This is a genomic window from Legionella sp. PATHC035 (assembly GCF_026191115.1).
In the GTDB taxonomy this organism is placed as follows: domain Bacteria; phylum Pseudomonadota; class Gammaproteobacteria; order Legionellales; family Legionellaceae; genus Legionella.
The window spans coordinates 2811029-2926371 of sequence record NZ_JAPHOT010000001.1 but is presented as its reverse complement, the minus strand read 5'-3'; the positions used below and the strand labels follow the sequence as shown (position 1 = coordinate 2926371).

Here is a 115343-nt window from a genome sequence, read left to right as displayed (position 1 = left end):
CACTGCTTCGCAAAGGCAATTTCCGCGCCGCTTTTCTTTTATATGAAAAGGGCGGAGGGGGTTTGAATCTATATAAGGAGCAGGCAAATGGTAAACTAAAACGTTGTTTTGCCATTGACTAGCATCCTTTTTGGGATAATAAGACCAAACAACCCTCGTGGAGATTACATTACCATCGGGGTGATAATGAAAGCCAAATGAAAAAACATCGACCGTATGAAGGGGGATGGTAATCTCCCTGCTGTCCTGTGATGAACTTTTTAATTAAGCCTTGCAAAGGATTCTGATTCTTCTATAGCCTATAATTGTAATTATTATCCAAAGAGTGCGCGAATCATGTTTCTTTATTTGAGCTTCAACCACTCGATCTTGCGATAGTGAAATCACTATGAAACCCGATGCACCACTTGTTATAGATGCTTTAACAGCGATTATCGACGAGACGGAAGATTTTAACTGTTTTTTAGATGAAATAGAGCATTTAAAAGACGAAAATCGCTTGTTGATTTTGACTCAAATTGTCACAGGAGATAGTAAGGCAAGCAGAACGAACAAATATGCACTACGCGATAATTTTTTTAAAAAATATTTGGGGGTTACACCTATCAATTTGGAGGGGGAATATGCCTTCTTAGTCTCAGTCGATGAATTAAGCCAGTGTAAGATTATTATCGATAAAATCAATCGATTACAAAATCCCGCCGTTCGCAACACCAAATCGATACCCAATGATGAATTCAGCAGAACACCTCATCGCAACTTGAAGGCGTTATTACAAACTTTAAATCCCTCCGAAGAGTTGCTCTCAAAGCTGGGGCAGCCAATGCATTATATTCGTTTCAATAGTTCACACGAGGTAGTCCCCAAAGGACGGCACTTTATCACCAAAAGCATTGATAAAAGTATTAAAGACACAACAAATAGGGTACTGGCTGAATTAGATGCCCTAGATCGACTGGATAATACACTGTTCATTAACTTTACGGGTCATGAAGCCCCTGTTGCAAGTGCATTGTATAGGAATGGAATTGATTGCATTTGGCAGCTTTCCATCGTGTGTGATGAAACGTCGCAAACACGGATTATGGATCAATTACAAGATTCTTTACCGCGCGATGAATTGCTCTCACGCGCATCTGCATTACATGAGTCATCATTAGGATTAATACTGGAACCCAATCATGGGTTCACTGAAATTGATGTTGAAAAATTACCTTCATGGAATCAATTAAGCGCTTTTGGAGTGAAACAGGTGATTCTATTAACGGAGAAAAACTATAATCAAGGGAATTGTGTTTATCCGCTTGATAAACACTATTTCAAACGTGAATTATCATTTTATCACTGGCTCGAAGCAATTCCCCAAGATTTTATTTTGTTCGTTATTGGCGTAGGAAATTTTGATGAACACTCTGAGGAACCTTGTCAGTCTATTGAGGCTGTTTTTAAAAAAGAAGAAACAACTTCTTTATCAACCTATAAATTAACTCATCTTCTGACGCTCTTTAAAAACATATCACTCTTTGGCTTTCATCCTTCACCACGCACTTCAAATAGCAAAATAGATAAGAAGGACGAGGAGCCCGACCAAAGCACCATTAGCCTTGATTAGACCTCGACTCAGCAGCAGACCAGAAAACGCGATGAATCACTAGGGATAATAAATTTGTATTGGATTCTTCTCTTTATCCACCACTGCAAAAGAAGTGAGTTGATGAGGTTTAGCTGTCGTTTTGTTCATAATGTCCCATACAGCATAATTGCGAATCAATTCTGCATCAGCGATTAGTGAGCGATGACATCGCCAGGGAACCGCTTCAGCGCACAGGATTACCACTTTTTGCTCTTTTTCTATGATCTCGTTCAATGCATCAAGTCCCGCAAGAAACTCTGCTGTTTGCATATAATCTGCAAACCCTCGAAAACTTGCATTTCGCCATCCGCTATTGATTGAGTGTTTATTCACCTTTCGTAAGCCACCTAATTTGAGCAGGTGAGTGTATCCAATTTTTTCTTTTTCGAGTGATTTTTTTAACTCTTCTTGATTAAACCAGGGAACGGTACGGGATCTAGGAATAGTTCGCACATCAACAAGGTGAGTCATTTGATGTGCGTGAACGATTTCAAGAAATTCTTGCAAAGAATGCGTTGAGTGTCCCATCGTAAAAAGCTCAGGCATAATAATACCCTCCCTTGGGTTTTATTGCCCTAAACATCATGAGCAGGCTGTTGCTCCACATTCTTTGCTCTCACCCATCTTGGAAAAAAAGGACCTAACTTTTTAATAAAATCATAGGCCATAAATAATCCACCCAGCGCAAAAAATACGTCTCCTGGTAATCGTAACCACTGCCATATCAACGTTGTATTATAAAACTCCAAGCTTCTTGAATGAGCAAATCCATGTTCATATACATCCATTAATTGCGCCCAACCCACAGGGAAGAAATTCAAAATTATCCACAAGATTAAGCCAAAGTTATAGAGCCAAAAGGCCTTAATTCCCAAACGATCACTCCAAGGAAAGCGCTCCCCTGCAGCATAACGTAAGCAAAAATAAATTAAGCCCAGACCCAATAAGCCAAACGCGCCAAATAATGCGGTGTGTGCGTGGTTTAAAGTAAGAAAGGTACCATGCTCATAATAATTGACAAGGGGTGCATTGAGTGTTCCTCCACCAAATACTCCTGCCCCCACAAAATTCCAAAAAGAAGCCCCCAAAATGTAAAGAAAAGCTAAATTATAAGTAAATGCAGATTGGCGTTTCATGAGTTGATAATTTTCGATCGCATCAATGATTAGCAGCACTAAAGGTAATACTTCAATAAATGAAAACATGGATCCCAGCGGCACCCAGAGATCCGGCGTCCCGGTCCAATACCAATGATGCCCTGTACCGATGATACCTCCCAGGAATACAAGAATGGTCTCAAAATACATTGTTCGTTCTGCTAGAGCGCGCGAAATGAGACCGGTTCCCATTAAAAGATAGGCGGTGGCACATGCAGCAAAAAACTCAAAAGACTGCTCCACCCAAAGATGGACTACCCACCAACGCCAAAAATCAGTAATCGTGAACGATTTTTCAATCCCCGTTAAGGGAATCATCCCAAAGCAATACAAAACTGCAATATTTAGAGTACTTGCCCAAAAGAGATGCTCTAAGCGAATTCGCCCAGTCCAAAACTCAACCGTAGCACTCTTTAAACCACTCCAGGTAGGCCACATGCCACGAAAAACAATAAAACTCCAAAGGAAAAGCCCGATACAAAATCCAATTTGCCATAGACGCCCAAGCTGCAGATAAGATAACCCTTGATTACCAATCCAAAACCAGGATTCATTGACATAGCCCATAATTCCTAAATAGTTACCCACAATTGCACCACCGACAATAAACAAAGTGACCCAAAACAGAAGATCAACAAAAAAACCTTGTCTTTTGGCTTCTCTTCCACTGATAAGAGGGGCCATAAAAACAGCAGCGCTTACCCAAGAAAGAGCAATCCAAACGATTGGCGTTTGGATGTGTACATCGCGCAGAAAGTTAAAGGGTAAAAAATCATTAATTTTTATCCCATAAAATCCGGTACGTTCTGTATAGTAATGCGCCATAATTGCCCCCACAGCTATCTGGATCAAAAGTACAAGTGCTACGACCACAAAATATTGCCCTACCTTCTGTTGACTTGGGGTCAGTGCTTCAAACCCGAGAAATACAGGTGTTTTAAACGCATCATCCGGAGCACTTAAATATCGATGATAAATAAAAAGTACGGCACCAAAACCCAGAAATACAAAACAAAATGATACCCAGGTCCAGTAAAAAGTATGGGGCGTTGGATTATTGCCCATAGTAGGCTCATAGGGCCAATTATTGGTATATGAGCTTTTTTGTCCTGGTCGATGCGCAATCGTAGTTAAAGAAGAATAAATAAGAAAATCTGCAGTGTGTAGCGCACTTTGCTCATCCAAACTGTACGCTTTAGTCCAACCTCGTTCTGGATCATGATTCAATAAAGTTTGTGAAATTTGATTACGCAATTGTGCGATTGCATCAGCGACTGGCTGCGACAAAATACTGGTTTGCTGGCTCAAATCGGTGCGCTGTAGATCCTGTTGCATGGTTTGCCGCACGACATATTGGCCGCCAACATCCAATTTCATAAAGGGTTTGCCGAAACGTTGCTGAGCGATTTTATCCTCTATAATTCTGCCTAGGCTTACCAAATATTTTGCGGTGTAATCTTCGCCAAAATAAGAGCCCATTCCATAAAGACTCCCATAATCCATAAGATCGGCGCGTTGAAAACCCGCTTTGCCCTCAATGATATCCTCTGCAGTCATGACGATTTGGCCAGAAGGAGATAGAAATTGCTGTGGTAAAGGAGGGGCCAGCTGATAAGTTTTATAGGTACCCCAAATCAATACGATAAAACAGATAATTGCAGTAATTAGAAGAATCCATTTTAACACATTTGATACTTTATCAGAGCTTAGATGCTCAGTAACAACATTTTGAGGTGTACTATCCATTCGGCACGTTCCTTGTGTGAACCATTTTGGCTTTTAATCTTCAAATAAGCGCTTAATTTTATACAAGAACTATCACAAAAAATAGATCCTCCGTGTCAGTCAGTTAAGAAGAAGCTCCCCATACCTTTTGTTCCTGGAAGAAAAGAAGGTGCCGGTCAGTAGTTTATGGAAATCCTCCCTCACCCCTACCCCTCTCCCACAAGTGGGAGAGGGGATTTTCGTTTTATATAATCATAACCCCAAACCTCCCTCCCTTGGGGAGAAGGTGCCCATCAGGGCTCACTCCTATCCCTCTCCCACAAATGGGCGAGGGGATTTTCGTTTTATAATCATAACCCCAAACCTCCCTCCTCCTCTTGGGGAGAGGGTGCCCGTCAGGGCTTACTCCCACCCCTCTCCCAAAAATGGGCGAGGGGATTTTAATTTTATAATCATAATCCCGTACTTCCCTTCTCCCCTTGGGGAGAAGGTGCCCGTCAGGGCGGATGAGGGAAACTGCACTTAATCACCCTCACCACTACCCCGATCCCACAAATGGGCGCGGGGAATTTACTTTTATCATAATAACCACAACCTCCTTACCTAAATGTGGGAGAGGGATTACTCAGAAATTTTCTGGACTTTGGCTAGTGTTGCTTTTCATGCATGCGCTTTAATAACAAATGGAAATAAATCAAACCTGCGTAGGGATGCCATTTTGCGGTGATTTCTGCGATTTTCTTATAATTCGGTTTCCTATCAAGATGCAAAAATTGATATAAATTATTCTGAGCGCCAAGATCATCACCAGGGAAAATATCAATTCGTCCTAAACCACGTAATAAAACGTATTCCGCAGTCCAGCGACCTATGCCTTTAAAATCACATAAAAAATCGATGATCACCTCATTTCCTTTGTTTTCCAGGGTAGCAAACATAAACTCATCTTGCATGATTGCTGTTGCTAAGCGTATAAGGGTCTCACTTTTAGAAGTGCTATAGCCTATTTTCTTTAATTCAGGAACCGAGCAGTTTGCCACTTCATTGGGTCTTGGAAACGCATAAAATAGGTGCTCTTCTTCTTTAATCCTAAGGCTCAGAAATTCAGCCAATCGATTTTGAATTTGCAATCCGGCGTCTAAAGAGATTTGTTGGCAAGAAATTGCATTAACAAGCGCTTCAAAAACAGAAGGAAATCGAGGCGGTTTGAATCCTTTAAATTGCAAGACAAGAGGATTTAATTGGGCATCATGTTGTGCGATATGATAAAAATCATGGAGATCACGTTTCAACCCAAGTATCGTCTCTACTTCATTTAAAATTTGATTTTGATAGACTTCTAAGCCCTCACCTTTAATCCATAATTTCAGCTTGGATTCGTTGAAATTTTTATTTTGTTCCACCACTACTTTAACGGGCACATTCTCCATAACCAATAGTCTTGTGTAACGTTGCCCATCCCAAAGATCGACGTTATTTTTACTTCTTCTCCGCAAAGCTAAAGCAGTATAATCCAACCGAAACGGAGCTACTGGATGTAAGGTCAAAAAAGTCTCCATCTCCAATTACCTTTTTGTTCAATCAACCTTGCTATAAAGTGTAGGACAATGAAACCGTCTCTGAGCAATCAGAAATTTAGTCCAAACGACAACTCCGGCGACAACGCCTGATAAATGAAACCATTATGTGAACACTCAGTATTAGTGTTGTAGTGATTGACTGGGACTAGGTCGTTCAAATCCCATTTTCTCAACGATGCTCGCGACTTTATTCTCATCATTAAATTTTTGTTTAAGAAACTGTAATGCCTCTTGAGGAATTTCTGTTTTTGAACCGTGATTCTCAAAGCGAACTATATGATTTAAGGTTTTTCCTGAACATTCCATGGGATAACGTTCGTTGTTACCAAAATAGGACGTTTCGAAACCTTGCTTTTGCAGTAAGTTTCTAAAAGCAGCCGCCTCCTGGGGATTGTCGAAAGCGATTTTGAATGTACCATTTTGTAAGCCCTTGCTGACTATGGGTAGCTCTGTTGTTGTAGGCGCGCTTGACGCCATCATGGTGCGAATCATTGCACTCACCTCAACGCTTGAAGTGTGTTGATGAGTCATTTCATGCAAAGAATTTTTCATACGAGAGGAAGGAAAATTATCTTTTTTGGGTGATATAGAAGAATCTGGCAATTGTTTACTGAGTTGAAAAAGATCCATGTTGCTGTAATTCCGGGTCATAATTCCTCGCGCTCGCTCTGATAAGTCACCTGGATTTTGCACAATCGTTGAAAAATGGCCATCTTGTTGGTACAAACGATTTCGCTCCTGCATCCATAAGATACCAAGTTTATTGCCAGTGTCAGCAAATGACTCAATCGCCCCCCCTTTTTTCCAACCCCAATTACCATCCTGATTTTTAGTGGCTCTACTTCCTGTATCTTCTATAAGACACGCATTGCCTGTTGCTCTCAGCGCCTTTTGAACTTCAGGATTTTTTAATTTTGCTTGAATTGCTCGTTGCATTGCTTCGTCAGCTAAGTGAAAATTCGTCCATGCTTTTTTTTGCCCTTCATCCCTCGCATTCTGGGCATTTCCTTGAAGAATTCTGTCTAGATATTGTTTATCCTGAGGATCTTTTTGATATTGAAAATAATGCTCCACTGTAGGAAACGTCCTTTTTCCAAATGGTGTCTCCATTTCGATAGGAATTTCTGCATAATTAGAAAAAACTCCCCATTCATCTCCTTCTCTATCAAAAGCAACAACATCAATACTATCCGATTGAGCCTGATAATTAACATGATTTGAGGGGCCACTTAATTTTTTAATTGAACCTGTATTGGATCGTTTACTCAAAGGCATAACAATACTCCACCTTTTGAACGCATTCACATCCCGAACCTAATCTGACTTCCAATATTCAGCATGAGTAAAATGCTCAAGTTAGGAGTGCCATTGTCGTGAATTCTTCAAGTTAACGAGGTTCGTGAATGGTTTACTTTTGAAAACACTATCTAAAAGTATAGTATATGTATTTACCCAATAGGGTTTAATTTGAACAATTAAAGCGAAAGGATTATTGCAGGTGGGCGATGGGTATTTGATTAATGAAGAATAACTAATGGCTCAATAGACTATCCTTTAACACAAACAATAGGTACCAGTCGGGCAACTTTTTTAGTTAAACCAGACGCTTGCGCGGCATCAACAACGAGATCGACATTCTTATATGCCTCGGGCGCTTCTTCTGCGACACCACGATAAGAGCTGCTGCGAATTAAAATTCCTTGTTGCGCTAATTGCTCAATAATCTCACTCCCACGCCATTTTTTGCTTGCCTGATGCCGGCTCATTGCCCGCCCTGCCCCATGGCAAGCAGAGCCAAAGGATTTGTTTTCAGAATTCTCTGTACCAACTAAGACATAAGACGCCGTTCCCATGCTGCCACCAATGATTACAGGTTGTCCTACATGACGAAACGCCATTGTTAATTGAGGATGACCTGGGCCAAAAGCTCGTGTTGCCCCTTTTCGGTGAACAAATAAGCGCTTGGGTTTACCCTCGATCTGATGTGTTTCTTCCTTGCAGGTATTATGGGATACGTCATAAATGAGTTTTATTTGGGTTCCTGGCATTTCATTCTGAAATACTTCGCGCATAAAATGGGTAATAATTTCACGATTAGCCAGCGCACAATTAATTCCTGAACGCATAGCGCCTAAATAATGTTCCCCCATAGCGGAACGAATAGGAGCACAAGCTAATTCACGATCAACGAGTTGGATACCATGCTGTTGTGCGTGGATTAACATAGAACGGAGAAAATCAGTTCCTATTTGATGTCCGAGGCCACGTGAGCCACAATGGATACTCACAACCACATCCCCTCGGGATAAACCGAATGCTGCAGCAGTCTGTTCGCAATATATTTTGCGTACTTCCTGAATCTCCAAATAGTGATTACCAGAACCCAAGGTACCCATTTCATTTTTTTGACGTTTTTTTGCATGTTCTGAAACATGCTCAGGCAAGGCCCCCTCTACGCGACCATAATCTTCAATTCGTTCTAAATCCTCTTTTTCACCATAGCCCTGCTTTACTGCCCAAACAGCACCGCCATGCAACATATCATCCATTTGATTCATGGTTAGATTAATACGACTTTTACTGCCTACACCCGCTGGAATATGAGCAAATAGAGCATCTGCAAGTTGCTCTTTATAGGGTTCAAACTCTTCGCGCTTAAGCCCCGTAGATAGGAGCCTGACCCCACAAGAAATATCAAAACCAACACCCCCTGCAGAGACAACACCTTCATTATCGGGATCAAATGCTGCAACTCCCCCAATGGGAAACCCATATCCCCAATGTGCATCAGGCATCGCATAGGAGCCACGAACAATTCCGGGTAAAGTAGCTACATTCGTGACTTGTTCATAGACTTTCATATCCATATTGAGGATTAACTCTTCTGAGGCAAAAATAAGCCCCGGTACACGCATCTTCCCATGTTGGGGAATTCGCCATTCAAAATCACTGATTTTTTCTAATAAATTCAGGTCCATTGATTTTCCACCTTAGCTGCCTTACACATCAACAACACATTGTGCCACCCAAATGTTATTGCTTGGGTACACTTTTAATTCAGTAAACGTTGCCCCTTTGACCTCTACCGCAGGTTGATGTCGGCTAATATCTACGTGTTCACCTGCAATTATAGCAGTTAACTTCAGCCCCTTGATGGTGACATCAAACTCACGAAACAGCATGTTGTGGATTGCCATGTTATAAATAATGGCATTTAACCAATCGACAAATAAAATCTCCTGATTGGGTGCCTCACAAGTTATATGGATTTTCTTGTGGGGATGGACGGATGGCGAGCGAGTGATGACATTCGTCAAGGCAAGCGCCCCCATTGCAAATGCCTCCGACACCGTTGCTCCATAACCTCTGACTCCGATATCGGATTCATGCGAAAAATGTTCCCACCCTTTTTTTGCACTCATGGAGCATAGCCTGTATTCGATAAAAATTTAGCAAATACTTTATCTCATCTCATCTTGATTTTGCAAAACCAGCTGCTTACCGTTTTGCATATACTGTAATTGAGAGAATCACCATCCCCATACCTATTGCTTGTCCGAAAGTCAGTCGCTCACCCAGCAGTACCCAGGCAATCAACACCGTAGCTAATGGCATCACTGCTGTTGATAATGAAGCCATTACTCCATCCACCTTCTGACAACCAAAATTCCAAAAAACATAAAAAAGACCTGAGCTTAAACCTAAAATAATCAAAATCATCCAATCTAAAAATTGGATGGTTAGCCCACCCCAGGAATTAAAGCCCAAACAAATCAATAACAAAATGGCATTGATTGCATTGAGTAATGAGGAAATTAGAAATACTGGCAGCGAATTCGCATGCATCTTACTTAAAATATAGTAACTCGCTTCAGGTAAAAGAGAAATTAAAACCAGTGCATCCCCCTTAAAAGAATGGCTCACGTGCAAGCCTATGAGCTTATCGCACGCAATCACGATTAATCCAAGGGTGGCAAAACCCACACAGATAGCCTTTGTACCGGAAATCTTTTCACCCAGAATGATCCAAGACATAAGCGCAATGATCGCAGGTAACGCACTGGTAATAATACCCGCTACATTCGCATCAGTGTCATTTAATCCCCATAATATCAGGAAATTGAACAATACCCCCGCAGAAACTGCCTGAGCCCCAATAAAAAACCAATCGCGTTGTTTTAATTGCGAAAAATAATAACTTAACGGCTTATTTTTAGCAGAGGTAAACCAGTGTAAGGGCAATAAAATAATAGCGGCCAACGTAAAGCGCAGAGCCAAAATAAATAGAACCGGAATTGAAGAAAGCAAATACTTGGAAAAAACAATGTTCACACCTACCATAATTTGAGCCAAGATAAGGAAGAACATACCCCGTAAATAAACATTAGATTTTTGCATATAAATACTTCTCTGAATTGCAAGGTGAAAACAATCTGCAGTTTATCAATTTTGTGATCAGTACGAGTTATCCATTTCACGCATTTTCTTTGCTGATAATGCTTTTGTTCTCCACTGAGAAGGCGACTCACCAAATACTTTACTGAATCGTCGACTAAATGCAGGTAAATTTTCATAACCGACAGCAAAAGCGATGGCTTCAATAGAAAGATGCTGTGCAGCAAGCAATTGTTTGGCCTGATTTAATTTTTTAAATCGCCAATACTCCGCAATACTACAACCCAGAGAATGCTTGAACCGACGCTGTAATTGACTGACACTTAAATGACAATGCTGCGCCACTTTGCTTACATTTACCGTATCGGCAAAATAAAAATCGATCCAATTTTTTGCCTTAATCACCGTTCGGTCCAACTCTGGAGAGAACGATTTTGTAGCATAATGCACGAGTAATTGATTAATTAAACAATCAGTCAAAAAATCACCTTCATTCGCCGCTAAATGATAGTGTGTAAATTGTACGAGCTTTTTAATGCTCGTCGTTAAATTAAAGGCATGAGAGCGCTGTTCTCTATAGAGATTATTTGGGTTTGCTACATCAACCACTAGAAAAAGATTTTCCTGACTTCCCGAAAAACAATGCCGTTCATTGGGGGCTATAAAAACACCAACCTGATGATTAACAATTCCAGAATAATGACCTGCTTCCAACTCCATAGAGCCAGCAAGCGGTAAAACCAATTGCGCAAAATCATGAGAGTGACTGCAGCTTTCAGTATGGTAGGAGCGAAGATCAACATGATGGGTAATCAATTGCACGACTCACTAAAAAAACATTTTAAAATAGGACCAATTATACCATAGGAATTTAAGGTCGGGTTTGGGCATTTTTTGTTTTTGACAGATATAGTCCCAAATGAGTGGTTGGCATTCACGCATCGAAAGGAATGGCTGAATCAACTAAATATCCTCTAAAATCTCTATTAGCAGACCTCTTTACACATGAATAAAATAATCACATAATGGCCAATTATTTATTCACCAAATGGTTTCAATCCAACCCCAATTTTTCTTCTATCCTAGCTTGGAGTCCGCGATGCAAAGTAAACATGAGCCAACAACAAATCAAGCGGCATTTTCTTTAGATGCCCTTTTTGAAGAAAGTATCAGAGAAACTGTAGATTTACCCCAAATCGAAGCGACAGCAGCCTCTGCCATGAAAATCCTGATGTTAGGTAATCAACAAGGCTATATCAATGAAATCAAGCAATTAGCAGAAGCCTGTGCGCAGATACTGGAACAAGGCTCTACTGTTGATTTGGTGGTACAAGCGATTCAATCCGGTATGACTGCCTCACATCAACAGGCACTGGACAAAATAACCAGTGAAATCGGTTTAGGACAATTTCAATTGAATCATTCCAATCGTCTGACTGTCATTGGACAGAATCTGGAAAAACGCGTTCGCTGCATGAGACACTACAAAGAAACTCCTCTTGCAGAACTTATTGAGGCCGTTACGACAGATACCTTGGTTCAAGCCAGTGCACGATTTGGCGCCAGCCTCGGTGATTTTGATTTTTTAAATTGTAAGCCAGGTTCTGCTAAACTGTAAACTTCTGAAGTAGAAGCTTTGCTCGTGCTGATTTAGGTTGGGCCTTGGCCCAACAAATCAACCTGGCCAGATGCGGCCAAGGCCCGACGTGCAGAATCATCTCTATAATTTAATGGTTAATACATCGGTAGGATGAGAGAACAATTGATTTTCCGCGATAATTTGTGCTCCAGAATTTTGATAAAATCGATTTAATGAAGGTTTTAAGGTATCCAGCATGATGAACTCAGCTTCTTTAGATTTTGCTATTTCCTTTGCTTTTTCGACAACTTGCTTGCCAAAATTTAATCCACGGTAAGTTTTATCTACATAAACATACATCAATTCAGTTACAGTGGGTGCTTTGAACTTCTTTTCATGAAACTCAGAGGCCATTTCTTTGGGAAATAAAGCAAATAAGGCCACAGGCTGACCATTAAAAGTTCCCACATAGACATGCTCCTTCAAGGAACTAAGAAGTTGCTCACGGTATTCAACTCCTTTGTTACGAATATAGCCCCACTCGTTTTCTGCCCAAGCAGCAACCGCTGGTAAATACTCCATACACTCAGATAATGGAGCAAAATCCAATTGATGTTTCAATAATGCAGTGCTAAAAAGTAACATGGTACATCCTCATTGCAAGTAAGCTCATGCTGGTCATTGAATTGAAGCGAATCCAAGTATGGTACTCATTTTTTTTAAAATTTGAAGTTTTTTATAGGACAACACACTGATTGAAACGATAAATCACTTTCTATTAAGGTTCAAAATCTTATAAAATTAAGGCTCAATCAAAAAGGGAGGCCATTTCATAATGTCTCTATGGAAAAAATTTAAAGCATTTTATAATGCCTCAGCTGAAAATCGAATAGGATTCTATAATTTCCTTGCCTTTCTCATTATTCCTATTCTAGGGATGACGATTTTGTATGTATTGGTTCGTGTTTTTTGGATAAAAGCATAGGCATGAAGGTGTCGTTAACACCCTCAGCCTGCCTTCTCCCAACCGTACACCCGGTGGAGAGGAAACTACTCCATGCTCCAATAATCTCCCATGGTAATCATGATGAGAACATGATTAGAGCTATTTGGCTTGTTCCACCTTGATATCTCGGGTTCCAGTTTTAGATTCCGTTTTCTTAGGTAAATCAACCCAAAGCATTCCTTTTTTAAACGTTGCTTTCGCTTGAGTCAAATCAACGCTAGTGGGTAAAGAAATGGATCGTTCATATTTCCCAAAGCTGATTTCTCGGGATATATATCGTTTGCCTTCATTTTTTTTCGAACTGGACTTTTCACCACTAATAGTGAGTACATTATCCAATATGGAAACCTTAATGTCTTTTTCGTCTAAACCTGGCATTTCTAACTGAACACAGAAATGATCTTTATCCTCAACAACATCCATTGAAGGAGCAAGGGCCAGTTTTTCAAATTGTCCCCAATTAAATTTAGCTGGTGAAAAGAAATCATTAAAATCACTAAATAATCTATCCACTTCATTTTGCAGACTTAAAAATGGATTTTGTGAACGATTAATTTGAATGGAAGACCCCTTGCTTGTCGAGCCTTTGCTGGGAGTTCCTTTCTTAAATTGCGTTACTTTGCTCATGATATACCTCCATATGATCTAGGGCATCTAATAAAATTCTGGTACATAACCCAGTTTTGTCAAATGAAGGCTTGTTTGGTTCATGTTTGAATGGGTCACCCCAAAAAAATCAAGAATTATTCAAATGGCGCCATTTAATGTACCACTGATACTCTATTATCCTCGCCCACCCCGACATCTTCAAAGCCCCAGCGCACTCTGTCACGCCGATACATTACAATCCATGCACGCGCACTGTGACCCGCGCCGGAACAACGCTAGGTACGAGAATGAATCAGAGATGATTTTGCCCAATCCAAACACGTCAACTTAACGGACAATCACCTTCTGGATTGCGTGTGTTTCGGGGTTTCGGTATTGCATCCAAAGTAATAAAAAGGCAATAACGGGCATGAAGATATCCGTCCAAAATACGCTACCGGCATTGCCAGGCTCAAAATTATGAGCAACAATCATTTGATAAAGATGCACACCCGCAGCCCCCCATAAGAACAGGGCAGGAACTATAATCGTTGCCGCACGAAAGGCAATTGAACCTCTAAAGCTGATTATTCCATTCACAGCAATTCCTAAGCTGGCAAAGCCGACTTCCGTTTGAAATGGGCTTTGTGGCCAACCAATAAACTGGGCGGTAAAATCCCCCAGAAAGACATGCATTATAAAGTTAAATAAAAAGGCTAATCCGATATTAAACAACAAATACCAAGAAAAAATGATTTCAATAACCTTCGCTTTTTTCTTCGGTCGTGCACGGAATAACCACTCTAGAAGAGCACCTACCAATCCCAGTATAAAAAAAGTCATTGTGTCATTACGCATTGCCAAAACAATCAAATTAACCATAACATCATCCGTTGATCAGAGACTGTATTTAAATAATAAATTACCCTAAAAAGAGCAGTAAATACAATTTATAAAGATCTGCATCCCTAGTTTAATGCGATTGAATGCTTTATTTTTGAGCAAATCTTGTTTGCAGGTGAATCAAGATAATGATTCAGAGTGCTACATGGAATAAGATTGATTTATACGACTTCATTTCACCCTTTAACTTAATACTAAGGTTAACCAGAATAAACTATAGAGTCCATCTGAATTAACATGATCAATCTTTCATACAAAAGAAAACAATAAAGTACAGATTAATTTTTTCGCATACAATTAAGACAAATGAATTTCTGTATTGAAATACGGCTCAAAATGAGGAGTCTGATGTTGTTCCAGTTAGACAGCGTATTGAGATGTAATTGATGGAAAATAATGAAAAATAATTCTCAAACGTGCAAAATATCAAAACGACTCCATGAAATAAATCAGCCTTTAACAGCATTTAAAACCAATTTAAGTGGTTGCGAACTGAGATTGCAAAAAAATCACTTAAGCCCAGAGCCAATGGCTAATGATTTGCAAAACATGCAATACACTGAGTCATTGCAAAATAAAATTTATTCCATGCCAGACCTTAGAACGCAAGATAACTTTACCGACACACACAGTATGGATGTTCTGGTCGCAGAAATTAACTCATTGTATTCCTATGAACTGGAATACTATAACGTTGGATTAATTATGGATTTTCATAAAGCTACTCCTTATTCCATGAAAAGGGCTGAATTATTAGCCAATGGCATATGTTTTCAAATAATACTAGATCAGGACAGGTAATGGATAAGCCTTATACAAATACAACCATTTTTATCGTTGATGATGATCCAGAGATTTGCCAATCATTTCGTTGGTTATTTGAATCAATAAATCTTCAAGTTCAAACTTATGAAAATGCCCAAGATTTCCTCGATAATTACAATAATGAGAGCGGATGCTTGATCATCGATGTACGTATGCCTGTAATGAGCGGTTTAGAATTACTCGAGCAATTGAATGAATCAAAAAACCAATTGCCCATAATCCTCATCACAGGTTATGGTGATATTACAATGGCCATCCGCGCTATGAAAGCAGGAGCCGAAGATTTCATTCTTAAACCAGTGAATCATCAGAATTTATTGGATATAACACAAAGATGCCTTAAAAAAATTAAAAGGAAGATGACGCTGTCTCAAATCGATTTTCAGGAGCGGATGAATAGCTTAACCAAACGTGAAAAACAGGTCATGCATTTGGTTGTTGAAGGCCACCTTAATAAACAGATTGCTTATGAACTTAATATATCGATATCCACAGTTGAAGTTCATCGTGCAAATGTCATGAGAAAAATGCAGGTAAAATCGCTAGCTGAGCTGATAAAAATTAATCTGATTTATGATCGGGGTATTCTATCCACTGCTGTCTTGAATGAACCCGCGTGATTTTGTGCCAGCTCATGAATCACTACAAGTCAGTAGCATGGTTTCAATGCAGTTAATCTCATAATACCTGTGCTTGATTCATTTTTACTTTACCAAAGCAGTAGAATTCATTGAACTGTTCGTTTAATCTACACCCACTTATTACAAGTCGATTAACATAGGTTTTCAAATATGCTACGTACACTACCAAGAACAATTATTTTGACTCTGTTGTGCTCAGGGATTTTAAGCAAGCCAGCATTGGCACACGCTCATCATGAAACAAGCTCAGTAGGCAGTCCAGGGAATGCGGCAAAAGCTACAAAAACGATTCAGGTGACTGCTTCGGATGACATGCGATTTAACTTTTCACAAAAACCTACACTTCATGAGGGTGACATCATAACCTTTAAAGTAACCAATATTGGAAAAGTACCTCATGAATTCTCGATTGGTGATGAAAAGGAACAAAAGGCACATCAAGAAATGATGCGCGCAATGCCAGGCATGGTCCATGAAGACGGTAATACCATTACCATTAATCCAGGTGAAACGAAAACATTAACCTGGAAATTTAAATCAAATCCCCAACATGATGTTGTATTTGCCTGTAATATCCCGGGGCATTTTGAAGCCGGTATGTACCAAAAAGCAACGATTGCGAATCCTTAATACCAATCTCTCAGTCCCCAAAGTTTTGGGGACTCGTCGTGTATCTATTGAAATAAAATGCGGTAAAAACTGAACTCTTACTAAGTTTTGAGGCAGACTTGCAGGACGAAAATGAAATTTAAAACAGACCGACTCAATGAATATAATGCCCCCATGATATTGGTTAATTTTTGCTATAATTAAGATCTCATTCAATATAAGGATATCGCAATGAAATTCGATCACCAAACGACATGGGTTCTTGCTGCGGACACCAATACTTGCCGAATTTATAAATCAACCACAACGCCTTACGATCTAAAATTAATAAAAGAATTGCAACATCCTCAAAGTAAACTAAGGGATATTGAATTAACTTCAGAAAAACCAGGTCGCTATAATACAGCGACCACAACTCGAGGAACCTATACACAACAATCTGATCCCAAAGAAATAGAGATCGATAATTTTGCAAGAACAATTGCAGAAGAATTAGATCATTCCAGAAATGCTCATGAGTATGACAAGCTTATTGTAATCACAGGACCGCATATGAATGGGCTTTTATTTCATCATCTCAACAAGCATGTCCATCATTTGGTAACTCATAATTTAAAAAACGACGTGATTCATTTGACAGAAAAGGAGTTGTCTGACTTTTTACGAAAGAATTTATTAGCATAGCTGAAAGCAGACCTAGCCTACGAAAGTCCCGCAGCCTAGGCCTTGGGAGATAGAGGAAAAATTTAAAATAATAAACCCCTTTATAGCGCGGTGCTTTATACAATGGTTGCCAAACTATGTTTTCATTTTACGCGCCACTCCGGTTTGAATGGCTGCCTGTTTCACTGCTTGAGCCACCCTTTTTACCACCGTCGTATCAAACACACTAGGAACAATATAACTACAGCTTAAATACTGTTCCTCTATAGAGCTTGCTATAGCGTATGCCGCGGCGAGCTTCATTTCCTCATTAATCTCTGTAGCCATACAATCCAACGCGCCCCTAAAAATACCAGGAAAGCAGAGTACATTATTAATTTGATTCGGATAATCACTTCGCCCTGTTGCGACAATGGTCGCATATTTTTTTGCGTCTTCAGGCATTATTTCGGGTATGGGATTAGCCATTGCAAAAACAATTGCATCTTGGTTCATTTTTTTTATGTCTTTCGCATCAATCACACCAGGTTTTGAAACACCAATAAATACATCTGCGCCCTTTATCGCATCGTGTACGGTACCTTTCTCAAGATTAGGATTTGTATGTTCGGCATACCACCGATGAACTGGACTTAATCCGGGCTTCCCGACATAGAGCACCCCTTCACAATCACAACCAATAATATTTTTTACTCCTAAGTTGAGTAACATTTTGGTACATGCCGTCCCTGCAGCCCCAATACCTACGACAACCACTTTAATCTGTTCCAATTGCTTCTTAACCAATTTGAGTGAATTAATCATTGCAGCAGCCAGCACTACTGCTGTGCCATGTTGATCATCATGAAATACCGGGATATTCAATTCTTTCTTGAGTCGCTCTTCCACTTCAAAACAACGAGGTGCAGCAATATCTTCTAAATTAATTCCACCAAATACTGGAGCAATATTCTTAATCGTAGCAACGATTTCATCCACATTTTGGGTATTCAAACAAATAGGAAACGCATCAACATTTGCAAATTCTTTAAATAGTAAGGCTTTCCCTTCCATGACAGGAATGGCAGCATAGGGCCCCATATTTCCCAAACCTAATACTGCTGTCCCGTCAGAGACTACCGCGACAGTATTTTTTTTAATTGTGAGATTAAAGACATCTTCCGGCTTTTTATAAATCGCAGAGCAAATTCGCGCCACCCCCGGGGTATAGGCAATGGACAGATCATCACGTGTCTTTAACGGAATACGACTTTTAATTTCAATTTTTCCGCCCAGATGAGCCAGAAAAGTTCGATCAGATACGTGAATGACCTCTAAAGTAGGGATAGTCCGCAGTTGTTCGACGATTATTTCTGCGTGTTTGGTGCCACAGGTGTAAATGGTAATATCACGTATCTGGGCATCTGTTTCAACACGGACGATATCAATCGCACCAATTTGCCCGCCTTCTTTTTCGATAGCAGCTGCTAACTTACCAAAAGTGCCAGGAGTATTTTTCATGCGGACTCGCATCGTAATGCTATTCGAGGCAGAACACTTTTGATTTCTCATAGCAGCTCCTTATCTCATATTTAAAAAATAACTCCTAAATTTTTTCTTTAAAAGCTTAATTATACTCGTTGCCACCATCCTCATTGGTTGAATTGATAAACTCCATATCCATTGGTTTTCCAGGAATTGTTCGATTTTCACGAGCCCATTCACCCAAATCAATGAGTTTACATCGGTCGGAACAAAATGGCTTAAACGGGTTTTCTGGATACCAGGTATTTTGTTTTCCACACGTAGGGCAGATAATTTTTTGATGGTTATTCATAACAGTCTTCGTTAATTGATGTAGCACGGAGTATGCGATAGACAACCCGTAATTTTCAACTCAATGCTTCTATTTATAAGTTAAGTATAGTACTTGGCTCAATTTATCATTGATATGAAAACTCATGTTTTGCAGGTTAAAGTTCTTGTGTTCGATCGAAACATGGGTGATCAAAAAAACAACTATGTATTTATTTTTGCAACAAGAGAGTCTTGTTTGTTACCATAGCGGCAATTTAATTTAAGTCTTAAAAAAATGTCTGATAAGAAATTCGATATTCTTTCGTGCACCATTGATCAGGATCAAGTGGTCGTTGCTCAACAATGGGCTGATACCTTTATACATAATGCAAAAGATGATGTTGCAGTCAATATGACTCAGCTCTTACTGGCTTGTTTGGCTTGCGGTGACTTCATGACTCGTTCTTATCTATCCAAGTCATCTAAATTGCAAGCACCCTCCGATCAATTAACCATCGCTGATTATGTATCCCACGCAAGTCGCATTATTCTTGACTATCAAGAGCTCAGTGGAACCAATAAGAAAGAATTATTAAATTACTTCCCTGCTCCAGAATCACAAAATACTGTTTTTTCGCGCTCAGCCACCCATAATGTGACTCGCAGTGGCGATGGTACAGCGGTTGAAGGGAAAGGGTTTCTTCTGGGAATTATGGGGCAATTACCCGGAATGATTAAAACACCCCTGGATTTTGGTATTAATATTGCCATGGGTGGCATGGGAAAGACGAATTTTTATGGAAAAAAAATAGCCAACAATGGATGCAGCGGCCATTTTTATTTTCACCGGAATGATTACGATAGTTTGCTTCTGCTTGGATTGGAACAAACAGCACCTGCAGCCTCGGCTCTAGAATTCCTGTTAGGAGCTAAAAAAGATCCTGATGAGGTACAACAAAATCACGATCAATTTGGCCAAGGTCATTCCTTAAAAGGAGCTTCGGACACCTATACTGCTGCCGGTTCTTTGTATTTTAGCGACCCGGTTTATCAAGCAAAACTTCTATTGGAAAAAGGCGTTTTTCCACCGGATAAATACGGCGCAATGCGAGTCACGATTACTGACGAAAATTGGCCATATATCAAACAATTTTTAGATCAATTAAAAAAAGCGAGTCGTGAAGATGAAAGTCATCAAAAGCAACTGTTAGATTTACTCCTAAGCAAACCTAAAACAGCAACTCCTGCTCAAGGAGAGTACCTAAGTTATATTGCACTGGATTTCGATAGTTATTTGAAACGTGTGTATCAAGTTTTTATTGCTGAAAGTCCATTGGATGCTGAAAATCAATTAACTCTCTTTAATTTACAATCTCAATTATTAGCGACCATTAAAAAGTTGCAACAAGGACATATTGAGCATTATGAGACCTTTAAAGATCAAATGGCTCTAATGCTCCAAACAAAAAATACGCCACCAGAGTACCAGCAGGCCATTCTTCGTATTCAAAAGTTATTTGAATTGCAGCTGAAAATTGATCCCATACTGAAGCAAACCCATGAGGAACTTTTATTAAAAAATCTATACGATGATTTACATGAAGAAAGTAAACTGCTCCTGGAAAAACTGTTGCGAATTCAAAAGCATTTTCAAGAACTAGCTAACGAAAAAGAGAACGAGTCGCTAACCCACTTTCTCCAACAAATCGACAGGCACATTAAGGAGCTGCACAAATCATTTCCCACTTGTTCAGCAGACATGGATTTATCCTCAAGTTGGGTCATGTGTGATTATCCTGTTTCCATCTCCATGGACTCTATTGAGCAATTAAAAAAAACCATAGAACGCGCTGAGTTATTTACCAAACCCATCGCATTAACAGGCAAAAACGCAATTGCTTTCCCTGAACTCATACTAGGCTGGGAAGAACAACTCCTACCTTTTGCTCAAATCAATCTTATTGATTATGCAGAATTAAATCTGAGCGATTTGGCGCAACAATTTAATGATTATGTGGACAATTTAGCCCAAGAATCCGAGTTATTTAACTTGTGGGAACATCAGCCCGCTCAAACAACGAATATCCTTGCTGACTTTTTCATGAAACAATCCGAATTTGAACTCGGACAAACTCTTGTGGGACAATACCGTGAAAGTACCCTCCTAAAACACTTATTTTCTCTAGACCTTACCGACCTGAGCTCATCGGATTTTAAACCCTATGCAGCGCTTAGTAGTGAATATAAAAAACATTACCCTAATTCATACTGGTGCCAAGTCAACGAACTTCTTACAGCAGGCTCTGATGTATTACTGATGCTGCGTGCTTTAAAAATACTGCAGACGACTAAGTCTTCCTGGGAAGGTATGAGCGCTACAGTCACTTTATTTCAAGAGGCTGTAGTGCGATTTAAGAAAGCAAATGACGCGCTACAACGTTTTCGCAGCACGTTGCAGAAATCTTCTGTAGAAGTTTTTGAAAGCCCTTTTTTCTACTCCATCAATGATGAAACACTGCAACAAATGAATGGTATACAACTTGCCGGTATCTGCCTGGAAGAACTGAACGCGGCCACACCGAGTATTTTGGTAAACCGCATCATGAAAAATCAAGCACTGTGGCAAACTATCGATCAAGCATTGCAAAATGAAGCATTTACACTGGGTAACGATGTCGAGAATAAAATCATCACCTTACGTCAAATCCGGCATTTTTGGGAATTAGTCCAGCAATTTAAAGAACATTCAGATCTCGAAGCCAAGAGGGGCTTTTTTGCGAAACTGCAGTATGCAGCGACAGAAACCACCGGTCTCTTTGGCGCGGCTGAAACGATTGAACAGGCGCAAATGGAGTTGCAACACCTGGAGGAATACGTACAGCAACGACTCAATTTAGCAACAGAGGAAAATAAACCCGCTGCACTGAACTTATTGGAAGAAAAATATAATAAGCTTCCAGAACATGAGCGAAATCACTACGCCTCTCAATTGTCTCAGGTAAAAAAAGAGATCTATCAATTTTATCTGAGGCAAATCAATTTAGCGCAAAATATTGAAGAACGAAAAAAAATAGTGCCTCTCTTAAATCAATTATTTGTGAAACTACCTCCTGATCTGCAAAAGCAATTTGAGGTGGAACATCAAACCCGACAAATAGAAGGTATTTTGTATGGGCTGTATGACCGCTTAAAAAAAGCCACCTCAGTCGCCGATAAGAAAAGAGTATTCGATGATCCTATTTTTTCGAAAACCATCGAGGATTTTGAACAGTTAAGTAGCACATTAACCGCTGAGGATGCTCAAAAAACTCATAAACAATTGATACGAGACCAAAAACTTTATGAAAAGCTTCTTGAAACTGAGGTTATTAGCCAAGAGTCCCCAGTTGAACCTATAGATAAACTTGTAACGCAGTTCGAGCCGACTCTGGACAAAATTGTCCCCTCTCTTCAAAGCCAACTCATAGGAGCAACGCTCCATGATCCCATTTTTCGACAAGTAATTCTGAAAAAAATAGAAAATAATAAACTCTCCTCTGTAGTGATCCATGATTTGCTCACTCTAAAGACGTTTCGCGATAAAAAAATGAAACTCAGCAAAGAGAAAGGATATGGAAATGAATATGATCAATCCCTCAATCAATTTTATGAAAAAGCATTGAACATACGCTTATCAGGCCTTCCCATAAAAAAGCAAGCAGATGATTTAATGGAAGCGGCCAAAGATGAATTTAGTCATCGTCACGATACGCGCCGACTGATTGCTGATATTGCGATGATCATTACGGGTATAGGACTTTTTGCAGGATTCGCGCGTTTAGCCGCTGGAAAGACTTTCTTCTTTAGTACTGCAAAAACAGATAGAGAAATTGAGTTAAAAAATCAATGGCTTTGCGACTACCAAAAGGTGCCACCGAAGGATGAAAATGAGATTCCTTTACTTGCCGCTCCTGCAGCCTAAAAATTAAGACCACAAAGAATGGTAGGAGCCAAGATCCAATGACACCCGCTTTAGAGTAACATTCTTCTTTGCGTTACCCATAGTTCGGGCAATTTAATGCCCGAACTATGCCGCATAACAATGTGAAAATAGACTATATGGTTAAGCCTAAAAAGTGCCCTACCGATATCCGCTCTAGCCTCAGAAATTAGAATCAAAATCGACAATAAAAAACCATTGGATAAATTGGAAAGAATTCTGAAACTATTCTATTCTTAAAAAACTTGAGTCATCGATTCAAGCAACTATTTAATTTTTTTCTATAAGGATATAAATAATGAATGCATGGAACAGTGTAATTTTTATGAAAAGCAATAAATCTATGTCTGACATGAATGCAATGGCAAAATGGGATGGCGTAGAAAAAATGTGGTCTACATCAGGCGACTGGGATTGGTGCATAAAATTAGATCAAAAATCATCAACTCCTGAAAAGGCAGAGGCTTTTGTTGCACGTATGCGTGAAGGACACTGGGCAACAGAAACCCAAACAAATTGGTGGAAAGAAGTTCCTGCAAAATAAATAGTCCACTCGGAGCCAAGTGCTCCGAGCTTACTAGCATTTCAAACTCGAGTCTGTTGAAACCCTCAGAGGTCGACTTAAATCCGCACATCCTTTCCCTACTTTCTCGAAATTCATTAAATAATCAAATTGTAAGAAATTGTTACTAAAACATGCTTGGCAACACGATTTTTTATAAAAAGCACTGCAGTACGTTAAAAATAAATTCCCTTAATAAGAAAAAAGTTTTAAATTTTAATTTTTACCCTAATCCACTCATTATGAAATCAAGACTCTTATTTTTATTATTATTTTTTGTCAATGCAGCATGTGCAGATCCATGGTTCACAGGACCTTTGCTTGCCCCAGCTGGAAAAACAATACCCGCAGGCCATGTTAATTTTGAACCGTATGCGTTTTATAGCGGCTACCCCCATGGGTTTAGAAATTTTGAAGTGACGCCTATTGTGAGTTTAGGAGTGCTCAGCTTTTTAGATTTACAAACTGCTTTGCCTTATGATTACAGTTGGGATAAAAACCAGCATGGAAACGGCATCGGAGATTATAGCTTAGCTGCTGGGGTGCAAGTTTTGCGTGCAAAGGAAAACTCCTGGATTCCCGATCTTCGTGTCGTCGTCCAAGAAGTTTTTCCCACTGGACGCTATGAAAATTTAGATCCCAAAAAATTGGGTACCGATCAAACAGGTTTGGGTTCATTCCAAACCTATCTGGGTTTTAACTTTCAAAAATTGGTTTTATTACCAAATAAACATTATTTACGCACCCGTTTAAGTTTGGTGGGAGCCAAATTTAGCGATGTCACCGTCAGTGGAGTGAACGCTTTTGGCGGTACTCCCGATACCGTAGGTAAGGTAAAGCTGGATAACAGTTATTCTGCTGACTTGGCATTTGAGTACACACTCACACAAAACTGGGTTCCTGTTTTCGAAGTGTTATATGTACACAGTCCAGGAAGTAATTTTGACGGTAATCCCGGATTTACTCCAGGCGGAACAATTGCGGGTTTAGGGGGAAGAGCAAATGAACAGGTTTCGTTGGCTCCGGCTGTTGAATACAATTTTAGCCCCAATCTGGGTCTTATTGGCGGTATTTGGTTTTCTGTCACAGGACCCCATGCAGCTGAATTCGTCACTGGCGCATTGGCCCTGAATTGCTATTTTTAGTTCTAAAAACATAGAAACTGGCGTTTTTCAGTTGTATAATGCAAATAATTTGTTCACTTTTATCAAGAGTAGGTTGGGCTCTTGGCCCAACAGCTCTTTTATAAACCGCGACGTTGAGAAGCAATGCTCCCTAATGTTAGGCCAAGGCTCAACCTACGCAATAGAATGCAGTGTCCATCCATAGGGTAAAAATCTAGAGAAAAGGCATAAAAAGTATGTACTCATTTTTTAATTTTAAGACGTTCAATACGGCATTAAAATTAACAGCTCAAGACCGATTATTTATTTATGTTTTTAATCAGGCAAATGATAATAGAAAACTGGCATTAATTAAAAACCAAAAAATTGAGGTGATTACTCGAATAGCTCATCACGACCCTGTTTTTGAAGCCTTTTGTAATCGTGAGGAATTAAAGGATTATTGGGAAAAAATTTGGTGTGCCTCTGGGGTGGCCTTATCTCAACAAAAAAATGTCCCTTTAATTTTGTTTTTCTCTCATCCTCAGTTAAATCAGTTTTCTCTGGTCCGAGGCACCTATTTTTATTTTCTCTCTCAAGAAGTAAGAAAAGAAATGAACATTGATTTTGGATTTTCTGAGATGGAAGCCATTAAGATGGCGATTCGATACGGTTCTGTTCATGCAATTCAGCGTTATAATGAATGCATTTACTCGAAACTTCAGCATGCAAACAATAAAGAGTCGGAAACGCTTTACCAAGAACTTATCGCCAATAGTAAGCTCATGCTTCCCCATTATGGCAGTTACGGATACATGGTTTTAGCCGAGGCAATGGCTCATTACTGTTTCTGGTTACTCCAGGATCATGAAGCGGAAAAAGCCCAGGAAATCTACATTCTTGTTTTAGAGTCGCTGGATTATGCCCAGCTCATTTTAGAGGACAGCCAGTACAGCATACACAATGCAAGTTTTGGACAAGGCCTTAAATACAGTAATTCTCTAGGATTTGAATCTCCGTCACAAGCAAAAGCTTTTTTTAAAAATCAATATGATGCGTTATTTGAGCCCGTTCAAACAACTCGTGTACAACCGCAATAATTAGTCAAAAATAAAACAAATAGTCTATATTATAATTAATTCATATGATCTTATTTATCGAATAAGAAAGAGGATATTATGCCCAAAATTTATATTCACTATGCAGCCAAAGATAACACGCTGTTCATCTCAAGTTATCATGAAAAAGTCCAGTCCAAACTTAACGCTTTTTCCCTCGTTAGAACAAAAGATTTGAAATCAACAGATTTGCAAAGTTTGGAGGGAGATCTTCCTGAATCATACGATAATGAGGTTGTAAAAGACAAACTGCTCGAATTATTAACTGAAATTAACAATATGGGTCTAGAATTTGCGACAGTGATCTATAGAGGTGATTTAAACCTCTGTACAAAACGCAAGGATGATTTGGCAACTTATTTATTTGATGGCACAGTCGATCGCTTTTTTGCTGGAAAAGAGGTGCAGTTCATTTTAGAGTCAGCCAATAAAGAATATGTAGAGGGTGCAATAGATTATGCAGATAGAATCGGATTAACCAACGCAGTGATTCAAACTAAAAGTGGGACTCCAAAAGGCCAAGAACTCTCTAAAACCTACCCTAAACAAGAGCCTGCAATGGATGTATCCGTTCCCAAACCCAAAGCATCTGAACTGGCACAATCCAGTGTTACGGTTCAAGATTCCCGTGTTTTATCGGATGCCCTGGGAAAATTTGGCAGTTTCAGTCCTGCGAGCGCTGAAACCAATTCCGCACCAACTAAAAAACAAGATGTAGAAGGCACAGAAGAAACACCTGGCCTGACTAATTAAGAGATGTTGAGCTTAAGAGCTCAACTTTCTTTATTTTGTAATACCTGAATTTAACAAAGCCATAAATTCATAAGGACTCATTTGACGAGAAAAATAAAGTCCTTGCCCATACTTACAACCATATTGTTTGAGTTGCTCTCTAATTTCCCGATTTTCTACCCCATCGGCCAAAACCTCTAACTCAAAGGTTTTAGCCAGATTAATAATCGCTTCGACAATTTTAGCCTTCTTCTTATCTTTGACCATGTTCAAAATAAGAGATTTCTCGATTTTTATTTCATTAATAGGAAAATTGACCAGATAAATAAAGGAAGCATAACCACTGCAGAAATCATGTATTGCTATTTTAACGCCCAGGTGACTTATTTGGTTTAATACATCTTTTGATTTTGCTTGATCTGCTAAACAAGCACGTTCATTAAATTCGAGGATCAAATACTCAGGAGAAATTTTATTTTCATCAAGCAACTTCTTTATAAAAACAGGTAATTTTTTATCAATCGCGTCTTGAACGGATAAATTAACTGATGCAAAAATTTTATGTCCCGCATTATGCCAAAGCGCTAATTGTTTGGTGACATGGGTTAACATAAACGAGGTTAATTGTTGGCTTAAACTGGAGCCCTCAATTAGGGAAATAAATTTTTCCAAACTCATTAATCCATATTTTTCATGTACAAAGCTGACCATAGCCTCAGCACCTATGATTTTACCCGTTGCCAGTTCCACTGTGGGTTGAAAATAAATCTTCATCTCTTGATTTTCTATTGATTTTTTTAAACCATTCATCACCATTCGGTTGGTAGTGAAATCCTCCTCCATATTGGGATGATAGAGAGCGAAAGGTTTGTCCTTTTTTCTTGCATGAAAAACTGCTGTCCGAGCATGACTCACTAATGTGACTTCGTCATTCCCATCATGGGGATACACAGCAGCACCTGCCGTGGTTGAGATGTTTATATGAATATTGTCCACTACAATATCAAGCGTAGTTGCTTCTATAATGGCATTCAGCAGTTTGTCCCAATTAATCTCTTTATTCAACCTGGGCAATAACAATGCAAATTCATCACCCTCCATTCGCGCCACGCTATTAATACCCATAGTAGCCTCGAGCATAAAAGGAGAAAGCAACATATCTTTTAATTTTTTTACGAACTGGATTAAGACACTATTGGCATTAAAATTACCAAAATTGTTATGAATTGATTTAAAATCATTCAATTTTAACAAAATAACTGCCAACTCATTCGGGGTTTCAATCTTATGAATGGCTTGTTTAGTTTGCTCGTGAAAAAGTAGGGAATTAGGCAGCTGAGTAAAAAAATCATGTTCGCTTTCATATTTTAGTTTTGCTTCCAGATCGCCACTTTTATAAAGAAGTTCCTGAGTTTTATCAGCAACTAGTGTTTCTGCCGTATTGGCCAACCCATAGCAAAACGACTGCCCCCAATAAGCGAAAAGAAATGGGCTTAGATCAAGAACCCAAATGGCAGGATTGGTTGTTTGAGCTCGAACAAAACCATTTAGGTTGATAAATCCTGTTATTTGGTATGACACAACAAGTGATGCAATAATGATGCTACTCACCGAAATGCATAATCCTATATAAGCATACTTGTTCACGTAATCTTTAAAGACAATTGAAGTCTTTGCGAGTTTGTAATTTATATCCATATCAGTCAGTTTTTTATCTCCATATGCTAATTTTAGTACTTAATTTGGAATGTGGGTTAACCTTGGCTGTCATTAAAAAAATTCCCGCTGTCGCCAGCGGAAGAAGAGCTGGGGTTTGGGTTCATTTAGCCCTAATCAATATCCTCATCCTCCCTCAAGATACCTTTTCCTCCATTTCCGTCATTCCAGGGCAACGGGGAATGATGGAAACAAGGAAATAAAGAGATTGCTTCGTTTCATGAGATGGGAACAGTACAGCTGCAAAAAATTAAATTGACAGCATCAAGTCTAATTTGATATGTTAAGCAAATAATAGATAAAATTTAACCAATCTTACTCAATATGAATCATTGCCATAGTAACCAAAGCAATACGCTCCCTGCAGTGTTCACTGCACAAGCACTGCCATGCCCTGATTCGTTACCTTCAGCAATCTCTTTCGAAACGATTATTATTATTTTGCCCTCTTTACCCTAGAGCGGTCAGCTATTTCTTGTCCCGAACCTCTCTAGGGAGGAAGTATCGGGATTTCAGAAATAACTGATTTTGAAAACTGGAGGGTACTGTGACTCAAACGAATACTTTTAGCTTAAGAAACAATTTATTGCCTTTTGTTATGTGGCTTTTCCCACTTTCTTTTTTTGCTCTTCAATTTATATTGCGCCTGTGGCCAGGATTAATGATGCAAGAAATCATGGCTCAATTTTCAATCGATGCATCCAGTTTCGGTTTCTTGGCAGCATTTTATTATTATGGATATGCAGGAATGCAAATCCCTATGGCGCTGTTGTTAGATAAATTTGGTGCCAGAATCATAGTTTTTATCTTTGCCCTCCTTTGCGGCCTAGGCGCCCTACTTTTTACCTCCACCAATAATTTTCACTTAGCATTATTCAGCAGATTTTTAATTGGAGCTGCTTCGGCTGTTGGTTTTTTAGGTGTATCCAAAGTAGTTTCTGAATGGTTTAGTAGCAATCAATATTCGCACATGATCGGTTTTTCTTTTAGTGTGGGACTTTTAGGAGCAATCTATGGTGGCAAACCACTAAATCAATTGATCTCGACCTACGGTGGCCAGCATATTGGATTAATCTTAGCTCTATGCTCTATAGGTGTAGGATTTTCAACGTTCTTAATCTTGCGTACGCCAAAAAATCTTAAAACTATAAAATCGAGCAACATAAGCAGCTCCCACTTAGCTGTTTTATTCACTTTAAAAAGATTATGGGTTCTTGCCTTGGTTAATTTGTTAATGGTTGGTGCGCTGGAAGGTTTTGCTGATGTGTGGGGAGTCCCCTATTTAATTACCGCCTATGGTTTTACTAAATCGGATGCAGCCCTACTCGTCTCTTTTATTTTCGTAGGTATGTTATTTGGCGGACCAGTACTTGCTATGCTTAGCAAAAAATTAGGGAATTACACTGTAATAAGAATGTGTGGCTTCGGCTTAGCCCTGGCTTTTTTGCTCCTTCTTACTGAGAATTTAAGCAATTGGTGGATACTTAGCGCGCTTTTCTTTACGGTTGGACTCATGTGCTGTTATCAAGTAATTGTCTTTGCAGCAGGATCTACCCTTGTGTCCAAGACCCATTTAGGAATAACCATCGCTTTTCTAAATTGTATCAATATGTTCGGTGGGTCATTTTTCCACACTTTAATCGGTAAAATTATGGACTCTTACTGGGAGGGTGGCGTTGGCGCAAATGGATTAAGACAATACAGCCTTCAATCCTACCATCATGCCCTACTGCTGATACCAATCTGTGCTCTTTTGGGCGCACTATTGGTTTATTTAATTCAGAAAACGGCTGAGAACCCAATGAATGTAGAATCTGAGAAACAGACCGCGCTTGTTGATGTCTAACTGAAAAAACACACGCTCTCTGGCTGGGCCTTAAGGAATCGAGCGCTTTTTGGGGGGCGTTGGTGCGCTCAACACAAATGCATTACTCTTTGGTGCACTCAGCCACCTTCATGAATGAATCCCTGCCTTCGCAGGGATGACAATGGATACGCGATGAAAAGAATGGACGCCAAATGGTGTTCAAAATATGACGGTTCCGAAAAAATAATAAACGGTGCCGAGCAGGCAATAAACAGCCTTGCACATCGACTGAATTCAGACAAAGGAAAAGCGCGAATAAATCACAGCTACAATATCTTATCGCAGGATCCAGATCACAAATCGGTCGTTATAGAAAAGAGAGCTTTTGAGCCCGAAATCATTCATTTCAATCCGTTATTTCATCGAAAAGCACACGTTACCGTGGATAAAGACACAAAGCATGATGACACGATGTCTCAAGATCACGATTTTCCTAGTTCATTCGCTTCATCAACTGATAAATAAGCTAATTATGGGGCGTTTTTGTGACAGGAACAGAAGAACTTTTTGTTTTCAATTGGATCATGATATAGCCACCAACAACTGCAATCACAATTAAACTAACCGACATAAGCGGTCGTGTAGCAAACCAAGCGATTGCCGTCACCATGAGCCACACGCTCGTCCCTAATAGAAAAGCAGCAAATCCACTACTGGATCTTACAATGGAGCCTAAAAATGGGAGTACATCGGCTAAAATCACTAAGGGAGTCACAATCTTAGAAAATCCCCAGATCAGGATAAATAAGGCAACGAAACGCACCCCCCATGCGAGTGACGTGTTTTCTGCTTGAGCCTGATGAATCATTTCTTCTGATGAATGTTCGCCTGTGGATAATAGCATGACTGTTTGCCCTGCGGGTGCACGATATGCTTGAAGAGTATTTCCAGTTTGTTGCGCAATAATACTGACAGTTTGGGGCTCAACAACAGCTAGCGTAATTCGTAGATCACCCAACTGGGGATTCTGGGAGTCTTGTCCGACATATAATTCATTGTCCCTGCTTAGCCCAACTGGCTTATTTAATTGGTCCTTTAGCCTTTCTTTATTGACCTGAGATAAATTGACCGGTCGACTGACCTGAATCTGTTTAATCAACTCATCAGGCAGTAAAAAATCACCTACGGTCACTCCTTTCGCATACTGTACTTGCGACTTAACCGGCATAGAGGCTGGGTTTTGATGTCCTGTGGGGTTTGCAAAATGAGTGCTGTCAATTAAACTTTCCGACCAAGTGTGATCATAAGTATAGGTTTTTGTTTTTTTTTCAGATCCACCTGACAGTGATTCCGTTCTTGTTTCTGTTTTTTCCTGCCATTGATACATTTCAACTTTACGATTAAGGCAAATAGCATTGATTGTTATCCCTAATAAAGCATCGACCAAATTTTCTTTAGTGGTGGCAAAACCGCTCAAATAAACTACTTTGAGATTGTTTTGCTGATTGATAGGAGCATTGGGTATAGGAATGAGAATATTTTCTGCTTGCGCCAAGGACTGTGCCCTATGTAAAGCGTGTCCTTCGTTCCAAAACACAAGAACAATTGCGCCGGCAATCAACACAATTCCAATAAGGATATCCGCAACAGAATCTTTTAATCGGGAAGACCAGGAGGTTGTTGTTACTTCTTCATCCATGATTGATGCACTTCCTTATTTGAACCAGCTCGTTAGAGGCTGTTAAATGTCAAGCGACTCTAGAAAACAATACAATACCTAATGATAACAATCAATTAGGGTCGGAGTAATTAGCGGATTGTGGAAGCTATAAATCCGCCTAAATTTTACGAAATAGACACCCGGAACCTAAGATATTAAGGCATGTGCTTTTGGTTTTTATTTGACTTTTTAGACACAAAACCAATCCAGTTGTTGAAATATAGATCATATGGCAGTAAAATGCGCAAAATTTCTATATATGGGGTGCCTCTTGAACAATTTATTACATGAAGCAGCAAAAGCAGGAAATATTTATCAGATTCAAGAATTAATTACGCAACAAAAGCACGATCCCAATCAACTTCATACGGAATTAGGTATCCCTCCACTGGCTTTAGCAGCCCAGGGGGGACACCTTGAAGCCATGAAGGAGCTCGTACGCTTAGGTGCTGAACTAAATTATGATCCTAAAGATAAGCCTTCTTTATGGCATTTTGCATTAAAGACGCCAAAGGCATTACAGATTTTTGACTATCTGGAGGAGGAAGGACTAGCTTTTCCTCGCCACGAGTTGTATTTAGATGATGAGGAAAAGACCCTCCTTTCAAAAATGGTAGCATACGCACGCTGGGATATCATTTTGAAAATACTGAACAAGTTTTCTGATGTAAGAATTATCAATAGCGCTCCAGAAAAGGGACCCAATAAGGGTGCTACGTTAATGTGGCAGGCTGCTGATAAGTTAAAATGGGATGTTATCGAAGCCATACTCAAGAAATTCCCTGACGCTAATCTTAATGCCATTCCAGAAGCGAGATTGCATGAAGGTACTTCAGTACTGAATAGATTAGCACCTAAGTTAGTTGACTTAAGAAAGTGGAACATTCTATTTTCAATTATGGAATCAAGAAAACTTGCTGATATAGAGCTGCAATGTTTTTTAGACACCAGAGAAGACGATGACCCTTTTCTTGTTACATTGCTTCAAGAAAAGGATAAGACCTTAATAGAACGATTTATGTATAATTTTTTCGTTCGATCCTTTTTACTTACAAATGATTCCAGGCTATTTACGCGTGAAACACTGAGCGTTTTTCTGAAACAACATAAGCAGGATCTGATGAGACGTCTGGCTGATTCTTATGATCCAAATGATAAAGAGATTGAGGAATTAACTAGATTAATCAAACAATTTAATGCGCATTTAATGCACTTGTTTGATGCTATGGAATGTTTGTGGAGAGATGATAAATTATTTTTTCTTTTACCTGAGGAGTTGCGTTTCAAATTAACCGAGCATCTTTTGAACCATGCCGCATTTATTAACCTTGAAAAAAGTATGAAATTCCAATTAATTAACTTGTTTATCGATAGCCACAGACAACAGTTGGTATTTGAAGAGCCCTCAATAGATCAAGCTAAAGAATATTGTGATAAGTTAGCACGATTGGTCTTTCGAGCATGGCGCCAGGAGCATTATAGTTTTTTCATGAAACATCCTATTTCTCGGTCAACAGCAAAAGATGCTTATGAACTTCTTTCTGAATGCCTATTCACAAATTTATTGCAGAATGAGGCGCTTCCTCGACTTAATTGCGTAAATCAAACTTTTATTCCCCCTCTTCTTCTAAAACAAATTATTGGAAAAATTGCTTCTCTTAATGAAAAAGAGTTCTACAAATCACGCTTAGAAGCTCTTATCAAAGGTGAGGTTGATGCTTATTGTCACATGTATGGCCAGAAGAATAAGTGTGACGATTTGAGTTTAGCTACGAGGGAGCCGAATGATAAAAAAATGACCGATGACCACGAGGAAAAAGGCGCTGGAGACAAAGAGCAAATGCAATTTACTAGGGCCTTTTGACATTTCCATCTACTGGATGCCGCGGTCAAGCCGCGGCACGCGGGGAGCTGGTTAGATGTCAACAGCCCCTAACAATAGCATGGTTTAAAAACTACTTTTATCTCTTGTTGATTAGGATAAAGTCTGGCTTTGTGTGGGTTCTTTCGGCTCCGGTATTTTAAATGAATCAAGCGCTGTACCCCCAGGTTTCATTTTGTCCCCAGACTTAAATTCCTCTCCGTTGGCATGATATAGTTTTCCTTTATCTCCGTATCCCATCACTTGGTTGGTTTTTGAATCAACTATAAGAAAGCTAGAATCCTTCTGCTCTGCAGCCATTTTTTGAAAAAATGAGTTCATATCCGATTCGGATTTAAAGGATAAATTAAGTTTGCCATCTTCACCTTGTTTCGATGGATTATTTTTGTACCATGGATCGTCTTTAAAGATATCCTGAAATTTCTTAAAAATCGCCTCACTTAACGGACTTGCCACAGTCACATCTTTCTTGGGGGTAGACGGTAATGGGGTAACCACTGTTGGGGTGGTCTGAGTTTTGCCCGGTGCGGATAAAGTCATTTCGGGTTCGGGATTGATAAGAGCAGTATATTTTTCCGTATTATCTTTATGAGTCTGTGCATATGAATCATAGGCTTTTTGACTGTCTGCCTCGAGGAGTTCTTTTGTTTCCTTATATTTTTGATGAGCCTCTTCACGCTTTTGATTCAATTCATTCGATTTTTCATCAGTAAGCTTGCCTTCTTTCGCCAGCTGATCTCTTTGAATATCCAAGTCTTCTGCCGCTTTTTTATATTCTGCTTCGGCTACATTAATTTTAGCTTCATTTAATTCCAATTTAGCCAAGTACGTGTCATGAGCAGCGGTATTGGAAAGCTCCATTTCTTGTCTGAACTTCTCTATATTTTCACGTTTAGAAGAGGGACTTAAAGTAGCATAAAGATCTTGAATCATTTTTTGCTCATGAGAATTCTTAACGACTTGATTTTCATAGATTTTTTGCAGTTTGTCTCTCTTTTTAATTGCTTCCTCTACGTTTTCGGCAGCAGTAGGCATTCTTTTCTCCAAGTATCACTACTTATATAAATAGTAGATCACTTTGAAAAATAAGGTATGAATTTTAAAGCATTTATCCCTCAATAAATGAAGATACTTATTTAGTCGTGCGTTTGCTTTGAGATTTCATCACTTTTCCTGAGCAATTTATCGAACTGTTAATACCCCCTATTATTGATACTGTCATTCGCATAGCGGAATGACAGTAATTTAGCCCCTAAAATAGGTTTGCTCTTAAATTCGAATTATTGTAATAAGTTTTTTGGCTCAAACTTAAAGCCTGAATTTAAAACAGGATGTAATTCTGTTTTCTCAGAAGTCTTGGAAGTATAGATACTTCGGGATAACAAGGGTGATTTTATGGGTTTCACCGATGACGGTAACTGAGACGCAGCTTTTTCATCAAGGATAATGGTCACGTTTTTATGTGCGTACAAGGCCGTTGCAGGAATATCTTGATTCGGTGAAGAAGCCGCATTCACAGCAGCAATAATCTCTGCTTTTGTGGAACCTGATGCTAACAAATAACACTCTTTGCTGTGTTGCAAAATCGTTCCAATGCCCATGGTTATTGCATGAGTCGGGACTTCATCTTTTGTATTAAAAAAACGTTTATTGGCTTCGCGAGTTTTATCATCTAATTGAATCACTCGTGTTCTAGAATCCAATGCAGAGCCAGGTTCATTAAAACCGATATGGCCATTCACGCCCAATCCTAAAATTTGAATGTCTATTCCACCGACCTCTTGCATCAATTCTTCATATTTTTTTGCATGCTGTTCCATGTGTTGAAGTGGTACGGTTCCATCCAACAAGTGAATATTTTCCTTTTTGATATTAACGTGATCAAAAAAATGATGATGCATGTAGTAACTATATGATTGTTTATGGGTTGGTTCTAAACCTAAATATTCATCTAAATTAAACGTAATGACTAATGAAAAATCTAAATTTTCTTCTTGATGCAGACGCACTAATTCTTTATAAACGGGTTCAGGAGTACTGCCGGTTGCAAGTCCCAAAACAGTGGGTATTTTTTTCTCATTATTCTCCATGATTTTTTTTTGAATTGCTCGCGCGGCTCTATTTGCCATACCCTCAGGTGTTTCCCTAACAAAAATGCGATCAAACATAAAAATTTCTCCATTCCAAAAGTGATATCACCATAAACAAGAATTCAGAATAAAGAGGGTCAGGATGCACTTCCTCATTCATCTCTTTTCCATATTTTGTTACAATGAACTTTGTGCAGGATGCCACTGAATAATAAAGAAAACTTGATCTATAGACTTGCGATTTTAGCTAATTTATCAGTGAAACTCTAGGACATTTCCTGAAGGTCAACTCTTAATAGGTATGAACGCTTGAGTGTAATGAAATTAAGATTTCCAGTATTGTTCCCTACAAGGATTTGAATATGCTGATTAAAAATATTTATGTTTATAAGGATGCCGGGATTAAAGAGCTAAGCCATGTGTACGTTTCTGAAGATGGCTTAAGAAAAATCTATAATCTTGATGATGATTTATCGTCTCTGCAAGAACAAAAAATTATCGATTCTAAGGGCTGTTGTTTCTTAATGCCAGGCATGCTCGATGCCCATGTTCATGGCCAAGGTGGAGTTGATTTCGCAGATTTAAGCGAAGAAATGAGTTCTGAGCACTTAGAGCGCATTGTCCGAGGGCTAGGCAATACTGGTCTGGCTTATGCAGTAGCAACCCTAGTCTCTATGCCAATACCCTCCCTGAAGAAATCATTGATACAAATTAATCATTTTGTAACGCAACAAGGACAAAATCCTACACCTGGCTTTACTCAGATTGTTGGTGTGCATCTAGAAGGCCCCTTTATTTCAAAGAGTTGCAAGGGAGCTCACGCACCAGAGGCACTCCAAGAGAAGATTAGTATGGAACAATTTAGGGATATTATTTGCGTTGCACCCAATATTAAACACTGGAAAATAACCATTGCCCCTGATTTGCCAGGAGCTGAAGAATTTATTCAGCAGAGCAAAAATCTTGAGCAAGAAGGTATTTTTGTAAAAGTATTCATTGGCCACTGCAATCCAGAAGATAAGAAGACCATTGATCGTGCAATTGCGGCGGGCGCGTGCGGATTCACGCATGTCGGGAATGCGTGTCAAGAATCGTGCAGTAGAGAAACACGCCAACTCACTGTCCATGATGCCAAAAGTCATGTCGTGCAATGGATACTTGAGAACCCTGAGCGTTGTCCTGCTGGTGTGGAACTTATTGGGGATGGGGTTCATTTATCCGACTCATTTATTTCGCTAATACACCATGCGGTTAAAAACAAAATTATTCTTGTAACCGATGCGTTAGGCCCCACAGGGTGCAAAGATGGAGCCTATAAATTAGGGACTTTGAATATTCGTAAAGAACTTGATAGTTTCTATTTGGCAGATAGTGAAGGCCATTTTCTGATGAAAGAAGGAAACCTGCCTACCGGGGAAAAAGGCTTGGTAAAAACCCTTGCAGGCAGTGCAGCCTCATTATCGCTTTGCGCGCAAAAATATTTTAAATTAATGCAGGGCCCGGTGGAAAGCCGTATGGACTCCTTATATGCGGCGCTCATCACAAACCCTAGAATGAGCTCTTTATCCATGGAGGCGATAAAAAATTTACCCGATGAACGAAATTTTTCTATATTCAACAATCAGGGACAACTCATTTTGAGTTCGTGCCATGGTCAAATAATTGAGCATCAGCAATTGCAATGGCCGATATCAAGCATGCTTCATCATGGGTTTTTATCCAGTCGTTTACCTACTGAAAGCAACCGTACCGAGAAAGAAATAAGTCCTCTATTCAACTAGTTTTTAAAAAATTAATGAACCAGATTATTTATGACTTCGGTTTTAAAAAAAACAAACAAAGAATGCTCGCAGCCAATGCAGTAAGGCAACAGAGTACAATGGGCAAGATAATTGATAAAACAATCATTAAACCGCCTGCAAAGCAAATAATAGCATCGCCTAGCGTACGCAAACTTAATTGCGCCCCCATCACTTCGCCTTGCTTTGAGGCTTGTGCTCTATTTGAGATGTGTATCGTCAGAGTGGTTACCACACTGGTGATGCTAAAGCCAATGAGTGCAAAAAATAAAAACATCGCTATAGGATTTTGAAAGGTGATCATGGCAGCAAAAATCAAAGTAGTAGTCAGCATCGCCAAAATAATAATTTTATGAATGGGTAGATGTTTTGAAAGATGATGGGGAAGCCAGGAAGCACCTATAGCCAGCGATGCGGATAAGGCACCATTATAAACTGCAATCATGCTAGGAGACATAAGCCATTTTCCAGCCAAATACACCGGACCAAATTCATAAAACATATCTACTGCAAAGGTAAACAGTGTACTGATGATGAGCAAAGGTTTCAAATGCGGGTGATGCTGAAATAAAAGCTTGAATTGGCGTATAATATTGAGTTGTTTCAAAATGGATTCTTTCTGAGGGATCCCCAGGGTTTTATGCTCCGGCAATTTCCACCAGGCAAGCCCTAGGGTAATCACTGATGCGAGTGCGGCAACAGTAAAAGGAAATGACCAGGAAAACCAAGGAATCATATGTGAATTGGACAATAAACCCCCAATTATCGGCCCAATGATGTAACCAATACCGGCCATACTGTTGATCCTACCAAAACTTACATACTTATTAATGGTCGTCAGCTCGGATGCGAATGCCCTGGCCACAGCAAAAGTCCCCTCCATGAATCCTGTTAAAAAGCGGCTGAATAATAACAGCCAGAAACTGTTTATCTCAAACGAGATAACGGTCAATACATAACCGAGCATGCTTCCAGCCAGACTGATGATCAGTATTTTTTTGCGCCCATAAACATCCGAATTTCTGCCCAAAATGGGAGAACCAATGAATTGCCCCAGAGGAAAAATTGCAAGGGTAAGCCCGAGCAAAAGACGTCTGCCGGTTTCACTCCATTCGGGAGAAATAATCAACTGATCGGTAGCGTGTAAAAAAAGGGGCGGAAGAATCGGATAAGCAATGGATGAACCGATAAAACTGATTAAAACAATGAGTAAAATAATCCACAGTTGTTTTTTTTCATATGTTGTTTGCATGTGCATTTTTATTCTAGACTCTGGTTGGGGCATCGGGTAACCGACTTAAAAGCTCAGGCATTATTGTAACATTTTTTCAAATGGTCGATATTTTTTTCATAAAGAGCAATTATTGCATCACCCTTATCTTCTTTGCGAATACGTCCCCGCTTCCTTGCTTCATTCGAGTATAGCAAGGATGATGAAGCAGGAGCGAAAATAAAGCGGAAAATTTAAAAAAACTCTGTAAAATAACACATCATATTTTTAATTACTGATATTCATCATGCCTCACTTTCAAAACCTTCAAAATATCTTGGATATGGATTTTAAACAAATGCGCGCGATACCCGGACATGAGGGTCTGCGTGCAACCGATGAAGCGATCCATTTCTTTATTGATAATTTAATGGCTTTTTTTTCTCAATTTCATGAGCCACCAGCTAAAGAACAATTGAACACATATCAAGTGTATATGGAGAAAATAACCCATAAAATCAATGCAAGCGAATATGCTTATTATCTCGATAAATACGCAGCTCTATACCCCGAAAATGCCGAAGAAATGGCGTCAACATGTATGCTTAAAAGCTTTAAAGACCTACCTAAACGAATGCAATATTGGGCTGCATCAGAAGAATTCGGCGAATCACTACGTAATTCGAAAAACCATAGTATGGTCGTAAAAAAATTAAATACTTGGGCTTTATGGATTAATAAATCCAACCCCAATCTCTTCTTTCATTCTCATGAGAATCACAGTGAAAAAAAAGCAAGCTTCCCTACGCCAACGAATTTATCTTCAATTGACATAGAACCTTCCAATAACCTTATTCTGAAATTGGAGCTGCTATAATCATTATGATGAGTTGTGATTTTTAAAGTAAAAAATTATGGCTCCATGTTGTTAATCCTTTGGGATCAATGAAGAGTACTCTGAAGAAGGAAAGCTAAAATGTTGACTGGAGCTTTTATTTTTTTAATTATTGCCATTATTTCAGGATACATCACCTATAAAGGAACGGATCCTTCATCAACATATCATGCAAAAATTGTATTTTATGTTGCGACACTTCTTTTTCTGATATTACTGATTATTTATTTCTTAACTCCAGCACCGCCTGTTGCAACCGAGGTGGTCAATCCCCTGTTGCAATAATGAGAATGGGGCATTTTAATCTCAATCTGCCATTCCCGCGCAAGCGGGATCCTCTTTCACCTGCGCGACTATCGATTCTCATCGCATTCATTCTCAAGAAACACTTGAAGCTGCTCAACCCATGCCTCATCAACATAATCAATCAACCCTTTAGGTGCAGATGATTTCTTTGTTTCCTCAAAATGTTTCGATAAATAAGGACGATAATAAGCAAGGTCGGGAACCTCCATACCTATTTCCTTGGCTTTTTCATCATTAACACGCACTCTTAAGATGTCTTTGAAATGGATATGGGTTTCAAAAAGCAGCATCTCTTCTTCAGACATTACTCCGCCCTGAAAGAAAAGGGTTTTCTTACTTGCTGCAGATAAACGTGCAAAATAATCCTTTTTCTTTCCCGCTAGATAACGTTTGGCATTCACATGATTGCCGATCAGCAAAGCAACTTTTGCTGAGAATCCCAGCTCATAAGCTAAATTGGCGCCTATCCATTCATGATGCACAACCCCTAAATCTGCCATCTTATTTTGTTGGGTCTCCACAGCAAAGTGGCCAATATCATGAAATAAGCAAGCAAGAATGACTTCCTGATTGTGTCCTGCCTGTTCTGCAAAATAAGCACACTGTAACGCATGTTCAAATTGTGAAATAGGCTCTCCGATGTATTCCATGTCCTGAGCGCAATTCAAATACTGGAAAGCCCTATTAATTTTATGATCAATATCATTCATAGTATTCATAGCATCATTTCGGAAATGGGATTAGCAACATTATAAATTGCAGCACCTGCTGAATAATCTTTATTGGGATCGCGCTCACAATCTGGAGGAAACTTTTCTCTCTTGTCCTGATAATAAGCCTCGCGCATAATTCCACCCTCAGAAAATTTGCTAAAGGTAATAAAGATCGCACGGCGGGGTTTATTACTGCAATTCGCTTCAGAGTAATGGGGCAAATAGGAGTCAAATAAAATAACGTCTCCAGTTTTACATTCAATTGGCGACCATTGAAACTGTGCAGCCATCTCTTTTTTTATTGAACCATCCACTTCTTGAGGAAGAATTGTAGGCTGATTAGCACCACCTTGAACCACTTGCAAACAACCGTTTTCTAAAGTGCAATCATCTATAGCGACCATCATGGTGATGTGAAATCTCTGATTAAAGCTAATAAATGCAGGGGCATCTTGATGAGGTTTAAATCCGCCACCACCGGGAAATTTATAGTTAATTTTTTCTTTAAAAATGGCAGCTTTTTCTCCCATTAAGATAGAAACTAAGTTTAAAGTACGCGCGCTGTTGGCAACCTCATACATACCCTTATGGTAATCAATAAAATTTTCAATACGACAAAGCTGGCGCTCTCCCTTAGCATTTTTTTCAAAATACTTCATCCACTTTCCGGGTGTTTCAGGCCAGGAAGTTAATTCATCACACCACGTTTGCAGATGTTGTTTCACCTTTAAAAAGAGAAAATCGGGCAAGATGACAAATCCTTGTTCTTTCCAAAAACGGTGTTGTTGTTCACGTAACTGATAATCCATAACTTCTCCTTTCAAGACGCGGATACCAAGGTAGTTTCGGCAATAGAATCTGGTAGCTTAGCCAATTTATTCTCTTCTTGTTCTAACCATCTTGTTAACAACCCGCCAAGCAAAAGAGTACTCGCAAGAATGGCTAAGGTCAGATGGATCCCTAACTGAGCTTGGAACATCGGCAAGAATATAGTTCCAATAAACGCCCCCAATTTTCCCGTCCCCGCTGCTAATCCATGTCCTGTCGCTTTGAATTCGGGATTATAGAGCTTTGCAGGCAAAAGATAGGTGGTAATTCCTGGACCAAAATTAATAAAAAAGTTGAACAGTATGAAGCCGGTGAAAATAAGGCCAAGGCTTGGAAACAAATAGCTTATGCTAAGGATTAATAATCCCAAAAATGAAAATAAAAATCCTATCATCTGAAGTTTAATCAGCGATACCTGATTAACAAAAAAAATCACTGCAAAAGCACCCAGGGACACAAAAACATTAACCACTAAAGTACTTTTCAGTACTTCGGTTTGAGCACTTAAAAAATTGGCTTCCTGCGATAGATTAAACGCTTGTAAAACATAAGGCGTGAATAAACCTATTCCATAATAGGAGATATCTAATAAAAACCAGCAAGAACATAGACAAACCGTGATGCGTATCATGCGCGGAGAAAAAACCAATTGATAATGTTTAAAGACTGAACGACTTGATTGGGGTTTTAAACCTTGATGCACTTTCCATAAAAAGCTTTCCGGTAACTTGGCTCTGAATAACAACCCAATGAGCGCCGGAATTGCTCCTGAAGCAAATATCCACCGCCAAACATCGAGTTGGGGATGCAATTTAAATAAAAACCAGGCAACGATGACGCCGATTGGGGAAGCAAGACAATTAATAAACATTGCCATTGCAATAAATTGGGCACTTTTACGAGCCGGTATCATTTCAGCCAAGTAGGCAGCACAAATCGGATAATCAGCACCCACACCAAAGCCCAGTAAAAATCGTAACACACACAAAGAGGTGATACTCCAGGCAAATGCAGAACAAATGGCAATCAAAACAAAAAAAATAAGATTGATAATGAGCATGCTTTTCCTACCCAACATATCCGCCAATCGACCCACAATGACTGCACCGAAAACCGCGCCCAGAGGTGCTGCAGCCTGAGTGAGGCCAATCATCAGAGACGAGGGATGGTATTGGGCATTAATGAACGGCTCAGCTACCGAAGCAATATATAAATCATAACCATCAATGAACAAACCCAACGCACAAACTATCCAAACATGGAGCGTTAGCGATTTATTATTATTTTCGTCCATGAAAATCTCTTGATAATAAAGGATATTTGCAAGTATGTTGCATCCTTAGGTAGATGATTTTTAACACAATCATCAAATAAAAACAAACAAGCTCTGGGATGAAAATTCAACGGGTCAGTCAATTTGAGCTTGGGCCTTAACCCATCGCTGTCGAGCTAAGAAATAAAAATGACAAACGCTTCTCACCCCTAGGGGGACAGGAGCGTTTGGCGCAAAATGCGCTTCAGATAGCGCTTAAAATCCCCTCTCCCGCGAGAGGAATTTGATTTAAAAAGTGACCTTAAATCGCGGGAGAGGGTTAGGGTTAGGGTTAGGGTTAGGGTTAGGGTTAGGGTTAGGGTTAGGGTTAGGGTTAGGGTTAGGGTTAGGGTACATTTTTTCCCGAGCTTGACGGCTACAGGCTAAGGCCCAGAACTTAATTTGGTTAGCCTATTCAACGAATCTCAAGCCACTTCCAATAAACGTTCCTTAGGGAGCATCATTCGCTCAATCATAAAATACATGCCAATCCCTAGAATGATCGCCCCATCAATAACAAGCGCAACAGGACGCATCGAACCATCGAACAAAAGACCAGTTAACGCAACGGCTCCGGATGAAATAAACAATCGTGTTGACATAATGAATGATGAGCAGGCTCCCTTGAGATGAGGTAAAATTTCTAAAGATTGTGCAAAAGTCACGCTCATTGGAAATGCACAACCTACTGCCATCCAACACATTGAAAAGGTGATCAAACGGGGCGAATCGGGATATTGGAACGCAAAATAAGTAAACAGCACAATCGATATTGCACAACACACCATCCCCAAATGGACTGCTTTGCGACTCCCAATTCTTGAAATTACTTTCTCAGCATAAAAACTGGTCAGCGAAAAGAGGAATACAATTAACCCTTGCTGCATGGCAAATTGGAAATACGATAATTTACACGTATTGATATAATAAAACGAAGCACTACCGACAAAAGTTAAATAGGCTGTCACTAACATATTGGGCATGCTGGCATAGATTAAAAATTTTCCATGAGTAGAAACGGTCCAATAATCTTTAAATAGCCTCAAAATCTCTAGAGATTGCTTTTCCGATTTGGTTTCTGGTAATTGCCAAATCAGAAAAAACCATGAAATCAGGGCAATAATCGCGATGAAGGAAAAATTCGCTCGCCAAGTAAAATAGTTGATAATGGCACTGCCTAAAATAGGGGCTGCTGCCATAAAAATGGTAACATAGGCGTTAATTTTACCAATGTAACGTGCTGCCATTTCCCCACTATAGCGATCAGAGATCATGGCAAAGCCCATCACTAAAGTACTACTGGCACCTAAACCTTGAATAAAACGCCAAAACATGAGTTGGTATATAGAAAAGGAAAACACGCACCCCACTGCTCCAATTAAGAAACAGGTTGCTCCAAAAATCATTAAACCACGTCGCCCCCAAGTTTCAGATAAGGGTCCATACAACAAACCAGAGAGACAGAATGCCAAAAAATTAAGGCTTAATGTGTTTTGGACTTGCGCTTCTGTACTCCCAAAAAAAGTCATGATGCTGGGAAAGCTGGGTAAGGAAATATCGATTTCCATACAACAACCTAATAGGGAGATAACAATGAGGGTTACAAGCGGTAGCTGAAATTTGTTGGCTGGCATGATGACTTCTTCTTAATATCGAGATAATAGACGAATATCCATAGCGGAGTATATTTAACCGTTGTGCAATGATATCGCTATTTGCACACCTTGAGAAGAACAAGTGTCTTTATTGATTTTTTGCTTGGTGTGGCGTCTCATTTGCTGTGCTTTTTGCAATCTGCTCAAGTTGCCCGACTAAGTCCATCAATTCATCATAAACGTCAGTCGGATTTGACCAAAAAGAAAATCGGCTCGCCTCAGATTCTTCTTCTTTATCGACTTTGGAGGCCCTCGTTTTTTTCTGCTCTATTTTTGTTTTTATTGATTCAATGTCGCGTATTAAAGACTCAGAATCGTCATCCTTGCCCGAAAGAAGTTTCTCTTTAAGCTCCGCTAACAGATAATTCAATTGACTTGACGAAGGTACTTTGCTTAGTTTTCCGATCATTTTTTCGATTAGTGGAATACGTTTATCTTCATCATGTTCGATTCCAAGAAATGGTTTTTGCGGATCAATCCCGAGTTCGACCGTCTTTTTTTGCCTCCATGCTTCAGGAAGATGCATTGAGCTTAGCATCCTGTTCTTTTTTATTTGCAATAAATATTGAGAAGCAAATTCTTCGGCGGATAATTGAGCAGTTTCAGGGTTTGTTAACCAATTAGAAAATTCGATATTATCAGGATCCTGAGTACCATACTCAATCACTTGTTTAAAAGTTAGGCTATCGCGTTGATCTTTTGGAATCCCTAAGTGTAACGCGGCACTATCAACTAATAATTGATAAGGCACCCCCCAGAACGTTTCCTTCATTAATTTCATTCGCTTCTCAATCAATTGAAGTAATTCTTCTTTAGCTTCGAATATCGGCCCTTTCGTTTCACCTGCAAGCATTTTATCGATTGCATTTTCCAATGCTTTCTTAGTTTCCAGATCCTCTTTGCTGAACAATTTATTAGCAAAACACAAGCGATCAAAAAGTTCGCTGCGGAATGACATTCGTTCATCCAGAGGCATTGATTCATTAAAATGTTCTATCATATTGATGGCATTGAATAAATCAGCCATTTCACAGGCCATGCGACTGTCTTTTCTCATGCCAAATTTGAAATAGACTATAGGAGATTTCTCAATCGCTTCTAACTCCAATTTCCCCTGAAATCCTCGGGCAAAACTCTCACGAAATGCATGCTCAAGAAATAAATAGCCCATGTGTTTGATAAAGCCAGCACTTGTTGGCGGAAATCCATTTTGAAAATTATCCATACGATTAATATGAATGCAGTGAGGCCTCACATTGTAGTCCATTGCCCCCACGAGTTTACGCTCCTTACCTTCACCAATATAAACCTCAAAAACCTGATGCTTTCTCCCTCGTAGTGAAGGTTTCACAACCGTGTGAAAAGCCAGTTCTTCGTTTTTTGCATTTAATAGCTTGGTTGTGTAGGGCATATTCAATATCCTTTGCTCATATTGATTAATTATAGATTCAAGTTGAGACCGTGGCGAGATTAAAAAATTTTTGAAAATATACAGTTACTGACTGGAAACTATTTTTTAGAAATCCTCATTGGCTCTTTATCCTTTAGCTCTTGTTCGGAAAAATGCTCAGAAGATTGAGAGTGAGAAACTGGCTCCAATCCGCGATCTCGATGTTGAACCATCATTTTAAGAAAGTTTTTGTACTCTTCGCCTGTAGACGTTTCCCTGTCCTCTGCGTTCTTTTTGCTTTCTGCATCTACATTAAAGAGTATTAATTAATAAAAACCTAATAATAAAAAGTTACTGTTAAAGCTCAAGAATCACATGCCATCTTGAGTTTCAATCAAACAATCAAGCATTCTGTAGTCTTAATGGATTCAGCGATCTGACTCAGCTCGTTCAAAAACGAGGCGGATGATGGTAATCCTTACCCTGTAAGTTTATGAAAGATCATCTATAATTTTGTACGACTCAATTTCTAGACGTAGGGATGTTGGACCGAATATTTAAAAGGAGTTTTTTATGATTTCTAAGAACAGGGTTTCATCCAAAATAATACTTGGAACATTAAGTTGTCTCTCATTTTTACCTACTGCCTTTGCAGATGCTAATGCCCCTGCAACTCAAACTCCAACAGCCGATATTTCGGGTACCTATTTATGCAATTTTCGTGATCCTTTTTCTAACCCGACAGATGGCACAGAAGTGCTTACCATTAAAAAAAGCAGTGACAATAACTATAAAATGTACAAAAGAGGCATGCATAACACCACGCCAAGTATTGTTGGGGTTGGTTTGCAAAATAAAGATATAAATAATGCATTCTCATTTTTATTTTGGTGGTCTAAAGATCTCACAACTACTTTTACCCAATACATCCTCATCAAACCTGATGGTACTCTGGAGGGTAAATGGGTACAAAATAATAAGAATCAGGCCGCTACATTTAGTTGTAAAAAATCATCATAAAGTGACTGGTGTATTGGGGTGAATGAACACAAGGAGTTTGTTATGAAAGCATTGGCAAGTATCTCTTCAACAGCCATATTATATTTCACGATCACAACAGTTTATGCTGACAATCAGACTGCCAGCACCGCTCCATCTCTTGTTGGGAGTTATCAGTGCCAATGGAATGGCTCTTTATTGGCGAATAAAAACTTTACCCTGACTATATCGCAGACTGGTGATACTTATAACTCGGAATGGGATGATAGTACGGGTAATCCAGTACTGTATGGTACGGGATTAATGAGTGCGAATATCACTAATTTTTTGACGACTTCTTTTTGGGGCGTAATCGATAATAGCATTTCAGGTGTATTATCTCTGGCTATAAAACCAGACGGGTCTTTGCAAGGCAATTGGATATCTCAATCCGGAAAAGACAGCGGCACCCAAACATGCACTAAAAGTTAATCGCCACTTAAACCTGAGGCCGGATTACACTATGCTAATCCGGGCTACCTACTGTAATGGTTTTTTGATACCAAGTCGCCGTGTTTTTTTAAATTGATTTCGCGGCGGTAGCATTCTTGAAGAAGTTAAATGTAGCGATAGAGATGTGATTTATAACCTAGGAGACTTAATACCGCTACACCAATATAGTACCATTTTAATCTTAATTTATTATTAACTGTTTTATTTTTTTCTTTTCTTGGTCAATTCGGAGTAAATAAGCAATTCAGAGGTTTTGCGAAGCGATTTATTTCAGAGAAACGTTGTGCCAAGGACTCTGAAAAAAGCAGTACAATCGACTCCGATTTCAACAACTTTTTTCTGGATTGTGCGGTATATTTAATAGTTCGGTAACTTGAGCACTATCAAAGAAAAAATCACAGATTCCATTGATATCAATACGCTGATGTTCATTCTCAACAATATGTTTCATATAAAAGTTAATACGAACTCGATAGACACCATTTGAACTTATGTCATTAAAATTAGGAATCTCATCATGGTTGCTCACCGTCAGAGTCATTTTTTTATGCAAAATATTATCAAGCACTGATACATAACCTAATGCATTTAAAAAACAACCAACAACGATATTTCCAGTCTCCAAAAGAGCGGATTCCTCCAGACGCCCTATTTGTCGTGTTGAACCTAGTGTCCGATGTAACAGAACATCACAGATTCTTAAAGCGGAAGTTCTTGGTAAAATATAGGAGCCAAAGCCTTCTAAAGTACCAAGCAAAGGAGTAGTCATGATTATCGCTCCTCCCAAGTTAGGATTAATTTGAGCGATCTCCTCTTTAATACTGTCTTTGATGATGCTTTGTACCTCAGTGACTTTGACACTGACATCGGCACTTGTTAAGGTTATCTGTTGGCTTAATAATTTTGATAAGGCAAAGGTCGCTTCTGTTGCTGCGAAACTCATTAATTCATTGAATCGTTTCTCTATCTTCATCATGATTTATCCTGTATGTTTTTGCTTTAAACATAGGAAAAGCTCGTCGATATCCATAATTAAAATGGTCTCACCTGAGCCCAATAATGCCGTCCCAGAGAACAACTTACTCCCTCGAATGATTGGATTAATCGGTTGAGTAATAATTTCTTCTGTGGTGAGCAGCGCGTCTACAACTAAACCCAATAACTCTTCTTCTTTTCTTAAGACAACAATAAATTGGCGTTCTTCTGCAGTTATCTTTTCCTTAAAAAGAACGGACAAACGCAAAAGAGGGACATTGATTTGCTCATACACAAAAGCTTCTTGATGCAAGAGAGCGGCGGTCTCCTGACAAGATATCGTGATTAAACGTTCTATGCTATTGATTGGAAGTGCATAAATCTGATCGCCTTGACGTACCAACAAAACAAGAATAACGGTTAAGGTTAAAGGAATCTTTATCGTAAATTGAGTCCCTTTTCCCTTTTCAGTTGCGACTTCAATCGTTCCGTTAATGGATTCAATGGTCTGCTTAACAATAGACAAACCCAGCCCCCTTCCTGAAATATCTGTGACTGTTTCTGTAGTGGAAATCCCATAAAAAATAGCGTTTGTTACTTCTAGTTTCTCTGCTGTTGTAGGTAATAAATTGCGCCTTATCGCAATATTTTTAATGGCCTCGAGATTAAGTCCAGCACCATCATCGCTGACTTCAATGACTACAGACTCTTTATGGCGTTTCGCTTTTAAACTGATGCTTCCTTCTGCAGGTTTCTTTTTCGCCTTTCTCATGTCGGAAGATTCTAAACCATGATCCACTGCGTTTTTGATTAAGTGAGCTAGAGATTCACTTATAGCGTCGATTAATGAACGATCGACTTCAATATCTCTGCCTTCAGTGCGTAATTCAACCTGTTTATTTTGCTGTTTCGCGAGATCTCTGACCATACGGGAAAAACGATCGAATACAAATCCTATAGGCACGAGTCGAATTTGCATGACGTAATACTGTAACTCATTGAGTGTTTGATTCAAAATGCCTACTGTTGTAGCTAATTCAGGGGATTGAATCGTCTCACTTAAATTGTCTAATCTCATTTTATTAATAAGCAATTCTTTAGTCAGATTGAGCAATTTATCAAGGCGGTCGACTTTAACTTCGATGCTGGTAACCGATTCTAAGGTCGACAGTGATTTGATTGCCGATAGATCAGCAGTGTGCCTCTCATCATCGGATAAAACACTGTTAATTTGTTTAATGATTGTCTCGGTAGCAGGCTCTGGCTTTCCTGCTGAGATTTCTTTTAAGGCCTCTTTTAAAAAATCAAAGCAGTTAAATAAAAGATTAACACAAAGTTTGAGTGGAATTTTTTGGGTACGAATTGCATCGAGTAAATCTTCGATCGCATGATTTAATTTTGCTATTTTTTGAAATCCCATAGTTGCAGAAATACTTTTGAATGTATGAGCGCTGCGAAAAATGTCTTGTAGGTTTTTCTTATTATCTTGTTTTCGTTCCAAATTGATGAGTGCTAAATTCATATTTTTAATATGATTGTTTGCCTCAATAAGAAAATCCTCTATGTATTGATTCATGTCATCATTCATCAACGACATCCTATGGTAAGTTATAAATATTTTTTAAGTTCCTGTTTAATTTGCTCTGTCTCAAATGGTTTTTGAATGTATCCTTTTGCTCCCAGAGATTTACACCGTTCCTTAATTGAAGCATGACCAACGGATGTCACCATGAATACATTGATGTGTGGATATTGATTATGAATGCTTTCTAAGAGCTGAATTCCTTCCACTTCACTGGCATTCATGATTACATCGAGTAGTACGAGATCGGGTGATTTTTTTTTGAGTAAGAGTAGGGCTGCTTTTTCGCCATCAGCCTCTATGATATCGAGATCTGCAAACTGTTTATTTAAAATATCTTTTAAGATTGTCCGCATAAAATTGGAATCATCCACAATCATCACCTTCTTACCCATCGTATTCTCCTCAAATGAGCTCGACTGAGTTCTCTCGAAATCCCGATGGTCAGAGTTTCCCGAGAAATCATTTCGTATTCGTTCACAATCTCGTCATTTTGAAGAGTTTACGACGAAGGAGCTCTTGTTTGAGCATCCTATTCACTGGATGCTCATACCATATGCTGGAGCTCCCTCACTACATTCGAGATGACGTATCGTCGTGAACACGTACAATCATTCGTTTAATAACGTTCCATGGCGGATAGCTTTATAAGTTCCTCTTGCGCTAAAATACTCGCTAAATTTAATAAAATAATTAAACGATTTTCATCAATCACTACCCCACCGACATATTTTTCATGAATATTGATGATGCTGGAAGGATTTTTATTTATCTCCGCACCGTTTACACGCAAAACTTCAACGACTTCATCAACCATTAGGCCAAAAATCCCACTATTTTGTTTTGTAATAATGATATGCTTTGGATTATCGTTAACGGCTGTGGGAAGAGAAAATAGGCTTTTAATATCAATAATCGCTACAATATCGCCACGCACATTGATCAACCCACGTATAAAATAGGGCGAATCAGGAATAGGGGTGATGGGAACGACCTTGATAATTTCTTGTGCGTCACTGATTGGTATACAAAACTCTTCATTTCCTGATCGAAATACAATGAGTTGCACTAATTGTTGTTCTTTAGCTTTAAGAGTTGATGAGGATCGATTCGGCATTATTCACCCCTGAGCACGTGTGTTTCAGAGGCCATATAGGCTACTTTAAATCGTTTCAGGGCCGTTCTTAACTCATCGGACAGAACGGATAAATTCGAAGCGGACACCGTCATTTGTTGCATACTGGCAGTTTGTTGTTGAATTGACGAGGACATCTGTTCGGCACCAACTGCCGCTTGCTCTGAGGTCGCCGAGATCTCTTCTGTTGTTTTTGCAACAGCAAGGGCTGCCTTGGCTTGCTCTGATGTTGCAGTTGAAATTTCCTGAGCCTTGACTGTGATTTCCTGGGTACCCGAACTAATTTGGCTAAGAATTCTTAACGCTTCATTGACAATATCAATGGATTCAGTGACCTTCTGTGTACCTGTGGTCATACCTTCAACCACTTGTGTGGTCGACTCGAGTATGGTGTTCACCATACCCTCAATTTGCACGGCGGCTTTTTTAGTCCCTTCAGCAAGCTTCCTAATTTCGTCGGCCACCACAGCAAATCCTCGACCTGCCTCACCGGCACGAGCAGCTTCTATTGCGGCATTTAATGCCAAAAGGTTTGTTTGATCGGCAATACCTTTTGTCGTACCGACAATCACCCCAATTTCTTTGGCGCGCTTATCCAAATCTTTGACTGTATCGGTATTGGATTTCACGATATCATCAATAGACTTAAGCCGTGTTGCCGCTTGTTTTCCTGCATCAGTACCCCTGCTTGCCAGTTTTGCGGCTTCTTGGGTTACTTCCGCGGCAGTACGTGAATTGGTTGCCCCTTGTTGAATGGATTTAGACAGTTCCGTAACAATCCGCGTACTTGATTCCAGTTTTTTCGCCTGTTCTTTCGCCCCCACAGCGATTTGCTGTGTGGTGCTCGCTGCTTGTTGCAAAGTACTACTAACCTGCTTTGAGATATCCGCTAATTGTACTGACGCGCCAGAAACTTTGGTCGAACTGTCCATAGCAAAACGAATTAATGCGCCTAAATCATCAAAAGACTTATTCAATGCATCAGATAATGTTCTGATATCACCCTGGGTTTCAATACTGACTCGTTGCGACACATCGCCCATGGATAGTGCGACCGCAAGGCGAATCACTTCTTGTACCGGTGTCGCAATCGAATTCAAGAGATTATTTAATTTATCAACAATATCTTTCCAACTGCCTCCAACACCTTCAACATTAGCGCGTTCATTTAATCTGCCTTCTTTACCCGCTACTTGCGCCACACGGGATACCTCACTCGCCAAGCGATTAAGGTCATCCACCATTTTATTGATGGTTTCTTTGAGCAGTAACACTTCCCCTTTAGCCTCAACAGTAATTTTTTGCGTCAAATCCCCTGCGCTGATTGCAATCGCAACTTTTGAAATATTACGTACTTGATCCGTCAGGTTAGAAGCCATCGCATTCACGTTGGCAGTTAATTCTTTCCAGGTACCACCGACTTCCGGTACTGAAGCCTGACCACCTAATTTTCCTTCGGTACCCACTTCTTTTGCAACGCGTGTAACTTCAGCGGCAAAAAGATTTAAGTTATCCACCATCTTGTTTAGTGTTTCTTTAAGTTGAAGAATTTCTCCACTGACCTCAACCGTTATTTTTTGATTCAGATCGCCATCCGCAACCGCCGTGGCGACCTGAGCAATATTACGCACTTGGCTGGTTAAATTGGCAGCCATCGCATTCACATTATCGGTCAATTCCTTCCATGTGCCAGTTACCCCAGGAACCTGTGCTTGACCACCTAATTTACCCTCGGTACCCACCTCTTTCGCTACCCGCGTTACTTCACCTGAAAATGATCTTAAGTTATCCACCATGTCGTTGATGGTATTTTTTAATTCCAATACTTCACCTCGTACCTCAACGGTAATTTTTTGATTCAAATTGCCGCTGGCTACAGCGGTGGTAACTTGCGCGATATTGCGCACCTGGTTGGTTAAATTGGCTGCCATCGCATTCACGTTATCCGTTAATTCTTTCCATGTACCTGTAACATTGGGTACTTGTGCCTGCCCACCTAATTTCCCTTCGGTGCCCACTTCTTTGGCAACCCGAGTTACTTCGGAAGCAAAGATGGTTAAACTATCCACCATCCTGTTAATTGTTTCTTTCAGTTGCAACACTTCCCCAAGCACTTCTACAGTGATCTTCTGATTTAAATCACCTTTTGCGACTGCGGTCGCAACTTGGGCAATGTTACGTACTTGACTGGTTAAATTAGCAGCCATCGCATTCACATTATCGGTTAATTCTTTCCACGTACCCGTAACCCCAGGCACCTGTGCTTGACCGCCTAGCTTTCCTTCGGTGCCCACTTCCTTGGCTACCCGTGTTACTTCTGAAGCAAAGATAGTCAAACTATCCACCATTTTATTCAGGGTTTCTTTCAGTTGCAGCATTTCACCTTGAACTTCAACGGTGATCTTTTGATTCAAATCACCTTTAGCCACTGCGGTTGCTACCTGAGCAATATTGCGCACCTGGTTGGTTAAATTGGCCGCCATCGCATTCACATTATCGGTTAACTCTTTCCATGTGCCTGTGACACCAGGAACTTGTGCTTGCCCGCCCAATTTACCCTCGGTACCGACTTCTTTCGCCACCCGCGTTACTTCACCTGAAAACGACCTTAAATTATCCACCATCTTGTTAATTGTATTTTTCAATTCCAATACTTCGCCTTTGACTTCAACAGTAATTTTTTGATTGAGATCACCACTGGCCACGGCGGTGGTTACTTGAGCGATATTGCGCACTTGGCTGGTTAAATTGGCAGCCATTGCATTGACGTTATCGGTTAATTCTTTCCAGGTTCCCGTGACACCAGGAACCTGCGCTTGCCCGCCTAATTTACCTTCGGTACCGACTTCACGGGCAACGCGGGTTACTTCTGAAGTAAAACTGCTTAACCCTTCCATCATACTATTATAGGAATCGGCTATTTCGCCAAAAATATCATACTGGTCTTTTTTCAAGCGTTTGGACAAGTCGCCTCGCCTCACCGACTCCATAGCCTCAAGAATATCACGAAGTCTACTCTCCATTGAGGCCTTACTTTTGGGGTGATGAAAAGGTTCTAAATTCATCGCAACTTCTTGTGTTCCTTTCTGTCGAGGCATTGTTCAATTCCATTGATGAAGCGATACAATAAATATAGTAAAAGTATAATATTTTTACAAAAATGAACAGTCGTGGTAGAATATCTTAAGAGCACTTAGTTTTTTTTTTACCCAGATAACTAAGTATCTTATGTCTGAGGGAATTTGTTATGCCAAAATGTACTATTAGATTATTACTCGATGCAGCACAGCTCGCCTATCGTATTGAAGGAAAAGAAAATAAGTTGCGCGAAGACGAAAACGAAACGAGTGAAGGCTACGTCTATACCAAGACATTAACAGAGGGTATCGCTAATGCAGAATATAAGATCGAAGCTAAAACCAATCCCGAAGCAGAAGGTACTGAGGCTTTAGCGGCTGTTTGTCTTAAACCAATGGATGACGAATCCACTTCCCCTATTATTATTTCCTATAGAGGAACAGCAGCGATTAGGGATGTGGCTTCCAATATCAATCTAACCTTAACGGGTACCGTAGGAAAAAAATTACAGGAAGAAGCATATGATTTCTATGAGAAGGCAAAATTACAGTTTCCCAATAGGGAAATCATAATCGTGGGACATTCTCTAGGAGGACACCTCGCCCAATATGTCGGAGCTCGAGCCTATGCAACAGATAGAGACCTGCAAGAGTCAAGAAAATTACATGTGAGAACATTTAATACTGCTTCCATTGATTCACTCCATGGCCGATCATTGACTAAAGAACACCCTGGTCTTTTTGCTCAATTTTGTAATTACAGACTCGACATGGATATTGTCAGTGGGCTACGCGTTGCAGAAAATTTAGGTGGATTACCCACTCCACGATATTATGGAAACACCTTTTCTTTTAGCACCGATAAAAACCGACTTGCGGCCCATCCTTTGAGGGCAATGAGAGAAGTCATTCCTGACAATGTACAAGATTTGGTAGTAGGCGGAACCAATCAAGCGGAGAGGGATTTAAACACGCTGAAAGAAGCCGTTCTCGGTATTAAAGAAGCCTATGCAGCCCACATCAAGGGGCAATGGTTTTCTACGTTTCGGATGGGCAGCCAAAATAAAAAAATCATTGATGAACAATTAGATCTTGCTAGCAAGGCTTTAAATGAAGATCCACCCGATTTCGTAATGGCAAGAATGCACCTAAATGTTGCCATGCATCGAACTTCTGGCCCTACCTCATTTCAGTGCCTTGATTTTTTAATCAAAGAGGTTAATTTTGTTGCGAGCGAATGGCCTGAGAATGAAAATCAGAATACGAGCATCTTGAACGTTAGGACAACTCAAAATAGTATTTAGATTTTATAGGTGCTTCACTGCATTGATAAATTGGTATTTTTCCATAGATTATTAAGAAGGCAATAGTTCAGATTAAAGCATGCACTGTTTATCTAATACCACGATGTATCCAGCGTATTGGCTGCAACTGCTGCCGGTTCTACGGCTCATTTACCCTTGGCTTTGTGGAAAAATTTCCGCATTCACGAGACTTACTTGAAGCCTCCTACCGATGAAAATCGGTGTAATTGTTAAAAAATTGACAATATCTTCGGATCCTGCTGCATTTTTTAGTATAATAAACAACCCAAGTGTTCTTTTTTAGTTGAATAAATTTTATGCCTGAAAATTTTGGTTTCGCTGAAATAAGTACCATCGAAGATGCCCATGCTGCGTGGGAATCTTTTTTTGGTCGTTTTTTCTCGCCGGAAATTCCACCAGGTGTTGATGTCACTTTTGATCCAACATTACGAGTGTTTGCGCCAAGAAAAAATATAAATGCCAAATACAAACATCCTGGGTTCAGAGACCCCAAAACAAACCAGTTTCCTGTCGATCCAACAAGAACCCTGCATTCCGATGATTTTGATGACTTTTTAAATGGCAATAAAATTACTATTCCAGCACATATCACTCTGGATGCAGAAGGCTTGGAAGGAGTTGCAAAAGCAATTGCATGTGGTGATTTTGAACACCCAGCCTTAAATAAAGAAGATCATACTTTTTACGCATTGTGGCTTTTCAAACAGAACAAAATCACGCGCCAGCAAATGACTACGATACTCGCCAGAGCTCAAATTCCTAAAGAATATCCTTTGGAGAAAACATTTTCTATTTTTGCTCACGATGGACAACTTTCTAAAGAAGCTATTGAATTGTGCTTTCCAGCGATTGTAGAAAGTATCTATGGTGAACGACTTACCAGAGAGCAGACTGAACGATTATTAAACCTTATTTTAGCGGCACCCAAATCGGAACAAGTTTTTTTTATTTCAAAACATAATCCGCAAATTATTGCGCCACCAAACACGCGTATCCAACTCGGAGATGCTCTGCTGAGAAATCGTTCTTGGCATAGGGCAACATATCAAGGAGATGAATATGATCTTTACTTATCTTTCGGTGTTATTGAAGCACTACAAATTGCACGGTATGGAGTTCATGGCGCTGCTGCAAATCGTGCAAAAATAGGAAAGCTAGATATTGACGCGGTCAAAGAGGGCGTTGTATATAACTACAGGCCAACTGCAATTAGTATGCCGAATAGTGGCGTTGAAACACCTACGAAAGAGATACATGGTTATGCTGACACGCCAATGCCTGTAGTAACAGAGCATGATGTGTATCATGCAAAAATACAGAGCACCCTCGGACCAGATTTCAATCTGATGTTAAATCATATGCATCAGATTATTGCTCAACACACCAAACTAAAATGGTCAAAAACCATGTGGGAATTAATAGACCGTGAGTTTCTTGCTTTTGTACATCCCACAAAAGAGAAGAAATTGAAAAGTGGTGAAGAGCGATTCATTGCAATGCTTCATCGTGATGATGAGGATCAAGGGCGTTTATTCAGGAGTTATGATCCTCCACTGTTGAGTGATGATGGATTTGCCATAGTTTGGCATATGGTGAATCATAGTGATGTTTGGAAAAAACTCTATCACGTCGATGTGAATCGTTTGGGCTATCCATACGATATGTTGATCAAGCAAATTAAGGCTTTTCAAAAGACGCTTGATGGTATTGACAAGGGGAAGAAGAGAGAGGTTGCCAGTCATCATAAGCATACTGAAATACTGACACTGAAGTATCGTTTGTTTGCTGGAACCTCTCCTGGTGAGTTCAAAAAAATATGCAGGTTAATTGATGCACTACAAGATCAGTTAATTCCTGAACAAAATAAAATCACTGACCACGTTCAAAAATTGATATTTGGAAAATATGCTGATCGAAATAATAAGAATTTAACCATACTTAAATTCAAAAATTTTGGCGAAGAAATATTAATTGATGAAAATTCAGTAAAAGAAATAATTCCAATGCTGGTCAACATGCAGCTTATTTCTAAATTTGGAGAAAAGAACCCCGAAAAAGTAACAATTGAAGTGGATCAAATTTCCAAGCAATTCAGAAGCACTTATCTGAACAGTACTTTCTCAAAAAAAACACTGGAGGCTTCAATTCAAACGTTCTCAACAATCACTGAAAAACTTGATTTTCTCGAGGCCTGTTATGAACAAATAATTCATTCGAAAGCTTATACTCAACGACACGCCACTGCCGATAAGCTATTTGCTTTTTTTAAAAATCCATTAACTGCATCTCAACGAAAACATATCATTTTATTAAAAGAGCAACTCAATGAATTAATGACCGAATATCAAGAATCAAATCGTTTAAGTGAAGAAGAAAATGAAGAACTGCAATGGTATATGAGAAACCGTGGCTCTAATCTCGCTCTTTGTAAAACTGATCGGTTTTATCTCCACTTGGACTCCACGGTTCCTTCCGCCATTCAAGAGATGAAACCTTAGATGCCAGGACTGTTTTATTAGCAACACCATGATATAAGTCAGGACCCTGAACTTGGATGCTCTATTTCATCTGACTGTAATTGATTTCAAGTGTCTGCATGCGGACTATGTTTCATCGTAGCCAACTGCCTTAAACCAAAGGCCAGCACAGTTGCTACTTTCTCCCGCAAAAGTTCACTATAAAATTCATAATGAGCGCCACGGACTCATCGATTAGCGATTGGGACGTATCAATCACCATGTGTTTGCTTTCCCAAGGCTCATAGTGGCGATCCAAAACATCTTGCCATGTAGGCAGTTTATGTCCCTCCAAATCGGCAATGCGTCCTTCTACCCGATTTTGATGAGCGGTTGCATCGGAACAAATGAGTTCAATCTCGATAAAATCTGCTCCGGCTTGTTCGGCTACTTGCTGCCAATGTTGGCGTGTGATTGCAATCGGATTAACCGAATCGGCCACCACATTTAAGCCTAAGGCCAAATTCTCTCGAGCAACTGCATAGCTGATAAAGTACCCCTCTGAACCCACTATCAATGCATCAGGATAGCCATCTAAGTTAATTAGAGCCTGCTCAATAGTGTCTACTCTGAGATAAACGGCCTTGATACGCTGGGCTATGATTTTAGAAATCGTAGTTTTTCCTGTCCCCGGTAACCCACCGAAAATAATTAACATCGCTCGATGGCCTTTTATAAACGTTTGTGGCATTTTTATTATTTTCCTTTTTTCTTAAAAAGGTGCAACCTTATCCTTATCACATTTTGTTTTACTTCAATTACCTGTGCATCTTTCAGAGCAAGGCTTCCCAAAAGGTGACTCAAAGCGTTTTGCTGTATTGAGTTGCTAAATATTCTTTATAATCTCCTTGGCTTTCCTCACACGCTTTTTTGTAAGATTGTTTTCTAAATTCCTCAGAACAAAACAAACCCTCTTTCTTGAAAAAATTATGAATTTGTCGGTTTGTTTTATTAGAAGATTTTAATAAACCCTCGCTGACGGCGGTTTTTACATTTGTTGTAAGTAATGCGAGTTGATTTGAGCAAGCCATTTGTTTGCTATATCCTGTTTTTGCCAACGTCTCATCTTGCGAGGGAGACGCCTCTTTTTGCAGAATAGTGCTAATGACTCTGATTTTTTTATGCAATATTTGCATCACTGACAATGCATATTGTTTTCTGCTTTGGTGCGTTTGCTCATACGCAACAGGCAAGGCATTTTTTTTTGAAAAGCAAATATTATCGATCACCCTATCGAGCGTTGCTCTGAGTTGTGTATCAGCACCATAAAGGCCCAGCTCGATACGTTTCCGAATTTCATGAGCTTCTTCTAACAATTGGGAGACAATTTTGGTGTACTCCCGCTTGAGCTGAGTATCTGTTTGAGTCGATAAAAAGTAAGCCCAATTTGTTTTGAATTTCCCTAATACATGGTTGTCGTTATACAAAGGTAATTTTGATCCCGGCTTAGCAACTCGATATTCGCCCCCCACAATCCAGCTTAATAAAAAATTATAGGCCTCTAAGCCCGTCATCAGTTTGCAGGCTTTATTTTTTTCTTTGAGTTCTTCTAATAATTCAGCAAAGGCTTTTTGATCTTCCACCTCATTGAAGATAAAGATATGCCTGACACAAGAAACTGAGTGAATCGGTTTTACTAAGTCTTTAAATCGCTGTATGGTATCTTTGGTCTTGCCGACACCACGATTTAAGGTGAGTTCAATTACTCTAAATTTTTGAAAATCAAAACCCATGTGCCCCCCGAGATTAGAAACTATTGAGATTTCTTAAATAATCAACATGTAGAATGGTTCTGCGGTTTTCACCTACTCTGGTCATGCGCAATGATTCATTTAAAAACACTAAGGCATGAAGATAAACCAATGGTATATTAAAATGATAATTTGCTAAAAACAAGACAAGAACAACCATTAAATCAAGAGCCTGACTGGACTTTATTGCTCGGGTTAATTCAAGAGCAACAGCGCTTTTATCCTGGACATTCGCAATCGAGAGTCCGTTATTGACGTAGTGACGGCCAGACAAGCAAACGTAGGCTGTGCGCAGCTTCATGCGCCCCTACTGCAGTTCCCCCTGCATCTCAAAAACTCCGTTTGCTTGACTTACACACCGCACTAAAAATCGTTGCGTGCAGGGATGTCTTTATTTACCTATGAGTATAAAAATTGCAGCCAGCAAAGCAACCACAGCGGTGATGGTGCTGGGAATTGCAACCCCAGGAGCCAAAACACCAAGAGCTACTATGATGAGGTAAACAGCGAGAAGAATAAAACCTACATTTTTAGTGAATCGCATCGTTTACTCCTTAATTAATTTGACCCTAAACACTAAAACATCTAGAAATGAATTTTTGATTATTCAACAGTACCTCCTAATCTTTCAACGTTTCAGGCGACATAAGCATTTTATAGATTTCGCCAACATGCATTTCTTCTTCTTGAATCATTTTTCTGGCAAACTCTTCAACTAACACTGACTTTTTTTCTGAATGGTGTAAGAGTTGATAATATAAGTTTAAACCTTGTTTCTCATGCTCAAGAGACTCCTCCAAAATAGTTCTAATATTATGCTGATGAGTTTCTAATAATGTGCCAATTTTAAGTGTAGGGTGATAGGAAAAATGGGTAATAAGCTCCCCTATTAAATGAGCGTGATTTAAGCTCTCTTGAGCCTGATCCCGCATCCATTTACAGATAGGGATACGATTAAAACCGAATATCATAAAAGAGTAGTGGGTATAGCGCACAACCCCGGCCATCTCAAGTTCTAATATCTTATTTAGAGTTTTTATAATGGCATCATCAATTGTTCCAGACTCGGGTCTTCCATGTGTCATAGTTCATTCCTCTAATTGGCCTATCTAAGAGTATAGAATAATTCAAAAGAAATGGGGGTTGAGGCGCAAGTCCATACGAACGTTGTCCAGGCTTCGCTTCGTTTCACCTAAGCTTCCTGGATTAAGTTTTAGGCATTGATAATCGCTTGTGTTTGGACCATATCATATACACGGTAGTATATCCCATCGCTATCAGCAAGATACCAAGTTGGACACCAAAGTAAACGAATTCATCGGGGTTGGGATCATTCATTTTGACTCGATTGATCAACGCGGAAAGCAAAAATATAGAGGCCCAGAAGCTGGTCATTTTAAAACATGAACGGACAAATTGAACTGATTCCTGCTGTTCTTGAGCGATTCCTTCACGAGCATAGTCCTGAACGAATGGGCGTCCGACAATCATAGAAAGCATGGCAACAATAAACAAGATAGCTCCTGGAAGCACGCCCAGATATTGAATGACGAACACGTTCTTCAGCCATAGAGCAAAAATAAGGACGATAGCAAAATAAATTGCCATCCCCCACATGATCATCCCTTGGCTCAGTCTCATGAACACCATGACAATTAATAGCGCAGAGCCTGTACTTGAATTTTGCATTTCACCTCTTCAAAATTCAGGCTCTGACCTATGATTTCTTAAGACGTTCAGCACACTTCATTCACATCTATTATAAACTGAACATTGAACCTTGCTCCGGTTTAATTAATGCGACACCGATATCATTTTCCTGGGACAATTCATTGATAACCTGCTTTCGTGTATCCTCTTTCGAATTTGAAAAATCAACTAATCTCGGTTTGATGTGAGTAACAATAACTGGCAATCCCCGTAGTGCGTTTTTAAAATCTAAAGGATCAACAATTGACGCCAATTGGCGCAACTCAAACATAAATAAACTTGGTTTTAAATGCCCAAATAATTTGTCATCTGGCTGTGAGTTTAAAAAGGAACACTCGAGCATGATGGCATGAAGCTGCTTCTTTCTAATGAGTGGCGCAATTTCCTTCCAAATAGTTTCCAAATTTGTTGATTTTTCAATGCGATCAGCCCCCGTATCCCCCAAGTATAAGAGATATTCCGTCTCATAACGTATTAAAAAGGCGCTTGATGCCATTCCACCATGACTTAAAGGGAACGTTTTTACCTGCAGATCGGTATTAGGAATAGCAGTCCATTGCAGCAATGGTATGGTTTGATAATGCTGATAATTCAAGTGCGGAATTTCACCCCTATCACCAAAATTTCCCCAAACAGACCAGTTAAAAATATGTTTCTGCAATGCCTGCATGGTTTCTTCGCGTGCCATAATTGTCTGCTGCGCTCGTAATTCGGGTTGAGCCATTACAAGCCCCATCAGATGATCAAGATGTGCATGAGAAATGAGATAAGCAGGAATATATTTTTGCAGCAAATCGTCAATATTTTTATTAAATAGCGATTGCTTCTGGACGCTAACTTCAAGCCCATGCATCAAAGTACCCCCATCAAGAGCCGTATAATTATCGCTCTCGATTGTTTTTAATAAATAAGCGGATAAATTCCCATCTTTCAAACCACCATAGACTCCAAGAGGAATAATCTCAAAAACAGGTGCGCAAGATGCTGCGTCTGACAACAAAAAAATCAAAATCGTAATCAATAACTGACGCATGCAGGCTTCCTTAAAGGCTTCGAGTAATAGTGTAAAATAATATAGTAATTCAGGCTTGCTGCAATCAGAGATTTTATAGAGTAGAAAATCAGCAGCTTGATTCAAGTGACTTTATAGTAACCCTTGAATGCAGAAATGTAATCCCCCTATTTTTAATCAATTTCCTCGCCCCGGAAGGAGTTCTTTCAGTTATTAAAATGAATTTAGTGTCATCAGCAACCGATAGGATAGGTAACACCATTCAAGGAGAGAAAGTTATTCACAATCTCCCCCCAAAATCCCCTCTCCCCTTGGGGAGAGGGACAGGGTGAGGGCAGCCATTTCTATTCTGAGCTTGGCAGCTAGGCGCCTTGATTCAACTTTTCAGGGTAGAGAATTTTTGGAATGAACCTCTACTGGTTCCTCAAGATACTCATAATCCCTTGTAAAAACTTCTTTTACTTCCTCAGGACTAGGCCGAACTTCAGGTTTCGGAGCTAACATTGAGAGTAACATATAAATTATACTCTCTTTTTCGTTCTCACTGAGATCGGACTCCTCAAGGTGGACAAGATCGCTGTCAAATGAACCCTTTTTGCTTGCGCGGTAAATCCCTTTGATGCCTAATTTAGGACTAGGGAGCATTCTTTGTTCTCCCCAAAGCTCACCAAGAATATGTCCTAAAGCAAACACATCGCTTGCGGTACTGCTCCCATCTCCCTCAAATCGCTCGGGAGCCATATACACTGGGGTACCTCTTATTAACTTACCAGAATCGTTGACCTTTATTTTCTTAGCAAAAGCGAAATCTATAAAAGTAACAATTGGCTGCTTGGGATTAGAAAGATCCACCATGATGTTTCTCAGAGAAATATCATTGTGCACTAAACCTCTCCTTTTTACCTGTTCTATGTATGCATCGAGAATGGCAAGGGAAATTGCTTTTCGGGTAGCCGTGTCCAGTGGTTCTTGCGCCGTCCCATACAAAAGATCATGTAAGGTAACCCCGGGAGCTTTTTTAATGATAAAATACGCACCAAGTGCTCCATCATTATCTCTAAAAAAGACTGGATTTCTTACTTTTAAATGACCCGCTTGTTTGGTTCGTTTATATTCTTCCTTAATGCTTTTACGCCATACTGCTTCTTCTTTCTCTTGTTTAAAGAAAATGAATTTTCTCACTCTCTCTTTATGTGGTTTTAAAGATATGGGTATAAATTCAAGCCCCCTTTCGTTAAAAACCAACTTCCCTTCAATAAGGTCAATACGTCCAAATTTTCCGCTGCCTGCTTGGCCGTCTCTCATTACCTCAAAACATTCACTGATGCCGTCTTTTCCCAAGCGCCAATTCAGTTCATGGGTTAATTTAAATCGGATGGACTCATGTGTATAAACCGCATCTTTTAAAAACACTTCGGGATTATCATCACCCTCCAAAAAATCGCTTAAGAAGGGGCTCTGCTCTTGGCTCAACTGAGTAGGATTAATAATTATCACTGACTCTTCAGGTGGATTCCTATTGTTTTCTAGTTCCGATTTCGATCTCATGAAAGCTCTTATAAAATACAAATAGCTCCAAAATTATACTTTTTAATTATTAAGAAAATATTATTTTTCCGAGGAATAATTTGTATTAATTCCAGGAAAGCAGTTAACTCAATGATAAAAAATGAAATTAATATCAAACCGACTTGATTCTGTGTTAAAGTTGGCCAATTTTTTATTTTATTCTGGTGTAACAAATTATGTCCCTATATCAGCTTATTAATCGCCAACTTAGCCAAGCAGGTTTTCATTATGAAGAGGAGCAACTAGGTCAATTAGATATAATCGAATATATGTTGTTTGAATTAGCAGGGGTATTGCCTTCGCTACAAGGCAAGCCGCTTAAATGTGTCTTTCGTCCAGGTCATAAAGGTACTATTTTTTTTCCAGTGAGGGAAAAAGTCTCCGCTCTTGAGTTCAGTGTTACAATGAACGAAGCTTCGATGAGCGAGGAAGAGCAAATTAATTTTTCTCTCATTGCCAATGCGATTGCAGATAAATTGCCAGGGAGTGCTGTTGATGAGCAACATCAATTGAATCATCATTGTAATACGCTCCGTGCAGTTATTATTCCCGACCAACAAATTGAAAATGCGATCCAATCCTCTTCTTACAAACTACCTTAATCGAAAGTGGTGCTGATTTTTTCAATAATCCTATTTCACAAAAAAGCTTTGAGAAATTCAAAAAAAGTGTCAGGTTGCAATAACGAGCGCAAAAAATGATTTTGCCAACTTTCGCGGCAGAGGAACTTGGTATGATGGACTAAATCCCATATTGAAAGCACTTATCCTTTGTGTCAAAGCAATAGCCGGAATTATTGCTGGTATTACTGTGCTCCCAGGGGTGTTGACAGAAATCTATTCAGAGCTAGGTTATATAGGAACTTTTTTTAATGCGAAAACAGACTCGCTCAGAAAATTGGAAACCTTTGAACAACATCTTTTTTCTAAAATGGGTATCTTTGATGAATTAGATAAAGAAATTGCCAATATAGGAATGGTCTATTAGATTCAGGGGCTTCGCAAAACACCAACATTCATTATTGATACAATGTGTCTATTTGACGGTTTCAACTGGACGATTTTATGGTTATAAGTCATGATGCAAACTGACACCCAATTTTTGCCCACTACAAAATACCCATTGCTAAGGGTAAGTGTTTCTTGGGTGAAGGAACTTTAAATGATATTCTTTCCTGCTTATATGCCTCTATTTTTAAAGAGAAATTTTGCGGATGAGCGTCTTGAGATAGTGCAACGATTTTTAATGGTAATCGAAGAGAGAGTTTTCTAATAAAGGATTAAGAATCAAAAGAGGAACGGCAACATGCTGAAAACAAGTCAAGTGAGTGAAACTTTGCGGCAGTCTGGTATTCGTGCGGCAAGCACGGAGTGTGAAAAAATTGGCGGCATTAATCTAGGCCAGGGTATTTGTGATTTACCTACTCCTGAGGTCATAAAACAGGCTGCGATACGTGCGATTGAGCACGAAAAAAATGTGTACTCTGCGTGTGAAGGAGTATTTAACCTACGTCAGGCCATCGCTCATAAAATTCAAACTTTTAATAAAATTCCAGTTCAAGCCGAAACAGAAGTTCTGGTAACTCACGGTTCTACCGGTGCTTTTATTTGTGCGACGATGTCTTTGTTTAACCCAGGGGATGAAGTGATTTTGTTTGAACCCTTCTATGGCTACCACAAAAACATTTTAGAGCTGTATCAAGTTCAAGTTAAAGCGGTTCCCATTAATCTAGATGATTTAAGCGTGCAAATGGAGGATCTTGAACAAGCAATTACCCCTAAAACCCGGGCAATTATCATTTGCACCCCCTGTAATCCTTGCGGCAAAGTGTTTTCTGAGCAGGAATTATTAGCCATCGGAGAAATTGCAGAACATTATGATTTAGCGGTAATCACGGATGAAATTTATGAATACATTACTTATCCTGGCTATAAACATGTGTCGTTTGCTCGTTTGAAAAATTTTAAAGAACGCACGATCACGATTTCAGGATGTTCAAAAACGTATAATATGACAGGATGGCGTTTAGGTTATGCCAGTGGCCCAGCCCATGTTATTGCGAAAATGGCCCTGGTCCAGGACCTGGTTTATGTGTGTCCGGCAACCCCCCTGCAACATGCGGCGATTGACGCGTTTAAATTACAAGAAAGTTATTATCAACAAATGTGTCAAACCTATTTGGAAAAACGTGATCATACAGTTCGGGAATTACGTGAGGTTGGTTTTGAAGTGACCGTTCCTCAAGGAGCTTATTATATCATGGCTGATTTTTCCCGCATGGGCTTTAAAGATGATGCGACCATGACGCGCGTATTATTAGAACAAGCGAAAGTTGCCGTGGTTCCTGGACGTTCATTTTATTTAAATCCAGATAAAGGAAAACATGTCTTACGTTTTTGTTACGCGTTGAGTATGGACAAAGTAGCGCAAGGACTAAAACAGATTAAGGATGGTTTAGTATCCTGTGTGTCCTAATACCTAGACTCACTCATAGCGGGTAGGTTGGGTCATTTTTTCCCAACCTAGCTTGCTGTGTTATCACGCAAAACAAACACTATCGTTTGGATTATGAATAAAAAAATTATTGCTGCAGCATCCTTAGGCACTCTGCTTGAAATGTATGATTACGCTATTTATGGCTTTATGGCGCCAATTTTAGCGTCTCTTTTTTTTCCTATTGCCAATCAACGCGTTGCTTTAGTTGCAACATTCGCTATTTTTGCAGCAGGTTTTTTAATTCGACCATTGGCCGCCTACTGGTTAGGGAACCTAGGTGACACTATTGGTCGGAAAAAAACATTGACACTCACGCTCTTAGTGATGACGTTTTCATCAAGTTTTATTGGTTTATTACCTACCTATCAGGCCGCAGGCATTATCGCCCCCATATTGCTCACTCTCTGTCGATTAGCACAGGGTATTTCCGTAGCCGGGGAAATGACCTTGGCAAGTATTTACATCTATGAAAATGTCAGTATGCGTCATAAAGGGTTCGCCGTAAGCTTTGTTACTTTGGGTTCTATTTGTGGGTTGTTAGTTGCCATCCTCGTGAGCAAAATAACCTTGTCATTTTTTTCCAAACAGGAACTCATTTACCTTTGGCGTTTCCCTTTTTTAATGGGAATATTCGTTGGTTTTGCTGGAGTTTATTTGCGCAGTAAGACCCGAGAAGTGACCGATTTTTCAAAAGTAATGACCAAAAGACAAAAGCATCCATTAATCAGTGCCTGGCATTATCGGCAAAAAGCAGTTATTTCCATTTTTCTTTTAGCAATTTTTTGTAATGCCAGTTTTTATACTCTTTTTGTTTATATGCCCTCGTATTTACAACAACGCGGATTAGCACTAACCGTAGCGATGGATGTCATTATGGTGGCAATGATATGTTATGGCATAGGCTTACTTCTCTCAGGATTTATTTCGGATATTCGGGGAAGACAATTCCCGTTAGCAGTCAGTTTGATTGCCACTGTTTTTGCCAGTCTCCTGATCAATTATTTAATTAACGCAGGAACCTTAGTCCAGATTACTTTGGCTTGCAGTGCTTTAGCGATGATTATCTCTCTTTTTATCGGAAGTGTATTTACCGCCAGTCTTGAACTATTACCGCTAGAAGAACGAGCCAGTGGTTTTACTTTATTTTTTAACCTGAGCAATTCTCTATTTGGTGGTACAGCGCCGCTGATTATTTTACTCTTAAGTTATATTTTCATAAATTTTGCCTTTTCGATTTATTTGATCGCGATGGCTTTGTTGACTCTTCCGGCCCTCTGGTTAATGCACGAGAAAAAACCGGCATAGCTCATAGTGAGCCTGATAAAACGGACGTCAGAACCATCAATACACTAGGCGGAAATGAAAATTAATTTAGTTTGCGCGTAATTCAGATAATAACTCGAGTTGAATTTTTTCAATTTCCATCATTTTTTCCCACTGGTAAGACAAAAGATGATCGATTTTTTCATGCAAAATACGAATTTCAAGTTCCGCTTTCAAATTAATTTGATAATCATGTTGTGCACGAATGCGATCTTTTGCCTCTTTTCGATTTTGACTCATCATAATGACTGGTGCTTGAATAGCAGAAAGACATGATAGAATTAGATTGAGAAAAATAAAGGGATATGGATCAGTAGGTTGCCACCAATAAATCAATGAATTTGCCCCTAACCAAAATGCCATAAAAATGGAAAAAGAGATTAAAAACTTCCAGCTGCCACCAAAGCTGGCCATGCTGTCTGCAAGGCGATCCGCTAGTGATAATTTTTGATTCAGATGAGGCTCCATTTCAACGGACAATAACTCTTTGTCATCCAGGCGTTCGAGAACTTTATTCTTTAAGGTAGTCAATTCATTTTTATCAGATGTGAGCAAATGACGGACATAGCGTGAGCGCATTACCGCCAGATCTTCATGACATATGAAGTGTTGATCATTCCAATCTGGGTAGAGATGCATAATCTCTTTGCTAATCTCTGGGCGAATTAATTCGCCAGAAATCAGTCTATTTTGAGGAAAAGACTTCTCACAAACCGAACATACCTTTAAGGACTGTTTCATCAGATTTTCAGTTACCATTGATAGGAGGTCATCCATTATACCTTTTAGAAGACGAGAGTACTATTGGTGAAAAGAAGGGTACTTTTTTTTAATAACTGCTTACCCCACCCCATTCATGCTAGTATTTAATCATTGTTCAAGGGATCGTGTTTGAGAATTTTAATGAAACGCTGCTTACTCTTTATCTTTTTTTATTTGCACACCATTATTGGAAATACTGCCAGTCAAATTCTGGTTCTTTCTGGTGGTGATAATCCCGGGCTGAATCATTATTCCCAATATCTACAAACTAAAACTCTTTATGAGTTCCTGGCGCATCACTATGGTCAGGACAGAGTGAGCCTTTTTTTTGGCGCAGGAAACAATGAATTGCAGCAGCCCATCCCTCTAGACGTTCATCAAAAAATTAATACAAAGCAGGATAAATACGATAAAACGGATCTCATGCAAACGGGGATCATTACCAACAATCAGAGTGCCACCAAAGGACAAGTCAGTACTTACTTTTTATCCCCCAAAATCCGCTCCTTAAAACCTGATGAGGACTTATTCCTCTTTGTTAGCGACCATGGGATGCCTTACGGCTTTTTCGAAGATAAAAGTACCAATCCCTACAGTAATAATTGCATCGATTTATGGCACTATAAAAAACCGTTCATCAATAACTTTACTAGCGAGAACCATTTTAATAAAGCCTGCCTTTCTAAAAACGAACTGGGCTCGTTGCTCGCACAGGTTCCAAGCCGTCACGTTGTGTTTGCTATGTCGCAATGTTATTCCGGAGGCTTTCATCAATTATCGGTCAAATTAAAAAATGGTTATCCCAGTGCTAATCCTAAAATCTGTGGATTTACTGCCGCAACTCCAGACCATTATGCTTCAGGTTGCACAGCCGATGCTGATGGAGCGACGTATCAAGGTTATGAACGTTCATTTACTGAGGCGTATACTGGAACTAGCATCTTGACCGGTCAGAAGTTAAAAGAACCCACAAAAGATATATTTACTGCGCATCAGCAAGCAATATTAGACGACATTACCGTAGATGTCCCGATCAGTACTTCCGATTATTATCTATTGCTATGGGCCGATTATTTTATGAAGGACCAGTTTTCCTCTCGCATCGCGGACTTAAATCAAACAGCCATCCGAAAAATATTTAATCAATATCAGCATGAACTGCAATCAATCAAGAATCCCGATTTAGATCAATTTGTTGATTTAAGCACAGCTAATGAAACTAAAATTATTTCCCTTCTCCCAGAAGCGAAAAAATTTGTAGGACTTTCGATCGCGCGGCAAACTAAGAAAATCTCTGAATTAGAGCAGCAAATAAAAGAACAAGGTGATGAGTTAGAGTCAACTTGGGATGGGATGATGAATCTTTATACTAATGTAATCAATGCACCATGGAGTCAAAGCTTAAAACAGCATCAAATCACCCATTTAAAGTCCAAGATCTATCAATTCGAACACGAATTCTATCAAGCGATTATGAAGCAAGGATTTTATAAACATCCTTTCCAGCTGGATATGTATTATCTGCAATATTTATCGGCAAAAAACAATGATAAGGACTTAGTAGATTATCAAAAAAACAGGTTGGCCATAATCAAACACTGGGCTGAAGGACAGCATAATCCAACGTTGGTTTATGCGATAAATTACTATCAATCCCTGGACAAAAAACAACAGCAATTACAGGACCTTATTGCTAAAAAGGAAAAAGAGAAACAATTACTCAAACGCATCTTGACTTACAATAAGATTAAAGCCGCATGGGTTACTTTAATTCGAATTAACGATAAAACCGCTTTAGCTGAATTACAAGGGTTATTGGACTGCGAACATTCTGAGCTAAACTAGGCATTTAATCGAACAGGGGCTCTTCGCATGTAGCCCCTTCCCCAGTCAATTTTAGCAGCCATCAATCAGGTTAATCATTTGACGTAAAAAAATTAAAAAATTTGAAAATTGTGTATATAATGCCCGCAAACTAATAAAAACACGAGCAGGGACTTTATCATGCGCTATTATTTTAATAATTCAAGAAATTATATCGACACTCGCGAGAAACTTTCCGCAGAGCAACTCGATCAGCTAAAGGAAATTATGTCTTTTTTTCCTTACAAAGATAAGGAAAATTGGCCAGAACAATTTAGGTCATTTCAACCTGAAAAATACTCTTCTAAACTCGTTTATCTGGCTGCTAATGCGTTCGATCATAATGGCTATACCATGCTAGGTTTGGCCTGTGAGTATGGTAAAGATATCGAAGTAGTGCAAAAACTGATTGATTTGGGTGCCCATTTGGATACAGCGGATCACCATATGAAAAAAACACCATTGCACCGCGCTATAGACAATCAACTGTCCGCTTCTAACCGGGATTCCTTGTCGGCAGCAGCTGTTGTTCAATGTCTGCTTCAAAATCGAGTAAATACTCAAAATACCAGCTTCCAAAAACCTATTCTTTATGCTCGAGCGCAACATTTTGAAGCAGCAGAAAAACTCATAGGACAACACAAACACTATTGCAGAGAATTTGAAAAATTTCGAAGCTTATTGCTCTCCGGAAATACGCATGCTCTAAAAAAAATGGTAGAAGGATCAGTAACGTTGCCCTTTTCAATGACACAATTCAAAGGTTGGTCCCTTGTTTTTAATGCCATCCAGGAAAGTTATACGCATCAAAATACCTTGAGTAATCTGGAACTGCTAAAAAAGCATCATGTTGATTTCAACAGTACCTTTTACCTTAAAACCTACTTAGGTGTTCCAGTCTATTGCTCGGTTAATCCGATTGCTTATTTATTATTACGTGGCGGTGACTCAAGACTAATCGACGCCTTAATGAAGCATGGAGCGGATCCGGACCATCCTTCAGTAGCGGTCGTTAAGAAAATTATTGAACAAACTCCTCAACATAGGGCTTTTGATTATCCAGTACAAAATAATAAGAACCCCTATGATGTCAACTCCAGAAAAATGCTCGCATTATTTGAATCCAAAATGAGGAACCACAATCAAGAAAGTAGCCATACTAAAAAATCTGATGCCAATCCCTCCCGTAAACTGGGATTTTTTGAAAGAAGCGCTGATCTAACCGAGGATATAAGTCCTGATGAAATGCTAGCAAGTGCATTTGGTCTAGGATCATTCACTGCAAAACAATGACAGCCCTATAACCAAAACGTCGGGCTACCAATAGCCCGACTAAATCAATGTTATTGTTCAAAAGGCTTCCTTGCCCTTGCAACTATCTTAAACCGAAAATTTTTGGTTCTCTTCCAATCGCTCTTCATCTTCATTTGTTGCCACAGGGATGTTCTGCAAAATATCCCTGATCAATGATTGATTATAACGTCGTTGAGGATTGGTTTTGGCAAATGTTCCTCCGCTAAAAAATGTAGCATGATAGCTTGGAATCTCTGAGTCCCCATAATCAAAAACAATATCTTGCTCGCCATAGGCTGTCTGAAACTGAGCTGCGATATAGGCCTCCAGTATACGAGTTTGCTCCTCATTTAAATCCGTGCGCTCAAATCGTCCAGATACAAGGTAAACTTGCAAATACCCCTCGCGTTGACAAACATAACCTGCATAAAATGCTGAGCCATCATACTTGCCTTCAGGTAATGTGAGTGAGGGATGTCCATAGCGATCCTTCCAGTTAATAAATGAATAAAGTGATTCATTAAAGCTGTCCTTAAAACCAGTGTATCCATATTCTTTCTCATACGCATTTTTTACACCAGTTGCCAAAATAAAATCACTTCGTAAAGCCCAGATTCGCTTTTCTTGTGGGCGTAAGGGATATTGAATACTGGTAATATCTTGATAACCCGGATTGATGCACCCTTCACCAGGATAACTGTATTTGGGTTTAATCGAAGGAATATTGTGTGTTATGTAGTTTTGGGCGTTTACATAACCTGAATCATCGTGTGACATCTTAACCGCTTTCGAGATTGATGAGGGCGTGTAGGACCTGGGTTTTTTGCCATTAGGGTACGGCGTATTGGTAAAGAATAATGATGAATCCACATCATCCTCTTCTGGCGTGGTATCAAAGAATACAACCTTCTGAATTCCATAGGCTTTTTGAAATTTTAATGCTAAATAGGACTCAACAACATAAATCTGTTCCTCTGTGAGTGGTAAGATTCCCTCGTTAATTCGATTACAACGATTATATCTTCCCGACGATAAAAAAACTTCCAGGAGCCCGTCACGCTGACAAATAAATCCAGCATACAAAACAGTACCATCGTACTGATTATCTGCTATGGCAAGAGAAGGATGTCCGTATCGATCGCTCCAATTTAGATAAGCATATTGTGATTCGTCAAAAGTTTCTTTTAACCCATAATAACCATGTTGCTGCTCGGCGTTTTTCACTCCAGTCGCTAGAACAAAATCACTGCGTAACGCAAATATTCGTTTTTCATTGGCCCTAAGGAAACGGTCAACCTCTTCAATACGTTGAAAAGCTGGATTTATTCCTACCTCCCCAGTATAAGTATATTTAGGTGCGACTCCTTTGATATGACGTTGAATATAAGATTTTAATACAAACTCTGAGCTAAAAATTTTTGACTGAATGTCCGCTTTGTTCATGATAATTGCCTCATTTTTACCCCAAATAACCCACGTTGATTGATGGATGTTTTCTAGGCTTAAATTCAGCAGCAAAAAATATTAAGTTGAATTTTTACCGCCAAATTTCAATTTGAGCGCTTTAAAAGATCGAGAAGGAGTGTCTCGAGACCTGGACACTGGTATTGGAGAGGATTAGTTTGTTAGCGCCGTTTACAAATAATTCCGCCCAACCTCGACAACAGTGTCCAGGCAGCGCATCATCATCATTTGTTGTAAGCGAGTTTGTTGCATTTCAGATAACAGAGATATCAAAGATAAAAACATTGTGTCATTAAATTAAACACTAGGTCAAGCATTTCAATAAAATTCCCCAATACTACAGTGCTGAGGTGAATCAATACCCTGTGATTTATCTTGGGACTGTGGCATTTATTGATTGAAGCTATGGACAATCCAGGTTATATCCCAGCTTGGAGGCAGTTTTGTGGGCGGGCAGTATCGCTACGGCCTAAACAAAGACCGCCTGCGTCTTTTATAAAATTTTTGACAACGCATTCTGATGGAGCTTGGATCGATTAGGGTTAAATTAATTGTCAGTCGAATCATGGGATAAGCTTAAAAATACTCAATAATTTACAGCGCGCTCACTCTTTGTGCTATTGTTAATTTATATAATAATCTTTGTTCCATGGTTAAAAGGAGTTTCCATAAATGAAATCCTCCTTATTTAAGCAGGAAATGTCCTCTCAATTAGAGAAGATTGCTGCTGAGCGAGATGAGTTAATTTCTAAAATTAAAGAGTATGAGAAGCTGCTAAAGGGGGCGCCTGAATTAATACTCCAATACATCGAAATGATTGCAACTCCCTTCTATCAATTTTCCATTGATCTCGAAAAAATTAGCTATATTAATCCAGCAGCAGAAAAATTGTTCGGTCGTTCGCGTCAAGAGCTCTATCAAAATTCGAGTTTATGGTTTCAATCAATCCATGAAGACGATAGAGCAAATGTAATTCAAGCGTTACGAGATACGGTGAACGGGAAAGAGAGTGATAAATTATTTGAATACAGGGTTATAATGCCCGACGGAACAATGACCTACGTCGCGGATAGACCGACTCTGATTTATGACAAACAAGGTGATAAAAATTGTATTATGGGTTTTATTACTAATTTGTCTGGGCTTTTTAATGCCAAGCGAGAACTCCTACTGTATGATCAAATTTTGAATGTGGCGCATCATGAAAAAAGTGTCGAAGTCGCTGTCGAAGCAATATTAAAAATAAGCTGCTTATCGTTTGCTTGGGATGAAGGTGAAGTTTGGTTAATCGACCAGTCAACCAGCTCATTATATTGCATCAAAATTTGGCATAGCCTTCATGATGAAATCAGGGAATTTTATGAAAAATCTTATCAGTTAAAAATTGATATCCAAGAAGGGCTGCAAGGGGAGGTGATAAGAGATAATCTACCCATTCTCGTGACCGATTATGGGGAACATGAACAGTATATTCGTGGTGATCTTGCGGTAAAAGCAGGATTAAATTGCGCATTTGGCTTGCCCCTGGCCTATCAAGGTCAAACCCTTGGCGTGCTGCTGTATTTCTCAAAAAAAGTAAAAAAACTGACGCATGACCAAATCCTGGCTTTAGAAAAGGTATCCCATGTCCTGGGAAGCCTTATTCAGAATAAATTCAACAAGGACCAAATGATCCATTTGATTCACCATGAAAAATTGACCGGATTAGTCAATCGTTCGGGGTTAGAAGAGTTTCTACAAACTGAAATTAATAAATATAGAAAATCGTTAATTGCGCTCATCATGGTTGATTTTGATCGATTCAAAAAAATCAATGAATCCATGGGATTTGATGTCGGAGACGCGGTCCTCAAGAATATTGCTGTCAAGTTTAATGAATACCTCAGTGATTCATGCTCTATTATTGCAAATATTGGGGGGGATCAGTTCGTTTTTGCAGTAAGCAACATGAAACAACCCGAAGACATTTCACCGTTGGTTGAACGAATAAGGTCGATTGTGAAAACACCGTTGATTATTGATCATCAGACCATTTTATTAACAATCAGCATGGGAATCTCTATTTATCCATATGATGGAACTGATTTTTTATCGCTCTTGCAAAATGCAGATATAGCACTTAATCAGGCGAAAGTCTCAGGCGGCAACTCTGTGGAATATTTTTCTGCTAAATTGCAAAAAGCAGTCACACACTCCATTGAGATTGAGACTAAGTTACGCAAGTCGCTCACTGAAAACGATTTCAGACTCTATTATCAGCCTAAGGTCGATTTAAAATCAGGAAATATTGTCGGAGTGGAGGCATTGCTACGATGGCAAAATCCTGATAACGGATTGATCTTACCGGGGGCGTTTCTTCCATTAGCTGAGCAATCTGATTTGATTGTTTACATTGGTGAATGGGTTTTGCTTGAAGTGTGTCGAAATTTCCCGTTTGAGCATTTGCACATTCCTGTGTCGATTAACTTCTCCGCTCGGCAATTCCTGATTGAGTACGATATTGTAAAATTTGTTGAACTACTTTTAGAAAAATTATCTTTGGATCCCGCTCTACTGGAAATCGAATTAACTGAAACGCAGCTGTTGAACGATCTGAAGCATACCACAAACGTTCTAGAATCACTGCGAAAAATGGGCCTATCTTTCGCTATTGATGATTTTGGTATTGGTTACAGTTCCTTTCAATATTTAAAACAATTCAAACCAAATAAAATAAAAATAGATAAATTTTTTATTGATGGTTTACCGCAGGACCTCGAAAATGCAGGTATTGTTAAATCGATTATTGCATTGTGTAAAAGCTTAAATATAAAAGTTGTAGCTGAAGGGGTAGAAAATGCCCAGCAATTGCAATTTTTACTCGACGAGGGATGCGATGAAATGCAAGGATTTTATTTTTCACCGCCAGTACCCATTTATGACATCATCAATCTAATTGATAGCAAAAAAAACTTAAATAGCATGGCACCTAAGGCCTCCCCACGAAAAAAAGCATGAGCCCTGCGTTTCGCGGCTTATCGACGGAATCGATCAATTCTGTTCAAATTTGAAACGACTGCGCTTACTTGCACACTCCCCAGCTGAATTAAAAAGCGCCGCCCATTTGAGGGCATCAAAGGCAAATTAAGAGATTTCTTACATGATTATGCGCTATTTTGCGTATGCCTCATTAACATTATTCGCTATGCTTGAATCAGTACGAGGAAGGACAGCGGATGTCTTAATAAGGATAATTTGAACGCATCAAGGACGATGCACTGCCACAAGGATGTGGTCTGCCTCCTCGGAACACAATTCACCATAGCCATAATGATTTATCACAATTGATTGCGCTTTTTATCCTCTCACACCCGAAAAACCACTAAGACTCAAAGGCTCCTAAACAAAAGATACGATAAGACAATTAACCAGACTCAATAAGTATTTATTGATACACGATGGTTCAACGCAGACACTTATTGGGTGATGTTGGAACCTTCCTTACCCTACCCTTATCCAATAGTTTTGGGTAATACACAATATTTTTGGCGAAGTGTGCTTAATGGTATTTCAGCAACTTCCCATAAAGACCAGTCATGCGCAAAGAGATTAATTTGCATTTGCGAACCTCGATACCAGGCCTCCCAAAACGCTTCCGGATTCATCTTGCATTGTGATGCCCCGGCAAGATTATTAATTTTAATACCCAAATAAAAAGAATAAAATACAGGGATGATATGTCCTTCCATCGCATTCCTTTCAAGCATGGTTGATGTAAAGGTAGAAACTAATAATTCGCCGAAGGGAGTAGTATCATATCCGCTTAAAACATGCAGTGAATCATGAGGCATAATAAAGGCATAATTTGCCCCCTCTGCTTCTCCTGGAAAGAAGTAGTTATTGTCTTTAAATTGCTTCCAAATCCTATAGCCAAAAGAATCCTCCGGTAATTTCTGTAAACGCTCATACCTGGCTACTAAAGCAGGATCATGGTGCTCACGATAGGGAAAGAGCCATTGGTCAATATCCTCCTCTCTTTGTAAATTAGGGAATAAATCGAAGCTTTCAAGATTTTTAAGGGTTATGTCTCTGATTAACCAATTGATATCATTCTCTAAAGTTTTTTGTAATTGCAGTAAATAATGGGGATAAATAGCGACAGCTTTGGCATACTGGAATAAGGTTTTAATTTTTTCATGATCAATTTCCCCATCCATTAATGACGCAATGGTAAGAAAACGTAATGCATATTCAGCGATCACCTCTGAAGAAAAATAATTGGGAAATTGTTCCGGTTTCATTGAGGGAAGGCTGTTTAAATCTAATTGATCCTGGTGGGAAAAAACATATCGATAGAGTGCCTTGATTGATCGGGCTTGGATGTCCGTTAGAGGTTGCTTTCCTTGTGCTGTAGCAACATCCCGCATGGCGGCAAGAATTGTATTTATTTGGTCTAGGAAGAGTTTCACGTTCAAACTTATAGGTCAATATAATGTTAATAATATAAAAAAAAGACAACCGTGTCCAAAAGCGCCAAGAGTTATACTTCAAACTGGGCTAATTAACACGCTGAACGAAAGAACCATACCAGAAAGGGAAAATGGCTAATAGCTTATTTGGCCATAACACTTAAATTCAGTAAGTTGCTTTAGCCAGTTGAATTGAGGCGACACGCTATTTCATTTTTTATTGAAATCCTTTTCTCATCAATTATAGAGCACTACTTGCTTATTTTTTGGTTGCAAACCATGCGGTGACTCCAAATCCAATAAAGATGGTTTAGAGAAGTATCAAGGATCAGCAAGGAAGAATTTAGCTTAGCTCTTTTGCGCTAGCCAAATTGTAGCCTCACCACATTGAGGATCACGTACCTTATGAGTTAACACTTGAAAAGAGAATGCTTTTAGAAGGCGATTCTATTATGAAAATGAAACACGCATCCTTAGTGGTTCAGCAACAAACGATATATAAAATTGATTGTTATAGATATTAAATCAAAGCCACACTGGCGACTGAAGTGCGTGCTTGTACGTTGCTTCGCAACCTCGACTTTTTAGGTTAAAAATAAAGCAAAAACAATAATTTGTGTTTTGAAATTAAATTTCCAAATTGACTCAGTAAAATGATTTTTGAAGCGAATTATTATCATAATGATTACCTTTTAAATTATTCTCATTTTGTCTCGTAAAAAAAGAATCTCTTTTATTCATAGCGCTATTATAGGCATCAACATAACGATAATAATGACCATTGTTCTTCACGTAAGATAAATAAGTTTCGTCGTTAGATAACATCATTAATTGTTCTAATTCAATACCATTGGGAATTAACAATGATTGTGGATTTCTGAACACTAGATCGGTGTATAAGGAAGATGCTTTTTTAAATGATTTATGTTCTGCTTCTTCTATATAAATAGCATATTCGTCTGCGTTAAAAAAATTGGAATATTTAATTTTATTTTCTGTTAAATCAGGATTATTCGCATTGCATAACTCAAAAATAAATGTTTGTAACATGTTCACAGGTAATAAATTCTTTTTAACTCGAATTTCCTTTTTCTGCGCTAACCAATAACCCTGAAATTTTAAATTATCTCTTGTAAAATCGATTTTAATACCTGGTGTAGTTGATAAAATAGAGAGTTCTCTACTGCATTCAGGTGAGGACAAGAAAAGTTTGATCAATTTAGTGACTTGATCAAAATTATCATTGGTGCAAAGAACAACTATAGGATGAATTAATTTATCTCCTGAAAGAATAAATTTTTTTACTGACATTTGGACTAAATACTCGCATATAGATTTAATTTGAGTCAATTTTATCATTGAATCATTAACAGATTATTAATCGCAGCAAGAAAATGACGATTGGCAACATGCTTGTCATTTATCACAAAACCTTCAAATTTTTGATTAGGCGCATCCTTACAGTTTTTAGGTCAATGTCTTGTTGTTGATTTTCCTTATGCTCATGGTTTGATATCCACAAGTATTAAATCTTGGTCAAAATAAACAAAATTCTGGGCTATTGCGAAGACCTTTTTTACGACTTATGGCATGTGGTTTTTTGAGGGTAAAAAATCCACTATAAAAGAATCGAAGAGGGTTTCTGGTACCAGCAAGGGGTGTAGAGGAAATTTGTCATTGACATTGAATCATATTAAATGCAAATTCCATAAGACTTTTAGCACGAGCATCGTCATACCAATCGATGATTTGATCATAGCCTTGATAAACTTTGATTTTATTCAACTCACTCATCGGTAACTGCCCTTAATTCTAGATTCGAACTAGGTAGGAAGAGCTGATCTTATTGAAAAATAATAATCCACCCTCTTAATCAGAAGTACCCCACCAAACGTAGCGGCTGAATCAAAAGGCGCCGCCCATTTGAGGGCATCAAACGCAAATTAAGAGATTTCTTACATGATTATGCGCAATTTTGCGTATGCCTCATTAACATTATTCGCTATGCTTGAATCAGTACGAGGAAGGACAGCGGATGTCTTAATAAGGATAATTTGAACGCATCAAGGATGATGCACTGCCACAAGGATGTGGTCTGCCCTCCTCGGAACACAATTCAACATAGCCATTTATAAGTCATCAGAATTAATTGCGCTTTTTATCTCATCTCAAGCCGACAAAACACCAGATGCCCACTCATTAATTAATTATTTTGCTATTAATTTGGAACGATTGATTAATCAATACAGCGTACAGACTCGGCGGCTGGGTAATTTTCTCTCAAAAAGGAACTAATGATGGGGACTGATAGTCCTCGATAACTACCGTACTCCTATTCGCCATAAGTTCTTGATGAATATTTTTATCGATATTTACAAAATTGGCTACTTTTAATCTATAACTATGGCCGATAGAACCGCATTCTAGCTCAAAAAGATTTTTTTCAAAGAAATCATGTGCAGTCCGATTATTATAATGCGGTCTTGCTGAAATAGGATATGGATTATCTAAAGTACTGACGTGCTCAACTACAGCTTTCAACAATTCTTTTCCAATTCTTTTATGAGCCCCCTCACCCTCTATAGAATAGCATCGGGAAAGCATAGAGGGTGCAGAAATGATCATCTCCTCGATTTCAAAAAATGTGCCACTGATTCCAAAGAATTCGTTAGAGTAGCCTCGATAAATGTGGGGTCCACTTCCTAATGCAATACCTTGTATGTCATCATCCTCGGCGATAAAAAATGCGAAATCATTTTTTTCAAAATGACGCTCATCGTTCTCTGGAATATCCTTTTCTAAAAAAATTATCATATCGCGCACAGATTCACGCCAATGGTGGTGTAAATCTGAGTTAGATAGTCTCGAGTAATTTTGCTCAAAAAACTCATTGGCGGTTTTTTGCCACTCACGCAGGAGCGATAATATTTTTTGTTTTTCAAGCTTGAATTGCGCATAGTTCAATTTCCTTATTTTCATGCGATATACATCCTTAGGTTACCAACTGGCTCTATGTTAAGCTTTGCGCTAAGGGAATCGTACCCAGCACACTCATGCCTTGCACTCAAACAAAATCTGCGGTGATGCAAGAGGCCTATATAATGATATTCTTGAGTAAATTTCAAGAGATGAGTGTAGGCTGGGCTGCAAAGCCCAGCGTCTAATCTTGAGTGTTACCTAGAAATTGATTAATAATTAAAAACATAATATTCACTCAAGTATCAATCCATTCATCAGAGCATATGCTGATGAAGTAAACTCGTGAGACCCTACAGCAACTCCAGTGTGGTATTCCTATTGTTTTTTTGACCAAATTGATTTGACCAAATGATTTTATCATGCAAAAATAGGACTCGTTTTAAACATATTGACCTTAATATGAATAAGTTTGTTTGTTTGTGCTGTCTATTAATCATTCCAATTGCGTATGCAAGTCCTGAAGAAAATACCCAAGCTTATTTTGACTCCGTTAAAGCAACTCCCAGCATGTTAAAAAAATTCTTAACGAATATGCCTAAGGGGGGAGATCTGCATATGCATGCGAGCGGCTCATCGTTCGCTGAAAATTTAATTCGTTATGCAGAGCTGGATAATTTATGTATTGATACAAACAATTTGTCGGTGTCAATTAATCCTTCATGCAATTCAGAAGATTATTTAATGACCGCCATAGCGAATAAAAAATTATACCATTCTTTAATTGACGCATGGTCGATGTGCGATTTCGACCCAGTGAAAAATGAATCAGGACATGATCATTTTTTTAATGCTTTTGGAAAATTTAGCCTTATTACCAAAATGCATGGAGGAGAAATTTTAGCTGAAATGACTGAGCGTGCGGCGGTCCAAAACGAACTCTATCTAGAAATCATGACGACACCCGATGGGAATGAAGCCAGCGAACTCGGAAAGCGACTGGGTTGGGATCCTGATTTAGAAAATCTGCGCAATCACTTATTAAGTGCTAATTTTGACCAAGTAGTAACTCATATTTCCCAGAATTTGGACAAGGACGAAGCGAAAAAGAATGAATTACAACAATGCGGCACGAATAACGAACAAGCAGGTTGTCAGATCACGGTTCGTTATTTGTATCAAGTTCGTAGGGAACAACCTCCGCAGATGGTTTTTGCACAATTACTTGCGGGATTTGAAGCGGCTTCACAAGATCCACGTATTGTAGGCATTAATTTGGTTCAAGCGGAAGATGGAACAATAGCAATGCGCGATTATCGATTACATATGCACATGCTAGCTTTTTTGCATCAACTCTATCCTAATGTCCATATTTCGCTCCATGCTGGTGAACTTAATCCTGAATTAGTTGCGCCAGAAGGACTTACATTTCATATTCATGAAGCGGTAGAGACTGCCTCTGCAGAACGAATTGGACATGGTGTAGATATTGAATACGAACATCATGCATCCGAATTAATAAATAAAATGGCACAAAAGGAAGTGATGGTTGAAGTCAATTTAAGCAGTAACGATTATATTTTAGGCATCAAAGGGAAAGAGCATCCCTTGGCTTTGTATTTAAACAATGGTGTCCCTGTGAGTTTATCAACTGATGATGAGGGAATAAGCCGTGAACCTTTAACGCGTCAATTCGAGCGTGCGGTGGAAGAACAACAGCTTTCTTATCTCACTTTGAAAAAGTTAGCACGAAACAGTCTGTATTTTGCATTTTTACCCGGCGATAATCTTTGGCACAATTCTCAATACACCTTAATGAATGGGGAGTGTACCCCGATTAAATCAGTAACAGATCAGCCAACGCAGACGTGCCAGAATTTTCTTAATCTTAACCCCAAGGCAAAACTTCAATGGAAATTGGAAGAGCAGTTCGCCAAATTTGAATCACAATATTGATATTGAATCTAGGGTGTGCAGATTGCGAGAATTTCTAGGGTCAAACTGATGCTACAAATAGCTGATTGACTTATGGGGTACTCGCTCGTCAGACTCGATTCACTGAAACTTTAAATCGGATACATTTCAGGGTTTGTTTGACGTGTCACCAGACCCTAAATAAGTTCTGAAATAATCAATCAAGTCTTTCCCCATTGATGATAACTCGTTTATGTTGTCCGGCACAAAATTCACCACGATAGGCACGGTTTCATAGTTTTTGAATTGGGAAGAACCGAGAGATATCATTCAACTCATTTTTTGATAACGTTCATAGATTTTATTTGAAGAACTAGCTTTTCATTTGATTTAAATGTGCTTTAGAAAAGAAATTAAAGTTTCCGAGGAAAATTTTATTCTCAATTTACCGAGATTAAAAGAAACACATTACTTCTCGAGAAATATATTATACTTACTAAATGTACAATTTGAGATCACTTGTTATGAAAAAAGAGCTTGACAGCAATATAACTTCATCAAATAGCATTCCACCGATGTTTCAATATGTCTGGGTGGGTGGTGAAATTAAGCCTGAGTATTTGTCAACCGTACTAGGGATATCGGCAACTGCTTTTCGCAGTGGTTTTGAGGAAACCATTATTTGGACCGATAATGAAGAGTACATTGATAAACCACTAAGACGTGCAGATTTAAAGTCACTTTCGAATAAATATAATTCGAGCAGGAAAAAAAATAATACAGTTGAAAATAAGCATCATCAATCAGCGCACCAATCCGATTCAAAAGTGCCTTTGTCTGCAGAAACTTTAGATATCCCCATGCAGGCGAGAAACTTCCATATTAAAATAAAAAATATCAATGAATTGCTGGACAAGCTTAAAAATGACCCAATTTTCCCTGATAAAGAGACAAATGCCTATTTATATAACTTATTAAGAGAGTCTATTGGCAATCGCAATTTGGCTGCCGTTAGTGATTTAATTCGATATTGTAGCCTGTATTACTATGGAGGATACTACCTGGATACTGATTTACTGCCTGCGGTTAATAGGGATACAAGACTTGTGCCAGACACACCGCCGTTAGGAATGATTGGCCATATACGGCAACAAAATTTCCCGAAAGAGAAGATCTATCTAGCTAATTTGATGAAAATACCATTACCCTTAGAAGTGGACGGAAATAATGATGCTTTTGGGGTTGTTCGCCGTCATCCTATTTTACGAGTAGCTATCCAAAAGATGCTTGCCGCCTATGCGAAACAAGATGTTGAACCAATCATATTAAAAGACATGAGTGCTGAAAAAATTGGAGATAGAATAAAAGACGTTCTCACTCCTTTTGAAAGAAACTTTATATCTCAGTTAAATAAGGATAAAGCAACTCAAACTGAATTTATAAAATCGCTTTTGAATCAATGCTTTGAGTTACGATTATTGAATAATGTAAATTTTAATGAAATGGAATTAAAAAATTCTTCTCATCGTACGCCTGGCAGTGTGGCAAAAGAGAAAGAAAAAACACTACTTTCAATTGAACATTTAATTGCTGAATATACCAAGCAATTAAAAATCGACAATTTTTCTCATGAAGATATCAAACAATTAAGTAAAAAGTTAATTAAATACGTCCAAGAAGAAATTAAGATACACCAAGAAACCTATAACTTAGGATATGAGGGTGCAACAGAAATGGATGCGAAAAGGTATCCATTTACTATCAAAGACACCAACGATCGAAATAAAAGAAGACAGAATACCTGTAAAGCCAGTATTAATTCTTTTTGTGAAGCTATTGAAGCCTTTTTAGTTCATAAAGAACCTAATGGAGCCTCTCCTTATGCTGATGAGGAACTCGCGGCATTTTCTCCTGAAAAATTAACTAAATCGAATTTTGCAGCTAATATTAAAACCATTCAAGCACCAGGCGATTACGAGGTAGCAGTTAAATTAGCTGGTTGTGAAGTGAAAATAAAGTGCGATAAAACATGGTTAAAGAATACTAAAAGCAAGGTTTCCTATGATGAAAATGCTTTACCCGCTAAGAAAGAATCGGGGGATTTTTTCGCAAGCGGTAAAAATGAGGCAAAACAAGTTGCTAAAACCAAAAAAGAGAACCCAGAGAGGGTAGTCCCGTTTGAACCTAAAGATAGCAAACAAGAAAGCCTTACTATACCCAATAAAAATAAGGTGACTGTCAGTATCATGAAGATACCAGCGAATGAAAGAGAAGAAAATATATTTGCAGTCTACACGGTATTAAAGAATGATGAATTGCTGAGGAATCCCGATAGCTCCGTTCCAGCCATTATCAAGACCATACGTGACATAATGGTGAATATTGACCCTTCAAAAGAAGAAAACATCAGCAATGCCATTATTGAAATCAAAAGAAAAATAGCTGAAAACAAGGACAATAATTACAATCAGAATGCTGATGACATCATCAAGGCATTTACAAAAGCAAGCTGTTGCGATTTTCAAAAAATCCGTGCCGCCCTAACGGCCAACCCTGCAATGGACGAAATAATGAAACCTGTCAGAGTTGGGGGGCAGCAACTGTAACCCTTTTTAACGCTACAATTCAGTAACGTGGGGCGAAACTGGTGCTCAGATATTTGCTATATTTGCTATATGAGGCATTGCTGATCAGCAAAATTAATCGCTTCCGCACGTGTTTTATTCATCCCGCTGCTGGAGTATGCATAGTTATAATTGTCAATAAAGCATTGTAAGCTGTTTTTGGAGTAATATTTTGATGCTTCATAATCGCTCATTGTCGTGGCGAATTTGCGTGCGTCAGATTTTGTTTTATCAAGTCCCGTTGATTTATAAGCAAATTCAAAGGAGGATTTAAATACCTTAAGGTATGCTGCAGGACAAAACTTTTGGCTTACTTGGCCAGCAAATTGTTCTGCCTCTGAAGCGGTCAAATCTAAACCATTAGAGCTATAGGCCCATTTGTTCGCTTCTTGAAATACCTCGAGTTGCGTACCACAACTTGCTTCATTAGGCAGACTGATGATCCTATCAATTTGATTAGCCAAGGTATCTACCATTCTCTTTTGTTCCTCATTTAATGAGGTTTCAACGTACCATAACTTAGCGGACAGTTGGTATATCTTTTCATATAAGCTTGTATTTGAGGAGGTGGCCAAGGCTGGCATAGAACAGAAACACATAAGGTACAAGGCTGTTTTTTTTATAATGGTCATTACTTAGTCCCTTTGCTTAGTTATAGAATAAAAACAGGACCAAATATAACAAGGAAAGCTTAAAAAAACCTTAAAATTTATAAATTAATACGATAGGGTCAGGAGTTGAATTTTGCTTTGCTTCCTTAAGCTAGATGATTATTTCAGATATACATGAAAGATGATTTCTTGATGGGGTAGATCCTGTATTACGACTTCGTCTAATACAGGCTACGCTTATTAAGAGATAGTTTACCAAGACCTACAGCGAGTGTAGCCTGTATTAGACAAAGTCGTAATACAGGGCATTCTTCTTCATCACCCAAGTATCATCAACCACCCCACTTTCAATAAAACGATGAATAGTTGAATAAGTAAACGTAGCCTGTATTAGACGAAGTCGTAATACAGGGCAATCTTCTTCATACACCCCAAGTATCATCAATCACTCCACTTTTAATAAAACGATGAATAGATGAATAAGGCCATTGAACTGGTTTTTTTACATAACCATGTTTGACGGGATTATAATGGATATAATCAACATGCGTTTGAAAATCTCTGTCATCCCTAATTCGATGTTCCCAAAATCGAGTTTGCCAAAGATTGACGTTCCCCCGTTTATTTTTCTTTAAGGGAATATTTAACTGTAATAAAGCTTGAGTAAAATGGGTTTTAATCAATCTTATTCGTTTTGAATACTCTGAGTCATCGCAAGGTAATTGCCATATACAATGAAGATGATCAGGCAAAACAACAAAAGCATGAGTGATGAAATTAGCTTTTGCTCTGACCGTCCGAAAAGCATTACCTAAATGGTCAACATGCTTTGTGAGAAGGTCAGATTGTCTGTCTAATAAAGTTAATGTGAAAAAATAGCTGGCGCCGGGTGAATAAACTCTACGGTATCGTACCATGAAAAGCTTCCTTAAGTTGGACGAGTTGATTATATCAAATTTAAATAATCAGGGGATTGCTTGATGGAGTCGATCCTGTATTACGACTTCGTCTAATACAGGCTACACTGGCTCAATTGGTCTTATGGGGATTCAAAGATCTCGTCCGAAAATCGAGGCGACGCAGGCTAACCCCATGATTAAAATAATATTTAATTATCTCTCTCACTAGCCTCTTTGTGACACCTTTATTCCAATTTGTTTTATATTATGTTTTTTCCAGGCCAAATTAAAATACCATCTCAGTGAGCATTTATCTTTACAAAAGTAATTCAGAAAGTTTAAATCACATTTTTTTTTAATCACTGATAATCGATATGATACTGAAAAAATCTGACTATAACTCAGATCAATTATGGGAACTTATTATTGGCCAAATATTAGAAGGAGATTATACAAATCATGATTTGTTTTTAGAGTTACTTTTTGATGATGACGTGCCAAAAAATTTTAGTAAAATGGAGCTGCAAGCGAGTAGCAATCCCAATGCCAAATATTTATCTGCTTTATGTACCCCTGATCCAGATATTAGGCTGACTCTTCTTGTTGAAGCTATCGAACTTGGCAATACAAAAGCGATGGTTATGTACGCTACCATGCTCCTGGAAGACTCCACTACTGAGGTAAGCAAGGCTGATCAGCTTGATGGTTTTAAGCTTTTAGAACAAGCGATTGAATTAAAAGATGCAGATGCGATGTTTATGAAAGCTATCATAAACACAAATACAGCCAACAATAAGTACAAAGATAATAAACCTCAATTTGATACGTTGCTTTCAGAGGCACTTATACTTCTGGAAAAAGCAATTCAATTAGGGAATCCACAGGCCATGTTGAGAGCTGCTGAGATATACTCTGAAACAAAATGGGGGATTTTCAATTTAGCAAAAGCGATTTCGGTTTATGAAAAGGCAAAAAGATGTGGGAAATCAGATCCCACAATTGAGAAAAAGCTTAGCTCTATTGATTCGAAAAAAATAGCTGAAGAGTTAATGGAATTACTTTGGGATGACCTGATTACAGGGCAATCTTTCTCCTCTCTAACTATTGGCATTCTAAGTGTCCACTGCAAAGGTAAAGTTCTTACTCGTTTACAAGAGACTCCTCAAGGCACTAGTCTTCGCTATTTAAAAGATTTAAGAAACAATCCTACTCATCCTCTATGCTTAATTCTAAACGATGGTAAAACCGATGTAATGAGCCCAGAATTTAAATCCTTAATGGTACATGCTTCCTCTGTAGCAAATACCAGAGAAGGGTTCTTTCAATTATTTCGAAGCCCTCTCTTAAAGGTTAAGCCAGAAGAGGTAGAAGCACATTTACTTTCTTTTATACACCCAGGATCTCAAATAGACAGGTTAATGTTTTTAAAGGATAAAAACGAAAGTGAGATCTCCTCCGAACCCATTGATAATAGTGTTTTGTCACTTCAAAATTAGCTTCTAGCTTAGTTTGAAGGTTTACCGATTGCATTAGAGGGTCAGGCCTTGAATTGTGAATTGCACTCAACTTGAATAAACAATTTTATATTCAAAGTTCAAAGCCCGACCCATAGGTGCAAAGGAATATTATTTTTCGCTTGGATTCAAATGAAGTGAAAATACATCTGTCATCTCGTCAACGCTTTGCTAGCTCCGTTATTATATTCTTCCTCAATTTTCTTTTCTGCCTCTTCATCACTTATACGACTGGAATCTCTGGTATCCTTGATAATCTTTTGAGCAATTTCCGGGGGTAATTCTTGCAATGAAGTAGTCCCTCGGCCCCTAAAGAGTCCCATGGTTCTTGCGTTTTTTCCCAACTCCTTTAAGTCCTTTTGTCTTAATACTTCGATTAAAGCCAATAGCGCTTCTTCCAGAGATTCTTTTCCTAATATTTCAGCATGGTTCGGGAATTGTTCCGCGGTCAGTTGAAGGCAATAGTTATTCACTATAAGCCGCTTAAATTCTTCAGGGTCATTTAATACTCGCTCAATTAATTCCTCAGCGTGGTTGGGGAATTGTTCCGCAGTTTCTAGGAGGTCAGAGTTGTTCTCTATAAGTCGCTTAAATTCGTCAGAGTCGTCTAAAACGCGACTAATTAACTCTTCTGCATGGCTTGGAAATTGTTCTGCGACCAGTCGAAATCCAATATTATGCTCTATAAGTCGCCTATATTCTTTGGGGCTATTTAATACATAGCGGATTAACTCATCAGCATGGTTTGGAAATTGTCTTGCAATCTCTCGGAGCTGATAATTATTTTCTATAAGTCGAGTAAATTCTTCAGGATCATGTATCACATGGCAAATTAACTCATCAGCATAATTTGGAAATTGTTCTGCGACGCATCGTAGGTCACGGATGGACTTTATAATTCGCTTAAATTCCTCGGTTTGTTTTAGGGCGTTTTGTAAATCTTTCTCTAACATTAGTGCTTATTCTCTAGAATCAAAATAGTCGAATTATACACTATTTATCAGCAACTAGTTTATTTTTTGATTATATTGCACAGAACCACTCAGAGGGTCAGGCCTTGAATTGTGAATTTTCAATTCATAATTCAAGACCTTACCTTTATGATGACCCTATATCCGCTATAGAAAAAGGAGGTTAATTTAGTTTAAGCTTGTTCAGAAACATTTGTTTTGCAGACCAAGGATAAAGCCGGGACTCAATTAAACTGTCAAATGTGGGGGTGTAATGCTCATAAGTTTTATTAATTTTACACCCTGCCCTTAAATGAAGTTTATTGACCAGTCCTATCAGTAGGAGAGCTGAGTGTGATGAAACGACGAATCGCAAGAGAATCAGGTATGGACAGGCTAGTCAGGATTCTATTTTTATATCTAGGATTTTGGCTGGCTTATTCTACTCATGGGTTTGCTAAAACCACGGTAGAAATAGTCGAGACTGATCCGCCTGGAAATGTGGTTACCTTGGGTAGAGACCAGAACTTCTATCTCCACTTACACTATGAGTCCGACCAACCCGTTAAAATTTGGGTCAGACCCTATTTTCAGGGTAAAGAGGTATCTGCTGGGAGTAATCCGTCGCGTCTCTACCCACCCCGCAGCGGAGAGGCACTTGGCTGGTTTTTCCTGTTCAAACCCGGGGAGCAGGTAGACGAGGTTAGAATCCTTGCAGGGGATGGTTCTCTAGGAGAAACTCCCGTTGTCACTACCTATCCCGTTCAAGTCACTGGCAGCGACCAACAAAATACCGTTCAGATCAAGCCTGATTGGGTAACACAATTGAGAGCACTCGATGCTTCAGCACAAAAAGAAAATTATAAAAGGCTGATGAACAAACCAGTATCATTTGGTGACATGGTGCTGGCCTTTATTTTCATGCTCAGTACGTTAGCAATTGGTATTCTGGGAATTATTACACCCTTACTGGGTATATGGAAATGGAAGGGAGGGTGGCGTATTGCCGCGTTCGTACCGGCAGCACTGATGGCATTTGTCGTGTTGCGTCTTCTCCTCGATATCTCAGCAGATCCCACTTCACACAATTTATGGCCGTTTGAGATCCTGCAGACAGGGTCCCTTAGTTTGGCTATTATGGTTACTTTGACACTCATACGAAAAATCACCAAGGCAGGAAATGTGTCATGATGCCGCAGTGGCTAAGCGAATTATTCCTGCTATGAACGGGTGTGTGTCTATTGATGGTTGCACACACGTGTATGTGTCAGGTCTTGAATTGTGAATGTTCAAGTCAAAGTTGCTTGGTAATTCAAAGACCTGCCCCATAGGTGTGGAAATAAAAATTCAAGACAGTTACTACCCGATAGGTAACTTCTCATTTTCATTCCATCATTAAAATAGCAGTGTTTTAGTTAACTTAAATGAAAATAATTCAAAATGAACAAACTAATTCCAGTAGGCATTTGTGATGCATACAAAAGAGTATAAAAGACAATGAATAAAAATAAATCTATTTGGGTACTGGAGCAATCTTATTAGCCACAATGTTTTGGGGAATGACCTTTGCATTTATTAAGGATGCCGTTGCGACACTAACTCCATTTAATTTTTTGTTTTGGCGCTTTGGTATTGCCAGCGTCTTATTACTCCTTATTTTTTGGCAAAAAATAAAATTCAATCAGCAAACCCTATTTTATGGCACATTTTTAGGTCTGTTATTGGCTGGCACAGTGATATTCCAGACCATCGGCTTACGCTACACCGCTGCCTCGACTGCAAGTTTTATCACAGGACTGTCAGTTATATTAGTTGCCCTTTTCGAGTCGTTCCTCAATAAACAATGGCCCTCCATCTATGTCGTTGCTGCCGCTTTAATTGCCTTGGTTGGTGTTGGGTTAATTACGCTTGCTGATGGATTTACATTGAATCAAGGTGATGTGTGGGTTTTATTGTGTGCTTTTTGTTTTGCAGGTTATATTTTATTCGCTGGCAAAGCCTCCCGGATTCACCAACCAATCTCCTTAACTTTCATTCAAGCAATTTTTGTTTGTATCTTAGCAGGAGTTGCCAGCTTATTTACTACAAAACTTGCCATTCCCTTACAAAGTAATGTTTGGGTTGCTATTTTATTTTGCAGTATCTTCGCTTCAATTTTTGCTTTTTTGCTGCAACTCCAATTCCAAAAATATGTCAGCTCGACCAAGGCAGCAATTATTTTTTCTCTTGAACCTGTATTTGCAACAATAACAGCCGCGATTTATTTGCATGAGCAATTAACCATCCAATTTTACATTGGTGCTTTAATGATATTTTTTGCAATTTTGCTATCAGAGAAACGAGCGAAACAAAAAGTAATTCCGCAAGAATAAACGACTTGGAGGGTCAGGCCTTGGATCGTGAATTTTCCATTAAAAGTTGATTCATAATTCCAGGCCTGACCCTATAGGTGTTTTCAAGGAGGTATCTATTTCCTTCCAGGAGAAAAAATTTTCAAAATTCCTAACCCCATAAGCCGGTCTTTGAATCAGCTTCATCTTCATATTATCTTCCGAAATTTTGTTGGCGTTTTGTAAATGCGGCAAATGATTTTAACAATTCCTCCTCATTAAATTCCGGCCACAATATAGGAGTATAATAAATTTCCGAATAGGCAATTTGCCATAACAAAAAATTGCTCAGTCTAACTTCCCCTCCTGTTCTAATGACTAACTCGGGATCTGGAGCTTCTTGAGTCGCCAAAAATTTGGCAAAATCTTTTTCATCAAGGTTCTCAATATCTAATCGTTTCTCAAGCACTTGCTGAACAATTTGTTTGGTCGCATTGAGAATGTCCCATTTCCCTCCATAATCCAGAGCAATGAACAAAGTTAAACGTGAATTTTGTGCTGTTTTTTTCTCAACCTCATCGAGCATTTTCAATAATTTTTCATTTAGTCTTTCTTTAGAACCAATAATACGTATTTTGATACCTTTGCTATGAAAACGTTCTACATGATGAGATAAATAGGAAATTATAAACTTAAGAAGATGAGATGATTGTTTTTTTTGGGTTCTTTGCCAGTTTTCAGTACTAAAAGAAAATAAAGTAAGATATTGGATGTTTAATTCGATACAGGTACACAAAACATTCCATGCTGTTTTAGCGCCAATAATATATCCTGTAATTGCGGGTAAAAACCGGTTTTTGGCCCAACGACGATTTCCATCCATAATAATCGCTAAATGAGAGGGGTATTTCATCTTCATGATAATCTCTTTAATTGACCAAAAGAATGAATAAACTGTTTGCTTTCTAAGGCAATATCTAAAACTTGAGAGAGCCAGGGAGTGAATACTTGAGGGCATTCTGCCAATTTTTCTTGTAGCTTATCGATGCTTATCCAGCAATAATTATCAACCTCCAGAGGATTAGGATGAACGCTCTGCTCAACCCAATAACCAATTAAAACATGGTCTATTTCATGCTCAAACATATTATTATTCAATTCGGCAAAATACTGAAATACTCCTACTTCAAACAATGTTACTTTGATACCCATCTCTACAAGTACTCTTTTCGTTGCATCCTCAAGTAAATCCTTGTCGGGTTGCGGATGACTGCAACAGGTATTAGTCCATAGCCCTCCACCATGATATTTGCTATGGGCACGCTGTTGGAGAAGGAGCTCGATGAGGTCTCTATTTTTGCGAAATACCAATATTGAATAAGCCCTATGGAGTTTCCCTTCTTGATGGGCAGACAGTTTATCCATTATTCCTATACAGTTATCTTGTGGATCAACTAAAATAACATGCGTGTTTTGCTCTTCTAATGTATTAATTGACATAACTTTTATCCAAATCATGATCATAATTGATGCAAGAAAGCCACTGTTTTTTCTATCAATTCACTCCAATAAAGGCAATTAATGCAGCGACTTGCATACTAATCATAGAAATCTGAAGATGACTAAGACGCTTTTTCATCAGAGGCTTATCTGTTTGATTGTTAAATAGACACAGCTGTAAATAAAATGAATAAAACCCAGCTAAAAGCGCTAAAACAATAGAACTGTAATTTACAGTTTGGGTAATGCTATAGACACCAACGGTCGCAATGAGCAAAGAAAGTAGAACCGCGCTGCAGGTAATGAGAAAAGTTAACTTAACCCCTAACACAATAGGAATGGTTTTTCGTCCACTTATTTTATCTCCCTTGATATCCCGCACATCATTCAATGGTGAAATTGCCCATGAAATCAGGAACGCCAAGGCCAAGAAGGGCCAAATTTCCCATGAGAAATGATTCGATGCGGCAACACCTACAAGAGCTGCCAATACAGAGGCTACAGCAGTGGCTATTGTTTTAATTAAGAAATATGTCTTGAGGTGTATTTTCGGATGGGAGTAAGTGAACGCTAATAATAAACTAAACAATCCAATGAAAAGATTGTAGATACTCAGATAAATTCCTAAGATTAATGCACTGCAAAGGCAAAAAATAGAAACAATCAATATAGTACGATATAAAGTGACATCATAGGTAAAACTGGTCACCTCATTATTCATACTGTCTTCTTCAAAGTCATTCAAATCATTGTAGAGATAAGTCCCAAATCCAGCAAGATAAACGGTTAAAACAACCAAAATACTGGTCGATATTTTATAATCAGCTCCAGCAGAGGCCAAATAAGTTAATAAAGCAAAAATAGGCCGATAGATTACTACTATGCGGGATTTTATTAGTCTGATTAGTGTGGTAGTAAAATTGGTTATGGGGAAACTGCTGCTCATGGATTTCATAAAAACCTCCAAATATGCCTTTCAAGCACTTCTTGATGACTGACTAATAAATATAAAAATTTTCTGCACTCCTCTACATCATTGATGCTGGCTCGTCTTTTTTAGGTGAATTTAGTGTCAGCGGATGTAATTGAATAGGAAAATCAGAAGGAGGCGGTTTTTTCCATAAACTTAAAACATGCCCCCCATAACCTGAACCAACTACTTTGCAGGCCAATGAATACTGTTTTAATTGCTGGATGTGATTATGGAGTTGGGGAGAAACCAAGTCCCACTCATAAAAGCATTCATTGCCAATTGATAATCCTTGGGCCAAAATTTGCAAACTCTGATCATTTTTTTCTTCTAATGCACTTTGAATTAAGCGAACGGCTTGGAACATTTTCTCATAGATAATTTCTGATTTTTGCGGATTTTCTTTTTTTAATTCCTGGACTTTTTTTACACAGGAACCAGTAAAACTGCTTTCATTGGAGGAAGAAATATAAAAAAGAGGCTCCCACGCGATGTTCATCGCACATATTTCACGATTAGGGAAATATTTTATAATGTTTTTAGCCGTTACACCGGCAATATCTACACCACTACTTTGTTTATGAAACATATTTTCCAGTTCTACCGCAAATTGAAATAATTCAGAACGAGGTAATAATCCTTGATAGATAATCCACTCTGTGATGGCTACGCATAGGGCAGCGGAAAAACCTAGACCTCCGCAAGGAGTGATGGTTGATTTAATATCAAAACTACCTGTAATTTTATTCGGATCTTTTTGTAATAGCTCATATGCTTTATAGATTGCTGGCCATAATACAATCCCAAAAGAATTACTCTCTTCAGCAGAAATAAGATGCGTTGCTTTTATATTACTAGGCTCGTAACTCAGGGTTAAACTGTACTGATGAAATGGAGCAACAATCGCATAGCCGCGTTCAAGAATAAGGTGTTCACCAGCTAAAATGCATTTTGCGGGTACTTTAATTGTGAAAGTCATTCCAGTTTCTACCTTTTCATTTTTTATTTATTGCATAAAAAAAAGTATAGCTGATTAATTTTAAGTTTTATTGCTGCATGAGCTGAATTAATGCTCAATTATTTAAACACTCAAAATCATGAATAACCCTCGCAATTGGATTTTAATTATACATATTGATTAAAATGTGTGCTAGATTTATATTACCCTTAATTTTCTAGATGATGTTTATGTTGGATTTTAAAGTCTGTATTCCTGCCAAATGCATATTAAGCGGAGAGTTTATTAACAACCAGAAAGGATATGCAATTATTAGTCCATTTGAGCGCTATAAATTAGTTCTCAAATATTATCCTAATGAGATCAAAACCATCAATACGATTACTGGAGAGGGATTTAATTCCATCCAGATTATTCTATGGTCTGTGATAAGCCGGGCTTTGGAATTGCTCGGTAAGGAATGCTCTTTATTAACAGGATATTTTGAATTAAATTGCAATATCCCTCCGTGTAATGGATTGGGTTTTTTTGCTGCTCTTTATTATGCCGTGGCTGAGTGGCTGGTTTATTATGGCCTCATGCAAAGAAGTAATTTGTTTGAGTTTACATTAAAACTAGAGAGCTCACTCAGAGTAAACAGCAATGGCGCCGATATTGCTGGAGTGATGTCACCCGGCCTCATCATGTATTTATATTCACGTGAAATTAAACAATTACACCCCACATGGCACCCACATCTTTACATATCAAGTACCCAAGAAACCACTATAAGTGACGATTGCATGCAAAAAATTAATGAAATGAGATTACTGGAACCCTCTAAAGCCGCTCTTATTGACGAAAAAATGATAACTTCATCTATCGAGACTAGACATGCTTTGGAAAGTAACCAAAAGTACAGATTATTCTTGCTCGCTGAGGCACTTAATCTTGCGAATGAATGTTATTTCGAATGGGGACTCATATCAGAACGCGTTAAGAATCATATAGATATGCTTAAAAAATATGCTTTGGCTTGCAAAGTTATCGAGGCTGGTTATGGAGGATACGTTCTAAGTCTATGGAAACAAGAGCCTACGGTCGATCTGCCATTTAAGTTGTATCGCGTGAATATCTAAATTTATACCCTCAAGTCATTTGTGTCGTTTTGTAAGGAGTAGCAAGGTGAATAAAGTTGGTTTTTCTTCAATAGGGCTTCATTTTCCACCAATTTTTCTTTCTGTCGAAAATCTGGCAAAAATACGAAATGTAGATCCCGAAAAATACACAATTGGGCTGGGGTGCAGAAAAATTTCACTTTGTCCTAAAAATATAAGCGTGGTTGACTTGGCTGTTGAGGCAGCAAAACGTGCCCTTTCTCGATGGGGGGGTACACTTGATGATATTGGTCTCATAGCAGTGGGAACGGAATGTGCCCCGGACATGAGTAGGCCTTTAAGTGCATTTGTAGCAGAGAAATTAGGAATTCAAGGTGCCGTGCGATCCTATGAAGTCAAACATGCCTGTTACGGTGGAACATTAGCTATTAGGCAAGCTTTAGAGTGGAAACTAGCGAATATCGCACCGAAAAAAGCTGCGTTGGTGATTGCTGCTGATATTTCTCTCTACAAAGTCGGCGATCCCGGAGAGCCCACACAAGGGGCAGGTGCTGTAGCCTTTATCATTGATACTCCCGATATTGCTGCCATAGATCCCGTATCATACCCTTTTAGCGAACCAGTATTTGATTTTTGGAGGCCGGAGTATGAGCCATTCCCGTCAGTCAATGGTGATTTTAGTCTTGAATGTTATAAAAAAGCCGCGCGTACCTGCTTTAAGGCACTATGTATTGATAAAAACGTCCAGTTTGACAATTTGTTTGATATGTATAAAGCACTTTGCTTTCATGTGCCCTTTCCAAAAATGGTAAAAAAAGCTTTTGCAGACCTATGCCATTCATCTGGAATGGATCCTGAGCAATGTGAACAGCTCTTCCTGGAGAAAGTTAATCCTACAATGGAGTGGAATTCTTTAACAGGTAATTCCTATACGGCCAGTTTATGGGTTTCTGTTGCGAAAACCTTATGTGGCTTAAATGCTGGTGATCAAATCACTGCTTTCTCCTATGGTTCAGGTTGTGGGGCAGAATTGCTGGTTCTGACGGCAGGTAAGCTGGCCGCAGAGAGTAATTGGTATGAGGATGTGAAAAAGGATTTGGAAAACAGAAAAGAAATTAATGCAGAAACCTACATGCAAATGCGTAGTCGCGCTAAGAAGGAAACCCTCTTAGTCGAATCCCTAATAAAAGGATGATGATAATGAATTGTCAGTTATCGGTACCTGCAAAAACCTTTATTTTGGGAGAGTATCTGGTCCTTAGAGGTGGGAAGTCGATTCTGCTGACTTCCCATCCATCCTTTGTCCTGAATGTTACTAAGGGAGAAAATAAGACCCGTATTAGGTGTAAGCATATCCATAATGAAAGCCCAGCAGGTGATTTTATTAATCGTCACCTTAATTTTTATCAGAATTTTAATCTTGAGTTTTTTGATCCCTATAAGGGAATAGGAGGATTAGGCGCTTCAAGTGCGCAATTTGCCCTGATATACGCCCTTAAAATGCAGTTGAAAAAATTGGTAGATGAGGATCTGTTCCATGCTCTTGAGGCATATTCTCACAGCGCCTGGAATGGTGAAGGTATTGCACCAAGTGGTGCCGATATTATTGCTCAGTTAAAAGGCGGACTTTGTTTATTTCATCCAGAAAAACAAACTATCAAGAACATGGAATGGCCATTTAGTTCACTGGATTATTGCCTGATTCACACGAACAATAAGATTGCAACACACAATCATTTAAAAAGTCTCGATGGGCTGGATGTCAAGGGATTGGCCAATATCGTTGAGGATGGTCTAAATAGTCTCGAAAAAAAGGATGCCGGGCTATTTGCTGAAAGTATCAGAAGGTATCGAGAACGTTTGGAACAAAAACAATTAGTTCTTCACGAAACGCAGATGATTGTGAGTCAAATTGAATCTCTATCTTTTGTTTTGGCTGCAAAAGGCTGTGGTGCTCTATGTGCCGATATAATTTTTGTTTTATTGGAATCTGAGAGTAAAGAATTTTTTAGGGCATGGTGTACGAAAAAGAATTTACGGATTATTTATTTAGGACAGGAACTTGGTAATGGGCTTAAATGGAAATGTTTTTAAGATATCGAGTTATATTAGATGAACAATATTGGTTTAAATAGTAAAAATATATGGGAAGGTTTTTCCAAGTTAACTAAAAATGAAAAACTTGAAAGACTCATTGAAATGGGTTTTTTGGATCCCCAGTGTGTCGATGAATTGCAACATGGAGCAACGATTAAAGAGGAGCTGCTCGAAACATTAATCGAAAACCCGATTGGCTGGTTTGGGATTCCATTAGGAGTTGCGGTTAATTTTTGTATCGATAAGAAACATTTTATTATTCCAATGGTGATTGAAGAACATTCTGTTATCGCGGGTATCAATAAGGCAGCTAAGTTTATTAACCATCATGGGGATTTGAGTACCGAAACGCTAGGGAGGCACGCAATAGGTCAAATTCAATTTGCATCTCTTCGTGATCCTGTTCATTTTGAGAAAAAAATTAATGATAAGAAAGAGTTTTTTCTCCACCAGGTCAATCAAACCGTACTCAACTCCTTAATCAAGCGTGGTGGTGGAGCTTCAGACATTATTGTTCGTACCATAGAACGGCCAGATAAAAAAATTATGGGTATTTTACATGTGTTAATTGATCCAAGTGATGCAATGGGGGCCAATAGAATTAATCAAGCCTGTGAGTTTTTGCGAGAGCTAATTGAGCTGCACACCCATGAAGAAGTAACCATGTGCATCTTGTCCAATTTGTCTGATCACAAAATCACTGCTGCTAATGCAGTAATTTATGACATTGATCCAATCTTGGGAAAACGCATCGAAGAGGCCTCCTTATTTGCTCAAATAGATCCTTATCGAGCTGCCACAAATAACAAAGGGGTTATGAATGGCATTGATGCCGTATTAATTGCTACAGGCAATGATTGGCGAGCGGTTGAGGCCGGGGTTCATGCTTATGCGGCCAGGAATGGACAATACAGTTCGATTACAAAATGGGAAATGCGTGAAGGGAATTTATATGGGCGGCTTGAGGCTCCAATTCAATTGGGAACCGTAGGAGGGGTAACGCAAATTCATCCGATTGCTAAAATTTGTCTGGGGATACTTGGGACCACTCGTGCAGATGAACTTGCCCGAGTTGTTGCGGCTGTAGGGTTGATACAAAACTTTGCTGCATTAAATGCTCTCGTTTCTGATGGTATTGTTAATGGCCATATGAAATTGCATATAAAAAATTTGGTTTTGTCTGTAGGTGCGCAAAAAGAAGAGATACCTCTTTTAAGTCAAATGCTGCTGGTTAAATTAGAACAAACCCATTGTGTTAACGAGACTGATGCACTCGAAATCCTAGAGAAAATAAGACTAAGCAATTCGGGAGCTTTCTAGGAATCGCTCCAGTGCTTGGAGAATTAAGATTGGCTTTTATCCGTTTTTTGTATCGTAACAAGAAAATGGTTGATAAGGTGGAAAAACATGATGAATGCAGAAATTTATCTTAAGGAATATCAAACACGAATTAATCATTTCCTGAGTCATGAAGCCTGCTTATTACCGGCAGAAAACAGACAACCCTCTGAGCTGCATAAGGCGATGAGATATGCCGTATTAAATGGAGGAAAGCGTATACGCGCCGCTTTAGTCTATGCTACAGGAGAAGCGCTAGGTGCTGATTTTGATGTGCTTGATCAGATTGGTTCTGCTATTGAAATGATTCATGCTTTTTCTTTAATACATGATGATTTACCTGCATTAGATAATGATGATCTACGTCGGGGTAAACCTTCATGTCATAAAGCATTTTCTGAGGCTACTGCTATATTAGCTGGTGACGCGTTACAAACCCTGGCTTTTGAAACTATTGCCAGTTTGGATAAAAATAAAATCAAAGCTGAGATTGAACTAGAGATGATTAGGCTCCTGGCGCGAGCAATTGGGTCTTTAGGGATGGCTGGAGGAGAAGAGCTTGATATAGAGATGAAGGATAAGGACGTAAATTTAAATGATCTGGAAAATACTTATAAGTTAAAAACCGGATATTTACTTACTGCGAGTATTTTACTGGGTGCCTTAGCCGCAAATTGTCATGACAAAAAAATTTTAAATAATTTACACCAATTTGGAAATTATATCGGATTAGCATTTCAAATCCATGATGACATTATTGGAATTGAATCGGATACCCAGACTTTAGGTAAACCTCAAGGTTCGGATCAAGAAAGAAATAAACCGACTTATCCAACCCTAATTGGGATGCAAAAAGCAAAACAAAAAGAAAACGAGATTTTCAATAAAGCCTTAAAGCATTTAAAAAAAACCGGGATTCCTGTTCATAAACTGGAGGCGATAGCTCGTTACGTAGTAGATAGAAATTTTTAGAATTGATCCAACTTCATTCTCATTTAATGAAAAGAGGTAAACCCAACAACTACCGCTCATTGCTGCACTAAATCACCTACCCCAATATCCGACTGAATTGTATCTTTCAGGGAATAAAATTACTCTAAGAGAGAGTCTAAATCCTGGGTAATGCATAGGAACATGTTCTAAATTCCTCACTTTCATGATTTCAAAAATGAAACCATCTGCAAGTTCAATAGTACAGATACTCTCAACCAACGGAACGATACGTTCTTGTGCCGCTTGAATATTTCTTGCAAGAAAATCCAAATCAGTTGTTTCTCGACCAATTTACACTAACTGCGCTAAAAGAAATCCTCCTTTAAAGACCAATTGATCATCCAAATTAGACTTGGCTAACCGTGCGAGAAATCGCTCTAATGCCAGTGTTTTGCAAAGCTCCTGAAATGTCTTTTCCTTTATTGATGCTAATTGCTTCAGTTTTGCTTTAAGCGATTGTGCATTCATATCGTCATCGCCAACAATTAAGGAGCAACATCAACGCGCAGTTTCTTTGCATCGAGTGGCAACTTTCGGGAATCAATTGGACTTGGAGGGTCAGGCTTGGATCGTGAATTTTCCATTCAAAGTTGATTCATAATTCCAGGCCTGGCCCTGAGATACATAGCTAAGCTATGCACACAATAGAAATGGGAAAATACGATTACATTGTTTTGTAAAGGAGGTGTTCCATAGGTTCAGGTGCCTTGGTAGAGACTAATTGCGGTGTATTATACTTGGTGGTGAACTCGCTAACCTTAAACATATAACCGGTCCCGGTTTCATTTTTCACCATCTCGATTTTTGCTTTTATTTCGGCGATCGGAACGATATTGTTTTCTGTTTCGCCTGTAACTTCCCTACCACATTGCTCCATGGTTTTCGCCAGTTCATCGTCATTAAGCTCTATCAAAGAAATTCCATCACTAGCCATCGCAAAAATTCGTTGCGGACTATTTGTGTCACTAGGATCCGCATAAGAACACGAGAGAATTTTCAAATCAACGGTTGCATAGAGTGTACCGTTACTGTCTTTAGACCAATTAATGTGTCCTGTAGTTCGTCCACGTTCTAAGCCTTGAATATTACCCTCAGTCAACTTGGTTGTATTAGTAAATTCTCGCAAGAGGCTGCCATGTAAAAATTGACCACCAAAATGATAAAGTTTATTTGCTCTTGAATGAGGTGTATCAATCTTATCTCCAGCAAAATTTTCTATGGCTTCTAGAAGTATTCTGTCGTGATGATCATCCACATTCCCCGGAATAATCGCAGCACCATATATTGTAACTCCTTTTCGGACAAGATCTTTAATAACCGTATACTTATCGCTCGTTTCCTCTTCTTGAGTGGATGTTTCTATATCATAAATAGCTTGTGACTCTTTGAGATCACTTGGGCTATAAGTAATTTCGCTGCAGGGAATTTCACCTTGCGCATGAAAATTGGCCAATTCATGATAACTGATTAAGACATCATGGGTTTTGAGAAGTAAACGAAATAAAGCAGAGTTTTCTGGTATTGAAATTTGAACATCTTTTTTCTCCGAGGGGCGTTCATCCACTTTCTTCTGTTCAATACCAATGTCTTGAGAGGTCCGATAGCGATTTTTATCTAACCAGTGCGCAAAAGAAACTTTTTTAGAAGCTGCATGAGTAATAGTTAAATGTTCTAAAGCTTGCAACGCCTCAGCCAATTCGCCAATAGTCATTGGCTGTCGATCAAGTGCTATCAGATTAAAAAAGTGATCAACAGCTGTTAAGCTACCGCCGCTTTTAAAAAAACTCTTCTCTTGACTATTTATAATCAACTTTCTTAAGTTATACCATTCACTTGCAATCTGTGCGAGTGCGGTTTGCTCTGTTCTCATATCATTGTTTCTCATAAAAATTGATCATTATGCTTATTTTATGATATAAAAATTAAGTGCATATTAAATTGAAGAGGTTCATCTTAGGACTTGAGATGAAAAAACTCCTAAGTTCCTCTAATTTATGGATATTTTTGTGTTGTTGCTACAGAACTATTCCTAGATAAATTTAACATGATTAGGAAGTTTGCCGATTCATTCGGTTGTGTCTGCTCTGAATTTGCCATTTTAAAAGGGAGAATAATATGTTTTTTAACCCAACACCCAAAAGAACTAACGAAGATGAAAAAGTACATTGTTATTTCATTCCAATCGTGGAACAAATAAAATCCAGTGATTACAATAAAACATACATCTGGAATTTCGCGAAAGAAACCAATATCACACGCAAATTTTATTCTTCTCCCGAGGTACTCGCTCGCATGGAATCACGACGCTTGGGTCCACACACTGTCTTATCTTGCTATAAAGTCTCATTGACCGAAGCGCAACACCAACAATTAAGAGCAGTTAGTGGTAGAGATAATGTCTTTCTAGGCTCTTTGAATTTTAGCTGCACTGATATTGAAAGCATGATCCATTTTATTCAAGGCGAGCAACAGGAACATGCGAATCCTTTCTATGAACAGAATACCGCTTTAACACACCCGGCTTGTGCTGCCTAACTAATAAAACAAAAAATATATTACGAACGTAGGGAAAGAGCCAAGTTTGGTATATCCTCCGCACTTCCTGGCTGGTTTGTAACTTCATTAATTCGGGCAACCCAGCAAGCGTAGCCTGTATTAGACGAAGTCGTAATACAGGTAAGGTGGTCAGATTGCCTGTCTCATCAAGTAAATGTGAGAAAATTGGTGGTACCGGATGAATAATCTCTACGGTATCGTACCATGAAATAGCTTTCCTCAGATTGACCCTGTGAATTGAGACTTAGAGGGTCAGGCCTTGTGAATTTTTAATTAAAAGTTGATTCACAATTCAAGGCCTGACCCTCTAGGTACTACTCTAGGTACGAACCCCATAGGTACAACATGTTTACGAAAACTAAGTTATGAATTATGCATAAGAGCACCTATATAATGACCATCAGGATCAATAATAAAAGCACCATAATATCCAGGATAATAATCATGTCTTAGGCTTGGTTTTCCATTACACACAGCACCTTCGTCAATCGCTATTTTGTAAAAAAGATCAACAGCAGCTTTTGTTTCCGCTATAAACGCAACATGTGAAAAATACTTTGTATCTTTGCCTGGACCAAACCAAAACTCAGGTTTCCCATTTTTGCCCAATCCAACCCATCCATTCTGTTCAGTAATCACTTTGATGCCAAGAGGCGTTAAAATCCGAGTATAAAATTGTTTGGATTTCTCATAATTAGAAACAGTTATTCCAACATGATCCAGAATCATCATGGCTCCTGATAAAAACTAGAAGAGATAACCTAACGGCTATTGACACTTTCAATAAGGCGTTCATCTTATCATGGTCAAAGAAATCGGCTAATACAAAACTGGATTTATTTCAAGAATGTCAGCAAACATTAGGAAATGTTATTCGTATACGGTGAATCCAAGTCATCAATTATATTTTTTTAAAAGCAGCACCAGATTTCAGACTTAGAGGGTCAGGCCAATTGTGAATTCTCAATGAAAAGTTGATTCACGATTCAAGGCCTGCTTCCATAGGTGCACAATATGAAAATATCTTTGGAACGCTGTAATCCTGCTTGATATTCACTTACTTTTACTAGGACCTGAGTGTATAGAAATATTAATTAGCACCCAACTTTATCCGAAAGACCTCGCCTTTCAATTCAATCGTATCTCCTGCAAACATCTTTTTTCTTTTCTGTTTTTCTATTATGCCGTTTACCAATACAGAGCCCGCAGCTATCATATCCTTAGCTTCTGCTCCACTCGAGGTAATACCTTCAAATTTAAGAATTTTAAAGAGTTCAACAGGTTCTTTATTAATGAAAACATCCTTCATATTTTTATTACTCCAGTAATTATGAGTTGTCGCAATTTTTATCTTTTAAGGAAGCAAGATAAAGGGTTTCAATTTCCTTTCTTGCCCAGGGTGTTTTGCGCAGGAATTTAAGGCTTGATTTAATACTGGGGTTGGAAGAAAAGCAGTTAACTTTGACTCTTTCCGCCAGGCCTTCCCAGCCATAACAAATCAACAAACGATTTAAGATAGCCTCTAGGGTTATGCCGTGCAGAGGATCATTAGAAGTTCTATCCATCAACGATACCTTTTTTAGTGTACATTGGGGTGTTTAGTCTATACCTCACTAAACTCTTTATCATAATAATACAATATGACCATTAAAATAGCTCAGAGATTTATCTATGAATTATAAGACATAGAGGGTCAGGCCCTGACCCTCTATGTGCTACCAATAGAGTGCACTCTAACTATCTTGGTTTAGGTGTAAGATGAAAATAGGATAAGGAAAGGCGCACCGGAGTGCGCAAAATTAGGATGAAGCAAGAATTTGAAAATTACGCACATGAGCTAGAACCCCTTTTTCCCATCCTCCCACAATCAAATGGTCCGCATTTTTTTGTAGCCCCGCGGCAACCTGGCCTGCGAAATGCTGATTCTGAGCGGCTTTATCATGAAAGGCATCAAATATAGCGTAAGTATCTTTGTCAGTTTTTAAAGCAACCCAAAAATAAGTTTTTGGTTCTGTTGTATTAATCAGCAAGCGTAGCCTGTATTAGACGAAGTCGTAATACAGGTGAGGTGGTCAGATTGCCTGTCTCATCAAGTTAATGTGAGAAAATAGGTGATACCGGGTGAATAATCTCTACGGTATCGTACCATGAAAAAGCTTTCCTCAGATTGACCCTGTATTACGACTTCGTCTAATACAGGCTACGCTTGCTATACCAAAAATTCGAACAATTCTGGCAACTCTACCCCCTCCCCAGCTATAAAAATGAAGCCTGGAAGCAATTTCAGCAAATTGATCCTGATGAGAAATTTTTTGCACAGATCATGTATGGATTACAAGAGCAGTTAACCAAAGTTAATCGGTCTGGAGCTTATTGGTCTTATCCTGCTAGTTGGTTGGGTCAAAAAAGTTGGCATGGCAGTAGTGTTAGATAAAGTTTATTTTAATGCAACACTTGCTCTAGAGTTGATAAAAAAAGAAAAACCGCCCATGCATTTTTGCAATGTCGAGGGAGTCATATTATGCCTAGTTTAACTATTAACAATTTTTCGTAAAAAATGACAACTCATTTTATAACAACTGTAAGGCTATTTTGAGATGGATTTTTCTGAATTTTTTTCATGGTTTCCTGTATTTGTTTGGATATATTTATAAGCGAGTTTGAGACATCACCTGCATTGAAAAAGGATAAATATTCTTCTGCATTTTTATGTTCAAATAAATAATCTAAAACTTTAAAAGCATCCTCTAAATTTAATTGGCATAAATATTTTAGATGAATTTCTAAAATTAATTTGAAATAGGATTGTATTTCATAACAATAATCCCTGGCATTTTTATGTTCTGCTATTCGATGTACATAGTTATTCCTAACATTTTTTAATATTTCTATTATTTCCGAATGTTTTGTTTTACCAACAAGGCCTCTAAATCTATTTATTACCGAGTTATAATTGCCAGACTCAGAGTTTGTTAATTTGTCAATCGCATTCCAGGCTAAAATAAGAGATATATTGGGATCATAAGAGTCAAATGCTTTAACATAAAAAATTAGACTATCAAAAATAACTTCCTTGTATGGGGAACTATTTATTAATCTTAAAATTGTTTGGAAGAATTTTTTTGATTGTGAAATTTCAATTATTGATGCCTCGATAAAATCCATTTCATAATAAACATTATTTTCAGCTTGACCTTCTTTATTGTGAAGAGTGTGGAACTCACCAATTCTTACTCGGTTTATAGGTACACGTCCTTTTGTTACAAATTGGAAGTCATAATTATTATATAAGCAAAATAACGCTCTCAGAATATTTAAATTTTTTAATGGTAGATCTATTTCATTTGAAAAAGTCACTGTTTCTATAACACAATTACAGTAATTACTAATAGCTAATGGTTTCTTTAAAACTTCTTTTAATTTATTTACTCTAGAAACAAATTGATTAGGGAGATTTTTATAAAATCGTATGATTGATTCATTAACTTCAATTTTATTAAAATTCGGTTTTAAAATTGAAATTGAATTTACAAGATATTTAGGTTCCTTTCTTTTGTTCAAAAAACTATCTACTTTTAATGCTAAAAGCTCAATAAATTTTTTTTCAGAAATATCTCTAATATCAAAGCAATTCTTAATGGTTTGCTTTACTGCTGTAATTTTATCTTGATCATCAATAGAACAACAAAATTTTATGCTATCAATCAGATAATCAATATCATTAAATCTAAAGCTTCCTGCTTTAAATGATACAGAACCATCTCGTCCCACAACCCCATTTTTGGCTAATGATTTAAGAATTTCTACTGGTGGTTTGTTACTCCATTGAACTTTTCTTTTCATATAAATCCTTTTTTTATAATTTGATTATAGACCTATTAGGCTGTGACAAAGACATTCTGACTATGTACCAGAAATAGAGTTCTACTTTAATTTTTGAATGATATTGAAATAATCTATTGTTAATATATAGTTAACTTCATATGCAAAGCGAAAAACTATGGCAAAAAAAAAGATACTAAGTATCGGATTTAAACTGGCCTCTGATAATGTAGAATATGGTGAATATCATGATGAAATTTCACTCCTTGACTGGGATATTATTCTATTTAAACCTAAAACCCACTTTTACAGCATAGGTGAATATCAAGGAAAACCCTCTCTTTCAGATCAAGACTCCTTTAAAACAAAAGAAATTTCAGAACATTGGCGAAAACAAATCAACGAAGCATTAATCCATGGTAAAACAGTCATAATTTATTTAGAGGAATTATGCGATTTTTATATAGATACAGGGCAAAGATCTTATTCAGGTACAGGAAGGAATCAAAAAACAACTAGGCATGTTACTTTATATGACAATTATCAATGCTTGCCTATTGATCTATCACCTAATAAAGCCAAAGGTAAAGAAATTAAAATTGACAACAAATACGCCTCTATCATTAGTTCATATTGGGATGCTTTTAGTGGTCAATCTGATTATATGGTAACAATAAACTCTGATAAAGTTACCCCAATTCTCTTTACTAAAACAGGAAATAAAGTCGTAGGTGGATTTTATAAATTGACACACTCCTCAGGTTCTTTAATTTTTTTACCTAAACTTAACTTCGATAAAACAGAATTTTATACAGATAGCGGAAAATCGTCTCAAAATGCAATGAAATTTGCTGCAGAATTCGTACGTAATATTGTATCACTTAGCAAATTTATGAAGGAGCATGGTGATGCTACGCCCGAACCAGATTGGGTAAGATCTAATGAGTATTTACTGGATAAGGAAATTAACATTAATCAGAAATTAAATTTACTTGAGGAACAACTTAGTAGCATTCAAAGACAAAAGGAAGTATTAATAGAAGAACTACAAAGTACTACCCAAATTAGAAGATTACTATACGAAAAAGGCATTCCGTTAGAACACGCTATTATTGAAGGCCTTAAGGTATTGGGATTCTCAACCAAACAATATAAAGATGATAATTCAGAATTTGATGTAATTTTTGAATCAGAAGAAGGCCGTTTATTAGGTGAGGCTGAGGGAAAAGATAATCAGCCGGTTAATATTGATAAGTTAAGACAATTAAGTATGAATATTCATGAAGATTTAATGAGAGAAGAAGTTGAATATGCAGCCAAGGGGGTTTTATTTGGCAATAGCTATAGACTAAAACCGTTGCATGAGAGAAATGAGCCCTTCACAGTGAAGTGCTTAACAGCTGCTTTATCAAATTCAACAGCTCTAGTATTTACTCCAGATCTATTTAAGGTAACTCTATACCTATCTAATAATATTGATCCAGATTTTGCTGCCAAATGTCGAGATTTGATACTTAATACTAACGGTCGAGTTATCTTTCCAGATACTCCTAAACCTAAAGTAGATAAAATTCAATCGCAAAATGAATAAATTTAAACGACTGAGTCACTGTAGAATTATCGGCAGTGACGCAGTAATACTTATGAAAAATCTAAATTTAAAATCAACGTATTAACTCAAAAGATTCAATCCCACACCACCGGATTGAACAAAATATTCCGTCAAAACCTATTGCCCCCAGATCTCACCTTTGCTAAATTTTTCATAAGCATAACTGATGAGCCTGTGCAATTCAGGCGAAACCTTCGGGTCTTATGCTAAGCCACTCTCATCCCATAACCTGTGGCTGGACGTCTAGTCGGGATCTGTAGTTCTAGGATAGGCTACCATCGGGTAGATAAGTAAATAATCACTTCTTTATTAACCATGGATCAGCGGCAAATGCTGTTGGATTGCCGTGCGTTTTTGTATTTAAACAATAAGGAGATAAACCACTAAAAAAACCGTTGTACCAAAATAATCATTAACCTGATTTACCCCAACATTTTGAGCCTTGCAGCGCAAGCTGGATATCCTCTTTGAGTGAATCGCTCGATTAACACTAAACCCTGTTGCGATTAAGTGCACGACCAAGTCCGTATATAAGAAACTGGATTACCTTGCTAAAATCAAAAATTAGGCACTATTGTTATAGTAATACTTACATATAGAGAAAAAAAATGGATTATATGGATGAATTGATAAACAACTTCCAAAAGAAAGCCAATAAATTTCTTGCTCAACATAATTACGATCTATCTTCTCAGCAGCTACTATATCACTACACATCACTTGAGAAATTTGAACAAATAATTGCAAGCAGAAAATTTTTGTTTACACATTATGAAAATTTGAATGATACCTTAGAACTTAAGCATGGGTACCAAATATTTGAAAAACTTGTATATGAAACCAAAGTGCCTGATGCAGATCATTATCTTAAAAATCTGAAAGCAATTTTACTTAATCATGAAATTGATTTTTACATTTGTTCGTTTTCAGAACAAAATGATAATTTATCTTTATGGAGACTATATGGTGACGATGGATATGGAGTTGCTCTAGGAATAGACCCCAATTTCACTTTAGTATCAGAAAAAAAAGTTGAAAATCCAACTATTGGTGCTGCGATTTATAAACAGGCAACTTTTGAGGCTAACTTTAAAAAGCTCTGCAATAGAATCAATACTATCACCAACTGTTCAAAATATTTGGTACTTTCTGAATCGAGACAAAAAGAGGTCTTAAGACATTTGTATAGTCATTTATTTGTATATTGTTTTTCGATTTGTCTAGTAACAAAGCATGAGAGCTATCAACATGAATCAGAAGTAAGACTGCTTCTTAAAGATGGAAGGCTAAGTTACCCGAATGATTACCAAAATGGGTTTTATTTCTCTAAAGACAGATTCCATTTGAAGGGAAAATCTGTGGATAAAACTATTACTTTCTTAGACGATAGCCTAGCAATTAAGAAAGACACTGTTACTGTAGAAAAAAATTCAATTTTATCTTCCACATTGGAGGATACTTTTTTGAAAACAATTTATCTAGGCCCCAAGGTTCCTAAGGAAACAACGCTTAACTATGAAAAATTATTAAAAAAATACAATTTTGATACTACAAATATCAAAATTATAGAAACAGATCTTCCTTATCAATAATGCTGTTTTCTAGATAATTCAAAAATAAAAGTACACCCAGAAGTACACCTAGCAGATTTTTTGATTTTTAAAGGGTTTGACTAAGAACATGCAACTTGCTTATTTTAAAGAGAATTCGATGGTCGGGACGGAAGGATTTGAACCTTCGACCACTAGCACCCCATTCTTTCCCTTTTCGATTTTAACCCGTATAAAATCATTTCAAAAAACTCATTTAGTCCTTGTAAATACAAGGTTATTTCCATATTATAGATTTTAATTGATATCATCTCATTTCACTTAAGAACATAAAAAGTGGTACCAAAACTGGTACCAAAAAAGTTTAAGGAACTTCATGAAATTCACAGACACCTTCATTAAAAATCTTAAAGCAGAAAAAGAATGGGTCGAAAAAATTGAAGCGACGGGTCTAGGGGTTCGAGTAACGCCCAACGGAAACAAATCATGGTTCTATCGATTTACCTTTGATGGCAAACGTTGCAAGATTAGTTTAGGCAAATACCCTGCGATTAGCATTAAACAAGCAAGAGAGCACCTCTTGCACGCTCAATCGCTAAAGGAAAAAGGCACTAACCCTATCGAACACAGCAAGCAAGAAAAGTTAAAACATAAAAATACAGTAAAAGCCTTAATCCTTTCTTGGTATACCAACTACATTGAAAAACACCGCAAGCAACCCAAACAAGCCAAACAACAAATTGATGCTGATATTATTCCTTTGCTTGGTGACATGGAGCTGGAAAAAATCCAACCTCGAGATATTACCAACGCATTAGATAAAATTGTAAACCGTGGCTCCCCTATTCATGCAAACAAAGTTTTAAGTACGCTGAAGCAAGCATTTAACTATGCAGTGAGCCGAGGTGAAATGACAATCAACCCTGCTGCAACGATTCGATCCCGTGATATTGGTGGTATTGAAAAGCCACGCGAACGGTTTTTAACACTCGAAGAGATCAAAACCTTATGGCTTTTTCTCGATGGCAATAACAGTCGTATTTCGTTGCAAATTCGCACCGCTTTAAAAATTATCCTACTTACAGGTGTTCGCTCAAGTGAATTAAGATTAGCAAAATGGGATGAAATTGATTTCGAGCAATCACTCTGGAAAATCCCAGCCAGCCATACCAAAAATGCGCTGGTCATGAAAATTCATTTAACGCCACTAACTCAATCTTTATTTGAATTATTAAAAGCTGAAACGAATTCTTCTTTTGTCATTCCAGGACTCAATGATGAAGAACCATTAACCGATAAAGCTATTGCCAGAGCAGTTAGCAGAATCCAAACCCGAGTAGGCATTCCTCATTGGACAGCACATGATCTACGCAGAACTTTTGCAACTCAATTGGGGCAAACATTAAATGTAGACCCAGTCGTAATTGAAAAATGCTTAGGCCATAAAATGCCTAAAATTATGGCTACTTATAATAAGAATGAAATGTTACCGCAAAGGCAAGTAGCACTAAACCAATGGTCAGAGTTTATAGAAAATTCATTACTAGAGACTATTCCCACTCAATTAATACATGAAAATGTAAACGATATCTATTCTATAACAGTGGGAATTTCAAACGAACTTGTAAACTAAGTTTACAAATATTATAATAAGAATAAGGACTGTAAGTGAAATCTGGAAAGCCTTTAAAGAAAGCTGATAAAGAACTTTTTATCTTAATTGAGCGGAAAATTAAAGAAAAAAATTATCTCTTTACGACTCATGCGAAAAAAAGAGGCCAGGAGAGAAACATATCCGATCTGGATGTTCTTAACATCTTAGAAGGCAAACCAGGTTACGAGAGAAAAAGGAATAAAAAGAAAGATTCTTATGATGAGCTACAGGACCTCAATGATCAACCTCAAGACTGGAAATATTGTATTGAGGGTAAAGATATAGACGGCAAAAAAGTCCGAATAATTATTAGTTTTACTGAGGATCTGATGCCTATTATTACAGTGATAAACATTCGCTAAGGTGAAATACGATGAAAACCAAAATCGAACCATTGTTCTTATATGAAGGATTAGGATTTCCCATCGAATTGGAAAATGTCGAAATGCTCTGTATCAATGGAGAATGGCTACCTAAAATCGACGTGCATACAATCGCCGATGAGGTCATTAAAATACTCGCGACACAAGAAAGCAGACTCACTGGTAATCAAGTTAAATTTATTCGCTCATATTTCTCCATGCCACTGAGAGAGTTTGGTGAAACTGTAGTCCATGAGTCTCATACAGCGGTTAGTAAATGGGAAAAATATGGAGATGAAGCCACCAACATGAATGAAAATACCGAGCAAGTATTACGTTTATATATTATTGAACAAACACAAACAAAAACAAAAAACCAACAATCGGATTTTTACAAAAACTTTCAGAAAACCAAAGTTTTTCGCACTACAAAGAATAAAAAACCGAAGCCAGTTCATATTGATCTGTGTGCTTGATTTCACTATAAAATTTAATCAAATTTATCTATATATCAGGAATTATTGATGTTAATACGTAGAATAGCTATCGAGAATGTTAGAAGCTTCCTAGATCGGACTGAATTAAAATTAGATGGACCTATATCAATAGTCATAGGACCAAATGGTGGTGGAAAAACAAATCTCTTAGATATTATGATAGTGATGCTGAGACGCTATCTTTATGCTTCTATGTATGCTGTTTCTGAACCTACCGCAGAACAACCCAATCGTTATACTTTTCGACATAATGACATGCTAAATAATATGACCTTAGAAAGGCATAATTTTGGCACTGATCGTGATCAATACATTGAGCTTGAGATAGAAGTCACACTAAAAGATTGCGAAAATATGAAATCAATCCAGGAAAACGCCGAAAACCTTACTGAAAAAGCCTCCAAAAAATACGTTAATTTTGATTTAATAAAAGCAAAATTATGGAAGCTTAATGAGATAAGCTCAGGCGATCGTTATATATATAAACTCAAAAATGGAAATTTAGAATATGAACAAGGGAGTGCTAAGTACTTTCTAGAGTATTTAAATATATTTGATATAGAAGCTAAATTAAGAGAGGAATTCCATCTTGCCCCTCTTCCCACGCCTCTCATTTATCTTCCTGTTAATCGATCTGCGTCTGGATTTCAATCTACCATTGAGTTAGCTGGTTACAATGATTTTGAATTAATGCGAAATTTCCAATCATCTACTTCACGATCCAATACACCAATAGTTAATTTGGCAATAGGTCGCTTAGCTCAAAAATTTCGTTTACTTCTAGAACAAGATAATGGTAAAGCAATAAAAAATTTTCGACAAGAAACCAATCTTAAAGAACTTACAAAAATACTTGAAGAACTTGGTTATAATTGGGAATTAGAATCTATTAACCCCCTCAAAAACCAATATGATATAAGATTAAAAAAACAAGGCTTATCTTTTTTAGTAGGCACTGCCTCATCTGGAGAGCGAGAGTTATTAACATATCTCTTTGCGATTTTCGCATTAAATGTTAAAGATGCTCTCATTATCGTGGATGAGCCTGAATTACATCTACACCCTAAATGGCAAAAGACCTTATTACAATTATTTATCCGATTAGCTGAGTCAACTGGGAATCAATTTGTACTAGCTACTCATTCGCCTACTTTCATATCTCCACAATCAATACAGTATGTATCACGAGTATTTAGTGAAGAGCAAAAAAGTCAAATTATTAGATTAGAAACAAAATCATTACCATCTCCAAAGCATCTTCTTCATCTTATAAATAGTCAAAATAATGAACGACTATTTTTTGCCGATGAAGTAATTCTTGTAGAAGGTATTTCAGATCGAGTTTTTTTTGAAGCTTTATTAGATCATTTCGGAAGGTCTTCTATAAAATCAATTATTGAGGTCATTGGTGTTGGTGGAAAAAATTTGTTTCAACACTACATCACTCTTCTTGAAGCTTGTAAGATAAAATATCATATTATTGCAGACCAAGATTACCTCATAGAAGTTGGTACCAATGAAATCAAACAGCTCTTTACTATAAATTCAAAAAAAATAAAGGAGGTTATAAAAGGCGGTAATAAAAATTTAGATAGTACAACTTTTGTAAAAGTAATTGATGAAGCTTTAATCTCTAATAATTGGGAAACTGCAAAGGAAGTATGGGAATATATTAAATCAAGAAATAAACAATTAAATGAAAACTTAAGTTTAGATCAACAAAAAATAATGAATGATTTTATTAAATTAAAACAATCAGAAAATTGTTATATATTAAGCAAAGGATCCTTAGAAGCTTATTTACCTATTGAAAACTCATGTAAGGATATCGAAAAATTGCTGGCTTTTCTGGCTCAAGATAATTTTTATATGCAATTACCAGCAGATAAATATTTAGAACTAGAACAAATAGCAAAAATGATATTAGGCCTTTCTATTGAAGGGAATTAAAGTTAACCTTAGGTCTATACCTCAATCCAATCAGTATCACTTAATATGCTTAGATACTTATACTCTTAAAACTCCATCATTCTTATAAATTATTTTCAATGCTTGGCTCTCTAGTATAATATCTGGCACTCGTCCAGTTTTTAACACGATTTAACTGACTTAAAAAGAATGGATTACCATGAGTACCAATTGCATGACTACAGACATAAGCCATTATATCAGCCAGTTCTAACATTAAATTTTCCTTGAACTTCTGTACTACTGGCTGCATCTTAAAAACGGTATTACCATCAGAACCAATATCAGAAAATCCTTCACTCCATTTGTGGGCTTGTCTACCATGCTCCCCTAAAAACTTAACTTTTGTCCTATCTTCAGAAATAATTATCTGACACTTTTCATAGCTAGGAACTCGATCATCTTTGGGAGGAGTAGCCAAACTTAGATGAGCTAAACATCCTAATAACCCTTTAGGATCTGGGTTTAAAGGTATCTCTTTTTTTAATTGCTTATCTTTATCTGATAGTTCTATCCTTGACTCCATTTGCTCAAAAAAAGAAACATGTTCGCTGAGGTTACAAAATGCATAACGTAAATACATGGGTGTGCGATTTATTAAATCTACAATTTTAGTTATGATATTTTTAATCATATATGGAGTTAAGTGACTAAGCCCTGCCTTGTCTCTTGCGTGACCAGAAAATAAAACTCTACTGTGTAAGGGAGTGCTTTCAGGAATATTATATAATTTCTTTAACCGTTTGACTTTATTCTGTACATATTCAATTTTATCTGAACGAATGATTACAAAAGCAAATGCTAAAGTATCATTAAATTGACTATCATCACCAAAAGCCAAATATTCATTTTGAATAGCACCAATTGAAATAGTTTTATTCATATTGTCATCGCCAACAAATAAGGAGTAATATCAACCCGC

At 38.3% G+C, this 115343-nt stretch carries 107 protein-coding genes (2 of these 107 running past the window's edge); 48 read left to right on the top strand and 59 right to left on the bottom strand.

Annotated features, from left to right (window positions below; translation table 11 throughout):
* Positions 1–122 carry the 3' portion of a hypothetical protein gene (locus tag OQJ13_RS12975; RefSeq protein ID WP_265711239.1) on the top strand. It extends 91 nt beyond the left edge of the window, so the window shows 122 of its 213 coding nt (coding positions 92–213); the start codon falls outside the window, past its left edge; its stop codon occupies positions 120–122.
* Between the two features lie 266 nt (positions 123–388).
* The gene (locus tag OQJ13_RS12970; protein WP_265711238.1) at positions 389–1612 is read left to right on the top strand and encodes a hypothetical protein; all 1224 of its coding nucleotides are present in this window, start codon (positions 389–391) and stop codon (positions 1610–1612) included.
* 39 nt (positions 1613–1651) lie between these two features.
* Here OQJ13_RS12970 and OQJ13_RS12965 read toward each other — a convergent pair whose 3' ends face one another.
* The 8 genes from OQJ13_RS12965 to OQJ13_RS12930 form a co-directional block, all read right to left on the bottom strand.
* Positions 1652–2179, bottom strand: a complete 528-nt coding sequence (locus tag OQJ13_RS12965; RefSeq protein ID WP_265711237.1) for a DUF488 family protein — start codon at positions 2177–2179, stop codon at positions 1652–1654.
* 29 nt (positions 2180–2208) lie between these two features.
* Positions 2209–4536: a nitric-oxide reductase large subunit gene (locus tag OQJ13_RS12960; protein ID WP_265711236.1), complete on the bottom strand. Its 2328-nt coding sequence runs from the start codon at positions 4534–4536 to the stop codon at positions 2209–2211.
* A 626-nt stretch (positions 4537–5162) separates the two neighbouring features.
* Positions 5163–6074, bottom strand: a complete 912-nt coding sequence (locus OQJ13_RS12955) for a DNA-3-methyladenine glycosylase family protein (RefSeq protein ID WP_265711235.1) — start codon at positions 6072–6074, stop codon at positions 5163–5165.
* Positions 6075–6215: 141 nt separating this feature from the next.
* The gene (locus tag OQJ13_RS12950; RefSeq protein ID WP_265711234.1) at positions 6216–7370 is read right to left on the bottom strand and encodes an NADAR family protein; all 1155 of its coding nucleotides are present in this window, start codon (positions 7368–7370) and stop codon (positions 6216–6218) included.
* Positions 7371–7642: 272 nt separating this feature from the next.
* Complete coding sequence (locus OQJ13_RS12945; RefSeq protein WP_265711233.1) at positions 7643–9073, bottom strand: RtcB family protein; 1431 nt, start codon at positions 9071–9073, stop codon at positions 7643–7645.
* Positions 9074–9094: 21 nt separating this feature from the next.
* On the bottom strand, positions 9095–9517 hold the full coding sequence (locus OQJ13_RS12940; protein WP_265711232.1) for an archease: 423 nt from the start codon (positions 9515–9517) through the stop codon (positions 9095–9097).
* Positions 9518–9593: 76 nt separating this feature from the next.
* Positions 9594–10493, bottom strand: a complete 900-nt coding sequence (locus OQJ13_RS12935; RefSeq protein ID WP_265711231.1) for a DMT family transporter — start codon at positions 10491–10493, stop codon at positions 9594–9596.
* Positions 10494–10550: 57 nt separating this feature from the next.
* A complete protein-coding gene (locus OQJ13_RS12930; RefSeq protein WP_322783760.1) occupies positions 10551–11306 on the bottom strand; it encodes an AraC family transcriptional regulator in 756 nt (251 codons plus the stop codon).
* A 283-nt stretch (positions 11307–11589) separates the two neighbouring features.
* On the opposite strand from OQJ13_RS12930, the gene OQJ13_RS12925 reads away from it, so the two are divergent.
* Entirely contained in the window at positions 11590–12108 is a 519-nt protein-coding gene (locus tag OQJ13_RS12925) for a hypothetical protein (RefSeq protein ID WP_265711229.1), read from the top strand.
* A 102-nt stretch (positions 12109–12210) separates the two neighbouring features.
* On the opposite strand, the gene OQJ13_RS12920 is transcribed toward OQJ13_RS12925, so the two are convergent.
* Complete coding sequence (locus tag OQJ13_RS12920) at positions 12211–12714, bottom strand: GNAT family N-acetyltransferase (protein WP_265711228.1); 504 nt, start codon at positions 12712–12714, stop codon at positions 12211–12213.
* A 190-nt stretch (positions 12715–12904) separates the two neighbouring features.
* Here OQJ13_RS12920 and OQJ13_RS12915 point away from each other — a divergent pair, with 190 nt between their 5' ends.
* Positions 12905–13054, top strand: a complete 150-nt coding sequence (locus OQJ13_RS12915; protein ID WP_265711227.1) for a hypothetical protein — start codon at positions 12905–12907, stop codon at positions 13052–13054.
* A 120-nt stretch (positions 13055–13174) separates the two neighbouring features.
* Here OQJ13_RS12915 and OQJ13_RS12910 read toward each other — a convergent pair whose 3' ends face one another.
* Both OQJ13_RS12910 and OQJ13_RS12905 read right to left on the bottom strand, forming a co-directional pair.
* Positions 13175–13702, bottom strand: a complete 528-nt coding sequence (locus OQJ13_RS12910) for an Hsp20/alpha crystallin family protein (RefSeq protein ID WP_265711226.1) — start codon at positions 13700–13702, stop codon at positions 13175–13177.
* Positions 13703–14011: 309 nt separating this feature from the next.
* The gene (locus OQJ13_RS12905; RefSeq protein WP_265711225.1) at positions 14012–14545 is read right to left on the bottom strand and encodes a DUF6790 family protein; all 534 of its coding nucleotides are present in this window, start codon (positions 14543–14545) and stop codon (positions 14012–14014) included.
* 417 nt (positions 14546–14962) lie between these two features.
* Between OQJ13_RS12905 and OQJ13_RS12900 the strand changes: the two genes are divergently transcribed.
* From OQJ13_RS12900 to OQJ13_RS12885, 4 genes are all read left to right on the top strand, one after another.
* Entirely contained in the window at positions 14963–15367 is a 405-nt protein-coding gene (locus tag OQJ13_RS12900) for a hypothetical protein (protein ID WP_265711224.1), read from the top strand.
* Complete coding sequence (locus OQJ13_RS12895; protein WP_265711223.1) at positions 15367–16011, top strand: response regulator transcription factor; 645 nt, start codon at positions 15367–15369, stop codon at positions 16009–16011. Before OQJ13_RS12900 ends, OQJ13_RS12895 begins: the two co-directional genes overlap by 1 nt.
* A 171-nt stretch (positions 16012–16182) precedes the next feature.
* Positions 16183–16662, top strand: a complete 480-nt coding sequence (locus OQJ13_RS12890; protein ID WP_265711222.1) for a cupredoxin domain-containing protein — start codon at positions 16183–16185, stop codon at positions 16660–16662.
* A gap of 210 nt (positions 16663–16872) precedes the next feature.
* A complete protein-coding gene (locus tag OQJ13_RS12885) occupies positions 16873–17325 on the top strand; it encodes a host attachment protein (RefSeq protein ID WP_265711221.1) in 453 nt (150 codons plus the stop codon).
* A gap of 114 nt (positions 17326–17439) precedes the next feature.
* On the opposite strand, the gene OQJ13_RS12880 is transcribed toward OQJ13_RS12885, so the two are convergent.
* Positions 17440–18855 carry an NAD-dependent malic enzyme gene (locus OQJ13_RS12880; RefSeq protein WP_265711220.1) on the bottom strand — a complete coding sequence of 472 codons (1416 nt, stop codon included), beginning with the start codon at positions 18853–18855 and terminating at the stop codon, positions 17440–17442.
* A 55-nt stretch (positions 18856–18910) separates the two neighbouring features.
* Positions 18911–19120 carry a DNA gyrase inhibitor YacG gene (locus OQJ13_RS12875; protein ID WP_265711219.1) on the bottom strand — a complete coding sequence of 70 codons (210 nt, stop codon included), beginning with the start codon at positions 19118–19120 and terminating at the stop codon, positions 18911–18913.
* A gap of 255 nt (positions 19121–19375) precedes the next feature.
* Between OQJ13_RS12875 and OQJ13_RS12870 the strand changes: the two genes are divergently transcribed.
* The 5 genes from OQJ13_RS12870 to OQJ13_RS12850 all read left to right on the top strand — a co-directional run bounded on the left by OQJ13_RS12870 (position 19376) and on the right by OQJ13_RS12850 (position 26595).
* On the top strand, positions 19376–23041 hold the full coding sequence (locus OQJ13_RS12870; protein ID WP_265711218.1) for a LepB GTPase-activating domain-containing protein: 3666 nt from the start codon (positions 19376–19378) through the stop codon (positions 23039–23041).
* Positions 23042–23357: 316 nt separating this feature from the next.
* Positions 23358–23603, top strand: coding sequence for a hypothetical protein (locus OQJ13_RS12865; RefSeq protein ID WP_265705011.1), 246 nt, complete (start codon positions 23358–23360; stop codon positions 23601–23603).
* 260 nt (positions 23604–23863) lie between these two features.
* The gene (locus OQJ13_RS12860) at positions 23864–24766 is read left to right on the top strand and encodes a transporter (RefSeq protein ID WP_265711217.1); all 903 of its coding nucleotides are present in this window, start codon (positions 23864–23866) and stop codon (positions 24764–24766) included.
* Positions 24767–24981: 215 nt separating this feature from the next.
* Positions 24982–25824, top strand: a complete 843-nt coding sequence (locus OQJ13_RS12855) for a DUF5630 domain-containing protein (RefSeq protein ID WP_265711216.1) — start codon at positions 24982–24984, stop codon at positions 25822–25824.
* A gap of 78 nt (positions 25825–25902) precedes the next feature.
* Positions 25903–26595 (top strand): hypothetical protein, encoded by a 693-nt coding sequence (locus OQJ13_RS12850; RefSeq protein ID WP_265711215.1) that lies wholly within the window; start codon positions 25903–25905, stop codon positions 26593–26595.
* Positions 26596–26625: 30 nt separating this feature from the next.
* On the opposite strand, the gene OQJ13_RS12845 is transcribed toward OQJ13_RS12850, so the two are convergent.
* Entirely contained in the window at positions 26626–28272 is a 1647-nt protein-coding gene (locus OQJ13_RS12845; protein WP_265711214.1) for a putative bifunctional diguanylate cyclase/phosphodiesterase, read from the bottom strand.
* A 616-nt stretch (positions 28273–28888) separates the two neighbouring features.
* Between OQJ13_RS12845 and OQJ13_RS12840 the strand changes: the two genes are divergently transcribed.
* Both OQJ13_RS12840 and OQJ13_RS12835 read left to right on the top strand, forming a co-directional pair.
* Entirely contained in the window at positions 28889–30136 is a 1248-nt protein-coding gene (locus tag OQJ13_RS12840) for an MFS transporter (protein ID WP_265711943.1), read from the top strand.
* Between the two features lie 153 nt (positions 30137–30289).
* Positions 30290–30622, top strand: a complete 333-nt coding sequence (locus tag OQJ13_RS12835; RefSeq protein ID WP_265711213.1) for a hypothetical protein — start codon at positions 30290–30292, stop codon at positions 30620–30622.
* A gap of 1 nt (position 30623) precedes the next feature.
* On the opposite strand, the gene OQJ13_RS12830 is transcribed toward OQJ13_RS12835, so the two are convergent.
* Positions 30624–31796 (bottom strand): TMEM43 family protein, encoded by a 1173-nt coding sequence (locus OQJ13_RS12830; RefSeq protein WP_265711212.1) that lies wholly within the window; start codon positions 31794–31796, stop codon positions 30624–30626.
* Positions 31797–32088: 292 nt separating this feature from the next.
* Here OQJ13_RS12830 and OQJ13_RS12825 point away from each other — a divergent pair, with 292 nt between their 5' ends.
* The gene (locus OQJ13_RS12825; protein ID WP_265711211.1) at positions 32089–33681 is read left to right on the top strand and encodes an ankyrin repeat domain-containing protein; all 1593 of its coding nucleotides are present in this window, start codon (positions 32089–32091) and stop codon (positions 33679–33681) included.
* 111 nt (positions 33682–33792) lie between these two features.
* Here OQJ13_RS12825 and OQJ13_RS12820 read toward each other — a convergent pair whose 3' ends face one another.
* Both OQJ13_RS12820 and nagB read right to left on the bottom strand, forming a co-directional pair.
* Positions 33793–34734 carry a hypothetical protein gene (locus OQJ13_RS12820; RefSeq protein WP_265711210.1) on the bottom strand — a complete coding sequence of 314 codons (942 nt, stop codon included), beginning with the start codon at positions 34732–34734 and terminating at the stop codon, positions 33793–33795.
* 245 nt (positions 34735–34979) lie between these two features.
* The gene (gene nagB / locus OQJ13_RS12815; protein WP_265711209.1) at positions 34980–35867 is read right to left on the bottom strand and encodes a glucosamine-6-phosphate deaminase; all 888 of its coding nucleotides are present in this window, start codon (positions 35865–35867) and stop codon (positions 34980–34982) included.
* Positions 35868–36151: 284 nt separating this feature from the next.
* On the opposite strand from nagB, the gene OQJ13_RS12810 reads away from it, so the two are divergent.
* A complete protein-coding gene (locus tag OQJ13_RS12810) occupies positions 36152–37570 on the top strand; it encodes an N-acetylglucosamine-6-phosphate deacetylase (protein ID WP_265711208.1) in 1419 nt (472 codons plus the stop codon).
* A gap of 28 nt (positions 37571–37598) precedes the next feature.
* Here the strand turns inward: OQJ13_RS12810 and OQJ13_RS12805 are convergent, their stop codons facing one another.
* Complete coding sequence (locus tag OQJ13_RS12805) at positions 37599–38840, bottom strand: MFS transporter (protein WP_265711207.1); 1242 nt, start codon at positions 38838–38840, stop codon at positions 37599–37601.
* A 265-nt stretch (positions 38841–39105) separates the two neighbouring features.
* Between OQJ13_RS12805 and OQJ13_RS12800 the strand changes: the two genes are divergently transcribed.
* Together OQJ13_RS12800 and OQJ13_RS12795 are read left to right on the top strand one after the other, a co-directional pair.
* Positions 39106–39675, top strand: a complete 570-nt coding sequence (locus OQJ13_RS12800) for a hypothetical protein (protein WP_265711206.1) — start codon at positions 39106–39108, stop codon at positions 39673–39675.
* Between the two features lie 99 nt (positions 39676–39774).
* A complete protein-coding gene (locus OQJ13_RS12795) occupies positions 39775–39978 on the top strand; it encodes a DUF1328 family protein (RefSeq protein WP_265711205.1) in 204 nt (67 codons plus the stop codon).
* Between the two features lie 68 nt (positions 39979–40046).
* Here the strand turns inward: OQJ13_RS12795 and OQJ13_RS12790 are convergent, their stop codons facing one another.
* The 5 genes from OQJ13_RS12790 to OQJ13_RS12770 all read right to left on the bottom strand — a co-directional run bounded on the left by OQJ13_RS12790 (position 40047) and on the right by OQJ13_RS12770 (position 45918).
* On the bottom strand, positions 40047–40718 hold the full coding sequence (locus OQJ13_RS12790) for an HD domain-containing protein (protein WP_265711204.1): 672 nt from the start codon (positions 40716–40718) through the stop codon (positions 40047–40049).
* A complete protein-coding gene (locus OQJ13_RS12785) occupies positions 40715–41521 on the bottom strand; it encodes a phytanoyl-CoA dioxygenase family protein (protein WP_265711203.1) in 807 nt (268 codons plus the stop codon). Before OQJ13_RS12785 ends, OQJ13_RS12790 begins: the two co-directional genes overlap by 4 nt.
* A gap of 11 nt (positions 41522–41532) precedes the next feature.
* Positions 41533–42834, bottom strand: a complete 1302-nt coding sequence (locus OQJ13_RS12780; RefSeq protein ID WP_265711202.1) for an MFS transporter — start codon at positions 42832–42834, stop codon at positions 41533–41535.
* 443 nt (positions 42835–43277) lie between these two features.
* Positions 43278–44486, bottom strand: a complete 1209-nt coding sequence (locus OQJ13_RS12775; RefSeq protein ID WP_265711201.1) for a multidrug effflux MFS transporter — start codon at positions 44484–44486, stop codon at positions 43278–43280.
* Between the two features lie 109 nt (positions 44487–44595).
* On the bottom strand, positions 44596–45918 hold the full coding sequence (locus OQJ13_RS12770) for a hypothetical protein (protein ID WP_265711199.1): 1323 nt from the start codon (positions 45916–45918) through the stop codon (positions 44596–44598).
* A gap of 552 nt (positions 45919–46470) precedes the next feature.
* Here OQJ13_RS12770 and OQJ13_RS12765 point away from each other — a divergent pair.
* Both OQJ13_RS12765 and OQJ13_RS12760 read left to right on the top strand, forming a co-directional pair.
* Entirely contained in the window at positions 46471–46917 is a 447-nt protein-coding gene (locus tag OQJ13_RS12765; protein WP_265711198.1) for a hypothetical protein, read from the top strand.
* A gap of 42 nt (positions 46918–46959) precedes the next feature.
* Entirely contained in the window at positions 46960–47367 is a 408-nt protein-coding gene (locus tag OQJ13_RS12760) for a hypothetical protein (protein ID WP_265711197.1), read from the top strand.
* A gap of 346 nt (positions 47368–47713) precedes the next feature.
* Here OQJ13_RS12760 and OQJ13_RS12755 read toward each other — a convergent pair whose 3' ends face one another.
* The 5 genes from OQJ13_RS12755 to OQJ13_RS12735 form a co-directional block, all read right to left on the bottom strand.
* A complete protein-coding gene (locus tag OQJ13_RS12755) occupies positions 47714–48364 on the bottom strand; it encodes a hypothetical protein (RefSeq protein ID WP_265711196.1) in 651 nt (216 codons plus the stop codon).
* Positions 48365–48367: 3 nt separating this feature from the next.
* Positions 48368–49951, bottom strand: coding sequence for a chemotaxis protein CheA (locus tag OQJ13_RS12750; RefSeq protein ID WP_265711195.1), 1584 nt, complete (start codon positions 49949–49951; stop codon positions 48368–48370).
* Between the two features lie 20 nt (positions 49952–49971).
* A complete protein-coding gene (locus OQJ13_RS12745; RefSeq protein WP_265711194.1) occupies positions 49972–50340 on the bottom strand; it encodes a response regulator in 369 nt (122 codons plus the stop codon).
* Between the two features lie 224 nt (positions 50341–50564).
* Positions 50565–51062 carry a chemotaxis protein CheW gene (locus OQJ13_RS12740; protein WP_265711193.1) on the bottom strand — a complete coding sequence of 166 codons (498 nt, stop codon included), beginning with the start codon at positions 51060–51062 and terminating at the stop codon, positions 50565–50567.
* On the bottom strand, positions 51062–54178 hold the full coding sequence (locus tag OQJ13_RS12735) for a HAMP domain-containing protein (protein WP_265711192.1): 3117 nt from the start codon (positions 54176–54178) through the stop codon (positions 51062–51064). The genes OQJ13_RS12740 and OQJ13_RS12735 overlap by 1 nt, the downstream gene beginning before the upstream one ends.
* Positions 54179–54327: 149 nt before the next feature.
* Between OQJ13_RS12735 and OQJ13_RS12730 the strand changes: the two genes are divergently transcribed.
* Positions 54328–55461 (top strand): Mbeg1-like protein, encoded by a 1134-nt coding sequence (locus OQJ13_RS12730; protein ID WP_265711191.1) that lies wholly within the window; start codon positions 54328–54330, stop codon positions 55459–55461.
* Positions 55462–55778: 317 nt separating this feature from the next.
* Positions 55779–57980 (top strand): hypothetical protein, encoded by a 2202-nt coding sequence (locus OQJ13_RS12725; protein WP_265711190.1) that lies wholly within the window; start codon positions 55779–55781, stop codon positions 57978–57980.
* A gap of 154 nt (positions 57981–58134) precedes the next feature.
* On the opposite strand, the gene OQJ13_RS12720 is transcribed toward OQJ13_RS12725, so the two are convergent.
* The 8 genes from OQJ13_RS12720 to OQJ13_RS12685 all read right to left on the bottom strand — a co-directional run bounded on the left by OQJ13_RS12720 (position 58135) and on the right by OQJ13_RS12685 (position 64019).
* Positions 58135–58689, bottom strand: a complete 555-nt coding sequence (locus OQJ13_RS12720) for an AAA family ATPase (RefSeq protein WP_265711189.1) — start codon at positions 58687–58689, stop codon at positions 58135–58137.
* A 109-nt stretch (positions 58690–58798) separates the two neighbouring features.
* Complete coding sequence (locus OQJ13_RS12715) at positions 58799–59731, bottom strand: hypothetical protein (RefSeq protein WP_265711188.1); 933 nt, start codon at positions 59729–59731, stop codon at positions 58799–58801.
* A 13-nt stretch (positions 59732–59744) separates the two neighbouring features.
* The gene (locus OQJ13_RS12710) at positions 59745–60050 is read right to left on the bottom strand and encodes a hypothetical protein (protein ID WP_265711187.1); all 306 of its coding nucleotides are present in this window, start codon (positions 60048–60050) and stop codon (positions 59745–59747) included.
* Positions 60051–60140: 90 nt separating this feature from the next.
* The gene (locus OQJ13_RS12705) at positions 60141–60293 is read right to left on the bottom strand and encodes a hypothetical protein (RefSeq protein ID WP_265711186.1); all 153 of its coding nucleotides are present in this window, start codon (positions 60291–60293) and stop codon (positions 60141–60143) included.
* A 76-nt stretch (positions 60294–60369) separates the two neighbouring features.
* Complete coding sequence (locus OQJ13_RS12700) at positions 60370–60834, bottom strand: ferritin-like domain-containing protein (protein ID WP_265711185.1); 465 nt, start codon at positions 60832–60834, stop codon at positions 60370–60372.
* Between the two features lie 121 nt (positions 60835–60955).
* Positions 60956–61438 (bottom strand): hypothetical protein, encoded by a 483-nt coding sequence (locus OQJ13_RS12695; protein ID WP_265711184.1) that lies wholly within the window; start codon positions 61436–61438, stop codon positions 60956–60958.
* Positions 61439–61508: 70 nt separating this feature from the next.
* Complete coding sequence (locus OQJ13_RS12690; RefSeq protein ID WP_265711183.1) at positions 61509–62492, bottom strand: MBL fold metallo-hydrolase; 984 nt, start codon at positions 62490–62492, stop codon at positions 61509–61511.
* Between the two features lie 363 nt (positions 62493–62855).
* On the bottom strand, positions 62856–64019 hold the full coding sequence (locus OQJ13_RS12685; protein WP_265711182.1) for a protein kinase domain-containing protein: 1164 nt from the start codon (positions 64017–64019) through the stop codon (positions 62856–62858).
* Positions 64020–64216: 197 nt separating this feature from the next.
* On the opposite strand from OQJ13_RS12685, the gene OQJ13_RS12680 reads away from it, so the two are divergent.
* The 4 genes from OQJ13_RS12680 (at position 64217) to OQJ13_RS12665 (ending at position 67841) form a co-directional block, all read left to right on the top strand.
* Positions 64217–64642: a hypothetical protein gene (locus OQJ13_RS12680; protein ID WP_265711181.1), complete on the top strand. Its 426-nt coding sequence runs from the start codon at positions 64217–64219 to the stop codon at positions 64640–64642.
* A 151-nt stretch (positions 64643–64793) separates the two neighbouring features.
* Positions 64794–65027: a hypothetical protein gene (locus OQJ13_RS12675; RefSeq protein ID WP_265711180.1), complete on the top strand. Its 234-nt coding sequence runs from the start codon at positions 64794–64796 to the stop codon at positions 65025–65027.
* A 318-nt stretch (positions 65028–65345) separates the two neighbouring features.
* Positions 65346–66515: a pyridoxal phosphate-dependent aminotransferase gene (locus OQJ13_RS12670; RefSeq protein ID WP_265711179.1), complete on the top strand. Its 1170-nt coding sequence runs from the start codon at positions 65346–65348 to the stop codon at positions 66513–66515.
* A 93-nt stretch (positions 66516–66608) separates the two neighbouring features.
* Positions 66609–67841, top strand: a complete 1233-nt coding sequence (locus tag OQJ13_RS12665) for an MFS transporter (RefSeq protein WP_265711178.1) — start codon at positions 66609–66611, stop codon at positions 67839–67841.
* 66 nt (positions 67842–67907) lie between these two features.
* Here the strand turns inward: OQJ13_RS12665 and OQJ13_RS12660 are convergent, their stop codons facing one another.
* The gene (locus OQJ13_RS12660; protein WP_265711177.1) at positions 67908–68618 is read right to left on the bottom strand and encodes a DUF1003 domain-containing protein; all 711 of its coding nucleotides are present in this window, start codon (positions 68616–68618) and stop codon (positions 67908–67910) included.
* Positions 68619–68750: 132 nt separating this feature from the next.
* Between OQJ13_RS12660 and OQJ13_RS12655 the strand changes: the two genes are divergently transcribed.
* Together OQJ13_RS12655 and OQJ13_RS12650 are read left to right on the top strand one after the other, a co-directional pair.
* A complete protein-coding gene (locus OQJ13_RS12655; RefSeq protein ID WP_265711176.1) occupies positions 68751–70466 on the top strand; it encodes a hypothetical protein in 1716 nt (571 codons plus the stop codon).
* Positions 70467–70625: 159 nt separating this feature from the next.
* Positions 70626–71777 carry an ankyrin repeat domain-containing protein gene (locus OQJ13_RS12650; protein WP_265711175.1) on the top strand — a complete coding sequence of 384 codons (1152 nt, stop codon included), beginning with the start codon at positions 70626–70628 and terminating at the stop codon, positions 71775–71777.
* Positions 71778–71864: 87 nt separating this feature from the next.
* On the opposite strand, the gene OQJ13_RS12645 is transcribed toward OQJ13_RS12650, so the two are convergent.
* On the bottom strand, positions 71865–73220 hold the full coding sequence (locus OQJ13_RS12645; RefSeq protein WP_265711174.1) for a hypothetical protein: 1356 nt from the start codon (positions 73218–73220) through the stop codon (positions 71865–71867).
* A 693-nt stretch (positions 73221–73913) separates the two neighbouring features.
* Between OQJ13_RS12645 and OQJ13_RS12640 the strand changes: the two genes are divergently transcribed.
* Complete coding sequence (locus tag OQJ13_RS12640; protein ID WP_265711173.1) at positions 73914–76238, top strand: EAL domain-containing protein; 2325 nt, start codon at positions 73914–73916, stop codon at positions 76236–76238.
* 494 nt (positions 76239–76732) lie between these two features.
* Here OQJ13_RS12640 and OQJ13_RS12635 read toward each other — a convergent pair whose 3' ends face one another.
* The 3 genes from OQJ13_RS12635 to OQJ13_RS12625 all read right to left on the bottom strand — a co-directional run bounded on the left by OQJ13_RS12635 (position 76733) and on the right by OQJ13_RS12625 (position 80668).
* Positions 76733–77689 carry a hypothetical protein gene (locus OQJ13_RS12635; RefSeq protein ID WP_265711942.1) on the bottom strand — a complete coding sequence of 319 codons (957 nt, stop codon included), beginning with the start codon at positions 77687–77689 and terminating at the stop codon, positions 76733–76735.
* Between the two features lie 645 nt (positions 77690–78334).
* Positions 78335–79000 (bottom strand): hypothetical protein, encoded by a 666-nt coding sequence (locus OQJ13_RS12630; RefSeq protein WP_265711172.1) that lies wholly within the window; start codon positions 78998–79000, stop codon positions 78335–78337.
* Positions 79001–79969: 969 nt separating this feature from the next.
* Complete coding sequence (locus OQJ13_RS12625; RefSeq protein ID WP_265711171.1) at positions 79970–80668, bottom strand: hypothetical protein; 699 nt, start codon at positions 80666–80668, stop codon at positions 79970–79972.
* 399 nt (positions 80669–81067) lie between these two features.
* Between OQJ13_RS12625 and OQJ13_RS12620 the strand changes: the two genes are divergently transcribed.
* Together OQJ13_RS12620 and OQJ13_RS12615 are read left to right on the top strand one after the other, a co-directional pair.
* Positions 81068–82561, top strand: coding sequence for an adenosine deaminase family protein (locus tag OQJ13_RS12620; protein WP_265711170.1), 1494 nt, complete (start codon positions 81068–81070; stop codon positions 82559–82561).
* Positions 82562–83094: 533 nt separating this feature from the next.
* Positions 83095–85125, top strand: coding sequence for a TcdA/TcdB catalytic glycosyltransferase domain-containing protein (locus OQJ13_RS12615; protein WP_265711941.1), 2031 nt, complete (start codon positions 83095–83097; stop codon positions 85123–85125).
* 65 nt (positions 85126–85190) lie between these two features.
* Here OQJ13_RS12615 and OQJ13_RS12610 read toward each other — a convergent pair whose 3' ends face one another.
* The 3 genes from OQJ13_RS12610 to OQJ13_RS12600 form a co-directional block, all read right to left on the bottom strand.
* A complete protein-coding gene (locus tag OQJ13_RS12610) occupies positions 85191–85775 on the bottom strand; it encodes a hypothetical protein (RefSeq protein ID WP_265711169.1) in 585 nt (194 codons plus the stop codon).
* Positions 85776–86037: 262 nt separating this feature from the next.
* Positions 86038–86196, bottom strand: coding sequence for a hypothetical protein (locus tag OQJ13_RS12605; RefSeq protein ID WP_265711167.1), 159 nt, complete (start codon positions 86194–86196; stop codon positions 86038–86040).
* On the bottom strand, positions 86177–86671 hold the full coding sequence (locus tag OQJ13_RS12600) for an REP-associated tyrosine transposase (RefSeq protein ID WP_265711166.1): 495 nt from the start codon (positions 86669–86671) through the stop codon (positions 86177–86179). The genes OQJ13_RS12605 and OQJ13_RS12600 overlap by 20 nt, the downstream gene beginning before the upstream one ends.
* Positions 86672–87027: 356 nt before the next feature.
* Between OQJ13_RS12600 and OQJ13_RS12595 the strand changes: the two genes are divergently transcribed.
* A complete protein-coding gene (locus OQJ13_RS12595; protein WP_265711165.1) occupies positions 87028–88149 on the top strand; it encodes a tetratricopeptide repeat protein in 1122 nt (373 codons plus the stop codon).
* A 170-nt stretch (positions 88150–88319) separates the two neighbouring features.
* Here OQJ13_RS12595 and OQJ13_RS12590 read toward each other — a convergent pair whose 3' ends face one another.
* Entirely contained in the window at positions 88320–89120 is an 801-nt protein-coding gene (locus tag OQJ13_RS12590; RefSeq protein ID WP_265711164.1) for a hypothetical protein, read from the bottom strand.
* A 354-nt stretch (positions 89121–89474) separates the two neighbouring features.
* Here OQJ13_RS12590 and OQJ13_RS12585 point away from each other — a divergent pair, with 354 nt between their 5' ends.
* Both OQJ13_RS12585 and OQJ13_RS12580 read left to right on the top strand, forming a co-directional pair.
* A complete protein-coding gene (locus tag OQJ13_RS12585) occupies positions 89475–90308 on the top strand; it encodes a hypothetical protein (protein ID WP_265711163.1) in 834 nt (277 codons plus the stop codon).
* A 326-nt stretch (positions 90309–90634) separates the two neighbouring features.
* The gene (locus OQJ13_RS12580) at positions 90635–91489 is read left to right on the top strand and encodes a DMT family transporter (protein WP_265711162.1); all 855 of its coding nucleotides are present in this window, start codon (positions 90635–90637) and stop codon (positions 91487–91489) included.
* Positions 91490–91661: 172 nt separating this feature from the next.
* On the opposite strand, the gene uppS is transcribed toward OQJ13_RS12580, so the two are convergent.
* The 4 genes from uppS to OQJ13_RS12560 all read right to left on the bottom strand — a co-directional run bounded on the left by uppS (position 91662) and on the right by OQJ13_RS12560 (position 94896).
* Positions 91662–92366 carry a polyprenyl diphosphate synthase gene (uppS, locus tag OQJ13_RS12575; RefSeq protein ID WP_265711161.1) on the bottom strand — a complete coding sequence of 235 codons (705 nt, stop codon included), beginning with the start codon at positions 92364–92366 and terminating at the stop codon, positions 91662–91664.
* Entirely contained in the window at positions 92363–92947 is a 585-nt protein-coding gene (gene idi, locus OQJ13_RS12570; protein WP_265711160.1) for an isopentenyl-diphosphate Delta-isomerase, read from the bottom strand. The genes uppS and idi overlap by 4 nt, the downstream gene beginning before the upstream one ends.
* A gap of 55 nt (positions 92948–93002) precedes the next feature.
* A complete protein-coding gene (locus OQJ13_RS12565; protein ID WP_265711159.1) occupies positions 93003–93902 on the bottom strand; it encodes a UbiA family prenyltransferase in 900 nt (299 codons plus the stop codon).
* A gap of 73 nt (positions 93903–93975) precedes the next feature.
* Positions 93976–94896 carry a mevalonate kinase gene (locus tag OQJ13_RS12560; protein ID WP_265711158.1) on the bottom strand — a complete coding sequence of 307 codons (921 nt, stop codon included), beginning with the start codon at positions 94894–94896 and terminating at the stop codon, positions 93976–93978.
* A 209-nt stretch (positions 94897–95105) separates the two neighbouring features.
* Here OQJ13_RS12560 and OQJ13_RS12555 point away from each other — a divergent pair, with 209 nt between their 5' ends.
* From OQJ13_RS12555 to OQJ13_RS12535, 5 genes are all read left to right on the top strand, one after another.
* The gene (locus OQJ13_RS12555) at positions 95106–95993 is read left to right on the top strand and encodes a mevalonate kinase (protein ID WP_265711157.1); all 888 of its coding nucleotides are present in this window, start codon (positions 95106–95108) and stop codon (positions 95991–95993) included.
* 46 nt (positions 95994–96039) lie between these two features.
* Complete coding sequence (locus OQJ13_RS12550; RefSeq protein WP_265711156.1) at positions 96040–97167, top strand: hydroxymethylglutaryl-CoA synthase family protein; 1128 nt, start codon at positions 96040–96042, stop codon at positions 97165–97167.
* Between the two features lie 5 nt (positions 97168–97172).
* Positions 97173–98066, top strand: a complete 894-nt coding sequence (locus OQJ13_RS12545) for a hypothetical protein (protein WP_265711155.1) — start codon at positions 97173–97175, stop codon at positions 98064–98066.
* Between the two features lie 18 nt (positions 98067–98084).
* The gene (locus OQJ13_RS12540; RefSeq protein WP_265711154.1) at positions 98085–99389 is read left to right on the top strand and encodes a hydroxymethylglutaryl-CoA reductase, degradative; all 1305 of its coding nucleotides are present in this window, start codon (positions 98085–98087) and stop codon (positions 99387–99389) included.
* A gap of 87 nt (positions 99390–99476) precedes the next feature.
* Positions 99477–100379, top strand: a complete 903-nt coding sequence (locus OQJ13_RS12535) for a polyprenyl synthetase family protein (RefSeq protein WP_265711153.1) — start codon at positions 99477–99479, stop codon at positions 100377–100379.
* Positions 100380–100451: 72 nt separating this feature from the next.
* Here OQJ13_RS12535 and OQJ13_RS17095 read toward each other — a convergent pair whose 3' ends face one another.
* The 3 genes from OQJ13_RS17095 to OQJ13_RS12525 form a co-directional block, all read right to left on the bottom strand.
* Positions 100452–100691, bottom strand: coding sequence for a nucleotidyl transferase AbiEii/AbiGii toxin family protein (locus OQJ13_RS17095; RefSeq protein WP_416209925.1), 240 nt, complete (start codon positions 100689–100691; stop codon positions 100452–100454).
* The gene (locus tag OQJ13_RS12530) at positions 100692–100868 is read right to left on the bottom strand and encodes a hypothetical protein (protein ID WP_265711152.1); all 177 of its coding nucleotides are present in this window, start codon (positions 100866–100868) and stop codon (positions 100692–100694) included. It lies immediately after the preceding gene.
* 196 nt (positions 100869–101064) lie between these two features.
* On the bottom strand, positions 101065–102285 hold the full coding sequence (locus tag OQJ13_RS12525) for a hypothetical protein (protein ID WP_265711151.1): 1221 nt from the start codon (positions 102283–102285) through the stop codon (positions 101065–101067).
* A gap of 230 nt (positions 102286–102515) precedes the next feature.
* Between OQJ13_RS12525 and OQJ13_RS12520 the strand changes: the two genes are divergently transcribed.
* Complete coding sequence (locus OQJ13_RS12520; protein WP_265711150.1) at positions 102516–102935, top strand: hypothetical protein; 420 nt, start codon at positions 102516–102518, stop codon at positions 102933–102935.
* A 384-nt stretch (positions 102936–103319) separates the two neighbouring features.
* Here the strand turns inward: OQJ13_RS12520 and OQJ13_RS12515 are convergent, their stop codons facing one another.
* From OQJ13_RS12515 to OQJ13_RS12500, 4 genes are all read right to left on the bottom strand, one after another.
* Positions 103320–103688 (bottom strand): VOC family protein, encoded by a 369-nt coding sequence (locus tag OQJ13_RS12515; protein WP_265711149.1) that lies wholly within the window; start codon positions 103686–103688, stop codon positions 103320–103322.
* A gap of 358 nt (positions 103689–104046) precedes the next feature.
* Positions 104047–104265, bottom strand: a complete 219-nt coding sequence (locus tag OQJ13_RS12510) for an RNA-binding S4 domain-containing protein (RefSeq protein WP_265711148.1) — start codon at positions 104263–104265, stop codon at positions 104047–104049.
* A gap of 19 nt (positions 104266–104284) precedes the next feature.
* Positions 104285–104521, bottom strand: a complete 237-nt coding sequence (locus tag OQJ13_RS12505) for a VF530 family protein (RefSeq protein WP_265711147.1) — start codon at positions 104519–104521, stop codon at positions 104285–104287.
* Positions 104522–104755: 234 nt separating this feature from the next.
* Positions 104756–104986, bottom strand: a complete 231-nt coding sequence (locus tag OQJ13_RS12500) for a hypothetical protein (RefSeq protein ID WP_265711146.1) — start codon at positions 104984–104986, stop codon at positions 104756–104758.
* 176 nt (positions 104987–105162) lie between these two features.
* Between OQJ13_RS12500 and OQJ13_RS12495 the strand changes: the two genes are divergently transcribed.
* Positions 105163–105390 (top strand): hypothetical protein, encoded by a 228-nt coding sequence (locus OQJ13_RS12495; RefSeq protein WP_265711145.1) that lies wholly within the window; start codon positions 105163–105165, stop codon positions 105388–105390.
* A 131-nt stretch (positions 105391–105521) separates the two neighbouring features.
* Here the strand turns inward: OQJ13_RS12495 and OQJ13_RS12490 are convergent, their stop codons facing one another.
* Entirely contained in the window at positions 105522–106799 is a 1278-nt protein-coding gene (locus tag OQJ13_RS12490; protein ID WP_265711144.1) for a hypothetical protein, read from the bottom strand.
* A 157-nt stretch (positions 106800–106956) separates the two neighbouring features.
* On the opposite strand from OQJ13_RS12490, the gene OQJ13_RS12485 reads away from it, so the two are divergent.
* The 6 genes from OQJ13_RS12485 (at position 106957) to OQJ13_RS12460 (ending at position 114403) form a co-directional block, all read left to right on the top strand.
* Entirely contained in the window at positions 106957–108369 is a 1413-nt protein-coding gene (locus OQJ13_RS12485) for a hypothetical protein (protein ID WP_265711143.1), read from the top strand.
* A gap of 629 nt (positions 108370–108998) precedes the next feature.
* The gene (locus OQJ13_RS12480) at positions 108999–109982 is read left to right on the top strand and encodes a DUF2971 domain-containing protein (protein WP_265711142.1); all 984 of its coding nucleotides are present in this window, start codon (positions 108999–109001) and stop codon (positions 109980–109982) included.
* A gap of 334 nt (positions 109983–110316) precedes the next feature.
* Positions 110317–111573 (top strand): tyrosine-type recombinase/integrase, encoded by a 1257-nt coding sequence (locus tag OQJ13_RS12475; RefSeq protein ID WP_265711141.1) that lies wholly within the window; start codon positions 110317–110319, stop codon positions 111571–111573.
* A 35-nt stretch (positions 111574–111608) separates the two neighbouring features.
* A complete protein-coding gene (locus OQJ13_RS12470; protein ID WP_265711140.1) occupies positions 111609–111956 on the top strand; it encodes a DUF4258 domain-containing protein in 348 nt (115 codons plus the stop codon).
* An 11-nt stretch (positions 111957–111967) separates the two neighbouring features.
* The gene (locus tag OQJ13_RS12465; protein WP_265711139.1) at positions 111968–112432 is read left to right on the top strand and encodes a hypothetical protein; all 465 of its coding nucleotides are present in this window, start codon (positions 111968–111970) and stop codon (positions 112430–112432) included.
* 48 nt (positions 112433–112480) lie between these two features.
* Entirely contained in the window at positions 112481–114403 is a 1923-nt protein-coding gene (locus tag OQJ13_RS12460; RefSeq protein ID WP_265711138.1) for an AAA family ATPase, read from the top strand.
* Positions 114404–114485: 82 nt separating this feature from the next.
* Here OQJ13_RS12460 and OQJ13_RS12455 read toward each other — a convergent pair whose 3' ends face one another.
* On the bottom strand, positions 114486–115304 hold the full coding sequence (locus tag OQJ13_RS12455; RefSeq protein WP_265711137.1) for a hypothetical protein: 819 nt from the start codon (positions 115302–115304) through the stop codon (positions 114486–114488).
* Positions 115301–115343 carry the 3' end of a type IV toxin-antitoxin system AbiEi family antitoxin domain-containing protein gene (locus OQJ13_RS12450; protein WP_265711136.1) on the bottom strand. Its footprint extends 545 nt past the window's final position, so only the last 43 of its 588 coding nucleotides appear in the window; the start codon falls outside the window, past its right edge; it ends in the stop codon at positions 115301–115303. Before OQJ13_RS12450 ends, OQJ13_RS12455 begins: the two co-directional genes overlap by 4 nt.

Coding starts and splice junctions, on each gene's coding strand:
- OQJ13_RS12530 (WP_265711152.1), bottom strand. CDS start 100,868: ATGAATGCACAATCGCTTAAAGCAAAACTGAAGCAATTAGCATCAATA.
- OQJ13_RS12895 (WP_265711223.1), top strand. CDS start 15,367: ATGGATAAGCCTTATACAAATACAACCATTTTTATCGTTGATGATGAT.
- OQJ13_RS12510 (WP_265711148.1), bottom strand. CDS start 104,265: ATGAAGGATGTTTTCATTAATAAAGAACCTGTTGAACTCTTTAAAATT.
- OQJ13_RS12505 (WP_265711147.1), bottom strand. CDS start 104,521: ATGGATAGAACTTCTAATGATCCTCTGCACGGCATAACCCTAGAGGCT.
- OQJ13_RS12630 (WP_265711172.1), bottom strand. CDS start 79,000: ATGTCAGTAAAAAAATTTATTCTTTCAGGAGATAAATTAATTCATCCT.
- OQJ13_RS12620 (WP_265711170.1), top strand. CDS start 81,068: ATGAATAAGTTTGTTTGTTTGTGCTGTCTATTAATCATTCCAATTGCG.
- OQJ13_RS12670 (WP_265711179.1), top strand. CDS start 65,346: ATGCTGAAAACAAGTCAAGTGAGTGAAACTTTGCGGCAGTCTGGTATT.
- OQJ13_RS12520 (WP_265711150.1), top strand. CDS start 102,516: ATGTTTTTTAACCCAACACCCAAAAGAACTAACGAAGATGAAAAAGTA.
- OQJ13_RS12970 (WP_265711238.1), top strand. CDS start 389: ATGAAACCCGATGCACCACTTGTTATAGATGCTTTAACAGCGATTATC.
- OQJ13_RS12660 (WP_265711177.1), bottom strand. CDS start 68,618: ATGGTAACTGAAAATCTGATGAAACAGTCCTTAAAGGTATGTTCGGTT.
- OQJ13_RS12945 (WP_265711233.1), bottom strand. CDS start 9,073: ATGGACCTGAATTTATTAGAAAAAATCAGTGATTTTGAATGGCGAATT.
- OQJ13_RS12800 (WP_265711206.1), top strand. CDS start 39,106: ATGCCTCACTTTCAAAACCTTCAAAATATCTTGGATATGGATTTTAAA.
- OQJ13_RS12560 (WP_265711158.1), bottom strand. CDS start 94,896: ATGACTTTCACAATTAAAGTACCCGCAAAATGCATTTTAGCTGGTGAA.
- OQJ13_RS12750 (WP_265711195.1), bottom strand. CDS start 49,951: ATGAATGATGACATGAATCAATACATAGAGGATTTTCTTATTGAGGCA.
- OQJ13_RS12715 (WP_265711188.1), bottom strand. CDS start 59,731: ATGGGTTTTGATTTTCAAAAATTTAGAGTAATTGAACTCACCTTAAAT.
- OQJ13_RS12465 (WP_265711139.1), top strand. CDS start 111,968: ATGAAAACCAAAATCGAACCATTGTTCTTATATGAAGGATTAGGATTT.
- OQJ13_RS12650 (WP_265711175.1), top strand. CDS start 70,626: ATGCGCTATTATTTTAATAATTCAAGAAATTATATCGACACTCGCGAG.
- OQJ13_RS12710 (WP_265711187.1), bottom strand. CDS start 60,050: ATGAAGCTGCGCACAGCCTACGTTTGCTTGTCTGGCCGTCACTACGTC.
- OQJ13_RS12770 (WP_265711199.1), bottom strand. CDS start 45,918: ATGCCCTACACAACCAAGCTATTAAATGCAAAAAACGAAGAACTGGCT.
- OQJ13_RS12830 (WP_265711212.1), bottom strand. CDS start 31,796: ATGGATGAAGAAGTAACAACAACCTCCTGGTCTTCCCGATTAAAAGAT.
- idi (WP_265711160.1), bottom strand. CDS start 92,947: ATGTCAATTAATACATTAGAAGAGCAAAACACGCATGTTATTTTAGTT.
- OQJ13_RS12865 (WP_265705011.1), top strand. CDS start 23,358: ATGAATGCATGGAACAGTGTAATTTTTATGAAAAGCAATAAATCTATG.
- OQJ13_RS12795 (WP_265711205.1), top strand. CDS start 39,775: ATGTTGACTGGAGCTTTTATTTTTTTAATTATTGCCATTATTTCAGGA.
- OQJ13_RS12740 (WP_265711193.1), bottom strand. CDS start 51,062: ATGCCGAATCGATCCTCATCAACTCTTAAAGCTAAAGAACAACAATTA.
- OQJ13_RS12705 (WP_265711186.1), bottom strand. CDS start 60,293: ATGCGATTCACTAAAAATGTAGGTTTTATTCTTCTCGCTGTTTACCTC.
- OQJ13_RS12645 (WP_265711174.1), bottom strand. CDS start 73,220: ATGAACAAAGCGGACATTCAGTCAAAAATTTTTAGCTCAGAGTTTGTA.
- OQJ13_RS12600 (WP_265711166.1), bottom strand. CDS start 86,671: ATGGTACGATACCGTAGAGTTTATTCACCCGGCGCCAGCTATTTTTTC.
- OQJ13_RS12480 (WP_265711142.1), top strand. CDS start 108,999: ATGGATTATATGGATGAATTGATAAACAACTTCCAAAAGAAAGCCAAT.
- OQJ13_RS12695 (WP_265711184.1), bottom strand. CDS start 61,438: ATGCAAAATTCAAGTACAGGCTCTGCGCTATTAATTGTCATGGTGTTC.
- OQJ13_RS12805 (WP_265711207.1), bottom strand. CDS start 38,840: ATGCAAACAACATATGAAAAAAAACAACTGTGGATTATTTTACTCATT.
- OQJ13_RS12890 (WP_265711222.1), top strand. CDS start 16,183: ATGCTACGTACACTACCAAGAACAATTATTTTGACTCTGTTGTGCTCA.
- OQJ13_RS12640 (WP_265711173.1), top strand. CDS start 73,914: ATGAAATCCTCCTTATTTAAGCAGGAAATGTCCTCTCAATTAGAGAAG.
- OQJ13_RS12595 (WP_265711165.1), top strand. CDS start 87,028: ATGATACTGAAAAAATCTGACTATAACTCAGATCAATTATGGGAACTT.
- OQJ13_RS12545 (WP_265711155.1), top strand. CDS start 97,173: ATGAATTGTCAGTTATCGGTACCTGCAAAAACCTTTATTTTGGGAGAG.
- OQJ13_RS12900 (WP_265711224.1), top strand. CDS start 14,963: ATGAAAAATAATTCTCAAACGTGCAAAATATCAAAACGACTCCATGAA.
- OQJ13_RS12540 (WP_265711154.1), top strand. CDS start 98,085: ATGAACAATATTGGTTTAAATAGTAAAAATATATGGGAAGGTTTTTCC.
- OQJ13_RS12935 (WP_265711231.1), bottom strand. CDS start 10,493: ATGCAAAAATCTAATGTTTATTTACGGGGTATGTTCTTCCTTATCTTG.
- OQJ13_RS12700 (WP_265711185.1), bottom strand. CDS start 60,834: ATGACACATGGAAGACCCGAGTCTGGAACAATTGATGATGCCATTATA.
- OQJ13_RS12585 (WP_265711163.1), top strand. CDS start 89,475: ATGAAACGACGAATCGCAAGAGAATCAGGTATGGACAGGCTAGTCAGG.
- OQJ13_RS12860 (WP_265711217.1), top strand. CDS start 23,864: ATGAAATCAAGACTCTTATTTTTATTATTATTTTTTGTCAATGCAGCA.
- OQJ13_RS12680 (WP_265711181.1), top strand. CDS start 64,217: ATGTCCCTATATCAGCTTATTAATCGCCAACTTAGCCAAGCAGGTTTT.
- OQJ13_RS12785 (WP_265711203.1), bottom strand. CDS start 41,521: ATGGATTATCAGTTACGTGAACAACAACACCGTTTTTGGAAAGAACAA.
- OQJ13_RS12565 (WP_265711159.1), bottom strand. CDS start 93,902: ATGAAATCCATGAGCAGCAGTTTCCCCATAACCAATTTTACTACCACA.
- OQJ13_RS12965 (WP_265711237.1), bottom strand. CDS start 2,179: ATGCCTGAGCTTTTTACGATGGGACACTCAACGCATTCTTTGCAAGAA.
- OQJ13_RS12820 (WP_265711210.1), bottom strand. CDS start 34,734: ATGCCTACTGCTGCCGAAAACGTAGAGGAAGCAATTAAAAAGAGAGAC.
- OQJ13_RS12475 (WP_265711141.1), top strand. CDS start 110,317: ATGAAATTCACAGACACCTTCATTAAAAATCTTAAAGCAGAAAAAGAA.
- OQJ13_RS12915 (WP_265711227.1), top strand. CDS start 12,905: ATGTCTCTATGGAAAAAATTTAAAGCATTTTATAATGCCTCAGCTGAA.
- OQJ13_RS12940 (WP_265711232.1), bottom strand. CDS start 9,517: ATGAGTGCAAAAAAAGGGTGGGAACATTTTTCGCATGAATCCGATATC.
- OQJ13_RS12835 (WP_265711213.1), top strand. CDS start 30,290: ATGAAAAGAATGGACGCCAAATGGTGTTCAAAATATGACGGTTCCGAA.
- OQJ13_RS12905 (WP_265711225.1), bottom strand. CDS start 14,545: ATGGTTAATTTGATTGTTTTGGCAATGCGTAATGACACAATGACTTTT.
- OQJ13_RS12920 (WP_265711228.1), bottom strand. CDS start 12,714: ATGTTACTTTTTAGCACTGCATTATTGAAACATCAATTGGATTTTGCT.
- OQJ13_RS12685 (WP_265711182.1), bottom strand. CDS start 64,019: ATGAGATCGAAATCGGAACTAGAAAACAATAGGAATCCACCTGAAGAG.
- OQJ13_RS12615 (WP_265711941.1), top strand. CDS start 83,095: ATGTTTCAATATGTCTGGGTGGGTGGTGAAATTAAGCCTGAGTATTTG.
- OQJ13_RS12720 (WP_265711189.1), bottom strand. CDS start 58,689: ATGCCACAAACGTTTATAAAAGGCCATCGAGCGATGTTAATTATTTTC.
- OQJ13_RS12515 (WP_265711149.1), bottom strand. CDS start 103,688: ATGATGATTCTGGATCATGTTGGAATAACTGTTTCTAATTATGAGAAA.
- OQJ13_RS12525 (WP_265711151.1), bottom strand. CDS start 102,285: ATGAGAAACAATGATATGAGAACAGAGCAAACCGCACTCGCACAGATT.
- OQJ13_RS12760 (WP_265711197.1), top strand. CDS start 46,960: ATGAAAGCATTGGCAAGTATCTCTTCAACAGCCATATTATATTTCACG.
- OQJ13_RS12455 (WP_265711137.1), bottom strand. CDS start 115,304: ATGAATAAAACTATTTCAATTGGTGCTATTCAAAATGAATATTTGGCT.
- OQJ13_RS12875 (WP_265711219.1), bottom strand. CDS start 19,120: ATGAATAACCATCAAAAAATTATCTGCCCTACGTGTGGAAAACAAAAT.
- OQJ13_RS12625 (WP_265711171.1), bottom strand. CDS start 80,668: ATGAAAATAAGGAAATTGAACTATGCGCAATTCAAGCTTGAAAAACAA.
- OQJ13_RS12590 (WP_265711164.1), bottom strand. CDS start 89,120: ATGTTAGAGAAAGATTTACAAAACGCCCTAAAACAAACCGAGGAATTT.
- OQJ13_RS12665 (WP_265711178.1), top strand. CDS start 66,609: ATGAATAAAAAAATTATTGCTGCAGCATCCTTAGGCACTCTGCTTGAA.
- OQJ13_RS12730 (WP_265711191.1), top strand. CDS start 54,328: ATGCCAAAATGTACTATTAGATTATTACTCGATGCAGCACAGCTCGCC.
- OQJ13_RS12605 (WP_265711167.1), bottom strand. CDS start 86,196: ATGATACTTGGGGTGTATGAAGAAGATTGCCCTGTATTACGACTTCGT.
- OQJ13_RS12735 (WP_265711192.1), bottom strand. CDS start 54,178: ATGCCTCGACAGAAAGGAACACAAGAAGTTGCGATGAATTTAGAACCT.
- OQJ13_RS12810 (WP_265711208.1), top strand. CDS start 36,152: ATGCTGATTAAAAATATTTATGTTTATAAGGATGCCGGGATTAAAGAG.
- OQJ13_RS12925 (WP_265711229.1), top strand. CDS start 11,590: ATGCAAAGTAAACATGAGCCAACAACAAATCAAGCGGCATTTTCTTTA.
- OQJ13_RS12960 (WP_265711236.1), bottom strand. CDS start 4,536: ATGGATAGTACACCTCAAAATGTTGTTACTGAGCATCTAAGCTCTGAT.
- OQJ13_RS12490 (WP_265711144.1), bottom strand. CDS start 106,799: ATGAAAAGAAAAGTTCAATGGAGTAACAAACCACCAGTAGAAATTCTT.
- OQJ13_RS12845 (WP_265711214.1), bottom strand. CDS start 28,272: ATGGATATAAATTACAAACTCGCAAAGACTTCAATTGTCTTTAAAGAT.
- OQJ13_RS12870 (WP_265711218.1), top strand. CDS start 19,376: ATGTCTGATAAGAAATTCGATATTCTTTCGTGCACCATTGATCAGGAT.
- uppS (WP_265711161.1), bottom strand. CDS start 92,366: ATGAAGATGAAATACCCCTCTCATTTAGCGATTATTATGGATGGAAAT.
- OQJ13_RS12855 (WP_265711216.1), top strand. CDS start 24,982: ATGTACTCATTTTTTAATTTTAAGACGTTCAATACGGCATTAAAATTA.
- OQJ13_RS12745 (WP_265711194.1), bottom strand. CDS start 50,340: ATGGGTAAGAAGGTGATGATTGTGGATGATTCCAATTTTATGCGGACA.
- OQJ13_RS12725 (WP_265711190.1), top strand. CDS start 55,779: ATGCCTGAAAATTTTGGTTTCGCTGAAATAAGTACCATCGAAGATGCC.
- OQJ13_RS12610 (WP_265711169.1), bottom strand. CDS start 85,775: ATGACCATTATAAAAAAAACAGCCTTGTACCTTATGTGTTTCTGTTCT.
- OQJ13_RS12880 (WP_265711220.1), bottom strand. CDS start 18,855: ATGAGAAATCAAAAGTGTTCTGCCTCGAATAGCATTACGATGCGAGTC.
- OQJ13_RS12485 (WP_265711143.1), top strand. CDS start 106,957: ATGGCAAAAAAAAAGATACTAAGTATCGGATTTAAACTGGCCTCTGAT.
- OQJ13_RS12775 (WP_265711201.1), bottom strand. CDS start 44,486: ATGCCAGCCAACAAATTTCAGCTACCGCTTGTAACCCTCATTGTTATC.
- OQJ13_RS12885 (WP_265711221.1), top strand. CDS start 16,873: ATGAAATTCGATCACCAAACGACATGGGTTCTTGCTGCGGACACCAAT.
- OQJ13_RS12690 (WP_265711183.1), bottom strand. CDS start 62,492: ATGCGTCAGTTATTGATTACGATTTTGATTTTTTTGTTGTCAGACGCA.
- OQJ13_RS12910 (WP_265711226.1), bottom strand. CDS start 13,702: ATGAGCAAAGTAACGCAATTTAAGAAAGGAACTCCCAGCAAAGGCTCG.
- OQJ13_RS12765 (WP_265711198.1), top strand. CDS start 46,471: ATGATTTCTAAGAACAGGGTTTCATCCAAAATAATACTTGGAACATTA.
- OQJ13_RS12950 (WP_265711234.1), bottom strand. CDS start 7,370: ATGCCTTTGAGTAAACGATCCAATACAGGTTCAATTAAAAAATTAAGT.
- OQJ13_RS12790 (WP_265711204.1), bottom strand. CDS start 40,718: ATGAATACTATGAATGATATTGATCATAAAATTAATAGGGCTTTCCAG.
- OQJ13_RS12755 (WP_265711196.1), bottom strand. CDS start 48,364: ATGATGAAGATAGAGAAACGATTCAATGAATTAATGAGTTTCGCAGCA.
- OQJ13_RS12555 (WP_265711157.1), top strand. CDS start 95,106: ATGTTGGATTTTAAAGTCTGTATTCCTGCCAAATGCATATTAAGCGGA.
- OQJ13_RS12780 (WP_265711202.1), bottom strand. CDS start 42,834: ATGGACGAAAATAATAATAAATCGCTAACGCTCCATGTTTGGATAGTT.
- OQJ13_RS12535 (WP_265711153.1), top strand. CDS start 99,477: ATGATGAATGCAGAAATTTATCTTAAGGAATATCAAACACGAATTAAT.
- OQJ13_RS12460 (WP_265711138.1), top strand. CDS start 112,481: ATGTTAATACGTAGAATAGCTATCGAGAATGTTAGAAGCTTCCTAGAT.
- OQJ13_RS12955 (WP_265711235.1), bottom strand. CDS start 6,074: ATGGAGACTTTTTTGACCTTACATCCAGTAGCTCCGTTTCGGTTGGAT.
- OQJ13_RS12840 (WP_265711943.1), top strand. CDS start 28,889: ATGTGGCTTTTCCCACTTTCTTTTTTTGCTCTTCAATTTATATTGCGC.
- nagB (WP_265711209.1), bottom strand. CDS start 35,867: ATGTTTGATCGCATTTTTGTTAGGGAAACACCTGAGGGTATGGCAAAT.
- OQJ13_RS12850 (WP_265711215.1), top strand. CDS start 25,903: ATGCCCAAAATTTATATTCACTATGCAGCCAAAGATAACACGCTGTTC.